Below are 113,789 nucleotides of genomic sequence, written 5' to 3'. Positions count from 1 at the left end.
GACGGCGGCGAAGAGAACCCCACCCTGTCGATGTTCGAGCAGGCCCTGGACAGCGGGGGCGACGACTTCCAGGCACTGGTCAAGGCCATGGGCGATGCCTACGGCAACGGCCGCTGGGAGGGCGACCGCGACAGCTGGCCCGAGGCCATCAAGGATGAACACTGGCGGCGCCTTACCGTGGACCATCGCCAGTGCACCAATCGCCGCTGCGGTCACTTCGGCGCCTGCGCCTTCTTCCGCGCCCGTCGCGACATGGAGCAGGCCGATATCATCGTCGCCAACCACGACCTGGTGCTGGCGGACCTCTCCCTGGGCGGCGGCGTGGTGCTGCCCGACCCGGGCGACTGCATCCATGTCTTCGACGAAGGCCATCACCTCCCCGACAAGGCGCTCAACCACTTCGCCTCCCGCTTCGGCGTGAATGCCGGCCTGCGCTGGCTGCGTAACCTCAAGAAGTCGCTCACCGAGTTCAATGCCGCCCTGGGCGGACAGCCCACCCTCGCTCGCCTGCTGGCTACCCTGCCCCAGGCCATCGATGCCGTGGAACCCCGGCTGGGCGAGGCGTTCGCCCTGAGCCACCAGCTGGCGGGTCGCCCCCAGGGGCTGGGCGACGGCGAGGAATTTCACCAGCATCGCTTCGAGATGGGCCAGGCCCCCGACGCCTTGCGTGAGCACGCCGAATCGCTGGTCACGCTCTTCGCCGAATTCTCGCGCACCCTGGAAAGCATGGCGGACATCCTCCGTGAGAGCCTGGACCCGGAGAAGCACACGGGACTGCCGCGCGAGGCCGCCGAGGCGTGGCTGCCGCTGGTGGCGCTACTCCATGGGCGCGCCCTGGAGGCACATGCCCTGTGGCAGGCCTATTCCGACGTCGACCCCGAAGGCGAGCCACCGCGGGCCCGCTGGCTGACCCTGGAACGCTTCGGCGGCGAACCCGAGCTCACCTTTTCGGCGAGCCCCGTGTCCGCCGCGCATACCCTGGCCAAGAGCCTCTGGGGCGCCACCTTCGGCGCCGTCGTCACCTCGGCAACGCTCACCGCCCTCGGGCGTTTCGAGCGCCTGCAGGAGCGCGCCGGCCTGGCCAACCGCTATCGCTACCAGCGCCTGCCCAGTCCCTTCGACTACTCCCGGGCGGTGCTCAGCGTGCCCCGCGAGGCCGTCGACCCCGCCGACCGCGAGGGACATGAGCGGGCCATCGTCGCGTTCGTCGAGGGGCTCGACAAGCAGGAAGCGGTCTTGATGCTGTTCTCGTCCCGGGCCCAGCTACGCGCCGTGGAGAAGGCCTTGCCCAAGGATCTCGGCAAGCGGGTACTGGCCCAGGACCGGGTCCCCAAGCGCGAGCTGATATCCCGCCACCGGGCACGCGTGGATGCCGGGGACGGCAGCATCATCTTCGGACTGGCCAGCTTCGCCGAAGGCATCGACCTGCCGGGGGATTACCTGACCCATGTGGTCATCACCCGGCTGCCCTTCGCGGTGCCCGACGACCCGGTGGGCGCCACCCTGGCGGAATGGATCGAGAGTCGCGGGGGCAATCCCTTCATGCGCATCAGCGTGCCCGACGCCTCGATCAAGCTGGTCCAGGCCTGTGGCCGCCTGATCCGCAAGGAGTCCGACCACGGCCGCATCACCCTGCTCGACCGCCGCGTCCTGACGCGTCGCTACGGCCGGGCGCTGCTCGACTCGCTGCCGCCGTTTGTGCGTGAGATAGATGGGGCTCGGCTCTAGGTGCGTACAGCGTAAAGCTTACGGCTTAGGGCTCCCCGAAGGGGTTGTCTCACCCTCGGGGACAGACCCCGGCAGAGGGAACCGCATGAGCAACGTGCACCAAGGCGAGCCGGGACGGCTTGCTCGGGGTCTGCCCCCTGCGGGCTAATGCTTTACGCACAGACTGGTAAGATTTACAGCGTATCGCTCCCCGAAGGGGCGGCCTCGTCGTGCCCCCAGGCATACGCCAGCTGCTCGAGCCGGCGCCAGTCGTCCTGCGCTTGGCTTTGCTCCGCCACGGCTCGCCAGGCGGCCAGCGCACGCTCGCGATCCCGCGCTCGCTCCCAGGCCTGGGCCAGCCGCCGACGATTCTTCGCATTATCGTCGAGCTCGCCGGCGGCCAGGGCGGCTTCGAGATGCTCGGCGGCGCGCGCCGGGGTACCCCCGGCCAGGTGCAACTCGATCAGACGGTTGAGACTCCGGGTCCCGGTCAGGATATCGGCCCGCCAGCCGGCCTCCCAGATGGCGGCGGCGCGGCCGGCATCGCCCAGCCGCTGGGCCAGGGCCGCCGCCTCCCGCCAACGCTTAGGGTCGCGGTTGTCGTCCAGCCCCGCGTCGACCAAGGCAAACGCCGCCGCCTCCCGTCCGGCACGCCGCAGCACGGCACTGGCCAGGGCACGCCTGGCATCGTCGAGTTGTGGCGTCGACGCCCGGGCCTGCTGCACCCGATCGGCGGCTTCCTCCCAGCGCTTTAGATGTGCCAGGGAACGCGCCAGGCGCCACTGATCCTCGGGGTCGCCCGGGTGACGCGTCAACCAGTCGCCGAGCAGCTCGACACCCCGCTCATGCTCGCCCTGGGCGAGGCGCAGCCGCGCCTCGTCATGCTGCCAGCGGTCCCGATACTGCGCCTCGATACCCGTGATACGGCGAGCCTGGGCGAGATAGTCTGCCGCCGCCGCCGGCTTTTCCTGCTGCGACGCCGCTCCGGCGGCCAGCTGCAGATAGAGCGCCCGGGCCCAACGGTCGGCGGCATTTCCCCCGGCCAGGCGTTCGGCCTGGGCCCGGGCACGGCGCTCCACCGCCTGGCCGTCATCGGCGGCCAGGCGCTGCTGAAGCGATTCCAGGTCCGCAATAAAGGCAGCCGGCAGACCGGGGGCCGACCAGGCGGGGGACATCATGACCAGCCAACCGACGGTGACCAGTGCGAGCAGGCGTAAGAGGGGCATGACAACTCCCGTGGCTATCTAAGCTGAAATTCCAGTCGCTGACGCGCTCGGCGCAACCCTTGGGCAGCCTCGAAGCGCCAGCGCGCGACCGCCTGGCGAGCGGCCTTGTCGAAGACGCGGTGCGGCCGAGCGGATACGACACGGATGCTGGAGGGGTCGACGCGGCCATCGGCACGAATCACGAACTCGAGTTCCACATATCCTTCCATGCCACGCCGCTGGGCCCGCGAAGGATACGTCGGCGGCACGCGGCTGGTAGGCGCGATCCGGCCGACGTCTACCGGTTCACTGCTGACCGGCTCGGCAGAGGGTGCCTCCCGGGACGACTCCGACGCCGAGGTCGCCGCACTCGACTCGGCGCTGGGCGCCGGTTGCGGAGTGGGGTCCGGCGACGGACGGGGCTCTGGATCGGGTCGAGGCGTCGGCTCCGGGCGTGGCTCCGGTTCGGGCCTTGGTTCCGGCTCCGGTTCGGGTTCGGGTTCCGGCCGGGCTTCGCTTAACGCCGGCAGAGAGGCATCCAGGGCCAACGATTCGGTCGTCTCCGGCGGCAGCTCGGGGTCGGGCAGCGCCAATTCGCTATCGGGGAGAGGCGCGGGCTCGGGCAGCGGCGGCGGCGCCTCCACCGCGGGCGGCGGTGGCGGCGCCTCGGCGGGTGGTGGCGCCGCATCGGGCTCGCTCGCCTCGGGCGCGGAGGGCGCCTCGACGCGGGTCAGCGTCATGCTCATCTCCATCACCTCGATATCCGGCTCAGGGGGAGAGACCAGCAACGCCAGCAACCAGAACAGCGTCAGCGCCATGCCGCCCCCGGCCAGCGCCGCGAGAGGAACCCGCGTCATGACGACCCTCGAGTCGCGGCCACGGCGACATTGTCGACGCCCGCCTGACGAATCCGGTCCATCACCTCGATCAGCCTGCCCGTGGAGGCGTTGCGATCGGCCTGAATCACCACCCCGCCGTCATCACTGACCAGGGGCGCCACCACATCGCCGACGCGATGCGCATCCACCGGCTCGCCATCGACCCAAACGGCATCTTCGGGGGTAATCGCGACCATCAGCTGGGCGTCCGCCTGGGGGGCGGCGGCGCTGGATTCCGGGCGCTCGATCTCCACCCCGCTCTCCTTGATAAAGCTGGTGGTCACGATAAAGAAGATCAACATGATAAAGACTACGTCGAGCATCGGCGTCAGGTTGATCTCACCGGTATCTCCCGACTCACCGGCGAGGCTACGGCGTCTACGCATCGTTCTCCTCCACGGCACGGGCCAAGCGATCATGCAATCGCTGATCCTCGCGCCGAATGACTTGTTCCAGCCGGGTGGTAAACAAAAGCCCCACCACCGCCACCGCCATACCCGCCAGGGTCGGCAGGGTGGCGCGAGCCACGCCATCGGCCATGGCACGCGCCTGCCCGATATCGCTGAGCGCCAGGCTGTCGAAGACGGCGATCATCCCGGTGACGGTACCCAGCAAGCCCAGCAGCGGACACAGGGAAACCAGCAACTTGAGCCAGGGCAGTGGCCGACGCAGCCGAGCGATCAGGTCGCGGGTCCAGACCTCCCGCATGGTCAGGGCACTCCAGCTATGGTGATCGGCCCGCTGCGTCCAGCGCCGAATCAACGCCCGCCGGGCACGGCGATAGGTGAGCCGAAAGAACAGCACCCGCTCCAGGGCCAGGCTGAAGAGCAGCGCCGCCACCGCGGCGATACCCACCAGCACGACACCGCCGGCATCGATCAGCCTCGCCAGGGGCTCAAGCCATAGCGGCAGCATGCTGCACCCTCTGCTTGGCGGCAGGCTCGGGGCGAGGCTGCTCCAGCCGCGCCGCCAGGGCGGCGCTGGCCTGGCCTTCGACCACACCCGCCAGCCGGCGGCTGCGCCCGGCCATGGCCGTATGGGCGAACAGCAGGGGCACCGCGGTAATCAGGCCCAGCACGGTCGTCACCAGCGCCTGGCTAATCCCCCCGGCCATCAGCTGGGGGTCCCCGGTGCCGAAGACGGTGATGGCCTGAAAGGTCACGATCATGCCGGTAACGGTCCCCAAAAGCCCCAACAGCGGGGCCACGGCGGCCAGCAGCTTGACCAGTGGCTGGCCCCTCTCCAGGCGCGGCAACTCGGCCAGCACCGCCTCATCGAGACGCGCCTCCAGCGCTTCCGGCATGGGGTCATCGGAAAGCGCCCGGAAGCGCAGCAATACACGCCCCAGGGGGTTGTCATCGCGCAGCCGATCCAGGGATGCCAGCTGACGACGCATTGCCACGCTCACCTTGAGCAGATAGCCATACTGCAGCAGCGCCACCAGCAGGCCGGCGGCCCCCAGGCCCACCACCACATACCCGACGACGCCCCCCTGCCGGAAACGCTCCCACAGGGTCGGACTCTGGGCCAGGGCATCGATCACCTGACCCCGGGTGGGGTCCAGGGCAATCCGCTCGCCCTCTCCCGCCTGAAAGGCGGCAAGATGCCGGGCCACTTCGTCTGGCGTGCGCGCCACCGTGCTCAACACCCCCTCTTCGGCGCCGCGTTCGAGCAACTCCCCCGCGCTGAAGGCCGTCAGATCCCCCAGCCGCACGACCTCCCGGGACCCGATCTCGCCGCTGTTCGCGGCGACCGGGGCAGCGAAGGAGCGGATGCGGCTGGTCTCGGCCGTCAAGGCAATCAGGGCATCGGCGAGGCCCTCGAGATGGGTGGGCCGCAGTATCTCGGCCTCATCCAGGCGCGGCGGCAGCTCGGCGCCTCCCACGGTGAGCCAGCTTTCGGACAGCGCATCACGCAGCTCACCGCTATGGCGGGCCAATACGTCCAGCACCGCGGTCAGGTCATCGCCCTGCTCGGCCTGGCGGTCATCCAGGGCCTCTCGGCTTGCCTGCAGCTCGGCCCGACGCGACTCGAGCTCGGCGTGACGCGACTCGGCCTCGGCGTGGGTCTGTCGAGCCTCCTCGAGCGCGGCCTCGAGGGCCTCACGGTCATCGACCAGCCCGGCTAGCCGCTCGGCATCCCGAGCTTGCGCGGCTTCCCGCTCGGCACGCAGGGTCGTCAAGGGGTCGTCCTGAGCCGCGACGGGCAGTGCCGTCGCCAGCAGCAGCGCGGTCATGACGAAGGTGAAGAGACGCCCGGGGCGATACTTGGCGTTTGCCATCATGAAGCCTCCCTGGCTTCGGCCGGCGTGATGGAATGCGATACGGGCAGCACCAGAAGCTCCGGGGCGCGCTGGTCGCGTGCGATACGCAGGCCGTGACGCAGGTCGACGCGTGCCGCCTCATCCAGCGGCTGCCAGCGCTGCTCGTCGGCGCGCCAGACGGCCCCCTGGCGTCCGTCGGGCGTCAGGTAATAGAAACCGACCCGCCCCAGACGGAGAAAATCCACCTCCCGGCGCCCCTCCTCGTCTTCCAGGGTGCCGCGCCAGGCATCGAGCTCACGTCCATAGTCCAGCTCCGCGCGCCAGGCCGCCAAGGTGCGATCCAGACGCTCCGCAGCGGTGGCATCGGGGTCTGTCATGCCCTTCTCGAGCCCCTCGACTCGGGCCAGGCGCTCCTGGGTCAGGAATGGCAGATCCCCTTCCACCCATGCTCGCAGCCGCTTCAACAGCGCCTGCTCGATCTCGGGCAGCGTTTCACGCGTCTCCGCCAGCGTATCCAGCGCCGCCTCCCGGGACGCCAGGCGCTCGGCCTGGCGATCGAGACGGGGCGCCAGGCTCGCGTTTTGCACCCGGAGTTGGCGCGCCTCGGTTTCCAGGCGACGCAATTCGGCAAGCATCGTGCGGCTGGCGTCGTCGGCGGCATCGATGCGCACCTGCAACGCCGCCTGGGCACGCTGGGCATCGCTGGCTTCTTCCACCAGTTCCTGCCCCATCAGTGGGGTGGCGACAAACAGAAGGCCGGCAGCCCCCATTATCAGAGTCGATCGGGTCCTCTTCACGTCAGGCTCCCTGGCTCCGTGACGAATGGCGACCAGATGCTCCCACAAGTGATAACAATTATCAATCATTGAAATCCGGTAGAATATAATGATAATAACTCTCATGAGTATCTCCACTCCTAAAGCCGACCGGGGCGAGGCCGTACCCACCGCCAGCTCCCTCACATGGCCGAGAACCTTGCCGTTGGATACCATGACTCATGACCTCTCGCCGCTCTATATCGGCCCACTGGCGTCCTTTTCCCCTCCGCGGATCACGACGACGGCACCCGGGGCCGATACCCTGTCGGCCCGCAAGCTGCTCGACCCGCCCCGTCTCACGGCGCTCCTCGACCGATTCGGCGCTCGGTATCGTCACGGCGACCGCCGGGCGATCGCCTCGCTATGGTCCAAGTGGCACTTCAGCACGCTCTTCGTCCATAGCCTGGCCACCAACCTGCTGTTCGAGCGAGACCTGCCGCTGGGGTTACATGAACTTCACTTGATACAGTCCTCGGACGGGCAAACCGCCGGCCTTGAACTAGCCCATGCCGGCAAGCCCCTGGCCGACCTGGACCCCGTCTCGCGTTTCACGACCCTGCTCGACCACCATCTGACTCCATTGATCCAGGCCCTGGCCGACACCACCGGCGCCTCACCCAAGGTGTTCTGGAGCAACGCCGGCAACTACTTCGAGTACTTCGCCAACGCCCTGACCCATCACCCCATGGCCGCCCCGGACACGGGCGCTCCCGCCCGGGCGCTGATGGCGTGCCGCACCCTGCCCGATGGCCGCCGCAACCCGCTCTTTCAGCCGGTCCGCTACGTCACGCCCACCCCACCCGACCGGCCCGCCCGGGTGCGTCGGATGTGCTGCATCCGCTACCTGATCGATGACCTGGGCTACTGCGCCAACTGCCCGCTGGCGTGTCGGCGTGGCGCCAGGCAGGCGACGCCAGAGGACACGAAAGTGGCGCCGGCGGGCGCATGAGCTCTCTCGACGCCAGAGGACACGAAAGCGGCGCCGGCGGACGCATGAGCTCGCTCGACGCCAGAGGGCACGAAAGCGGCGCCGGCGGGCGCATGAGCTCTCTCGACGCCAGAGGGCAATCCCATACCCCCCGGCAGCTGCACGCCTACGGCCGACGCTACGGCCTCGATTACTGGATGCCGGGCCTCTCGCCTCGCTCCCGGACCCCGGTGATAACGGGGACGGTGCGGGAATTCTCGCCACGCCCTGGCATGCAGCTGGTCACCTCCGATGTGGAGGTGCTGCATCGTTACGACTCACGATCCCAGGCAAACTCGCCGCTATCGATCATCGTGCTGCTGGCGGGCCACGCCGAGGTCGCCATGGACGATGCGCCACCGCTTCGGCTATCACCCGGCATGGCGCTCAATGTCAGCCTCGACCGCCACCGCCGTCTCGCCGCCTCCCAGCCAGCCGGCCAGCGCTTGCGCGCCCTGACCCTCAGCCTCGATGAGGGATGCCTGACCCGGCTAGGGATACGACCCTCGGTCTCCGATGCCTGCCCACTGCGGCGCTGGTGGCTACCCGAGTCGCTACGCCAGGGCCTGGATCAAGCCCTCGCCACGTCGCTGCCAAGCGACGCCCAGCGCCTGCTGTTCGAGGGACTCAGCCTGCAGCTGCTGGCGCATGGCGGCGGCGCCGACGCCTTGTCGACGCCGCCTGACGACCGCCTTTCTCCCCACGAGCGCCAGCGGCTGGAACGAGTCCGTGACCGGCTCCAGCATGACCCCGCCGGCGAACATCACCTGATAGACCTGGCCGAACTCGCCTCCATGAGCCCCGCCAGCCTGCGACGCAAGTTCCAGGCGGCCTTCGGCCGCAGCGTGTTCGACTACCTGCGCGAGCGCCGCCTGGTGCTGGCACATGACTATCTCAGGCGAGGCCACAGCGTACAGCAGGCCGCCCACTTCTCGGGCTACCGTCACGCCAGCAACTTTGCCACGGCCTTCCGCCGTCACTTCGGCTACCCGCCGAGTTCCCTGCTCGCGGCGTCCTGAGCATGCCGCATAGGGATGTGCGCATTCGGCATACCCCGACGAACAAGCAAAAAGTAATAATTATCATTACCTAGCAAATGATCTCAGAAAGGATGTTTCCGCATGCCGACTCCACGCCCCCTGACCCTGGCGGTGTCGCTCGCCGCTGCCGGCATCGCCCTGACGGCCCACGGCGAAGAGGCCGATACCCTCGCCACCGTCACCGTCACCGCCCAGGCCGCCACCAAGACCGAAACGCCCTTCAACGAAACGCCCCAGGCCACGTCACACCTTGCCAATGAAGAGTGGACACAGAAGGGAGCAGAAACGGTACAACGCGCCCTCGACTACACACCCGGTGCCTTCACCAACCAGATCGGCTCCTCCAATCGCTATGACTACATCGTGCTGCGCGGCTATACCGACGGTAGCGTGAGCAATACCTTCCTCGATGGGCTAAAGCTGATGGGCGATGCCGGGACCTACTCCTCACTGAAGATCGACCCCTACATGCTCGACTCCATGGAGGTGGTCAAGGGGCCAGCCTCGGTCCTCTACGGTCGTGCTTCACCGGGGGGCCTGGTCTCGCTGACCAGCAAGCGCCCGACGTTCACCGATGAGGTAACCGGTGACGTCATGGCCGGCTACGGCAGCCGGGATCACTACGAGGCGGGCTTCGATATCACCGGCAGCATCGACGAGGGCCAACGTGCGGCCTTCCGCCTCACCGGCATCACCCGCGGTGAGCAGACCCAGTTCGACTCGGCCGAAGAGGAAAGTTACGCCATCGCGCCCAGCGTTACCTGGGATATCACGGACCGGACCACGCTGAACCTCAATGCCTATCTCTCGCGTGAGCCCGAGGGGGGATACCACGCGGGTCTTCCCTATGAAGGCACGGTATCCAGCCGCCTTGGCCGCCATATCGATAACGATACCTTCGAAGGCGAGCCCGACTACGATACCTTCGAGCGCGACCAGACACTACTGGGTTACGAGCTCGAACATCGCTTCACCGACAACCTGACGGCGCGGCAGAAGGCGCGCTACCTGGAGTCGGATGTCAGCATCGATCAGGCCTATGTCACCGGCTATGTCAGTGACACGGAGATGTCTCGCGGCTACCTGGAATCCGAGGAGAGTCTCCAGGCCTGGACGGTCGACAATCAGCTCGAGTACAGCCTCGACGCGGGCAGCGTGAACCACCGCCTGCTCTTCGGTGCCGACTACCAGTATCGCCAGACAGATACCGTGGATGCCTACGGCAACCTGACACCCATCGATGTCTTCGCTCCTCAGTACGGGGCGGTACCCACGGCGATCACGACCTATTACGAGAAGGACCGCGAGCTCGAGCAGATCGGCGCCTATTTCCAGGACCAGATCAACTGGGACCGCTGGCACGCCATGCTCGGCATGCGCCATGACTGGGTGGAGATCGACAACGTCGGGAAGTTGAGCGGCAGCGAGAATTCCCGCGAGGATACCCAGTTCAGCGGGCGCGCCGGCCTGCTCTACGCCTTCGACAACGGCCTGTCACCCTTCATCAACTACACCACCTCGTTCTCGCCCAATAGCCTCTCGAAGGCCGACGGCACCATCCTGGAGCCGACCGAGGGCGAGCAGGTAGAAGCCGGCCTCAAGTACCAGCCGAAGGACACGAACGACCGGTACAGCCTGACGGCCTTCCATATCACCCAAGAAAATGTCGCCACCAAGGAAAACCCGGCGGCCGACTACGAGACCATCGGCGAGATCCAGTCCCAGGGTATCGAGCTGGAAGCGCGGGTTCAGCTGACACAGGACGTCGGCGTGCACGCGGGCTACACCTATACCGATGCCACCTACGAGGCCACCGGCAACCGCTATGAAGGCCAGCGGGTCAATCAGGTGCCGGAACACACGGCGACCCTGTGGGGCCTCTATGATGCCTCAAGCGGCCCTCTGCGCGGCCTCGATGTCGGCCTCGGTGTGCGCCACTATGCCAACATCTATGCCGACCGCGACAACACCGAAGACGTGCCGAACTACACCCTGCTCGACGGCATGCTCGGCTACGACTTCGGCGAGGTCGGCCTGGAGGGCGTGACCGCCAAGCTCAACGTCAACAACCTGCTGGACAAGGAGTACGTGGCCTCCTGCTATAGCCTGAGCTACTGCTATTTCGGCGCCGAACGCAGCGTGAAGGCCACCGTCAGCTACGCCTTCTGATCGACGAAGCCCCCGCACGACCATCGGCGGCCCTCGGGCCGCCGATAGCCACGCATATTTCCCAGACGGTGCCTCACCACTGTATTGATAATTATTATCGTTTATTTTACGCTTTGCACCTTACTGCCACTCCCGGTGGCGGCTATCCGCGAGCGGAGCTTTCCATGATCGAAACATGCGCCGCCTCCTTCGAGGTCAACGGCCGATGCCTGCTGCATCCCCTCGACCTCACCTTCGACGAAGGCCGGGTCCATGGCCTGATCGGCCACAATGGCTCGGGTAAGTCGACGCTGCTCAAGCTGCTGGCTCGTCAACAGGCCCCCAGCCGGGGCGAACTCAGGCTGGACGGCAAGCCACTGACGGCCTGGGGATACCGTGCCTTCGCGCGGCGAGTCGCCTACCTGCCCCAGCACCTGCCCGCCGCCGATAACCTCACCGGTCGCGAACTGGTGGGCTTCGGCCGCTACCCCTGGCATGGCCTGCTGGGCCGGCACGGCCGCGAAGACACGCAGGCCATCGACCGGGCCCTGGCGCTGACCCACACCGAGCCCTTCGCCGACCGCCTGGTGGACACCCTCTCCGGTGGCGAGCGCCAGCGGGTCTGGCTGGCCATGCTGCTGGCCCAGGGCAGCCGGCTCCTTCTGCTCGACGAGCCCCTGGCGGCCCTGGACATCTCGCACCAGCTCGAGGTGCTGGCCCTGATCCGCCGCCTCAGTCGTGAGCTGGGCCTGGGGGTCATCATCGTGCTGCATGATATCAACATGGCGGCCCGCTACTGCGATCACCTGGTGGCACTGCACGGCGGTCGTCTCCTGGCCCGGGGGACACCCGACGCGATGATGAACGTCGAGACCCTCAAGGCGATCTATGGCGTCCCCATGCACATCATGGCCCACCCCGGCGGCGAGCATCGCGTCGCTATTGCCCACTAGCCCCGGAGACCACCGTGCTTCGCACTCGATGCCGCCTGCCCGCGCTCGCCGGCTTGCTCGCCATGCTTGCCGCCGCCGTGGCCCAGGCCGATACGCCACGCCTGGCCACCCTGGACTGGACCCTGGCCGAAACCCTGGTCGCCCTGGATGCTCCGCCCCTGGCCAGCGCCCAGCTCGAGGCCTACCACGCCTGGGTGGACGAGCCCGCCCTGCCCGACACGACGATCGACCTGGGGCTACGCAGTCAGCCTAACCTCGAGCTGCTGGCACGCCTGGCGCCCGACCACATACTGATCTCGCCGATGTTCGCCAACCTCGCCCCGCGTCTCGAACGCATCGCCTCGGTAAAGACCCTGCCGCTCTACCGTGCCGAGCAGGACACCTGGCAGGAGATGCGCCGACTGACGCGGTCGCTGGGTGAGCTCGTGGAGCGCCCCGAGGCCGCGCGCCGGTTGATCGACACGACCGAGGCGCGCCTCGACACCCTGGGAGCGCGCCTGGACGGCACAGCCCCCCCGCCTCTGCTGATGGTGCAATTCATGGATGGCCGCCATGTGCGGGTATTCGGCGATAACGGACTCTTCCAGGCGGTGCTCGACCGCCTGGCACTGACAAACGCCTGGACGGGTCCCACCAACGCCTGGGGATTCTCGCTTGCCGGCATCGAGGCGCTCGCCGGCCTCGACGCTCGCCTGGTGGTGATAGAGCCCTACCCCGCCGGGGTTCGCGAGACCCTGGCCGAAAGCGGCCTATGGCAGCATCTGGTCGAGGCTGGTCGGGGCTCGCCGATCGTGCTGCCGCCGGTGTGGAGCTTCGGCGCCATGCCCTCGGCCTTGCGCTTCGCCGAACGGCTGGTGGATGCGCTGGAGAATGACGATGCCGTCTGATGCCCTGCCCCGACGATGCCGGCCACGCCTGACGCCGGCTGGCCTCTGCCTCGTCCTGGGCCTGATCGCGCTGGCCATGGCAGTGGTCGAGCTCGACGCCCGGCTCGGCCTGGGGCCCGGCCTCAATGCCCTGCTGACCCCCGGGGAAACGGCACGCGCCCTGGCGATGCACTTCGCCTGGTGGCCACGGCTGGCCATGGCCCTGCTCGCCGGCGGCGGCCTGGCGCTGGCCGGGGTCTTGATGCAGCAAGTGCTGCGCAACCCGTTGGCCGCCCCCACGACCCTGGGGGTGGCCAGCGGTGCCAACCTCGCGCTCATGGCCGCCACCCTGATGGCCCCCGGCCTGCTGGTCTTGGGTCGTGAGTGGGTGGCGCTGGCCGGCGGCGGCGGCGCCATGGCACTGGTCTTCGCCCTCGCCTGGCGGCGCGGCCTGGCCCCGGTAGTGGTGGTGCTGGGCGGCCTGGTGGTCAACCTCTACTTCGGCGCCCTCTCCATGGTGCTGCTGCTGTTCCACCAGGAGGAGCTCAAGGGGCTGCTGATCTGGGGGGCCGGCTCGCTTGCCCAGAATGGCTGGCAGGATGTGGCCTTCCTTGCGCCCCGCCTCGCCCTGGGCACCCTTGCGGCCGCCTGGCTGCTGCGCCCCCTGGCGGTACTGGAGCTCAGCGAGGCCGGCGCCAGGAGCCTGGGCGTCTCGCTCAAGCACCTGCGCCTGGCCGGCCTGGGGCTGGCGGTGTTCCTGACCGGCTGCGTGGTCAGCGTGGTGGGCATCATCGGCTTTATCGGCCTGGCGGCCCCCAATATCGTCCGCCTGGCCGGTGCCCGGCGGCTGGGCACACGGCTGCTGTGGTCGACGCTGCTGGGCGCCCTGCTGCTGGCCACCACCGACCTGTTGCTGCAACACTTTTCCGGCGTGCTGCCTACCCTGATTCCCACTGGTGCCACCACCGCGGCCCTCGGCGCGCCCCTGCTGCTGTGGCTGATCCCGCGGCTGAACCTGGGGGGCGAGGCGCCATCCCGGGAGGCCCGCGCCATCGGCACTCGCCATCCGGCCCCCGGCCGCCTGGCCGCCTGGCTGTCTCTGTCACTCGCCGGCGTCACCCTCGTCGCGCTGTTGGTCGGCCAGGCGGGAGATGGCTGGCACTGGACCACGCCCGGCGACTGGGCGCTGCTGGAGTGGCGATTGCCCCGCGTCCTGGCCGCCGCCGGCTGCGGTGTCATGCTGGCCATCGCCGGCACCCTGATCCAGCGCCTGACCGGCAACCCGATGGCCAGCCCCGAGCTGCTGGGCATCAGCGGGGGCAGCGCCATCGCCCTGATGGGCGCCATCTTCCTGCTTCCCGCCCCCGACAACCTGACCCTGGTCGGCGCCGGCACGCTGGGGGCACTCGCCAGCCTGACGGTCGTGGTGGCGCTCAATCGCCAGAGCGGCTTCCAGCCGGAACGGCTGTTGCTCACCGGGGTGGCCATCACCGCCCTGTTCGACGCGGTCCGGGCCGTGGTGCTGGCCGGCGGAGACCCCCGGGGGCAGCAGGTGATTGCCTGGCTGTCGGGCTCGACCTATTACGTCGACCTGACCAGCGCCCTGACGGTAAGCGGGGCGGCACTGCTGCTGGCCCTGGCCGCGATTCCCCTGGCCCGCTGGCTGGATATCCTGCCCCTCGGCGGCGCCTGCGCCGCCGCCCTGGGGCTCCCCCTGGCCCGGGCACGACTCGTCCTGCTGCTACTGGTAGCCCTGCTCACCGCCGGCGCTACCCTGGTGGTGGGGCCATTGTCGTTTGTCGGCCTGCTGGCACCGCATCTGGCGCGCCTGCTGGGCTTCTCCCGGGCGGCCCCTCACCTCGCCGGGGCGGCGATCAGCGGAGCACTGCTGATGGTGGTGGCCGACTGGCTGGGCCGCCAGTGGCTGTTTCCCGAGGAGATTCCCGCCGGCCTCATGGCCTCGCTGCTGGGCGGCGCCTACTTCATGTGGGGCCTGAGGCGACTATAACGCGACGCGAGGCCACCACACGGCGGGGCGAGTTGCCCTCGCCGCGGCCGGCCTAGCCGACCGTGACGGAGCACCAACGAGCGCGCCCGGCCCACAAGGGCCGGGCGCAGAAGGCGAAGATGTTGCTGGCGTCAGACGCTAGAAGCGATAGCTAAGACTACCGATCACGCTGCGCGATTCACCGTAGTAGCACCAGTAGTCGCAGCTGGCGACGTATTCCTTGTCCGTCATGTTGTTGACGTTGACCTGGGCCCGCCAGCTTCCGGCGAAGTCGTAGCGGGCCATGGCGTCGACCAGGGTGTACTCCGGCACCGAGATATCGCCGTAGACGCTGCCGCCGACGTAACGCACGCCGCCCCCCAGCTTGAGCCCTTGCAAGGCGCCTTCCTGAAAGACGTAGTCCAGCCAGGTCGAGGCCTGGTGACGCGGAATCAAGCTCTTGCGCTGACCCTCTTCATCTTCAGCGTCGGTATAGGTATAGGCGGCGGTGAGCTGCAGCTGGTCCGTGAGGTAACCGACGCCCTCCAGCTCGAAGCCTCGGGAGGTCTGCTTGCCACTCTGTGTCTGACGACCGCCATCGGGCGAGGTGACCAGGCTGTTACGCTGCTCGAGGTCGAAGGCCGACGCAGTGACATAACCATCCCACCCCGAGGGCGCCACCTTGATCCCGGCCTCCCACTGTTCGCCCTCGAGAGGCTCGTAGAGTCGACCGTCGTCGTCGACGCTGGCCTGCGGCTCGAAGGATTCGGTATAGCTCAGATAAGGGTTGATGCCGTGGGCGCCGAGATACATCACGCCGCCGGACCAGGAAACCTGGTCGTCGTCGGCGCGCTGCGTGGCCCCGGTGGTGCGATCGACGTTATCGGTCTGTGCCTGGTCGTAGCGCACGCTGCCGAGCAGCACCCAGCGGTCGTCGATTCGCAGCTGGTCCTGCACGTAGAGACCGGTCTGTTGCTTGTCGATCCTGCGATCGGTCAGCTGGTCCTCGGACACCGGGGTATAGTTGCCGTACTGGGGATCGAAGATATCGATGGGCGAACCGAAGGGATAGGGGTCGGCCTCCTTGCCCTCGAGGCCCAGGTCCTGATAGCCGACGCCGAGCAGCAAGGTGTTCTCCGTGCGATCGGTATACCAGTTGCCGATCAGGCGGTTGTCTATCGTCCAGCTATCGACCTCTCCATCGCGATAGACCAGGCCTCGGCCGGCGGTGCGCTCGTCAAGCCGGGCCAGCACATAGGTGCTGCGCAGCTCCAGGTCCATATGGCTGTAGCGCAGGTTCTGCTCGAAGCGCCAGGTGTCGTCGAGGCGGTGACGAAGTTCATAGCCGATCGACGCCTGGGTGCGCTCGTTCTTGTCGTAGTCCGGTTCGCCGTAGCTGGTCTGCGGATCGACCTTGCCGAACGGAGTATCCTGAACGGTGCCATAGAGCAGCTTGAAGGGATTGGTCGGCACCCCCTCATCTCTCTGCACGCTGGCCAGGAAGGTCACGCTGGTATCTTCGTTGAGGTCCACCGCCAGGCTCGGTGCAAAATAGTAGCGCTCGTTGTCGGTGTGGTCGAGATCGCCGGCACGCTCCTTGTAGAGCCCCACGAGACGATAGCGCACATCACCGCTTTCGGTCGCCGGCCCTGAGGTATCGAAGGCAAGTTGACGGTGGTCGCGATTGCCCATCTGAAGCTCGATCTCGCCCTGGCGCTCGGCGGTAGGCCGCTTGCTGACCGCGTTGATCAGGCCGCCCGCCGGTGCCTCACCGTAGAGGATCGATGACGGCCCCTTGAATACATCGACGCTTTGCAGGCCATAGGGCTCTGGCAGCCACTGGTAGTAGCCCGTCCGATAAATGCGCAGACCATCCTGGTAGGTGGACTGATCGAAGCCTCTCACCTTGAACCAGTCGGTGTCGTTATCCGCCCCGTAATGGCCGGAAAACACGCCGGCCCGGTAGCGGAATGTCTCGTCGAGGCGCTGAATGTTGCGTTCGTCGAGCTCGTTCCGCTCGACCGTGGATACCGGGCGCGGCGTTTCTACCAATGGGGACGCCACCTTCAGGGCGGTGGCACTGACCACCACGGTGTCGGGCTCGATATCGGTGACGTCGTCCTGGGCCAGCACCGGGAGAGCGGTGCCGATAAGCGAGACGCCCAGACCATGGCGGACGGCAACCGCCAGCGGAGATAACCGCCACGAGCGGCGGGATACACATGTCATGTTGTGTGCCTTACGATTCGGGGGCAAGAGGACCAAGAGGGACAAGACGCCACGCCACATTCGGGTGGAATGACACCTAAATGTTAATGGGTTTTATTTTCAATAACAAGCTTTCACCCTCTCTTTCCCCGGCTATGCTAGCCCCCGGCCTCGTCGAGCCGCGCCACCGCATCCCGGCTGACCCGCTGGCGCCGGTCGCCGGTGAGTTCGCTCAGCCGCCCATCGTGCATCTCCAACAGCCGGTCGGCCCGGTCGAAGTAGTGATCATCGTGGCTGATGGCGAACACCGTCTTGCCCATCGCCTGTAGCCGCGGCAGCAGGTCGTGATAGAAGACCCGACGAAACTGCGGGTCCTGGTCGGCCGCCCACTCGTCGAGCAGCAGCAGGTCGCGCTCCTCGGCGACCGCCATCAGCAGCGCCAGCCGCTTGCGCTGCCCCTGGGAGAGCTTGGGGTTGGTCACGCGCTGGCCGTCGAAGGCCAGCTTGTCGCGCATCCCCAGCTCCTCCAGCCACGCCTCGACGAGTGCCGGGTCGGCCTGGGTGCCCGCCGGGCCGACCAGGTCGGTGAACTGATGAAAGTCGGTGAATACCGCGGAGAAACGCTGCCGATAGGCCGACCAGTGAGCGTCACTCAACGGCTCGCCGTCCAAGCGTAGAGCGCCCCGCTGGGGCCGGTAGAGGCCCGTCAGCAGCTTGGCCAGGGTCGACTTGCCGCTGCCGTTGCCGCCGATCAAGAATATCAGCTCGCCACGCTTGAGCGTCAGGTCCAGCGGTCCCACCCGGAAGCCCTCGCTGCCGTGACTACCGGTATAGGCGAAGCTCACGCCATCGAGGCTCAGGGTCTGCCAGTCGCTCGGCCAGGCATCGGCCACCGCGAAGTCGGGTTCGGGCTCGGCCAGCGCCAGCGACGCGATCCTGTCGAAGGCCACCTGGGCACTCAGCAGCGTGGGTAGCGCACCGATCGCCTGGAGCATCGGTGTGCGCAGGAACAACAGGGTCAGCGAGAAGGTGGCCGCCACCGAGGTACTCGCCCAGCCCAGGCCGTTGGCGAGGAAGAACACCACCCCGATGGTGCCGAGCATCATGATGTTCGACCAGTTGATCGCGCTCAGGTGATAGGTGTCGGCCCGGATGATATGACCGCGGTAGTCCCGGGCATCCACCTCGTAGCACTCGTCATAGAAGCGCTGCGCCCGCCCCCGGTTGAGCGCCAGCTCCTTGTGGCCGTGGATCACCGCTTCGTAGTCCCGATAGAGCCTCTCCTCGCTCTCGCGCACCCGGGACAGATGTCGATAGACCCGCCCGACCAACCAGGAGCTGACGGCGATGCTGACGGCCAGCCAGCCGGCCGTGACCAGCAGCAGGCTCGGCGACAGCCCGCCCAGGTAGAGCGCCGAGCCGACGGTCAGGACCAGGCCCTGAATCAGCTCCGGCAGGCGCACGAAGGCGATGGTCACGTTACGGATATCGCTCGACAGGCTGGCCAGAAGCTCGGCGCTGCCGAGCCGTTCGAGGCGCTCCACATCGGTATCGAGAATCTGCTTGACCAACCGCCCACGCAGCCCGTGGACGAAATGGTGACCGAGGATGGTCAGCGCCAGCTGCGAGGCCAGGGTCACCACCAGCAACACGGCGATCACGCCGAGGAAGGCCGGCAATACGCCGACGGGGTCGCCGACCGTATCGATCAGCCGCCGGTTGATGAAGGCGATGGCGCCGATGCCCAGCCCGGCACTCGCCAGGCTGAGCAGCATCACGCCGAGGAAGGGCCAGCGGTAGTGGAGATAGACGACGCGCAGCAGTTCCACGAGGAATCCTTTGACTGGGGCTTCAGGGAAAGAGGCATTGTCCGCTCTTGGATGACGACGTCAATGCGCCGCCATCCAAGGACACGAGCACAGGCTGGAATTGCTCAACCTAATTGCATATCTAAATGAAAAACTTTATTGTTCGCTTTTACATTTTGCGGCCTGACCGCCAAGAACAATAAAAAGCGTGTACATCGAAACGAACAAGGGATCTTGCTTACCATGTCAATGCCACAACGTCCGCGCCACCTGCGGCTGGGCCTACTGTCCTTGGCGATATGCTCCGCCCTGCCCGGCTTGGCCGTCGCGCAATCCGCCTCGAAGGGTCAGGTACAGACTGCCGACGAGCTGAACCCGCTCGTCGTCACCGCGACTCGCAACAAGCGCCTGACCGGCAAGACGCCGCAGAAGATCACCATCATCACCCGCGAGGAGATCGAGCAGCAGCTGGCCATCACCAACGATCCCGGCCAGGTGCTGAGCAACCTGATCCCCTCCTACTCGCCCAGTCGCCAGAAACTCAACAACACTGGCGAGACCCTGCGCGGCCGTTCGGCGCTGTTCATGGTCGACGGCGTGCCCCAGACCAACGCACTGCGGGACGGCGGTCGCGACAGCTACACCATCGACCTCTCCATGGTCGAGCGCATCGAGGTGATCCACGGCGCCAGTGCCGAGCACGGTCTGGGCGCCACCGGCGGCATCATCAACTATGTCACCAAGCGCGCCGACGCCGGCACGGTCAACCAGCACGCCGGGATCAGCCTGACCAGCGACGACGACGTCGAGTCCGAGGGCTTCGGCCACAAGCTGGACTACCGCATCAGCGGCCAGAGTGGCGATTGGGACTACCTGGCCGCCGCCAGCCGTCAGGATCGCGGGGTGTTCTTCGACGGCAACGACGAGGAAGTGGGCATCGCCTACCACGGCGAGATTCAGAACTCCGAGAGCTACGACCTCTTCGGCAAGCTCGGCTACTGGATCGACGAGAACCAGAACCTCGAGCTCTCCCTCAATCATTTCGACCTCGACGTCAACGACGACTATGTGCCGGTGGCCGGCGATCGCTCCGAGGGCATCGCCACCTCGGCCCGCAAGGGCAGCCTGCAGGGCGAGCCCGGCTATAACGAGGTGACCAAGGCCCAACTGGCCTACTCCCACGGTGACTGGTTCGGCAACGAGCTGGATGCCCAGCTCTACACCCAGCGCTTCCGCGCCCAGTTTGGTGCCACCGGCCTCGGCTCCTTCCCCTACCAGGACGAGAACGGCGAGACGCGGTTCGACCAGACCCGCAACGAATCCGACAAGGTCGGCGGCAAATTCACCCTGAGCCGCGACGGCCTGCTCGACGACCGCCTCAAGCTGACCACCGGCGTCGACCTGCTGCAGGACGAGACCCAGCAGGTGCTGGTGCAGACCGGCCGCAACTATGTGCCCGAGACCCAGTTCCGCAACGTTGCGGCCTTCCTCCAGGGCGATGTCGACCTGACCGACTCACTGAGCCTGCATGCCGGCGCCCGCCAGGAGCATGCCGAACTGAACGTCGACGACTACTCGACCGTGGACCGCGGCACCAGCGTCGAGAACGACCTGGTATCCGTGAAGGGCGGTAACCCCGACTTCGACGAGACGCTGTTCAACGCCGGCCTGGTCTACCAGGCCACCGACTGGGCCCAGCTCTACGCCAACTACTCAGAAGGCTTCGGCATGCCGGACGTGGGCCGAGTGCTGCGCGGCGTAGCCACCCCCGGCCAGGACGTCGACACCCTGGTCGACCTCTCGCCCATCGTCACCGACAACCGCGAGATCGGCGCCCGTTTCGACTGGGAGCGCTATAGCCTCGAGCTGAGCTACTACGAGTCCGACTCCGACCTCGGCCAGCGCATCCAGCCCGATGCCCAGGGCAACTACCGGGTCCAGCGGGAGAAGACCGAGATCCAGGGCTACGAGATCACAGGCGAGGCCCGCCCCAACGATGTCCATCGCCTGCGGCTGACCTACGCCCATGCCGAAGGCGAGTCCGATCAGGATGGCGACGGCGAGGTCGACACCAAGCTGACCGGCCGCGACATCGCGCCGGACACCCTGAAGCTCAGCTGGAGCGCCGCCTGGACCGACAAGTTGTCCTCGCACCTGCAGTACAGCTATTACCGTGACCGCAGCTTCGACGATCCGGCCCTGGAGTTCGACGGCTACGGCCTGGTCGATGCCTCCCTGGCCTATCGCCTGCCGGTGGGTCGCGCCAGCTTAGGGTTAGAGAACCTCACCGACGAGGACTACTTCACCTACTATTCCCAGTCGTTCCCCCAGTCGTCCGCGTTGGAAGACGACCTGTACTTCAAGGGTCGCGGTCGTACCCTGACCCTGGGCTATCAGGTCGACTTCTGAGGCATCACGTCCGCATGAGCGGCCCCCGAGGGCCGCTTCCCCCTGCTCTCTCTGGCAGCTCGAGGACGATGCTCGATCTCTCACCCCACTACGCAGGCTATACTCGCCGGCCCCGTCGGCAAGCCACCATGACCACCCGCGCCAGACACCCGCGCCGCTGGCTGGCGGCGCTGCTGGTGTCCCTTATGCCGCTGGCATCCAGCGCGACCCTCGCCGCCGACGCGGCCCGCGACGGGCACAGCGTTGCCCATGTGTTCGGCGACACGTACCTCCCTGCGCCCCAGCAGCGCGTCGTCACCCTCTACCAGGGGGCGACGGACAGCGCGGTGGCGCTGGGCATCACCCCGGTCGGCGTCGTCGATTCCTGGCTGGAGAAGCCCATGTATCGCTACCTGCGCGACGCGCTCAAAGGCGTCGAGCACGTCGGCCTGGAGACCCAGCCCAACCTGGAGAAGGTCGCCTGGCTGGACCCCGACCTGATCGTGGCCACGCGCTTTCGCCACGAGCGGGTCAGGCCGCTGCTGGAACAGGTCGCGCCGACGGTCGCCACCGGCACCGTCTTCGACTTCAAGGCCAGCCTGGCGCTGCTGGCCGAGGCCACCGGCCGCGAGGCCCGGGCCCGCGCCTTGCTGCAGCACTGGGACGCCCGGGTGGCGGACTTTCGCCGGCGCATCGAAGACACCCTGGGCGACGCCTGGCCACAGAAGGCCGCGGTGGTGCGCTTCAAGAGCGACCATGTGCGTCTCTATTCCACCGGGTTCGCCGGCTCGATCCTCGATGAGCTGGGCTTCGAGCAACCGGACGCCGTGCAGGACCAGGGCTGGGGCATGAAGCTGACCAGCGAGGAGAACATTCCCGTCCTGAACGCCAACGTGATCTTCGTGCTGCTGGAGCCGGACGACCCCGCCATCGCCCGCAACTACCGACACTGGCGTTCCCACCCCCTATGGCAGCGGCTGGACGCCGTGGAGGGCGAGCGTGTCTACGAGGTGGATGCGGTGAACTGGATCATGGGCGGCGGCATCCTCGCCGCCAACGCCATGCTCGATGATCTCTACGCCCACTACGGGCTGGAGTCTCCCAACGCGCACGAGACGCCCGCGCCATTCGCTACCTGCGCCGTATCCACGCCGGCGTGCGCCCATGACCAGGAGCCCGCCGGATGCTGAATCAACGGACATCCCGGGTCGTCGGGCTGCTGCTGGGCCTGATGCTGGTCGCGGCGGCCTTCGTGGCGAGCGTCATGCTGGGCACCACCGAGATCGCCTGGCCGACCTTCCTCGAGGCGCTGCTGCACTACGACTCCAGCCGGGTCGCGCATATCATCCTGTTCACGGAGCGCCTGCCGCGGGCGGTGATCGCCGCCCTGGTCGGCGCGAGCCTGGCCATCGCCGGCGCCCTGATGCAGACCCTGACCCGCAACCCGCTGGCCTCGCCGAGTATCCTCGGGATCAACGCCGGGGCCATGTTCTTCGTGGTGATCGCGGTCTCGCTGCTGCCCCTCCACGCTCCGGCCGAGGTGGTCGGGGCGGCGCTGCTGGGGGCGGTGGTGGCGGCCTGCCTGGTGGTGGTGCTGAGCCGCGGCCGTCATGGGGAGCTGTCGCCGCTGCGGGTGGTACTGGCGGGGGTGGCCGTCACCGCCATGTTCGTCTCGTTCAGCCAGGGCCTGCTGATCATCGACCGCCAGGGTTTCGAGAGCGTGCTCTACTGGCTGGCCGGTTCCGTCTCCGGCCGCGAGTTGTCACTGGTGGTGCCACTGCTGCCGCTTTTTGCCGGTGCCCTGCTGCTGTGTGCCCTACTGGTGCGCCACGCCAATGCCCTGCTGCTGGGAGACGACATGGTCAAGGGGCTCGGCATACGTGCCGGCACCATCAAGCTGCTGCTCGGCCTGGCGGTGATCCTGCTGGCAGGCAGTTCGGTGGCGCTGGCGGGCATGATCGGCTTCGTCGGTCTGATCGTGCCGCATATGGCCCGGGGCCTCTTCGGCGTCGACCATCGCTGGCTACTGCCGGCCTGCGCCCTGCTGGGCGCCAGCCTGTTGCTGCTGGCCGATGTGGCCTCGCGCTTCTTGATGGCCCCTCAGGATGTGCCGGTGGGGGTGATGACCGCACTGATTGGTACGCCCTTCTTCATCCATCTGGCGCGCAGAAAGTCGGCCTGACCATGACCCACTCCCCGTCCCTGAATCACCACCTCACGCCCACGAGCGACGCCACCGCCGAGGCCGGCCGGGCACGCTATGCAAGCCTGCTGGGCCTGCTCGGAGTGGTGCTGCTAGCCAGCATGGGCCTGTCGCTCTCCCTCGGCAGCTTTCCGACATCGTTCGTCGAAGTGCTGCATTCCCTGGCCGCGCCCCAGGACAGCGATATCGCCTTTATCGTCTGGGAACTGCGCCTGCCGCGCCTCCTGCTGGCCGTGCTGGTGGGGGCGGCCCTGGCCGTAGCCGGCGCCATCCTCCAAAGTATGGTACGCAACCCGCTGGCCTCCCCAGACGTGATCGGCATCACCAGCGGCGCTGCCCTGGCCGCGGTGGCCTTCCTGGCGCTGTTCGGCACCACCCTGAGCATCCACTGGCTACCGGCCGCCGCGCTCGCCGGTGCGTTGCTCGCCGCCCTGCTGGTGTTCCTGCTGGCCTGGAAGGGCAGCGTCGCCCCTTCGCGCCTGGTGCTGGTCGGCATCGGTCTCTCCGCCGCCATGGGCGCCGTGACCACCCTGCTGATCGTGATCAGCGACGATGCCGCCGCCATGACCGCCTATGTGTGGCTGACCGGCAGCCTCTACGCCACCCAGTGGCCGGACGTGCTGGGCATGCTACCCTGGCTGCTGGTGGCCGTTCCGCTATGCCTGGTTTATGCCCGGCACATGGACGCCATGGCGCTGGGCGACGCGGTGGCCCAGGGACTCGGTGTGAACCTGCTGCGCAGCCGGCTGGTGCTGATGGCCTGCAGCGTGGCCCTGGCGGGCGCGGCCGTGGCCTTCGCCGGGGGACTCAGCTTCGTGGGTCTGATCGCCCCGCATATCGCGTCCCGCCTGGTGGGCCGGGGCTTCGCCCGGCTGGTGCCCGCCGCCGCCCTGGTGGGCGCCCTGATCGTGCTCTACGCCGATCTGCTGGGCCGGGTGGCCTTCCTGCCCAAGGACCTGCCCGCCGGCATTTTCGTCTCGGGGGTGGGCGCGCCCTTCTTCGTCTACCTGCTGCACCGAACCCGCTACCACCGTGGCTAAACCTCCGGGACGACCAATATTGAAAATGAGAATTCCTTGCCTTACGTTATCCTGGCCCAGCCATGACAGTCGCGAGTCCATCCTATGCCACCAACACCTGCCAAGCCGCCTCGACTGACGGGCGAAGCCCTGCATGCGGGGTACGAGTCCCGCCGCGTGCTGGATGGCGTCGACCTGGCGGTCGCGGAGGGCCAACTGACGGTGCTACTCGGCCCCAACGGCAGCGGCAAGTCGACGCTGCTGAAGACGCTAGCGCGTACCCTGACGCCCAGTGCCGGACGGGTCTGCCTGGATGGCCAGGATATCCACCGCCGCAACACCCGAGAGGTGGCTCGTCGCCTGGGCATCCTGCCCCAGGGTCCTTCCGCCCCGGAGGGGTTGACTGTCAGGCAGCTGGTCGGCATGGGACGATTCCCCCACCAGCGGCTATGGCGACAGGATGCCCAGCAGGATGCTTGGGCCGTCCATCAGGCGATGATCTATGCCGATATCACGGACTTCGCCGAGCGCAGCGTCGATGCCCTCTCCGGCGGCCAGCGCCAGCGCTGCTGGATCGCCATGGTGCTGGCCCAGGAGACGGACCTGATCCTGCTCGACGAGCCCACCACCTTCCTCGACCTCAAGGTCCAGGTGGACCTGCTGGAACTGCTCTCCCGCCTGGCCCACGAGCACGGCCGCACCCTGCTGCTGGTGCTGCACGACCTGAACCTGGCCGCGGCCTACGCCGACGAACTGGTGATGATGCGCAACGGGGGCATCGTCACCAGCGGCACGCCCAGGGAGGTGTTCACGCACACCAACCTCAAGCGGGTCTTCGACCTCGACGCCCAGGTGCTCGAGGATCCCGAGACGGGCAGCCCGATCTGCGTGCCGTACACCCGGCAGGGAGCGATGCCACCCACTCGGCCCGCCCCTCTCACCGTCGACCGGCGCTGTGTCTCATGAGCCATGTCTTCTGCACGGACCTCAGCCGCAAGCAGCTTGACCCGCTAGCCGGCAGTGCCGCCCATGCCGAGCGTAACCTGCTGATCAGCTGGCCACGCGCCAAGTGGACACGCAACCTGCGCCATGCCGGCGACATGCCGGACAGTCTTGTGCGGACGCTCGATGCCATCGCCGCCGAGGGGCGGCGGGTCAACCTGATCCATCGTCGTGAACAGGATGGCGATCTCCATCGCGTGTTCCTGATGCCCGAACGCCGTTGTTTCGTGATACCGCGCGAGGCACTGGAAGACTTCCTGGCCGCCTGGCGATCGGGAGAACCACTGATGACCTGGGAAGAGGCACCGGTTGAGCATCACCTGCTGCTGTGCTGCACCCACGGCAAGAAGGATAAGTGCTGCGCCAAGTATGGGTACCGGACCTACCAGCGGCTGGCCCGGGAGGTCGCGGCGCACGACTTACCCTTCGATGTCTGGGAAAGCAGCCACCTGGGGGGGTGTCGATTCGCGGCCAGCATCATCCTGCTCTCGCCGGTACGCAAGTATGGCCGCATCACGTCTGAGCAGGCCTTGCCCTTCCTGCAGGCCGAGGCGCAGGGTCAACGCTTCCTTCCCGGCTACCGTGGCGACTCCCGGCTGACACCCGCGCAGCAGTGCGCCCAGCTCGCGGCGCTTTCCCGTCTGCCTTCGCCGCAGCGCATGCCTCGGTTGACGCTGCTGGAAGATAGCGGCAGCGAACATCGGCGACACCAGCGATGGCATTGGGAGCTGGAGGGAGACCACGGTCACCTGAACATCGTCTGCGAGGCCACCGCGATCAAACGCGTCGATACCTGCGCCGACCTCGATGAAGGCCCATCCGACAGCAGGATCTGGCGGGTCATCGAGCTAACGGCGGAGTCGGCCTGAGGCAAGCGTCTCTGTCAGCACCACCTGCAGGCTATCCGACAGCCACAGACGATAGCCCCGCCTCCTGACCCGGAGGAGCGAGGCAGTCGCGCTAGAAGGCCCAGTCGTCGTCCTCGGTGGCCTCGGTACGCCCGACCACATACGAAGAGCCCGACCCGGAGAAGAAGTCGTGGTTCTCGTCGGCCCCCGGCGAGAGCGCCGCGAGGATGGTCGGGGCGACGTGACACACTTCCTGGGGAAAGAGCCCCTCGAAGCCCAGGTTCATCAGCGCCTTGTTGGCGTTGTAGTGAAGGAAAACCTTGACGTCTTCGGTGAGCCCCACCTCGTCGTACAGAGACTCGGTATAGGCCACTTCGTTTTCATACAGGGCCAGCATCAGGTCATAGGCGTAGGCCTTGACCTCTGCCTGGCGCTCCGGCGTTTGCTCGGCCATGTCCTGCTGGAACTTGTAGCCGATGTAATAGCCGTGCACCGCCTCGTCACGAATGATCAGACGGATCAGGTCGGCGGTATTGGTCAGCTTGGCGTGGCTGGACCAGTACATCGGCAGGTAGAAGCCCGAATAGAACAGGAACGACTCCAAAAAGACGCTGGCCACCTTGCGCATCAGCGGGTCCTCGGCGCGATAACGCGCCAGCACCAGGTCGGCCTTGGCCTGCAGGGTCGCGTTCTCCTCGCTCCAGCGGAAGGCATCATCCACCTCGGGCGTCGTGCACAGGGTGGAGAAGATCGAGCTGTAGGAGCGTGCGTGGACCGCTTCCATGAAGGCGATGTTGGCGTAGACCGCCTCCTCGTGGGGAGTGCGGGCATCCGGCATCAGCATCGGGGCGCCGACGCTGCTCTGAATGGTGTCGAGCAGGGTCAGGCCGGTAAACACACGGATGGTCAGCCGCCGCTCGGGTTCCGTCAGGGTATTCCACGAGGGAATATCGTTGGAGAGTGGCACCTTTTCCGGCAACCAGAAATTACTGGTCAGCCGGTTCCACACCTCCAGGTCCTTGTCGTCCTGCAGGCGGTTCCAGTTAATGGCGTCCACTCGGCTGAGTCGCGATGCCTCGGAGCGGGTCAGGTTTCCATCATTCATATTCATCACTTATCCAGATCATCAAGTGGATATCGAGCGCAGCGGCAAGGCCGGTTGGTCTGTTTTTCCTACAGCGTGCAGGAGACACACCCTTCTACCTCGGTGCCCTCCAGGGCATTCTGGCGCAGGCGCACGTAGTAGAGGGTCTTGACCCCCTGGCGCCAGGCGTAGATCTGCGCCCGATTGATATCCCGGGTCGTGGCGGTGTCGGGGAAGAACAGCGTCAACGAGAGCCCCTGGTCGACATGCTCGGAGGCCGCGGCGTAGGTATCGATGATCGCCTCGGGGCCGATCTCGTAGGCATCCCGGTAATACGTCAGGTTACCGTCATCGAGATAGGGGGCCGGGTAGTAGACGCGTCCCAGCTTGCCTTCCTTGCGAATCTCGATGGGCGAGGCCACCGGATGAATGCTGGAGGTCGAATGGTTGATATAGGAGATGGAGCCGGTGGGTGGCACCGCCTGGAGGTTACGGTTATAGAGCCCATGCTCCATCACCGACTCCTTGAGCGCCGCCCAGTCTTCCCGGGTCGGGAGCGTAATGCCGGCACCCGCGAAGAGTGCCTGGATACGCTCGGACTCCGGCAGCCAGTCACGCTCGGTGTACTTGTCGAAAAACACCCCGCTGGCATAGTCGGACGCCGCGAAGCCGTCAAAGGTCTCGCCACGTTCCATGGCCAGCCGATTGGAGGCTCGCAGGGCGTGATAGGCCACAGAGGCGAAATAGACGCTGGTGAAATCCAGGGCCTCGGGGGAGCCGTAATGAATATGCTCTCGGGCCAGGAAACCATGCAGGTTCATCTGCCCCAGGCCAATCGCCCGGGAACGAGTGTTGCCATTGGCTATCGAGGGGACCGAGGCAATATCGGTCATCTCGGCCACCGCGGTGAGGCCACGCACGGCGACATCGACGCTGGCGCCGATATCGCCCGAGTCCATCACCCGGGCAATATTCAGCGAGCCGAGATTACAGGAGATATCCTCGCCCAGGTGGCGATAGCCGAGATCATCGTTGAATTCACTGGGCGTATTGACCTGCAGGATCTCAGAGCAGAGGTTGCTCATATTGACACGCCCGGCGATGGGGTTGGCGCGATTGACGGTGTCCTCGAACATCACATAGGGATAGCCGGACTCGAACTGCACCTCGGCCAGCGCCTGGAAGAAGGCCCGGGCGTTGATCTTGGTCTTGCGAATACGCGGGTCATCGACCATCTCGCGATACTTCTCGGTAACGCTGATATCACCGAAGGGCTTGCCGTAGACCCGCTCCACGTCATAGGGCGAGAAGAGGTACATCGGCTCATTGCGCTTGGCGAGATCGAACGTGACGTCGGGTATCGTCACCCCCAGCGACAGCGTCTTGATGCGGATCTTCTCATCGGCATTCTCGCGCTTGGTGTCGAGAAAGCGCAGGATATCGGGATGGTGGGCGTTGAGATAGACCGCCCCGGCCCCCTGGCGCGCACCGAGCTGGTTGGCGTAGGAGAACGCATCCTCGAGCAGCTTCATGATCGGGATGATGCCCGACGACTGATTCTCGATATGCTTGATCGGCGCCCCCGCCTCACGCACATTGCTGAGCAGCAGGGCGACACCGCCGCCACGCTTGGAGAGCTGCAGGGCCGAGTTGATGGCTCGGCCGATGGACTCCATGTTGTCCTCGATGCGCAGCAGGAAGCATGACACCAGCTCGCCGCGCTGACGCTTGCCGGCGTTCAGGAAGGTCGGCGTGGCAGGCTGGAAGCGACCGGTGATGATCTCGTCCACCAGTGACCGGGCCAGCACCTCGTCGCCTTGCGCCAGGGTCATCGCCACCAGGCACACACGGTCCTCGAAGCGCTCCAGGTAGCGGCGACCGTCGAAGGTCTTCAGGGTATAGCTGGTGTAGTACTTGAAGGCACCGAGAAAGCTCGGAAAGCGAAACTTCCAGGCATAGGCCTGCTCGAAAAGCGCCTTGATAAAGCCAGCGTCGTACTGTGCCAGCACTTCCGGCTCGTAGTACTGCTCCTCCACCAGGTAGTCGAGCTTCTCCTTCAGCGAGTGAAAGAACACCGTGTTCTGATTCACGTGCTGCAGGAAGTACTCACGCACCGCCTCGCGGTCACGCTCCAGCTGCAGGCGACCATCGTCACCATACAGGTTGAGCATGGCATTCAGCGCGTGATAGTCCAGCTTCTGGCCTGCCGTTCCCTCCGCCTGACGAGGCGGCTGGGTCAGTGTTGTCGTGTCCAAAACTCTCTCACTCCCTTGCTTACTCGGGTCACGTCTTCATCCGTGCCCAGCAACTCGAATCGATACAGCAACGGCACCTTGCACTTCTCGGCGATGATGCGCCCGGCCATCCCGTAAGCCGCACCGAAGTTGGTATTGCCCGCGGCCACCACTCCCATCAGGAGCTCTCGATTGCCGGGGTCATTGAGAAACCGGATCACCGGGGCCGGCACCGCCCCCTTCGCCCCGCCGCCGCCATAGGTAGGGGTCACCAGCACGAAGGGCCGCGTTGCCGCCAGGGCCTGGGCATCCCTCTCCAGGGGGATGCGCCGCGCCGGCAGGTCCAGCTTCTGGATAAAGCGATGCGTGTTGCCGGAGCGTGTCGAAAAGTAGATAAGCTCCGGCGGCACCCGCTCTACGCCTTCCCCCCTCATGCCGGTATCAGGCTACCGAGGCGATCCGGACGAAAACCGGACCAGTGTTGCTCACCGGCCTCTACCACCGGTAGCTGACGGTGGCCCAGGGCAACGACGTGCTCATGAGCCTGTGGGTCGCGATCCAGGTCGATCAGGCGATAGTCGATGCCGCGACGATCCAGGGTGCGACAGGTGGCCGTGCACTGAGGGCAGGCAGGACGGGTATAAACCTTGATCTCCATGGTGACACTCCCTGAAGCAAAGAAACTATATATGGTGACTTCGCTGGCAATAATACACCATATATAGAATCTGTCACCCTTGAAATACCATATGTTGTGTTATATATGGCACGCAGACACAAGTGACTGACGGCCTCGATAACGCCCTGGGGAGCGAGGTGTGAGGTGTGAGGTGTGAGGTGTGAGAGTCCAGCAAAGGAGGCAAGGAGGCAAGGCGATGCTGCTGCCTGGCAGGGTACCCATACGACAGCGCCGCGGCCTCAGGGGCCGCGGCGCTGTTTATCAGACCGGGGAGTGGTCGATCAGGCAGTCGCCGCCTGATAACGGCTCTCGACCTCATCCCAGTTGATCACGTTGAAGAATTCGGCGATATAGTCCGGGCGCTTGTTCTGGAACTTCAGGTAGTAGGCATGCTCCCACACGTCCAGCCCCAGCACCGGCGTGTTGCCGTTGGAGATCGGGCTATCCTGGTTCAGGGAGTTCTCGACGACCAGCGTCTTTTCGGGGGTAACGCTGAGCCACGCCCAGCCGCTGCCGAAGCGACCCAGGGCCGCCTTGGTAAAGGCGTCCTTGAAGGCATCGAAGCCGCCCAGTTCGCTTTCGATGGCCTCGGCCACCTTGCCCTTGGGCTGACCGCCACCATTGGGTGACATCATCTGCCAGAACATGGAGTGGTTGGAGTGACCGCCACCATTGTTGATCACCGCCTGACGCTTATCGGCCGGCACCTTGTCGAGGTCGGCGAGCAGCTCGTCGACGGGCACGTCTTCCAGACCCGTGCCCTCGAGGGTGGCGTTCAGGTTGTTGACGTAGGTCTGGTGGTGACGAGAGTGGTGGATCTCCATGGTCAGCGCATCGATATGGGGCTCGAGCGCATCATAAGCATACGGAAGCTCGGGGAGGGTATGTGCCATGTTGATCATCTCCTTTTGGTGGCTTTGCATTAACTGCAATTCTTGTCCTGCATAGACTAGAGGTGCGGCCGTCAGTCGACGATTTCAAGCACATCGACCGGCTTTTTCTCGAACGCACCCCGGAGGCGTCGACTCACCCTACTCCAGACCATGCGAAGCCGTCCAGCGCAGGCCCGGAAAGCAGAAAGCCGGCTCCCTCAGGAGCCGGCTTCCAATATCGAGCCAGAAAAGCCGTCAGTTACAGCTTCTGCTCGAGCTCCGGCAGGGCATCGAAGAGGTCCGCCACGAGGCCGCAGTTCATCGAGAGTGCCATCTGGAAGATCTCGATCTTCATCAGAGCTTCTGCTCGAGCTCCGGCAGGGCATCGAAGAGGTCCGCCACGAGGCCGCAGTTCATCGAGAGTGCCATCTGGAAGATCTCGATCTTCATCAGAGTTTCTGCTCGAGCTCCGGCAGGGCATCGAAGAGGTCCGCCACGAGGCCGTAGTCCGCCACCTGGAAGATCGGCGCCTCCTCGTCCTTGTTGATCGCCACGATCACCTTGGAGTCCTTCATGCCGGCCAGGTGCTGGATGGCCCCGGAGATGCCCACGGCGATGTAGAGCTCCGGCGCGACGATCTTGCCGGTCTGGCCCACCTGCATGTCGTTGGGCACGAACCCCGCATCCACGGCCGCCCGCGAGGCCCCTACCGCGGCGCCCAGCTTGTCGGCGATGCCGTCGAGCAACTTGAAGTTCTCACCGTTGCCCATGCCGCGGCCGCCGGAGACGACCACCTTGGCCGCGCCCAGCTCGGGACGGTCGGACTCGGCCAGCTCTTCCTTGATAAAGGTGGACTGGCTGTTGTCGGCGACGAAATCGATCGCTTCCACGCCGGCGCTGCCGCCCTCTCCAACCGCGTCGAAGCCGGTGGTACGCACGGTGATCACCTTCAGGGCGTCCTCGCTCTGCACGGTGGCGATGGCGTTACCGGCGTAGATGGGCCGCTTGAAGGTATCGGGCGACTCTACCGCGATGATCTCGGAGATCTGCGCCACGTCCTTGAGTGCGGCGACCCGCGGCAGCACGTTCTTGCCACTGGTGGAGGCGGCGGCCAGCACGTGGCCGTAGTCGTCGGCAAGCTCGGCGATCAGCGCGGCCATCGGCTCGGCCAGCTGGTGGGCGTAGGCGGCGTTGTCGGCCACGCGCACCTTGCCGACACCGTCCAGCCCGGCGGCGGCCTCGGCGACGGCGGCAACGCCCTCTCCCGCCACCAGCACGTCGATGTCCCCACCGATGGCCTTGGCGGCCGCGACCACATGGGCGGTGGCGCCGGCCAGGGCGCCGTCTTGATGTTCGGCGAGTACCAGGATGCTCATTAGCTCCGCTCCTTTCAAAGAACTGTTTTCAAAGAACTGTTTTCAAAGCGTTATGTTCAAAGAACCTTGGCTTCGTTCTTCAGCTTGTCGACCAGCTCGTCCACGGAGCCCACCTTGATGCCGCCCTGGCGCTCGGCCGGCGGCTCGACCCTGAGCAGCTTGACCCTGCTGGCCACCTCGACACCGAGGTCCGCCGGCGTCTTGACGTCCAGCGGCTTCTTCTTGGCCTTCATGATATCGGGCAGCTTGGCGTAGCGCGGCTCGTTCAGGCGCAGGTCGGTGGTGACGATGGCCGGCAGGGCCAGCTCGAGGGTCTGCAGGCCACCATCGATCTCGCGGGTCACCTGGACCTTTCCATCACCCCCGTCTCCGCTGACATTCACCTCGGAGGCGAAGGTCGCCTGGGGCAGTCCGGTCAGGGCGGCAAGCATCTGGCCGGCCTGGTTGTTGTCGGTATCGATGGCCTGCTTGCCGAGGATGACCAGGCCCGGCTGCTCGTCTTCCACCAGCTTGGCCAGCGCCTTGGCGGCGCCCAGCGACTCGACTCGCTCATCGCTCTCGACGTGAATGGCTCGGTCGGCCCCCAGCGCCAGGGCGGTACGCAGCTGCTCCTGAGCGGCCTTGGGCCCGACGGTGACGGCGACCACCTCGGTGGCCACGCCCTTCTCCTTCAGGCGCACCGCCTCTTCCACGGCGATTTCGCAGAAGGGGTTCATGGCCATCTTGACGTTGGTGAGGTCGACGTCCGAGTTATCCGCCTTGACGCGGATCTTGACGTTGTAATCGATGACGCGCTTGACCGCGACGAGTACTTTCATGACTTCCTCGCTTGGTTTTCGTAGGGTTGAACCATCGTAAATTCAAAGAGCCAAAAGCATGCCATCCAAGACCATCTAGAACCGCGTGGCATGCTTCCATGCATTTCATGCAAGCGTTTGATAGGCGCCGCATCGAAAAAACTGTATCAATGTGTCATACCTGTACGCACTGCAACAATCCCAATATGGCCTCCTATTCAAGCCTGTGCCCATTATGTTGGCAGAATTGCGGGATCGCAGGGGGTGACCTTGTTGATCTATTATGCCTATCATGGAGGCAGGCTAGAAGCAAACGACCGTTTTAAATTGTATCGACATTAGTGGCATAGACCTTAAGCGTCGACACGAGCAGCGAGGAGAAGACAGATGGAAGAACAAGTCGAACGCGATTCCATGGAATTCGATGTCGTCATCGTGGGCGCGGGGCCTTCGGGGCTGGCGGCGGCGTGCCGGCTGATGCAGCAGGCGAACGAGGCCGAACAGGAACTGACGGTGTGTGTGGTAGAGAAAGGCTCCGAGGTCGGCGCCCACATCCTTTCCGGTGCCATCTTCGAAACCCGCGCCTTGCAGGAGCTTTTCCCCGACTGGGAAGAGCGTGGTGCCCCGCTGACCACTCCGGCCAGCCGAGACGAAGTCCATCTGCTGAGAGACGCCGAGAAGAGCCAGAAGCTACCCAACTCCCTGGTGCCGCCGTCGATGCACAACACCGGTGGCGACTCTCGCCGCTATGTGACCAGCGCCGGTAACCTGTGCCGCTGGCTGGCCGAACAGGCCGAGGCACTCGGCGTGGAGATCTTCCCGGGTTTCGCGGCCCAGGAAACCATTATCGAAGAGGGGGTGGTCAAGGGCATCCTGATCGGCGACATGGGCGTGGCCGCCGATGGCTCCCCCAAGGACGGCCATATGCCCGGCATGGAACTGCGTGCCAAATACACCCTGTTCGCCGAGGGCTCACGCGGCCACCTGGGCAAGCGCCTGATCCAGGAATATGCCCTCGACGCCGGCAAGGATCCCCAGCACTACGGCATCGGCCTGAAGGAGCTGTGGGACGTGCCCGCCGAGCAGCACGAGCCCGGCCTGGTCCTGCACGGTTCCGGCTGGCCCCTGGACAAGAACACCCACGGGGGCTGGTTCCTCTATCATGGCGACAATCAGCAGGTGATGGTGGGCCTGATCATGGACCTCTCCTACCAGAATCCCTGGCTCTCCCCCTTCGATGAATTCCAGCGCATGAAGCACCATCCCGTGTTGGCCAAGCATCTCGAGGGTGGCAAGCGAGTCGCCTACGGTGCTCGGGCGCTCACCAAGGGAGGCCTGAACTGCCTGCCGAAGATGACCTTCCCCGGCGGCCTGCTGATCGGCTGCGACGCCGGCACCCTCAACTTCGCCAAGATCAAGGGGCTGCACACCGCCATGAAATCCGGCCTGGTAGCCGCCGAAGCGGTATTTCAGGCGGTAGCCAAGGGCGATGAGGGCGGCCAGGAGCTGACCACCTTCACCGACAACTGGGAAGCCAGCTGGGCCTATGCCGAGCTGAAGGAGAGCGCCAGCTTTGGCCCGGCGATCCACAAGTACGGCACCGTCGTCGGTGGCGCCTATAACTTCGCCGACCAGCTGCTGCGCGGCAAGCTGCCCAACCTGCATGACACCACCCCGGATCATGCCGCACTCAAGCCGGCCAGCGAATGCGAGAAGATCGAGTACCCGAGGCCCGACGGCAAGCTCTCCTTCGACAAGTCCTCCTCGGTATTTCTCTCCAATACCAACCATGAGGAGGACCAGCCCTGTCACCTGAAGCTGGCCGACCCGGAGCTGCCGATCCGCGATAACCTCCCGGAGTACGCCGAGCCGGCTCAGCGTTATTGCCCGGCCGGGGTCTATGAGGTGGTCGAGGACGATGATGGCAAGCCACAGTTCCAGATCAACTTCCAGAACTGTGTGCACTGCAAGACCTGCGACATCAAGGATCCGGCTCAGAACATCACCTGGGTCGCCCCGGAGGGCGGCGGCGGACCCAACTATCCCAATATGTAAGCCGTAAGCCGTAAGCCGTAAGCCGTAAGCCGTAAGCCGTAAGCCAGGGTATCGCCATCAAGGCCCACACAAGGGGGTTCGTATCGCGTAAAGCGTATGGCTTACAGCCCTCGGCGAAGCCGAGCACGTATGGCTTATCGCTCACCGGTGGCGATGGGGCGGGCCGGGTCGCGGATCCACTCGCTCCAGGAGCCCGGATAGAGCCTGGGCAAGGGCCTGCCGGCTATCGCATAGGCGAGAATGGTGTGGCAGGCGGTAACGCCGGAACCGCAGTAGACAACCGCCTCATCGGCCTGTGGCAGCGCCGCGGCCAGGTCCTGGGGGCTCTTGAAGCGCCCATCTTCGCCCAGGTGGTCGGCACCGGGATGACAGACCGCGCCCGGTATATGGCCCGCCACCGGATCCACGGGCTCGACCTCTCCCCTGAAACGCTCTCGGCTGCGGGCATCGATCTTGACCCCACCGGCCGACAGGAGGGCATCCGCCGCCACCCAGGCGTCGTCATGATAGGTCGGACGCCAATCGGATGCGCCCGCGGCGCCCTCCTCGCCCTCGCGCAGCTCACCGCCCTGGGTCTGCCATGCCTGAATACCGCCATCCAGCACCCTGACGTCGGGGTGACCGGCCCAGCAGGCCAGCATCCACCAGGCCCGGGCGGCGGCCAACTGCCCGCCCTTATCGTCGTAGACCACTACCGGCACCTCCGGGGTCACGCCCAGGCGCTGGAGCGTCGCAGTAAACGCCGCCTGGCCGGGCAGCGGGTGGCGTCCGCCCTCCCCCGGCGGCGCCGCCAGGTCACGATCCAGATCGAGATGCCGGCTGCCCGGCAGGCTCGCCTTCCACCATAGCTCGTGGCCGGCGCCGGGGTCGTCCAGGCGCGCCCGGCAATCCAGCAGACGCGGGGGGCAAGGGCCACCCAGGGCCTCATCCAGCTCTCGGGCCGCGATCAAGGGTTGGTTCATGCCTGATCTCCTTCCAGTAGTTCAATGGGGGCGCGGCGGGCGATCAAGCGTCGCCTGCCGGCATGTCGGAAACATACCTCGATCACCGGATTATCCGGGTCCCCCTCCACCAGGTCGATCTCGCCGTCCCCGAATACCGCATGACGCAAGCGCTGCCCCACATCGAAGCGGCGAAGGACTGGCCCTGGCTCGGTGACGCCCTCGTGCGCATGAACCAGGGGGAGGTCACGGCCGAGCCGGGTCAGGTAATGCCCTACCAGGGCCGGACGCGACACTACTAGAGAGCCTTCGCCCGGCTCGTCCAGGCGCCGGGCCAGGCGGTCGCACTCCTCCCAGGCGCTCTCGGCGAGAAAGCGGCTGGGACGGTGCTCGCCCCCGTCGTGGAGCAGCAACAGCCGCTCCCGGGCCCGGGTAATGGCCACATAGAAGAGCCGGCGCTCCTCTTCGAGGCGCTGTGGGGATAGGGGATTATCTCTGGTGTAATGGGGAAAGTCCTGTTCATTGACACCGGCAAGCGCCACCAGCGGCCACTCCAGCCCCTTGGCTCCGTGCACGGTGTTGATCAGCACACCATCCTCGCGGTTCTCCACCGGCCGGCTCAGCAGCTCGATAAAGGCCCGGGTATCGTTGCCCAGCTCCCGGGCCTGCTCCTTGAGCACATCGAGCAGGCGTACGTCTTCCTCGCCCTTGTCGCGCCGCGCCGCGGCACGCTTGAGCACCTTCTCGGCGTCGACCTCACTCACCACATACTCGAGCAGCTCGGCCGGGGGGCGGTATGCGAGTCGCGGCAGCTCGCAGAGCAGCGCCCAGCGCTTCTTGAGGGTGCGCCTCTGATGGGGCTTCAAGGGCGCCAGCAGCGGGTCCTGGGCGGCCGGCCAGCGCTGGCTTTCCGCTAGCCATCGCGCGAGCGCCTCGAGGCGCTCGCGTGCCACGAAGGGCGTCGGCTGAGCGAACAACAAGGCCAGGTGTGCCGGATCGCGAAGCAGGCCGGGCTCGCAGGTCAGACGCAGATAGCCAGCCAGCGCCTGGACCAGGGGCAGGCGGAAGACAAAGCGATCCTCCCGGGCCAGGCGAAAGGCGACCCCCTCGCGCAACAATGCCAGCTGCAGCGGTACCGAGAGCGCCCAGCTGCGCACCAGCACACAAGCCTCGGCAAGCCCCCTTCCCTGCTGCTGCCATGCGGCCAGACCCTCCAGCAGGCCACGGCTACCCAGCCCGGCCTCGATCCGGGTCAAGGGGTTGTCGGGCGCCGCCAGGCATTGCTGGTCGGGGCGACGCCGATTGGCGTCGATGGCATGATTGGCCGCCAGCGCCAGGGCATGGCCGTGGCGGAAGGTGGTGGAGAGCGGATAGTCCACGGCGGCCCCGAAGGTAGCGGTGAAGCGCTCCAGCATGGTCTCCGGGTGGGCGCCGCGCCACTCGTAGATGCACTGATTGGCATCTCCCACCGCCATCACCTCGGCACGCCCGCCGGCGAGCAGGGCCAGTAGCCGCTGCTGGACGACATTGATGTCCTGATACTCATCGATGATGACGTGGTCGAGATATCCCTGGGTGCGACGGCGCAAGCCGGCGTCCGCCTCGAGGACACGCAGCGGGCGATACAGCAGATCCGCATAGCCCATCAGCCCCTGTTGCTCCAGCAACGCCTCGGCCTGCTCGAAGGCGGCCGGAAAGTAGCGAGTCTCCGCGCCGTAATCCAGGCGTTCGTGCAGCTCGGTGGCGGAGACCATCTCGGCCTTCACCAGGGCACAGAAATGGGCCAGCGCCTCGAGCCGTTCGGCGTCCAGTGCCGACTCCCTGGCCTCGGCGTCCTGATCGCCCAGTGCCAGCTGGGTGGCCTGGCGCAGCAGGCGCTCGAGCTGCCAGTCGGCGGTGAGCAGCTGACGGGGCGCGAGGGCGCCCCAGCGCGTCAGGCTGGCGCTGAGTCGATGGCCCAGGGAGTGGAAGGTACGCACGTCCGGTAACCGCTGCCCGCTCGGCGCCATGGTCGCCAGACGCGCCTGGAAGTCCGCCCGCGCCGAGCGATTGAACATGAGCACCAGGATTCGCTGCGGCGCAACGCCACGCTCCAGCAGGCGCAGCACCCTCGCCACCATGGTCGTGGTCTTGCCGGACCCCGCCACCGCGGCCACGCGCGCGTGTCCGGCGCGGTGTTCGACCACGGCGCGCTGTTCATCGGTCAGTCGCACGCCGTCTCGCCATCGACCAGGCCCAACGGGTGCCAGAGACCGTCACTGCGAATCCCCAGGGCGCCACGCCCGTCTTCCAGGGTGAAGGGGGCGGCCTCCTCGACCAGACGATAGAAGACATTGCGCCCCAGCCGTGCGGCGAGGCCGAAGCGTACCGGAACCTCGGGCACGACCTCACCGGCGGGGGTCTCGCTGAGCGTGAAGGCATGGTCGGCCCCCAGCGACAGCCGGTCTCCCACATTGGTGGTCAGCCACCAGATACCCTCGGCGTCACGCTCGGCATCGACCACCAGGAAGGGGCAGTCCTCGACACGAATCCGCTGCTTCTCGGCCGGCGTGACCAGGACATGACGACCATCATCCTCGCGGCGCAGTATGGTGGAGAGCAGGCGTACCAGATGCGGCCTGGAGATGGCGCTCCCCTCATGTATCCACCGCCCATCGGCAGCGATCACCAGATCCATCTCCCCAACATGCCCGGGATGCCACTCATCCACCGGAGGAATATCGCCCCCGGGGTCGATCTGTGCCACCAACGGTTCCAGATTCATCGTACATCTCCTACTTGACCAGGCCGGCGCCCTGCAGGATGCCACGCATCTCCTCGGAGACCTCGGGGGCGGCGGCACGAAATAGCCGATAGAAGTTGGCGGTGGTCTGCATGGCAACTTCGTCGACACTGATCCCGCGCTCGGCGGCGATGCATTCGGCCACCTCGACCACCCAGGCCGGCTCATTGGGTTTCCCGCGATACGGGACCGGAGCCAGATAGGGGCTGTCGGTCTCGATCAACAGCCGATCCAGCGGCACCCGCCTGGCGACCTCACGTAGCGACTCGGCGCTATGAAAGGTCAGGATCCCCGAAAGCGAGATATAGAAGCCGTGGCGTACCGCCTCCCGCGCCATATCGAGATCCTCGGTGAAGCAGTGCAGCACGCCACCGACCTCGGGATTGGTATGCTCGCGGATCAGCGCCAGCGTCTCGTCACGCGCCTCCCGGGTATGAATGATCACCGGCAACTCGAGCTCGGTGGCCGCGACCAGCTGGCGCCGGAAGCGCTCGCGCTGCACCTCTCGCGATGGCACCTCGTCCGGGGCCTTCTCCAGGTAATGATAGTCGAGACCGCACTCGCCGATGGCCACCGCCCCATGGCGCTCGGCGCCCTCCTTGATGGCCGCGATGCTCGGCTCCTGGTCTAGCCGGTGCAAGGGATGGACCCCGGCGGAGATCACCACGTCATCATGCTCGCGCGCGATGGCGGCCACTCCCGGCAGGTCATCGAGGGTGACGCCGATGGCCAGGAACTGTTTCACACCGCGTGCGCGGGCGGCGTCCAGCGTCGCGGCGAGGTCCCCGTCATGGGTGGCGGGGTCGAGACGGTCGAGATGGCAATGCGAGTCAACAAACATGCGGTCAGATACCGAAAACAGTGAATGGCGAAACGCTCGTCAGAGCGTATGGGTCGGTGTGCCGTCGTCGGGATGCCCGGCGAGCAGGCGCTCGATGCGGTCGCGGGTGAGCGAATCCGCCGTGCTGAAATGAATTCCCACCCCGGGCGGGCGCCCACCCGAGGCGCCGTCCGGCGTGACCCAGATGACCTCTCCGGTGACGGGAATCGCGTCGGAATCGCCAGGCAGTACCAGCAGCAGGTGGATCTGCTGGCCCAGTTCGTGGCGCTCGCGAGTGGGCACGAAGATGCCGCCCCGTTCGAGCGCCGGCATGTAGGCCGCGAACAGTGCCTGGGTATCCTCGATCGTCAGTGACAACGCTTGCGGAGCCACCATGGCTTCCTCCTGCGGGGCATAGGGCACGGGGGCCAGGGCCCCGCATCACGACCGCAGCAACGCGGACCATCGCACCAGCCAGGCTTCAAGCACCAGCTGGGGATTGGGGTTGCCGCCGGCCGCCAGCAGGCGGCGTTCTTCCCGGGCGTAATCGAGCAGACGGAACCAGTCGCGCACCCTGGCGTTCTTGACCGCCTGGCGATAGAGCGGGAGCAGGTCGGGATTGCACAGCCCCTCCGCGTCTCCGGAAAGCCCCAGGCGGATTAAATCCTCGAGCCAGGCAATACCGTACCACAGGATGGCATCGATGGATTGGCGGTCAAGCCGGGCCGCCTCGGCCACGGGTTCCGCGCCCCGCACGAGCGCCTCGAAGGTTTCCACCAGCTGCTGGCGCAGGGCCCTGGCATCGGGCGTCGCCAGGCGCACGGCCTGGCGCGGCAACCCGCCGGCAACCGTTAACCAGAAACCGGCCTCCTCCGGGTCGCCGAGGCGTTCGGCAAGCCAGGGCAGGCAGGCGTCGGGGGCGGGTACGGCCAGGCTCCAGTGCTGACAACGCGAACGAATGGTGGGCAGCAGCCGCGACGGAATATCCGACAGCAGCAGGAAGAGCGTCCTGGCGCCGGGTTCCTCCAGACTCTTGAGCAGCGCATTGGCCGCGGCCACGTTGAGCGCCTCGGCAGGTGCGATGAGGATGACCCGGTAGCCCCCCTGCTGGGCGGTCTGGGCAACGAAATGGTTGATCTCGCGAATGGCATCGATACGGATCTGGCGTTTACCCTCCTCCAGCTCGACACACATCAGGTCAGGATGGTAGCCGGAAGCCAGCATCCGACAGCCGTGACAGCGGCTACAGGCCACCATGCCGGGCTCGGCACACAGGGTTCGCGCGGCCAGGGCGTCCACCAGGGAACGCTTGCCTATCCCCCGGGGCCCGGAGATCAACAGCGCATGGGGTAGCCGACCACTATCCGCCAGCCGACAGAGTTCCTCGAAGCGCTCGCCAAGCCAGGGCAGCGGCGCCAGGGTGGTGATGGGCGCCGGATTCAGCTCCGCCATGCCGCCACTCTCTCCTCAAGCACATGCTCGATCTGCTCGCCGACCGCCTGCCGGGAACGAGCGGCGTCGATGATCGCGATACGTTCCGGCGCCTGGGCGGCACGGGTCAGGTAGGCCTGGCGGACCGACTCGAAGAATTCGCCGCGCTCCTGCTCGAAGCGATCGCGCCGTTCTCCACGCTGTTCCAGGCGCCGCTGTGCTGCCGTCATGGGCATATCGAGAAGCAGGGTCAGGTCCGGGGCAAGGCCCTGCTGAACGAAGGCCTCGAGCTTGGCGATACGCGCATCGTCGATGCCACGCCCGGCGCCCTGGTAGGCAAAGGTGGCATCGGTGAAACGGTCACACACGACCCAGGCACCCCGCGCCAGGGCCGGGCGTATCACCCGCGCCAGGTGCTGGGCCCGGGCCGCAAATACCAGCAGCAATTCCGCATCATCATCCAGCGGCTCCTGTTCATCCGGGTCAAGCAGCAAGCCGCGGATGGCCTCGGCCCGGGGCGTGCCCCCGGGTTCACGCGTCTGGATCACCTCCAGGCCCCGTGACTCCAGCCACGCCACCACCCGTGCCCGGTTGGTGGACTTGCCGACCCCTTCGCCCCCTTCCAGGGTGATAAAGCGCCCGACTCCGTGTCCTCCCTTCCCCTCGGAACGTCTCAGATCACATGCCCCGGAGTGCCGGCCCATGGAGGAGGCATCGTGACTATCTCCCTGCATGCTGTCGACGCCATTCTCGGCGTAGGCGTGCCGCTCCGGAGTGTCCCCGGCATTTTTCGCTGGCCGTTCGGGGTGCTTTTTACCCATGCCTGCTCCAATCAGCGATTGCGGATATAGCGATTGACCGCATTATTGTGCTCACGCAGCGTGCGTGAGAAGTGGTGTGTGCCGTCGCCCTTGGCCACGAAGTAGAGCGTCTCCCCGGGCAGCGGGTCGACGGCGGCCTCCAGGGCGGCCCGTCCCGGCAGGGCAATCGGCGTAGGCGGCATGCCGTCGATGACATAGGTATTGTAGGGGGTGGCCTCACGCAGGTCGGCCCGGGTGATATTGCCCGCATAGCGCTCCCCCATGCCGTAGATGACGGTGGGATCGGTCTGCAGGCGCATCCCCTGCTCGAGCCGGCGCTTGAAGACGCCCGCTATCTCGCGCCGCTCCTCGGGGGCCCCCGTTTCGCGCTCGATCAGCGACGCCATGACCAGGGCCTCGTAGGGTGTCTCGAAGGGAAGACCCTCGACCCGCTGTGCCCATACCTCCTCGAGGGTGGCCGTCATGCGTGACAGCGCCTGCTCAAGGATCTCCAGGTCGCTTACCCCCTTGTGATAGAGATAGGTATCGGGAAAGAATCGACCTTCGGGATGCTCCCCCTCACGCCCCAGCAGTGACATGACCTCGTCATCAGCGAGCCCCTCGGTGCGGTGTTCAAGCTTCGGCGCCGCCGCCAGGGCATCGCGCATCTGCCGGAAGGTCCAGCCCTCGGGGACGGTCAACGGATAGGTCACCAGCTGGTCGCTGCCCAGCCGCTGGAGCACGTCACGGCCGCTCATGCCGGGCTCCAGGCGGAATTCCCCGGGGCGCAGTCGCGGCAGGCTCTCGGGGTCGAGGCGTGCCAGGGCCCGGAAGGCCCAGCCATCCTCGATCACGCCCCGCTTCACCAGGTCGCTCACCACGCTATGATGGCCGGCACCGCGAGGCACTTCATAGAGCATCGTCTCGTCGATCGCAAGCGGGGCCGAAAGACGCGATTGCCAGTAGCGATAGCCGCCCCACAACGCCGTGACGGCCACCGCGAGCAGCAGCAGAAGGCAGATCAACACTCGCCGCATTGGAGTCCTCTCGATTCAGAAAGCGTCAGGCGTCGGATACCCCAACACGCCGTGTGCCTCGGCCTGGAAGTGACGATGAAGGCCACCGAGGGTCCAGCGACGGCACACCTTGCCCGACATATCGTCCAGGCGCACAACCGGCCAGATGCCCTGTACGGAATTGCCCAGCCAGACGGCCTCGGCATCGTCCAGCGCTTCGTCCCCCGCCTCGACCTCGTGGATCTCGACGCGTGACATCAAGGCCTCGCGCAGGGTGCCCGCTACCCCGCAACGCGCGAGCGAAGGCGTCTCCAGGCGGCCGGCGCGCCGCCAGAAGAGGTTCATGGCGGTCGCCTCGACCAGGCGCCCCGCCTCATCGCTGAGCAGCCCCTCGGCGATGGCGTCATCGCCCCACTCGCGGCGTGCGAGCACGTTTTCCAGGCGATTGAGATGCTTGATCCCGGCCAGGAGCGGCTGCCCCGCGAGGCGCAGGCGACAATGCCGCACCCTCACGCCCAGCCGCCAGCGGGATGCATCCGGGGCGAAGGAGGTCAGCCGCCAGCGCAGGCGCGGCGCGGGAGAGGCCGGCGGGCGATAGCCCCGACCGCCACTTCCCCGGGTCAGCATCAGCTTGAGCACCTCGAGCCCCGCCCCTGCCTCGGCCAAAGGCAGGGCCAGGTCATGCTCGTCGGGCATCGGCATGCCCAGCACCCGACAGCCACGCGCCAGGCGTGCCAGGTGCTCATCCCAGAGTAGCGGCCGCCCGTCCCTGATCAGGATGGTCTCGAAGAGGCCGTCACCGTAGGCGGCGCCGCGATCGTCCAGGGGCCAGCTAGCCGGCTCGCTCACGCGCCCCTCGCTCACACCCTGGTGAAGACCAGGGTGCCGTTGGTGCCACCGAAGCCGAAGGAGTTCGACAGGGTCACGTCGATCTTCATCTCGCGAGCCGTGTGAGGCACATAATCGAGCTCGCAGCCCTCCTGGGGGTTATCCAGGTTGATGGTGGGGGGCGCCACCTGGTCGCGGATTGCGAGAATCGAGAACACCGCCTCGACGGCGCCCGCAGCTCCAAGCAGGTGCCCGATCATCGACTTGGTGGAACTGACGGCGACCGACCTGGCGGCCTCGCCCATCACATGCTGCACGGCCAGACTCTCGGCCAGGTCCCCCGCAGGCGTGGAGGTACCGTGGGCATTGATATAATCGATCGAGGCCGGGTCGAGGCCGGCATCGCGCACGGCGTTGGCCATGGACAGGGCGGCGCCGCTGCCGTCTTCGGGCGGGGACGTCATGTGGTAGGCGTCATCGCTCATGCCGAAGCCGGCCACTTCCGCATAGATGGTCGCCCCGCGTGCCTTGGCATGCTCGAATTCCTCCAGCACCAGCACACCCGCACCGTCGGAGAGCACGAAGCCGTCACGGTCGCGATCCCAGGGGCGACTGGCCTCTTCCGGCGAATCATTGCGAGTAGAGAGTGCCCGGGCCGCCGAGAATCCGCCCAGCCCCAGCGGCGTGGTGGCCATCTCGGCGCCGCCACACACCATCACATCGGCATCACCATAGGCGATGGTCCGCGCGCTGTAACCGATGTTGTGGGTACCGGTGGTGCAGGCGGTGGTGATCGCGATATTGGGACCACGGAAGCCATGCTGGATCGCCAGGTTACCGGAGATCATGTTGATGATCGAGCCGGGCACGAAGAACGGCGAGATACGCCGCGGCCCACTCTTCAACATGGCGTTATGGTTATGCTCGATCATCGGAAGCCCGCCGATGCCGGAACCGATGGCCACACCGAAACGCTGAGCATTCTCCTCGGTACACTCGATGCCGGCATCCTGGATCGCCTGCCCCCCGGCCGCCATGCCGTACTGGATGAACAGGTCCATCTTGCGGGCTTCCTTGGTGTTCAGGTAGGGACTGATATCGAAGTCCTTCACCGAACCGCCGAAGCGCGTGTTGAAGCCGCTGACATCGAAATGCTCAATGGGCGCGATACCGCTCTTGCCGGACACGATATTGCCCCAGCTCTCTGCCACGGTATTCCCCACCGGAGTGACCAGGCCCAGGCCCGTCACCACTACTCGTCTACGTGTCATCAACGCTCCTCCAGGCATCCAGGATGATCACGGCCCGTCCGGGCCGTTTAGTCAGGCGCATTATAACGACTCTCCCTGCGACATGCCGCCCTGGAAGAGCACAGACATGTTGTCCGGGTGCGAAAAAGCCGCCCTTGGAGGCGGCTTTCGTGGGGCCGTTCCGGCGAGGCCGGCCCCGAGCATCAGCAAGCGGCATCGACCGCCACCAGGCTTACTGGTGAGCGTTAACGTAGTCGATGGCTTCCTGGACGGTGGTGATCTTCTCCGCTTCCTCGTCGGGAATCTCGGTGTCGAACTCCTCCTCGAGCGCCATGACCAGCTCGACGGTATCCAGGGAATCGGCGCCCAGATCTTCGGTGAAGGAGGAACTGTTCTGGATGTCCTCTTCCTTGACGTTCAGGCGCTCGGCCACAACCTTCTTAACGCGCTCTTCGATGGTGCTCATTATGACGTACTCCAGTCGTTCACATTGGCCGTCCAGATGACCAGCCGTTTGGGGTTCCAGATCCGCAAGCCGGAAACTGCGGGGTAGTGTATAGAGCCCCCGGGGCCGGCGCAACCACCGGTCCCGGCACCTCTCAACGCATGTTCATGCCGCCGTTAACATGCACGATCTCGCCGGTAATATAACTGGCCGTCTCGCCGGTGAGAAAGCCCACCGCGGCCGCGATCTCCTCGGGCTGACCGAGGCGTGAAAGCGGAATCTGGTCAAGCAGGGCCTGCTGCTGCTGCTCGGGGAGAGCCTCGGTCATGTCCGTGGCGATAAAGCCGGGGGCCACCGCATTGACGGTAATCGCACGCGACGCCACCTCACGGGCCAGGGCTCGCGTGAAGCCTTCCATGCCCGCCTTGGCGGCCGCATAGTTGGTCTGCCCCAGGTTCCCCATGCTCGCCACTACCGAACTGATGCTGACGATACGCCCGAAGCGGGCGCGGGTCATGCCCCGCAGACAGGCCTTGCTGACACGATAGACCGACTTCAGGTTAGTGTCGACGACATCGTCCCACTCCCCTTCCTTCATGCGCATCAACAGGTTGTCTCGCGTGATCCCGGCGTTGTTGACGAGGATGGTCGGTGCGCCGAACTCCTCGCCGATCGACTTGACCACGGCATCGACGCTGGCCGGATCGGTCACGTCGAGACACCTTCCGGCGCCCTCGATCCCGTGGGCCTTGAGATCGGCATCGATTCTCTCGGCTCCGGCATCGGTGGTCGCCGTGCCGATCACGATGCGGCCCTGGCGACCCAGCTCATGGGAAATGGCCCGGCCGATGCCGCGACTGGCACCGGTGACCAGGGCGACTCTGGTTTCACTAGTCATGAAAGTTACGCCTTATCCTGTGGAAAGTGATCAACCGTTGCTGGATGCCACACTGCGCGCCAGCTCCAGGGCGGCATCGAGACTGTCAGGATCATTGACCGCGAGCCCCTTGCTGCCGCGGGCAATACGCTTGCCAAGCCCGGTCAGCACCTTGCCCGGCCCGCACTCGATAAAGACGTCGGCGCCCCGCTCGCTCATGGCCTCGACACAAGCGGTCCAGCGCACCGGGCGGTAAAGCTGCTCGATCAGTCGTGTGCGCAGGGTCTCGACGTCGGCATGGGCCTGGGCATCGACGTTCTGGATCACCGTATAACGCGGCACCTTGAGCGCCACCTCGTCCATGGCGGCAGCCAGCTGCTCGGCGGCGGGCTCCATCAGGGCACAGTGGGAAGGCACCGAGACCGGCAGCGGCATGGCCCGCTTGGCCCCCGCCGCCTGACAGGCCGCAATGGCCCGCTCGACGGCCGCCTTGCTGCCGGCGATCACTACCTGGCCGGGGGCATTGTAGTTCACCGCCGAGACCACATCGCCCTGGGCCGACTCGGCACAGGCCTGCTCCACCACGGCATCATCGAGACCCAGAATCGCCGCCATGCCACCCTGCCCGGCAGGCACGGCCGACTGCATCGCCTCACCACGCAGTTTGACCAGCCTGACACCCTCGGCAAAGGGCATCGCTCCGGCACACACCAGGGCGCTGTATTCGCCGAGGCTGTGACCGGCCATGGCGTCGGGCCGCGGCCCCTCGAGCTCCTGCCAGATACGCCAGACCGCCACGCTCGCGGCAAGCAGTGCCGGCTGGGTGCAGGCGGTCGCATTGAGCGCCTCGGCGGGTCCCTCCTGGACGATCTGCCAGAGGTCGTAGCCGAGCGCCTCCGATGCCTCCTCGAAGGTGGTGCCCACCACGCTGTAGCGCTCCGCAAGCTCACGCAGCATGCCGACCTGCTGAGATCCCTGTCCGGGAAACACGAGGGCGAGCGGTTGAGTCATCTTTGTCACCTTTGCTTTTATTGCCTTTCATCCCCGTCGGCCGCACCGACGCGAGACGTAGAGTCCTGCCGAGCGCCGCCCAGCTCCCCCGCCAGACGCCGAGGCAGATCATGCTCCACCTCCTGCACGGCGCGCAGCACGGCAAAGCGAAAACCCTCGGCATCGGACCCACCATGGCTCTTCACCACGATGCCCGCCAGCCCCAACAGGCTGGCGCCGTTGTAGCGGACGGGGTCCAGTTCGCCACGCAGACGACGCAGCGCCGGCCTGGCCAGCAGGCCGACCAGACGACTGCCCCAGTGCGCCTCGAAGGTGGCCTGAACCCGGCCCACCAGCATGCGCGCCAATCCTTCGCTGGCCTTGAGCACGATATTGCCGACAAAGCCATCGCAGACCACCACGTCGATATTGCCGGCGAAGATGCCGTCGCCCTCGACGTAGCCGCGATAATCGAACGCCGGCAGTTCACGCAGCCGCGCATCGGCCTGACGGACGCCGGCGGTCCCCTTGATGCCCTCGACGCCGATATTGAGTAGCGCCACCCGCGGTCGCGCCAGCCCATCCACATGCCGCGCCATCGCCTCGCCCATGCGGGCGAAGTCCACCAGGCGGTCGGCAGAGGCATCGACGTTGGCCCCCAGGTCGAGCAGGTAACAGCGCCCCTGCTCACGCGTGGGGATCGCGGTACTGATCGCCGGGCGAGGAATGCCGGCTATCGTTCCCAGGGCACGCCGCCCCAGTGCCATCAGGGCCCCGGTATTGCCACCGCTGACACCCGCCTGGGCATCTCCCGCCACCAGGCAGTCGAGCATCCGCGCCATGCTGGTGTCACCGCCATGACGCAGGGCTTCGGATGGACGCAGCCCCGAGGCTATCTCACCGGGAGCATCCACAACCTCCAAACGCGAACCGGCCGCGGCGAGGCGCCGCGGCAGGCTGGCAATCTCACGTTCGAGGCGGGCACGGGGGCCAAACAGACTCAGCGCGAGACGAGACTCCTGTAGGGCAGCCCCAGCGGCACCGCGTACCGCGGCACGAGGCCCGAGATCCCCTCCCATGGTATCGATGGCGATTCGCATCAAGGAGTCAGAGGCCTGAGGTTACCACCGGTCGGGTCGTCGCCTTACGCGTCGACGACCTTGCGACCACGGTAGAAGCCATCCGGAGAGACATGGTGACGCAGGTGGGTCGCACCGGTCTCCTTGTCCTGGGAAAGGGCCGGGGCGCTCAGGGAGTCGTGGCTACGACGCATGCCACGCGTGGAACGAGTCTTGCGGTTCTTTTGAACTGCCATGGGATATCACTCCAGAGTGAATCGGTAATCAATCGGTTTTTTTGCCCTTGAGATGCCGAAGCACATCGAAGGGGCTGGCTGCGGGCTCGTGGGATGCCGCAACATCCTCCCCGCTGGTCAGCTGGTCGCGAGAGACCGCACAGTCGGCCTCATCGTGGTAAACCACCTGAGGAAGGCTGAGGATCAATTCATCCTCGACTACCGTCAGCAGGTTCAGCTGTTCGTCTTCCACCAGCACCGGCTCATGGGTGCTGGGCAACTCGGCCGCCAAGGCATCGCTGGTGACCATGCCGAGCAGGAACTCGCTCTCGACGTCCTGCGCCATGGGCTGCAGGCAACGCCGGCAAGGCAGCTGCAGCGCCGCTTTCAGTCGTCCGTGAATCTCGTGGCGACCCTGGACGTCGATGGTGAAATCCAGCCACACCTCGGCGTCGCCCTCTTGCCGACCGACCGCTTCGGTCAATCGCGTCAGGTCGCCAAGGGCCATCAGGCCTTCAAGATGCTCGGCTCGGGCGGCGAGCTTGTAAGGCTCGACCCGTTCGGGGAGTCGTGTGGTCAACATAGGCGCGCAATGATAGGCACTCCCTCTGCCCCTGTCAAAGCCGCCGATGCACAGAAGAGCATGCTACCCTGCACGCCCCTTGTTCTCCTGGAGCCCCCGCATGCCGCGCCTCGTCCTCGCCTCAGGATCACGCTGGCGACGCCAGCTGCTTGACCGCCTGGGCCTCCCCTATGCCTGGCAAGGCCCCGAGATCGACGAAAGCCCCCGCCCCGGCGAATCGCCCGGCGGCCTGGTGCACCGACTGGCACTCACCAAGGCGCAGCAGCTCGCCGGCGAATGGCCCAAGCACCTGATCGTCGGCTCCGACCAGGTCGCGCTCTTCGCCGGCGATATCCTGGGCAAGCCCGCCGACCTGGCCGCCGCCCGCGCCCAGCTGGCGCGTTTCTCGGGCAACCGCGTGCGCTTTCTTACCGGCCTGGCGGTGGTGGATACCCGCAACGGCCACCACCGGGTGTGCCATGAGACCTATGACGTGGTGTTTCGCCGGCTCCATGACGACGAGATTGCTCGCTATGTAGAACGGGAGCAGCCGCTGGAATGCGCCGGCAGCTTTCGCATGGAGGGGCTGGGCATCACCCTGTTCGAACGCCTGGAAGGCGACGACCCCAATACCCTGATCGGCCTGCCGCTGATTCGTCTCTGCGCCATGCTCCGCGAAGCCGGACTGGATCCGCTGGGACCCGCATCCTGAAGCCGCGGCTTTTCCGGCGACAAGCCTCCGAGGGGGCGCTGTGAACCCTTCCATGGGCGCTACCGATGCCATCCTTGGCATAGGACCCCCTCTACGACTTGTCCCCGGCGCCGCTCGGAGCTGTGCTGCCAGCATGCTTAAAGCTCGGCGTTCTAAGGTAGCTGGTAACGCACCGGCGATTCGGCACGGGGCAGCCCCAGCCACTCCATGGCGACCCGGCCGAACTGGCGGGACAGTCGCTTGAACGGGTCCAGTCGCGGCGTGTAATCATGCAGTCGGCGCTCGGAGAGGCGCTCCCTGGCCAGGGTGTCCAGGCTACCCAGCGAATCCACCAGCCCCAGCTCCAGGGCCTGCTCGCCACTCCAGACCAGCCCGCTGAACAGCGTCTCATCATCGGCCAGGCGCTCCCCACGCCCCTCGCGCACCGCGGCAATGAACTGGTCGTGGGTGCTATCCAGCACCGACTGCCAGAATTCGCGCTGCTCCGGGGTCACATCCGAAAAGGGGTCGAGGAAGGCCTTGTTGTCGCCGGCGGTATACACACGACGCTCCACGCCCAGCTCCTCGATGGCCTCCCGAAAGCCGAAGCCGGAGTAGATGACGCCAATCGACCCCACCAGGCTGGCCGGCGCGGCAATGATCTCATCGGCACCGGCGGCGATGTAGTAGGCGCCGCTGGCGCCGATATCCTCGATCACCGCGATAATCGGCTTGTCGCCCTCACCGCGCAGCCGCATGACCTCATCGAAGATACGCTGGGACTGCACCGGACTCCCTCCGGGGCTATTGATATGCAGCACCACTGCCTCACTCGCCTCGGCCTCCCAGGCGCGCCTGAGGCCGGCATTGATACGCTCCGCACTGGCGGTGCCCTCGGCCTCGATCACACCACTCACCTCGACCACGCCCAGGTGTGGGCTATCGGCCCCGCCGACCGCAGCCGGACCCGCCAGCAGCCCGTAGAAAGTTACCGACAGCGAAGCCACAATCAGCGCCGCGAACAGGAAGCGAAAGAACAGCTTCCAGCGCCGCGAACGACGCTGCTCCACCAGCACACCGTCTATCCAGCGCCCCATCATCGCCGTCTGCTCGAGCCGCTGACGCTCGCGCAGGGCCTCGGCGTCCTCGTCGGCCATCATCGCCTCCGACTCGCTCCCCGGGCGGCCCGCCCGGGCCTCGTTGCGATTCACCTCGGGCCCCTGGGTCCAGGGGTCGCGCGTGTCACCGGGGCTTTCGCCGCGCTCGTTGCGATCATCGGTCATGGTTCAGGCTCCCTGCAGCCAATCGAAGAGCTGGGGCACCGTCTCGGCGGTGAAGGCCGGCCGGCTCATCGCCAGCCTGTCGGGCGCATGCACCCCCCAGGTCACCGCCACGCGATCCATGCCGATGGCCCGCGCCATCTCGAGGTCATACGCCGTGTCCCCCACCATGACGGCCTCCGTCACCGGCACGGCGAGCTCGGTCAGCAGCTGCTCGAGCATCAGCGGGTGAGGCTTGGAGCGCGTCTCGTCGGCCGTACGGCTCGCCTGGAACCAATGACCACTGCTGCTCTCGTGAAATATGCGATCGAGGCCGCGCCGACTCTTGCCGGTCGCCACCGCCAGACGCTGACCGGGACGCTCCCGGAGTTCCGTCAACCCACTCACCACATCGGGAAAGAAGGCCATGGGCGTGTCATTGCCTTCCACGAAGTGCCAGGCGTAGCGGCTGCGCAGCCGTTCGGCTCGCTCGACGTCAATGCCCGGACAGAGGGTCGCGATGGCCTCGGGAAGCCCCAGGCCGATGATATTGCGTATGGCAGCGTCTTCCAGGCGACCCCAGCCGGCATCCCGGGACGCCGCCTGCATGCAGGCGACGATCCGCGCCACGGAGTCCATCAGGGTTCCATCCCAATCGAAAATCACCAGTCGATAACGCATGTCGGCTCCTCAAGGGGTCTGGCGAGCGCGGCTCAATGCCGCCTCGAGGTCATCGGGCAGCGGCGCACGAATCCGCACCTCGCGGCCGCTGGTGGGCTCGGGGAAGGCCAGCGACTCGGCGTGCAGGAAGAGTCGCGAGAGACCCAGGCGCGCCGCCAGCTGCTGACTCTCACGCGAGCCATACTTGTCGTCACCCAGCAGCGGATGCCCGGCATGGGCGGCGTGCACACGGATCTGGTGGGTGCGCCCGGTCACCGGCTCCGCCTCCATCAGGCTCACCTTCGGCAGGGCTTCGCGTACCGCAAACCGGGTACGTGCCACCTTGCCCTCGGCATCGACGCGCACGCGTCGCTCGCCGTTGGCCAGGTTATAGCGATCCAGGCGGGCCGCCACGAAGTCACGCCGCTGAGGCCAGCGCCCCGCCACCAACGCCAGATAGCGCTTCTCCATCTGGTGTTGCTTGAGCGAGGCATTGAGTGCCAGTAATGCCGGCCGTGACTTGGCCAACAACAGGCAGCCCGAGGTATCACGATCCAGCCGATGCACCAGTTCCAGGAAGTCGAGATCTTCACGCACCTGACGCAGTGCCTCGATCAACCCGATCTTGACGCCACTCCCGCCGTGAACCGCCAGCCCCGACGGCTTGTTGATCACCAGCCAGTCACGCCCTTCGACCAGCACGCTGCCGGCCAGCAGGTTACGCAGGTTGTCGCTTACCTCACGCACCGCCTCCCGCGGCGACATCTTCAGCGGCGGGATACGCACCATGTCCCCCGTCGCCAGGCGGCTATCGGGCTTGACGCGCTTCTTGTTTACACGCACCTCACCCTTGCGCACGATGCGATAGATCAGCGCCCGTGGCGCTCCCTTGATACGCGTCATGAGGAAGTTGTCGACCCGCTGGCCGTCCTGTCCTTCCGTCACCGCCACCCACTGTACGTCGCGCCCTTCGGCCATGCCGAGACTCCACTGCTCTGAACCTGCGAAGGACGCATTCTAACGCAGTGTTCGCCCCACCGCGCCAATTGCTGCTTACAGCGCTTGCTGGTATATTGCCGAGTCGTTCCAATGGGCAAGATATGGCCCCACAGCGCCTGCCCGACAGACACGCAGGCCGGAACGAAAAAAGGCCGCGACGACGCCAAGACGTCCCGCCGCCCGTTGCCATGATGCAATAGACAAGTGATAGAGCGATAAACGCGCCACGCCCGTATCCCCCGCCGCTTTTTCCGTCACGAAGCGACGGCAGGCCACGGGACACGTTCAACAACGTGCCGGAGGCCGGCGTAGGCGAATCGATGAATGCCAGGTGTTGGCGGTGACCGCAGGGCCGGATGGGTGACGCCCACCGAAACATGTTCTGCCCCCGCCCCGTACTCAACAGGCTCATGCCGCGGCGCTGCCCCACCGGGAGCGACGCGTTCGAACGCAGCTGCGCATCCACGACATGCGCTGAGCACAAGCACGCAGCACACAGCGATTCGCCACGTCGCGCTCTTCGGCGCTATATAGTGCGAGTCAACATGAAACGGATGCTCATCAATGCGACCCAGCCCGAAGAGCTGCGTGTCGCCCTGGTCGATGGACAGCGCCTCTACGACCTGGATATCGAGTCCGGTGCCCGAGAACAGAAGAAGGCCAACATCTATCGCGGCAAGATCACCCGCATAGAACCCTCCCTCGAAGCCGCCTTTGTCGACTTTGGCGCCGAGCGCCACGGCTTCTTGCCGCTCAAGGAAGTCTCCCGCGATTATTTCGTCAAGGACCCCGACGGCCGCCCCAGCATCAAGGAAGTGCTGAAGGAAGGCCAGGAGGTGATCGTCCAGGTCGACAAGGAAGAACGGGGCAACAAGGGCGCTGCCCTGACCACCTTTATTTCCCTGGCCGGTCGCTTCCTGGTCCTGATGCCCAACAACCCCAAGGCCGGCGGTATCTCACGGCGAATCGAGGGTGAGGAACGCAGCCAACTCAAGGAGGCCATGAACCAGCTCAGCGTACCGGACCGCATGGGGCTGATCGTGCGCACCGCGGGTATCGGCCGCAGCTCCGAGGAGCTCCAGTGGGACCTGGACTACCTGGTTCAGGTATGGGAATCGATCACCTCCGAGGCCGGGAAGCGCCCCGCCCCCTTCCTGATCTACCGCGAATCCAACGTCATCATCCGCGCCATGCGCGACTACCTGCGCCAGGATATCGGCGAGGTACTGATCGACAGCCCCGCGGTACACGAGGAAGCCCTCGCCTTTATCCGCCAGGTGATGCCCTCCTACCAGCAGAAGATCAAGCTCTACGCCGACGAGGTACCGCTGTTCTCGCGCTTCCAGATCGAGTCCCAGATCGAGACCGCCTACGAGCGCGAGGTCAAGTTACCCTCCGGTGGTTCCATCGTCATCGACCATACCGAGGCGCTGGTCTCCATCGATATCAACTCCGCCCGCGCGACCCGCGGCAGCGATATCGAGGAAACGGCCCTGCAGACCAACCTGGAGGCGGCCGACGAGACCGCTCGCCAGCTACGCCTGCGCGATATCGGCGGCCTGGTGGTCATCGACTTCATCGACATGAGCCCGGCACGCAATCAACGTGAGGTCGAGAATCGCATGCGCGACGCCCTCAAGCTCGATCGCGCCCGGGTGCAGATCGGCCGCATCTCGCGCTTCGGCTTGATGGAGATGTCGCGTCAGCGCCTGCGCCCCTCGCTGGGCGAAACCAGCGGCGTGGTCTGCCCGCGCTGCAAGGGTCAGGGCACCATCCGTGACGTGCGCTCCATTTCGCTCTCCATCATGCGCCTTATCGAAGAAGAAGCCATGAAGGAGCGCAGCGCCCAGATCCGTGCCATCCTGCCCGTGCCGGTCGCGACCTACCTTCTCAACGAGAAGCGCAAGGTGCTCGCCGATATCGAGCGTCGCCAGGAGGTTCGTGTCGTCCTGCTGCCCAGCCCCGAGATGGACACGCCCCACTACGACGTCCAGCGCCTGCGCGATGACCACGTCGAGGAGGACGGCAGCCGGAAGTCCAGCTTCGAGCTTTCCCTGGAGACAGAGGTCGGCAAGGAGCCCGAGGCGTCCTTCGGCAAGCCGGCGCAGCGCACCGAGGCCGCGGTCAAGACCGTGATTCATCACGAGCCGGCACCGGCCTCCCTGCAGCAAGAGCCGCCAACCCAGCAGGAGGCATCTCCCGCCAAGACCACCGCCCCCGCCAAGGCCACTGCTCCCAGCCGCAGCGCACCGCCGATGACCGTGGAGCCCCAGGGCGGTGTGCTGGGTCGCCTGGTCAAGGGATTGAGCAAGCTGCTGGGCGGCGACGAGACGCCCGCGAGCGATGCCCGCAGCAAGCCGACGACCGAGAGCGCTTCCTCGAGCAGCGACCGGGGCGACCGCAAGACGCCCGTGCGCGAAGAGGATCGCGGCGGACGCGACAACCGTCAGCGCCGTCCGCGTAGCGACGATCGGCGTGGCGCATCGCGTCAGGACAACGGCCGCGGCGATCGCCACTCGAATGACGGCGATAAGCGTGATAATCGCAATGATCGCGGGAATCGGGGTCGCAATCGTCAGGACGACAAGCGCCAGGATAGTAATCGTCAGGACGGCAAGCGCCAGGACAGCAAGCGTCAGGACGACAAGCGCCAGGATAATAATCGTCAGGACGGCAATCGCCAGGACGACAAGCGTCAGAACGACAAGCGCCAGGACGACCGTCGCCAACCCCGTCAGCAAGACACCACCAAGGGCCGCGACGATAACCGTCGCCAGGGCAATGACGAAAAACGCGACACGCGCTCCGCACAGAAGCCGGCTGACTCTCAGTCATCAGGCGAGAGCAGGAAGCCTGCCGACGCCAGGGCGGAAAAGCCGGCGGATGATGGCAAGCCCAAGCGCACACGCAATAATCCGCGTAATCGCCGCCGCCAGCACGCCGTCAACCCCAAGGCGCTAGAAGAGCAACAGCGCCTTCAGGCGGAAGCCGCCGAGGCCCAGCCCGCCGACACGCCGACACCCACCGCCGCGGCGCCGGTCAACAGCAAGCCTGCCGAGACCGCCAAGGCACAGGCCGAGACCAAGCCGGTCGAGGCTAAGCCTGCCAAGGTCGAAGCCGAGGCCCCGGTCGAGAGCAAGCCCGCCGAGACCAAGGCCACGCCTGCCAAAGCCGAAGCCAAGCCCACCGAGGCGCCGGTCGAAAGCAAGCCTGCCGAGACCAAGGCCAAGCCCGCCGAGGCACCGGTCGAGAGCAAGCCTGCCAAGGTCGAAGCCGAGGCGCCGGTCGACAGCAAGCCGGTCGAGACCGCCAAGGCACAGGCCGAGACCAAGGCCAAGCCCGCCGAGGCACCGGTCGAGAGCAAGCCTGCCAAGGTCGAAGCCGAGGCGCCGGTCGACAGCAAGCCCGCTGAGACCGCCAAGGCACAGGCCGAGACCAAGGCCAAGCCCGCCGAGGCGCCGGTCGACAGCAAGCCGGCCGAGACCGCCAAGGCACAGGCCGAAGCCAAGCCGGTCGAAGCCAAGGCCAAGCCCGTCGAGGCGCCGGTCGAGAGCAAGCCTGCCGAGACCGAGACCAAGCCGGTCGAGGCTAAGCCCGCCGCTGAGGCCCCGGCCGAGGCTAAGCCGGTCGAGGCTAAGCCCGCAGCTGAGGCGCCGGTCGAGAGCAAGCCTGCCACCGAGGCGCCGGTCGAGAGCAAGCCTGCCAAGGTCGAAGCCGAGGCACCGGTCGACAGCAAGCCGGCCGAGACGCCGCCAGAGGCCGAGGCGCCAGCGGCACAGAGCCGTGCCGAGCGTCGCCGCCGGCGCGCCCACAACGATCCGCGGGAGATCCGCCGTCGTGAGCAGGAGGCCAAGGGCAAGCAGGGCTAACGCCTCTCGTGGAACCTGACGAACAGCGCCCGCAGTCTTGGCTGCGGGCGCTGTCGTTTAAGCGGGAAGGGTCCGGAGTCAGCCGGGCAGGCGCGGTTCGCGCTCCAGCACCACGCCGAAGCGCCCCTTTACCCGAGCGGCCACGCGGGCGGCAACGTCGAGCAACTCATCGGCGCTGCCCCCACCAAAATGCACCAGTACCAGGGCCTGGCGCTCGTGAACGCCGAAGTGACCATCGCGCCACCCCTTGAGGCCACACTGGTCGATCAGCCAGCCCGCGGCGAGCTTGACCCGGCCATCCGGCTGGGGAAAGTGCGGCATGCCGGGGTATTGAGCCAGCAGCCGCTCGGCCTGCTCGGCCGCGACCCGGGGGTTCTTGAAAAAACTGCCGGCATTGCCCAGGTCGCAGGGGTCGGGCAGCTTCTCACGACGAACGGCACAGACGGCCTCGGCCACCTCCAGCGGCGAGGCGCACGCACCCACTCGATTCGACAGGTCGCCGTAGCCCAGACGCGGCCGGGCATGGCGCGACAAGCGCAACACCAGGCGCATGATGACGACCCGCCCCGACAACGCCCCCTTGAAGACGCTGTCACGATAGCCAAACTCACAGGCGTCGCGATCGAGCCACGTCACGCGGCCGTCCGCTAGATGGAGGACCTCCACGGCCTCGAGCACATCGGCCAACTCCACTCCATAGGCGCCGATATTCTGGATCGGCGCCGCGCCGCAGTGGCCGGGAATCAGCGCCAGGTTCTCGATGCCCCAGAGACCCCGGGCGGCCAGGGCCATGACCAGCCGATGCCAGTTCATCCCGGCCTCGGCATGCACTCGCACCGAATCGCCCTCGCCGTCTTCCAGCCACCAGCCGGCCATGGCCGGCTGCACCACCAGGCCCGGCAGCCGGCCTGGCAGGATCAGGTTACTGCCTCCCCCCAGTAGCGTCAGCGGCCAACCCCGTGCATATGCCGTTTCCAGCGCCTGGGTGAGTTCCGACAGGTTCTCCGGCGCGGTAAAGCGCTCGGCCACGCAGGGCAGCCCCAGGGTGTTGGCATGGCCCAGGTCATGCTGGGTGCTGATGGCCGGTATCAACGGCAGGCTTCCCGGCGCGAGGCAATCTCCTCGACCAGGCCCTCGGCGGCACGTTCGACCAGGTCGAGCACTTCCTCGAAGCCCTCCTCGCCCCCATAGTAGGGGTCGGGCACGGCCTTGTCGGGCAAGCCGGCAAATTCCAGGAAGAGTCCCATATGGGCGGACATGCCTTCGGGTGCCTGCTCACGCATGGCGCTCAGGTTGTCATGGTCCATGGCCAACAGAAAATCGAAGGCCTGGAAATCCTCGGCATTCAACTGCCGGGCCCGCAGCGTTGAAAGATCGAAGCCGCGTTGCGCCGCGGCCTCCACGGCGCGGGGATCCGGCGCCTTCCCCTGGTGCCAGGAGGCGATGCCGCAGGAGTCTACCTCGACGCGGTGAGACAGGCCCCGTGCCTCGAGGCGGCGGCGAAACACACCCTCGGCGGTAGGCGAACGACAGATATTACCCAGACAGACAAATAGCACGCGCATCAAGAGTTTCCTCCCATGGATCCCTGTTCCAGAAGGCCCCGCACTCGGGCCAGGTCGTCTTCGGTATCGACGCCGGCGGGATGCGACTCACGGGCCAGGGCCACCTGAATGGCATGGCCATGATGCAGGGCCCGCAGCTGCTCGAGCTGTTCGAGCCGCTCGAGGGGAGACGGCGACCAGTGACCGTATTCAAAGAGAAACGCCGCCCGATAGGCGTAGAGGCCGATATGGCGCAGCCAGGCGTCGCCGTCCAGCGACTCGGGGCGAGTGGCGAAGGACTCCCTGTTCCAGGCCTCTCTGTCCCCGGCCTCTCTATTCCAGGGGATGGGGGCCCGAGAGAAGTACAGCGCGCGACCGTCCAGCCCACGCACCACCTTCACCACGTTAGGGTTGAACAGCGAGTCGGCCTCCGTGATGGGTTCGGCCAGGGTCGCGATGGAGGCGCCCGAGTCGTCAAACAGCCGCTCGGCGACCTGGTCGATCAGCGCCGGGGGTATCAGTGGCTCATCGCCCTGAACATTGACCAGCACGGCATCATCAGCGAGCCCGAGCCGGGAGGCCACCTCGGCCAGCCGGTCGGTACCGGAAGGATGGTCTTCCCGCGTCATCACCACCTCGGCCCCCAGCGGCGCCATGGCCCGGGCGATGCGTGGGTCATCGGTGGCCACCACCACCCGGCCGGCGCGGCTCTGACTGGCGCGCCGCCAGACATGGGCCAGCATCGGCTCACCGGCGATCTCCGCCAACGGCTTGCCCGGCAGCCGCGATGAGGCAAAGCGCGCCGGGATGACCGCGATAAACTCCCGGGGACCCTGGCCCTTGTCCTTTGCCATCAGGCCTCCCCCGCTCGCCCGGCCGAGTCATGCAGCTTTTCGTCCACGGAGAGTTGTCGCGCCTCCTCGGCCAGCATCACCGGAATGCCATCACGCACCGGATAGGCCAGACCATCATAGAGGCAGTGCAGCTCATTCGCCTCGCGACGGTACTTGAGTTTCCCCTTGCACAGCGGGCAGACCAGTAGCGCCAGCAGTTCCTTGTCCATCATATACCCTCACTTCCGGTGGAGAGCCGATACCAGCTCGGCTCGCGAATTCATGTTCTCTGCCCCGGCTACCGGGCCGCCACGTCCATATCGACCAACCTGCCATCGAGCCAGGCGACAAACCCTGGCTCCGGTGAGGCCTCCACTTCCAGTACCCAGCTATCGTCGGGCACCAGGCCGCGGCACTTGACGGCATCCTTGGCGGTCATCACCAGCGGGTGGCCATCATCGAAACGCAGTTCCTCGGCATGGAAGGCATGGTGGTCGCCGAACGGATGGGGGACCACCTCGATGCCAAGCCCTCGCAAGGTATCGAAGAAGCGCTCCGGCCGGCCGATACCGGCCACCGCATGGACGGGCCCGGCAAAGGGGGGCGAGGCAGCGGGATAGCGTTTGCCATCGGCGAGGCGCCGCCAGGCGGACGGCACCAGCGTCATCTGCCTCGCCTCGGCGGGCAGCCGGACCCGGGCCTCACCATTGACCAGCATGGCATCGACGCTCTTCAGCCTCGACAGGGGGTCTCGCAGCGGCCCCGCCGGCAGGCATCGGCCATTGCCGAAGCCCCGTGCCCCATCCACCACCACCAGCTCCAGGTCGCGGGCCATGGGCAGGTGCTGCAGCCCATCGTCGCAGACCAGAATGTCACAGCCACTCTCGAGCAGGCGCCGGGCGCCGCGGGGCCGGTCGGGGTCCACCACCACCGGGACACCGGTCTGGTCGGCCAGCATGCGTGGTTCGTCTCCGCAGACGGCCGCCGGCGTCGTCGGCGCCACCAGCAGCGGGTGATCCGCCCCCTTGCCGCCATACCCCCGGGACAGGATGCCCGGACGCCGGCCGGCCCCGGCCAGGTGCTCCACCAGCCAGGCCACCAGCGGCGACTTGCCGGTGCCCCCCAGGGTCAGGTTACCCACCACGATCACCGGCACCGGCGCTCGCCAGGCCACCCTGCGGCCACTGGCATAGGCGGCGACACGGCGCCGCACCGCCCAGCGGTAGAGCGCCTCCAGGGGCCTCAGCAGCACCAGCCAGCTATCTCCCCGGTAGGCCGCCGTGAGCCAGCGCTCGCCAAGCCCGCTCATGCCGGAGAAGCCTCCTGAAACCGCTTTTCTCCCAAGCACTTCATGCCGGCGTGGCCTCCTGAAACTGCAGACGATGCAGGGCCGCATAGGCGCCATCACGCGCCAGCAATTCGGCATGACTGCCCTGCTCGATGATCTCCCCCTGCTCCATGACCAGGATGCGGTCGGCACGCTCGATGGTGGAGAGGCGGTGGGCGATCACCAGGGTCGTGCGCCCCTTGCAGACCTCCTCCAGCGCGGCCTGGATATGGCGTTCGGACTCCGTATCCAGCGCCGAGGTGGCCTCGTCGAGAATCAGCAGCGGTGCATCCTTGAAGATCGCCCGGGCGATGGCCAGCCGCTGGCGCTGCCCCCCGGAGAGCATCACGCCGTTATCGCCGACCACGGTGGCATACCCCTGGGGCAGGCGCTCGATAAATTCGTGGGCATGGGCAGAACGGGCGGCCGCCTCGACGGCGGCCGGGTCGGCATTTTCCACGCCGTAGGCGATGTTGTCGGCGATGCTCGCGTTGAACAGCGTCACCTGCTGAGACACCAGCGCGATCTGACGACGCAGCGGCGCCAGGCGATACGCATCCAGGGAGACATCATCGATCAATACCTCCCCGCGGCTCGGTCGATAGAAGCGTGGCAGCAGGCCGACCAGGGTCGACTTGCCGCTGCCCGAACGGCCAACGATCGCCACCATCTCGCCCTCGGCCACCTCGAGGTCGATACCCTTCAGCACCTCGGGCTGGCCCTCGCCATAGCGAAAGGCCACCTCCTTCAGCGTGACACGACCGGCGAGGCGCTCGGGCGCGTGGGTTCCCTCGTCGACCTCGGGTGGCTCCTCGAGCAGGCCGAAAAGCTCCGACGAGGCGGCCAGGCCCTTCTGGATCTCGCTGTTGACCTCGGTGAGCTGGCGAACCGGCTTGGCCATCAGCGAGGCGGCGGTAATGAAGGCCACGAACTCGCCGGTGCTCATGTCGTCCATCAGTGCCGGCGACATGGCCAGCCACACCAACACCGCCAGAGCCAGGGCCACCAGCAGCTGGATCACCGGGGTGCTGACCGCCTTGGTCAGCGCCTCCTTCAGGCTCTGCTGGCGATTGTAGTCACTCGCCCTGGCGAAGCGTGCCTTCTCGTAGTCCTCGGCGCCATGGGTGCGCACCACCCGGTAGCCCGAGAGCGCCTCGGAGGCCACATGGGTAACATCGCCCATGGAGGCCTGAATACGCCCCGAGAGGCGGCGAAAACGCTTGCTGGTATAGCTCACTACCCCGCCGATCAGTGGCGTCACCGCCAGGAACAGCAGCGTCAGCATCCAGTTGGTCCACAGCAGATAGATGACCAGCCCGATCACGAACAGGCCCTCGCGGAGCAGGATGGTCACCGCCTTGGTGGCCGCGCCGGTGACCTGTTCGACGTGATAGGTCACCCGCGAGATCAGGTGGCCGCTGGAGTGATTATCGAAGAAGCGCCCCGGCAGATGCAGCATATGATTGAAGACATCACAGCGCAGCGCATGGACGACGTTACGCGCCACATTGCTCATGTAATAGGTGCCGAGGAAGGTCCCCAGGCCCCGGGCGGCAAACATGCCCACCACGAACAGCGGCAGGAAGAGCCGAAAGGCGGCGTCGGGCTCCTGGATGCCATCGATCAAGCGCTTCATCATCTCTGCCAGGGCGGTACTGGAGCCGGCATAGATGACATAGCCGAAGATCGCCAGGGCGAAGGAGCCCCAGTAGGGGCGTACATAGCGCAGCAGGCGGCGATAGAGCGTCAGGCCCGATTGCTGTGGCGCCTGTTGGGAAGTCCCGGTGGGAATCACGGCGTCTCCGCTGGTCTGGGTGAAATATCGTGCGGTGGGCCTTCTCCCCAACCGCCTCGGGTGTCCCACGGCATTCAGGGCGATTCTAACGCAAGGTGCCCGCAATCGACACCGGGCCGCACACCGGTGCGATCGGCGGCGGCAGGCCTGGTCAGTGTCTCACCGCCCAGGCGGAACGTCAGGGCACCGTCCAGGCCCGTGCTCCACTGGCAGGCCCCGGCACGGCGAAAGCGCCTGACCACCTCGGGGGCCGGGTGGCCGAAGGGATTGTGGCGCCCCACGCTATAGACCAGGTGACGGGGCGCGAGCGCCGCGACCAACGCCGGCCCCGAGCTGGTTGCGCTGCCATGGTGTCCGGCCAGCAGCAGGCTCACGGCGCCCTGCATCTCGCTCAGCAACTCCCGCTCATGATCCTTGCCCAGGTCGCCGCTGAGCAGCAGACGATGCCGGCCGGCCGTGACCTCCATGACACAGGAACGGTCATTGTCCGACAGTCCGTGAATCGTCCGGGGCGGCCATAACAGGCGAAAGTCGACGCCATCGCGACGCCAGTGTCGACCGGCCCGACAGGGCTCGCCCCTCTCACCGGGCAGCACCGTCGATGGCCCGATATAGCGTTCGACGCGATGCCGGGCATCAAGGGCCGCCACTCCTCCTGCATGATCACCGTCGGCATGACTGACGATGACCATGTCGAAGGCCTGCCCCGGCGGCCACAGCGTCTCCAGGGGGGTGAAGCCCGAACCGAAGCGTGGCCCGGTATCGTAGAGCAGACGATAGCCGGCGGTACGCAGCTCCACCAGCTGGCCCTGGCCCACGTCATGGATTCGGACCCTAAGCTCCCCCGGCGGTACGCGAGGGGGCTGCCACAGCAGCGGGACCAGGCACAGCACCAGCGAGGCGGTCACTCGCAGGCGCCCGTCCAGCCCGGGCAGCCCCCACAGGGCCGCCAGGACCAACAGGGAAAGCGCCACCGGCAGCGCCAGGGAGGGCTCGGGGTGCCAGAGCGGCAGCCAGGCGACCACGGCCTCCAGCCCCCCGGCCAACCCCTCCGCCAGCCGCGCGAATAGCCACCAGCAGGCCCCCATCGCGCCTGGCAAGGGCGCCAACAGCCAGCCGAGCAGTCCCAGGGGAACCAGCAGGCCGCTCACCAACGGCACGGCGACCAGGTTGACCAGGGGCGCCGCCGGCGCCAGCCGGTCGAAGGCCAGCAGGACGGCGGCCGCCATTCCCGGGGCCAACAGTAGCTGAGTGCGCACCAGCCCCCATAGCCAGCCGCGCACTCCCCGGGGCCGGGGCCTGCCCTGCCAGATAAGGATCAGCATGGCGACCGCCGAGAAGGATAGCCACAACCCGGGCCGCCAGGCACTGAGCGGGTCGAGCAGGAGCACCAGGGCGAGCGCCAGCCACCAGCCCTGCCAGGGCCCCGGTGCATGCCGGCCGCTGGATACCCAGAGCCCCACCAGGGTCATGGTCAGCGCGCGCAGGGCCGGCGGTTCGAGCCCGGCCAGCAGCGCATAGCCCCCGGCCCCCAGCGCGGCCAGCCACCAGGGCCATACGGCCAGGCGCCAGCGTGTCGGCATCGCCAGGCGTGCCAGGCCGCGGCCCAGCAGCAGCACGACAGCCGCCACCAGGCTAACGTGCAGCCCGGAAATCACCATCAGGTGGGTGGTACCGCTGGCATTGAGCAGGGCCCAGTCGTCGTCGGTGAGCCGCTGGCTGGCGCCCAGGGTCAGCGCCGCCAGCCAGCGAGCCGCGCGGGGCGGCAGGTCCTGGTCGTCGAGCAGCGCCAGCGCCCAGCGTCGAGGATCCGCCGGGGCCACCCCCAGGCGCCGGGGTGGCGGCGCATCGCGCACATAGCCGGTGGCCTGAATGCCTTCACGCCAGAGCCAGGCGCGATAGTCGAAGGTACCGGGATTCACGAGACCGCCGGGCGGCCTCAGCCTGACGGTGAGCCGCCAGCGCTCACCGGCCACCATGGGGGGTGGCGCATAGGCATTGAGCCTGACCCGGCGCAGGGTTCGACAGGGCAGGCGCTCGGGGTCGAGGGGACGGCAATGTTCAACGCTCACCACGAGACGCGTCAGCCGCCCCTGGGCGGCCACCGAGTCCAGCCGCCCCTCGAGCGTCAGATCGACACCCCCCAGCCCCGGCGCCAGCTGCCCGTCCTCTACCATCAGCACGGCTCCCGCCATCCAGGCGACCAGCAGTGCCCCCACCGCCGCCGCCCGGCAGCGCATGGCCAGGGCGACCAACAGCAGCAGGCCCAGCCCCTCGGCGAGGGCCGGCGGTGGATTGGCCCCCAGCCCGATCCCCGACAGCACGGCGAGGGCCAGGGGAAGCGCCCATCCTCTCGGCATCGTCTGGCTCCGGCAAGAGGGGCTGCGCCCCGTGGCGAGAAAGACTTAAGGTGCGGTCCCACAGCCTTGTATGGATAATAGGCCAGGTCACGATGCTGCGAGCCAGTGCCCATGCCGCGCCGCCTGTTACAGCGCTATATGCCCCACCCCGACGCCCTGAGGCGACAGCGTTCGCTGCGCTTCATGGGCGGTTTGATCGGCGACCCCGCGCTATGGATCCTGGGCCGTCGCAGCGTGGCCAATGCGTTCTCGGTGGGACTGTTCAGCGCCATGTTGCCGATTCCCCTGCAGATGGCCGTGGCGGCCGGCGGCGCCTGGGTGGCGCGCTGCAACCTCCCGCTCTCCGTGGGGCTGGTCTGGGTCACCAATCCCCTGACCATGCCGCTGATCTTCTACGCCAACTATCGTCTCGGGGCCTGGCTGATGAACGTGCCCGCCCGAGACGCCCCCGAGCACCTCTCCCCTCGCTGGATTGCCGAACGCCTGGGCGACATCCTGCCGGCCCTGACACTGGGGTCGGTGGTAACGGCGGTGGCATTGGCTATTGTCAGCAACCTGGCGGTGCGGCTGCTGTGGCGTTGGCAGGTATCGCGAAACTGGAAGAAGCGTCAGCGTCGGCGGCACGAGCGTCGACCAGACGGCGACGGGGCTGCCTGATCCGCTGGCCGCTGCGTTGAGGGGTCCTGACACCCTTCCAACGGCGAGCGGCCGCCCGAAAGGCGGCCGCTGGACGAATACGCCTAGGGTTCCCTCGGCTGCTCGCTCAAACGGCCGTCATCGAGGCGCAAGACGCGATCCTGATGGGCGGCCAGCGCCGGGTCATGGGTGACGATGACGAAGGCACAGGCGGCGGTGTGGGCCAGTTCGTCCATCAATGCCAGGATACCGGCCGCGGTATGCTGGTCCAGGTTGCCGGTGGGCTCATCCATCAGCACCAGGCTGGGGTCGGTCACCAGTGCCCGGGCAATGGCCACACGCTGACGCTCGCCGCCCGACAGCTCGCCGGGCTTGTGGTCGCCGCGCGCTGCCATGCCGACCTTTTCCAGCAGCCTCAAGGCACTCGCCTCGGCGTCCTTCTTGCGTTGCCCACGCACGATCAACGGCAGCGCCGCGTTCTCGACGGCGGTGAACTCCGCGAGCAGATGATGAAACTGGTAGACGAAGCCGATATGCCGGTTGCGAAAGCGTCCCAAGGCCGTCTCACCGAGGTTCAACAGCGACTCGCCGGCGATACGCACCTCGCCGCGGCTGGGTCGGTCGAGGCCACCCAGAAGATTGAGCAGCGTGGTCTTCCCCGATCCCGAGCTGCCAACGATGGCGACCCGCTCGCCGGCGTTGACGGTAAGGGAGAGCCCATCGAGCACGGTAATGTCCTGGGGACCCTCATTGTAGGTACGGGTCAGGTCGTGACACTCCAGCATCGTCTGCCCGGCAGTGCGTTGCATGGGAGGCTCCTGTTGTGGACTCAAAGCGTTGCGGACATCACTCATAGCGCAGCACCTCGGCCGGCTGCACACGGGCGGCCCGCCATGCAGGATAGAGTGTGGAGAAGAAGGTCAGCACCAGGGCCGAGGCCACGATATTGCCAACGTCTTCCCATTGCAGGCGCGAGGGCAGGTTGCTGATGAAATAGACCCCCGCGTCGAGGAACTGGATGCCGAACGCCGCCTCGACCCAGTCGATGATGTCGGGGATGGTCAGTGCCAGCAGCACCCCGAGCCCCACGCCCACCAGGATACCGATCACCCCGATGGCCAGGCCCTGGACAACGAAGATGCCCATGATCGACCGAGGGGTGGCCCCGATCGTGCGTAGAATCGCGATATCGGCATGCTTGTCGGTCACCACCATTACCAGGGTCGAGACGATATTGAAGGCCGCCACGGCGATGATCACCGTGAGCAGCAGCGCGATCATGCGCTTCTCCATCTGGATCGCCTGGAAGAGGTTGCCATGGGAGTAGGTCCAGTCGTAGCCGCGGTAGCCCGGCCCCAGTTCGTTGATGATCGACTGGGTCTCGGCGCTGGCGATGAAGAGATCATCGAGTTCCAGGCGCAGGCCACCCACGGCATCTCCCAGGCGCGCCAGGGTCTGCATGTCATCGATATGGGCATAGGCGAGAGCGGCATCCAGATCGGCTCCGACGCTGAAGATACCGCTGACGTTGAAGCGTTTGAGCCGTGGAAAGACGCCGGCCGGGGTGATCGAGGCCTCGGGCACCAGCAGGGTGACGCGATCACCGACCCCGACCCCCAGGCGCCGCGCCAGGATAGAGCCCAGCACGATATTCCATTCACCGGCCTCCAGGTCGGCGAGGCTGCCCTCCTGCATGTTCTCGCCGATGATCGATACTCGATCCTCCCACTCGGGGTGGATGCCGTTGACCATGGCGCCCTCATTGTTTCCGCCTACCGAGAACATGCCCTGCTGCTCCACATAGGGGGCGGCACCGATGACGTGCTCGCGCTCCATCAGGCGCTCGGCCAGGGCCTCCCATTCCACCATGCCGGTGCGCGATTCGACCTTGGTGTGTGGCACCATGCCGAGGATGCGCGTGCGCAGCTCATGATCGAAGCCGTTCATCACCGAGAGCACCAGGATCAGCACGGCAACGCCGAGCATCAGACCCAGCATGGAGGTCAGCGAGATAAAGGAGATGAAGTGGTTGCGGCGCTTGGCGCGCACATAGCGCAACCCGATCAGGAAGGGCAGTCTATCCAGCATGATGGCGTTCCTTGTCGGCGAGAGCCTTGTAGCAGGGCAGCGATGGCCCGGCAGTCAGACAGCGGGCGCCCATGGTAAGGCTTTTGCCGTGACGCTGCACCGCCGGCAAGGCTATTTCACGGGATTTGCACGACCCTTGCCGGCGGCACTCGCGAACTCGGGAGACGGCCCCGGCATGCCGATGCTGGCCCCCTGGGCAAAGTCCACGCCCAGCACTCTCACCCGCTCCAGTATCGCCGCGTCGTGGACAAATTCCGCCACCGTGGTGATGCCCATCTCACGGGCGAAGCCCACGATACCCCGGATCAGGGTCTCGGCATCGGAGTCGGTATCGAGCTGACGCACCAGGCTTCCATCGATCTTCAGCAGGTCCACATCGAGGCGCAGCAGGTGTTCGAAGTTCGAATAACCGCTGCCGAAATCATCGATGGCGATCCGCACGCCCAGAGCCTTGGCCCGAGCGATAAAGTCGCTGACTGCCGCATAGTTCTCGATGCCTTCCGACTCGAGGATCTCGAAGATCAGCCGATTCCCGGCACCGCTCTCGGCCACCCGCGCCAGCAACGCCTCGCTGGTCTCCGGGTCGATGATGTCATCGCCGGACAGGTTCAGCGAGTATTCGTGAGGGGTCTCGGCCAGTGCCGCCAGGCAGCGAGCCACCATGGTCAGGGTCAGGCGGTGGTAGAGGCGGCTACGCCGAGCCACCTCCAGAAAGGCACCGGGCCCGATCGCATGCCCCTCTTCATCCAACATGCGCACCAGGCACTCGAACTTGTCGACCCGCCCACTCGCCAGCTCGAGGATCGGCTGGAAATATGCCACCACCCGATCCTGCTCCAGTGCTTCTCCCAGGCGATTGGCCCAGTCCAGGTTACGCTCATAGTTACGACGTACCCGGACGGTCGGATCATAGAAGACATAGGGGCGTCTCTCGACGCGGGCCTGACGCAGGGCAATGCTGACCGATGACAGCAGGGTATCCTCGCCAGCCTCCAGCCTCCAGCTGGAGGCGACCCCCATGGTCACCTGCACGGGCAGCTCCTGACCTCGCCACGACAGCCGCAACCCGCTCAGGTCATGGTGCAGGGCTTCCACCATGGCCTCCAGAGACCCATCGGCCGCGGCGCGAGGCAACCAGGCCGCATGCTCATCGCCCGGCATTCGATAAAGCTTGCAGCCACGACAGTCGGTCGCCTCCAGGTACTCCTGCAGGCGTACCGCCAGACGTTGAATGACGCGATCCCCGCAGCGATGACCGAAGAGATCATTGATCTGCTTGAAGCCATCGACATTGATCAATATCAACGACCCCGCTCGCCCGCCTTCGAGATCGGCCAGCAGGCAGGCTCGATTGGGCAGTCGAGTCAGCGGGTCGGTATAGAGCGCACGCAGTTGGCGAAGCAGCCCCGCCACCAGAAACAGTATCACCCCGGCCAGCACCAGCAGGACCAGCCCGATGCCGACCAGCAGGCGAAGGTTGACCAGGCGCATGGGGGCCAGCACGGCATCGATTTCCGCCCGAGGCACGGCAATGCCAAATACCATGCCGGCACGAGTCGCATCGTGGTACAGCGACCAGTCCTCCCCCGCCAGGGTGAGGTCGCGACGCATGATGCCCTCTTCCGTCGACAGCGCTTCCACTTCGCGATGCAGCTCGAGTGCCGACACCTCATCGATCAGCTGCTGGGCACGCTGCAGATCCTCGGCATTCACGAGGCTGGAGAGGTTGCGATTCTCCTGATCCACCAGGAAGGCAAAGGTGCTCGGCGTGACCCTGACGCCGCTGACTATGCGGATGATGTCATCGGCTATCCAGTCGCTGGCGGCCATGCCCACCACTCGATCGGCGACATCACGAACCGGCGCGCTGACGCTGATCACGGCGTCATTGATGCGCGTATTGAAGTAGGCGGGGGTCCAGTGCGGCTGGTCATTGCCCGCACGCCAGACATTGAGGCGCAGCTGCAGCTCCTCCGCCTTTAGCCCCTCGCTTTCCAGCGGCTCGACGACGACCCGCCCGGCGTCACGATACGCGAACAACGAGACCGGGGGCGACAGCCGCGGGAGCAACAGGGTGGCCCCGCTGGCGTCGGCAAACTCCTCCAGGGACTGCTGCAGGGCAGCGGATACCTCGGCCTCTCCCGCGTCCATGTCGGCAAGCAGGGCCGCGACTCGTGTCAGTCCCCAGCTGTTCTGCTCCATCCGCCGGTGATGGGCGTCGATACGATCCAGGTTGGCATGAAAGGCTTCCTCGATCTGCCGCTCACGCAGCGCCGAGAGAGTCTCCTCCGAGAAGCGCAGATTCAGCGTGGAGAGCAGCCACATGCCGCCGAAGAAAAGCGCCACCAGCAACGCCAGCAGCAGCATGATGAGGGGACGTCGACCCAGGAAGAGGCGCTGGCGTCTCACTCGGCATCCTCGATATCGGCATCTTCCGTATCGGTATCTTTCGTGTCGGCATCTTTCGTCTCAACATCCAGGCCGGAGCCGGTGAGCGCCGCGAGCCTCTCACCGGCCTTCGCATCGCCGTTATCGACAGCCCGGCGATACCAGCGCACGGCCTCCTGCCGATCCCCCTTTATCTCGGCCATGCTGCCCATGTGTCGCTGGGCGCGAGCATCGCCCTGCTCGGCGGGCTCACGGCAGGCCTCTCGGGCTTCTCCCAGGTTACGTATGGTGAACAGCAGATAGCAGTCGTTGCGCTGGCGCCGTTCCAGGGATTCCTCGACCCGCTTGTCTCTCTCGGCCAGGGAGGCGACAGACGCATCCAGAGCGCCGGAGTCCTGCGCCCCCTCGACCTCTTCCATCTCCTCGGATTCGGGCTCTTCCTCGGGCTGTGACGCCGTGGCGGCGCGGCTCGCGTCCTGCGCGCGCACCCGTGCATGGAAGGCATTTACATCGGCGGGACAGGAATACAGGTAACCACGCCGGTAGCGTGCCAGCGTCTCACGGTTGACCGGGCGCTGGGTGTATTCGTCGGCGATCGCGGCGCAACGACGATCGCGCTCCACCAGGATAGCCGTCAACACATCGGCATAACGCGGATCGTCGCCGTGTGTTTCCAGGTAGCGTGTCAGGGGATCGATATACGGCTGGTCGAACAGGGCCCGGCGCTCCTCGAGGCGTGCCGAGGCGGCCACCACCGACTCATCGTCGGAAAGCACCGTACAGCCACCGAGTATCTGGCCCAGCACGATCATCAAAGGTAGTAGGACATTGGCGCGCATGCGGCTCCTTATCGACCCGGCGACAGTCATGGTAGATTCAAGAGTACCATCCACCGAAGGGAAGACCAGCCACTCCCTCCCTTCTTCGGCTCTTGCATAGCGCCCTCGGGCCACCTACATTCGCGACCTGACACCTCGCGATCCGGAATCGACCCGATGGCCACACGCCTGCTCCCCGAGTGGCATCCCCAGGATGCCGTACTATTGACCTGGCCCAGCCAGGAAAGCGACTGGGCCTCGATGCTTGAGCGCATCGAGTCAACGCTGGAGGCGATGGTGGTCGCCATCGCCCGCTACCAGAGCGTGCTGATCAGCGTCCCGACCCCTCTCGTTCGAACCCGGCTCGAGCGACGCTTCGCACGACTCGGCGTCCCCACCGAGCGATTGCGGCTGGTGGTCGCCGAGACAGACGACACCTGGGCCCGCGACCATGGCCCCCTGGCGGTGGAGCACGCTGGCAGGCTGGTGCTGCACGACTATGAGTTCACCGGCTGGGGCGGCAAGTTTCCCGCCGCCCGAGACAACACCCTGACACGGCGCCTCGCCGCCGCCGGCGTATTCGCCGGCCCGGTCAGCGAACGAGGACTGGTGCTCGAGGGCGGCGCCATCGAGAGTGATGGCGAGGGCACCCTGCTCACCACCGAGGCCTGCCTGCTCAACCCCAATCGCAACCCAGGGCTCGACCGCCGAGCCGTGGAAGAGTGGTTGCACCAGGACTTCGGCGTGAATCGCGTGCTGTGGCTAGCCAATGGCCACCTGGAAGGCGACGACACCGACAGTCATATCGACACCCTGGCACGCTTCTGCGATCCCGGCACGATCGCCTATGTGTGCTGTGATGATGACCAGGACCCTCACTACCCGGCACTATCGGCCATGGAGGAAGAGCTCAAGGCCCTGCGTCGCGCCGACGGCCAGCCCTATCGCCTGGTCCCCCTGCCCTGGCCCTCGCCCTGCCGAGACCCCGAGGATGGCCATCGCCTTCCGGCGACTTATGCCAACTTCCTGATCATCAACGGCGCCGTGCTGGTGCCTACCTATGCCGACGCCGCCGACGCCCGGGCCCTCGTCGCCCTGAGTGGTGCCTTCCCGGGCCGCGACATCGTGCCCATCGACTGTCGCAGCGTGATCCGTCAACACGGCAGCCTGCACTGTCTGACCATGCAGCTGCCCCGCAACAGCCTGACAGCCACGACGACCTGTTGAAACGAGGAGATATCACCATGTCCCGCCACCTGAAGGTCGGCCTGGTCCAACAGCCCGGCTGGCCCGACAAGGCCAGAAGCCTCGCCGAGAGCGAGGCCGGCATCCGTGAACTGGCCGCGGCCGGTGCCGAACTGGTCATGCTGCAGGAGCTGCACGCCACCCACTATTTCTGTCAATACGAGGATACCGAGCTGTTCGACCTCGCCGAGCCCCTGGACGGCCCCACCGGCAGCCGCCTGGCCGCTCTTGCCGCGGAGCTCGATATCGTGCTGGTGGGCTCACTCTTCGAGCGCCGCGCCGCCGGCCTCTATCACAACACCGCCGTGGTCTACGATCGTCAACTGGGTAGCGTGGGTCACTACCGCAAGATGCATATCCCCGATGACCCGGGCTTCTACGAGAAATTTTACTTCACGCCGGGCGACGCCGACGGCCCCGGTGAGGGCTTCGCGCCGATCGACACCTCGGTCGGTCGACTCGGCTTGCTGGTGTGCTGGGACCAGTGGTATCCGGAAGCGGCGCGGCTGATGGCCCTGGCCGGAGCCGAGCTGCTGCTCTACCCCACGGCCATCGGCTGGGACCCGGTCGATGAGGACGATGAAAAGGCCCGCCAGAAGGAGGCCTGGACGCTGATCCAGCGAAGCCACGCAGTCGCCAATGGCGTGCCGGTGATCGTGGCCAACCGGGTCGACCACGAGCCCGACCGCTCCGGCATCGGCGGCGGCATCGACTTCTGGGGGGGCAGCTTTATCGCCGGCCCCCAGGGCGAACTGCTGGCCCATGCCGGGACCCAGGCCGAGCGGCTGATGGTGACCCTGGACATGGACCGCAGCGAAGACGTGCGACGAATCTGGCCGTACCTCAGGGACCGCCGCATCGACGCCTATAAAGACCTGACCCGCCGCTACCGGGACTGAATCACCAGCGACGGACCTGGCTACTCTCCATACCGGCCGGGACCGCCGCGTCGACGCCTATAAAGACCCGACCCGCCGCTACCGGGACTCGTTATTCGTCTTCTTTGGCGCCGGGCAGTATCCAGTTAAGGACGATGCCGACCAGGGCGGCCAGGCTCACCCCCTGCAGGGTGAACTGGCCGCCGCCCACCTGCATGCCGCCGATGCCGAATACCAGGATCAGCGAGATCACCACCAGGTTGCGCGGCGCGGTGAGCGAGTCGCCGGCCCGCACCAGGGTATTCATGCCCACCACGGCGATGGAGCCGAACAGCAGGGTCATGATCCCCCCCATCACCGGCCCCGGAATGGTCTGCAGCAGCGCCCCCAGCTTGGCGACGAAGGCCAGGCCAATGGCCGTACAGGCCGCCACCAGCATGATGCGCGGGTCGAAGGCACGGATCAGGGTCACCGCCCCGGTGACTTCGGAATAGGTGGTGTTGGGCGGGCCACCGAAGAGTGCGGCCGCCATGGTGGCCAGGCCGTCTCCCAGCAGGGTGCGGTGCAGGCCGGGCGTCTCCAGGTAATTCCTGCGGGTCACCGAGCCGATGGCGACCATGTCGCCGATATGCTCCACGGCCGGGGCGATCGCCACCGGAATCATGAACAGGATCGCCGCCCAGTGGAAGCTTGGCGCGGTGAAGGCGGGTATGGCCAGCCAGGCCGATTCGTGCATCGGGGTAAAATCCACCAGCCCCATGATCAACGCCAGCCCATAGCCGGTGGCGATGCCTCCCATGATGGGGATCAACCGGATAATGCCGCGGCCAAATACCGCCAGTACCAGGGTCACCAGGAGGCTGGTCATGGAGAGAAACAGCGCCGGACCGTAGCCGATATGATCGCTGGTCTCGCCGGTCGCCATGCTGACCGCCACCGGCGCGAGGGCCAGGCCGATCACCATGATCACCGGCCCCACCACCACCGGCGGCAACAGGCGGTGCAACCACACGGTTCCCTTGAGGCGTACCGCCTGGGAGACCACCACATAGACCAGGCCGGCGACCATCAGTCCGCCCAGCGTCGCCGATACTCCAAAGTTGGCAATCGACCCCTGAATCGGCGCAATAAAGGCGAAGGACGATGCCAGAAAGACCGGCACCGTCAGGCCGGTTACACCGTGGAACAGCAGCGTACCGATACCGGCGGTGAACAGGGCCACGCTAGGGTCCAGGCCGGTCAGCAACGGCACCAGCACCAGGGAACCGAAGGCAACGAACAGCATCTGCACGCCGGTGAGCAGCGTGCGGGGAAGAGGGGTAGCGGGCCGCGAGGCCGCGGTATCTGGCATGACAAGGCTCCTGGAATGGATGGCAGGCGATGGCTCGCGCGGCATTCTAGCAGGCCAGTCTGCGAAGCACCGAAAATAACGGGCCCCGCTCGATTGTCATCGAGCGGGGCCCTGTCCATCACTCATTCACTCACGAGACCCGGTGGTCACTCCCCCTGCCCTGCTGTATCGGCGGGTCATGGGGAAACGCCGGTGCCCCGCTCGCCTCTCATTCACTCACGAGACCCGGCGGCCATCCACTCCTCCATCAGCTGGTCGTAGGGAACGGTAGTCCCCTGGGGCATCTCGTCGTCCAGCCGGGGCTTGGGGGCCCCCTCCTGGTCCAGCCAGTACTGGGGATCGCGCTCGTCGTTGAGGTTGGGGGCATAGGTCGAGAACACCTTGGCTCGCGCCAGGCGGGCCATGATGCTGTCGAGATCCCCCGCCAGGTTGTCGAGCGCTTCCTGGGGAGAGATATCACCGCTGACGGCAGGCGCCAGGTTCTGCCACCACAGCGGGGCCATGCGCGGATAGTCCGGCACGTTGGTGGAAGACGGCGTCCAGTTGGACTCGTTGGGGCTGCGATAGAACTCCACCAGGCCGCCAAGCTTGGGCGCCATCTCGGTCATCTGCTCGGAGAATATGTCCGACTCGCGAATTGGCGTGAGCCCTTCCATGAGCTTCTCCAGCGATACCGTCTTGGAAACGCTGAATTGCGCGAACAGCCAGGCGGCCGTACGGCGATCCTCCGGCGTGGAATCGAAGAAGGTCCAGGCACCGACGTCCTGATACCCCACCTTCATGCCTTCTTCCCAGTAGGGGCCGGTCGGCGACGGCGCCATGCGCCACTTAGGATTCCCCTCGTCGTCGGTGACCGACAGCGACGCATCCGTCATGTCCGCCGTGAAGGCCGTATACCAAAACATCTGCTGGGCGACATTGCCCTGGGCCGGCACCGGCCCCGCCTCGCCGAAGGTCATGCCACTCGCCTCGGGGGGCGCATACTTCTCGAGCCAGTCCACCATCTTGGTAACGGCAAACACCGATGCCGGTGAGTTGGTCGCCCCGCCCCGGGACAGGCTTGCCCCGACGGGCTGGCTCTCCTCGTTCACGCGAATGCCCCAGTCATCGACCGGGTTGCCGAAGGGCACGCCGGGGCTGCCCATGCCGGCCATCGAGAGCCAGGAGTCGTGGAAACGCCAACCCAGTGATGGGTCGCGGCGCCCGTAATCCATATGGCCATACACCTTGGTACCATCGATCTCGCCCACCCGCTCGGTGAAGAATTCGGCGATATCCTCATAGGCGGTCCAGTTGGTCGGCACCCCCAGCTCGTAGCCATAGGCGTCCTTGAACTGTTCCTGGAAGTCGTCGCGCTGGAACCAGTCGTAGCGGAACCAATAGAGGTTGGCGAACTGCTGGGTGGGCATCTGGTAGAGGCTGCCGTCGGGCCCCGTGCCGTACTGCAGGCCGATGAAATCATCCAGGTCCAGGGTCGGCAGGGTATAATCGGCCCACTCATTGTCCATGGCGTCAGAAATATTGATTGTGGTGCCATAACGAACATGCGTGCCGATTGAATCGGAGTCATTGACGTAGCCGTCGTAGATGTTGCGCCCCGACTGCATCTGGGTCTGCATGTTGTTGACGACATCACCCTCGCCGATGATGTTGTGGGTCAGCTCGATCCCGGTCAGTTCGCTGAAGGCCTCGGCCAGCACATCACGCTCATAGATATGCGTGGTCAGCCCCTCTGCCACGGTGTTGACCTCCATGCCGCGGAAGGGTTCGGCCGCCTTGGCAAACCACATCAGTTCCTCGACCTGCTGCTCGCGGGACAGCGTGGAATTCTGGAAGTGTTCATCGACCAAACGCTCCGCGATGGCACGTGTGTCGGTATCATCGGCGTATAGGGCGCTACTGGCCAGGGTGACACCCACGGCCAGGAGAGAGAGTCGCATTGTTATCGATTTCATATTGACCTCTTCGGTTATTGTTAGCCGTCCCTGGGGAATCGGCTCCATGCCTGGCTTCGGTCAGCCCCAGCGCATCAGGATCAACGCCCAAAGCACCGATGCACCCAGGGCAACCCAGATGGTGAGCGGAGTGAAACCCACCACGACAAGATGAATATAAGCCGCAGAGAGCAGTCCTATGAACAGCCGGTCTCCGCGGGTCGTCGAAATAAGCAGAAAGCCCTTTCTCTCGACCGTCGGTGAGATGACTTCCCAGGCGGTCATGCCGGCCAGTATGGCGGCGATGACCAGGAAAAAAACCAGAGTCGGGGTGGTCCAGACCATCCATTCCATGTTGACTCCCTCTCAAGTTCGGCCCAGTGCAAAGCCCTTGGCGATATGGTTGCGAACGAAATACACCACCACGATGCCCGGCAATATCGTAAGCGCCCCCGCCGCCGCCAATGCTCCCCAGTCGATTCCGGAGGCGCCCTTGGTCTGGGTCATGACCGAGGCAATGGGCTGGGCATTCGTGGCGGTCAGGGTGCTGGCAAGCAATAGCTCCACCCAGGAGAACATGAACAGGAAGAACAGCGTCACACCGATTCCCGAACTGATCATGGGGATAAATATCTTCACGAAGAAGGCCGGAAAACGATAGCCATCAATAAACGCCGTCTCGTCAATCTCCTTGGGCACACCGCTCATGAAGCCTTCGAGTATCCATACGGCCAACGGGATATTGAAGAGACAGTGGGCAAGCGCCACCGCCACATGGGTATCGAAGAGCCCAACGGTGTAGTACAGCTGAAAATAGGGCAGCAGGAATACGGCCGGCGGCGCCATCAGGTTGGTCAATAGCCAGAAGAAAAGGTGTTTATCACCGATAAACTTGTAGCGACTGAAGGCATAGGCGGCAGGCAACGCCACCACGATACTCAACAGCATATTAATCAGCACATAGGTAATCGAGTTAACGTAACCCATGTACCAGCTTGACTGGGTAAATATCTTGGAATAGTGCTCAAGTGTAAAGTCCTCTGGCCACAGGGTCAGCCCTCCGAGAATCTCGGTATTGGACTGGAAGGACATGTTGAGCAGCCAATAGATAGGCAAGAGCACGAAAACGATATAGGCCGCCATGAGCCCACGACGGCGCCACTGGCGAGGGGCCGAACGGTTCCGGCGACGCTTCCGATTGCTGGTGGCTGCGGCTCGCTGCCTTACGGCCTCGGGGGTTGTGGGCAATGCATCGCTCATGTCATGCCTCCGCCTTGATGTCGTCTTTCTGCATGTTCATGATCGCCGTGTAGAACACCCAGGTAACCAGCAGGATAATCAGGAAGTAGATCAGCGAGAATGCCGCCGACGGCCCCAGATCCTGCTGACCTATCGCCATGGTCGTCAGTGACTGACTCAGGAAGGTGGTGGAACTACCCGGCCCCCCGCCCGTTAACACGAAGGGTTCGGCATAGATCATGAAGGAGTGCATGAAGCGCAGCAGCACTCCGATCACCAGCACATTGGTCAGCTTGGGCAACTGAATGTAGTAGAAGACCGACCAGTTTGACGCACGATCTATGCGTGCCGCCTGGTAGTAGGCATCGGGTATCGAACGCAGGCTGCTATAGCAGAGCAAGGCAATCAGCGGCGTCCAGTGCCAAACATCCATCAGGATAATGGTGATCCAGGCATCCACGGGGCTCGCCGTAATATTGTAGCCATACCCCAGCTCACGCAGGCTCCACCCCATCAGCCCGATATCCCCGCGGGTAAAGATCTGCCAGATACTGCCTACCACGTTCCAGGGAATCAGCAGGGGCATGGTCACCAGGATCAGCACGATAGAGGCCTGCCACCCCTTCCTGGGCATTATCAAGGCGATACCGATTCCCAGCGGGACCTCGATGGCCAGCACGGTCAGCGAGAAGGCAAATTGCCGCAACACGGCCGCCTGCAGGGCGGGATCATTCAACATCTCCTTGAACCATTCGGTACCCGTGAAGAAACGGGTGTTGGCATCGAAGACGTCCTGAACCGAGTAGTTCACCACCGTCATCAGCGGAATAATGGCCGAGAAGGCTACCAGCAGCAGCATCGGCAATATCAGCCACCAGGCGCGGTTGTTGTAGACTTTACTCATGGCCAGGCTCCACGCGATATTCGTCGATATACAGGCCCACTCGCTCGTCGGGAAAACGCAGCCAGGCCCTCCCGGTCGGCACCGGCTGTCCCTCCTCGATACGCGCCTTGAGCACCGTGTTGCCGAGGGTCAGAGAGAGGATCGAGTAGGTCCCGAGGTCCTGGGCGTAATCTATCCTGGCCTCCATGCCATCCTCCACCGGGTCGGCAAGGACCTCGATGAACTCGGGGCGAATACCGAGCTTGATATTAGTGGCCCGGGCATTCGCCACGGCATCGTGCACGGCCTGCTTGACCGTCAACTCCATGGCACCGGCCATCACGCGGCCTTCCCTGGCCTCCACATCCAGGAAGTTCATGCCCGGACTGCCGATAAAGTAGCCCACGAACGTATGATTAGGCTTTTCGAACAGCTCCCTGGGAGTGCCGAACTGTACGATCTTGCCCTCGTACATAACGGCAATCTTGTCGGCAAAGGTGGAGGCCTCGAGCTGGTCATGGGTCACATAGACCATGGTGATCTCGAAGCGCTGATGAATTTCCTTGAGCTTGCGGCGCAGTTTCCACTTGAGCTGGGGGTCGATGACGGTGAGGGGCTCGTCGAAGAGGATCGCCGACACATCATCTCGCACCAGGCCTCTGCCCATGGAAACCTTCTGCTTCTCGTCTGCCGTCAGGTTCCTGGCCCGGCGCTTGAGCTGTGCAGTGAGCTCCATCACGTCGGCGACCTCCATCACGCGCTCATGAACGCGAGCCTCGGGGGTCTTCACGTTACGCAACGGAAAAGCCAGATTGTCATAGACTGTCATGGTGTCGTAGACGACGGGAAACTGAAAAACCTGGGCGATGTTGCGGGCCTCGGGGGGCAGGGAGTTCACGACCTCGCCGTCGAAGAGCACGTCGCCTCGGGAGGGCTCCAACAGACCGGAAATAATGTTGAGAAGCGTCGACTTTCCGCAACCCGAAGGTCCCAGTAACGCATAGGCGCCTCCCTGATGCCAGATATGGTCCATCTCGCGAATGGCATAGTCTTCCGGCACCCGGGGGTCGCTCACGTAGCTATGAGCCAGGGACTTCAGAACGATTTCGGCCATCTCAGCTCCCCCTCAGATGCGCTGGTATATGCACTACCCTACCCTCGCGATCAAAGACATAGACCTTGTGGGTTGGAATATAGAGCGTCACCGGGACATCAACCCCAAAGTCATGAATCCCCTTCAGGTGAGCCGTCATATGGAAGAGCTCGTTATGCACATGGAGGAAGGTCTCGGACCCGCTTATCTCCGCCAGGTCCACCGTCATCGTTAACTCGACGTCACTTTTGGACTGGGGCACAAGCGAGATATGCGAGGCGCGCACTCCGAAGCGATACGTCCCGGGGGCGAGGCCACGCAAGTCATCACCGACGGGAAAGAAACCCGTGTTATCAAGAGATACCGCGTCGCTGGAAACGTCTCCACTCACGATATTGATGGGGGGCTCGGAGAATAGCTCTGCGGTGAGGATGTCATGCGGACGATGATAGACCTCTTCCGTGCGGCCATACTGCAGCAGACGCCCCTCGTGAATCACGGCGGTGTTGCCGCCCAGTGCCAGGGCTTCCGTGGGCTCGGTGGTGGCATAGACGGCAATGCAGTTGCGTTCGCTGAAGACCGAACGCAGTTCCTCACGAAACTCCTCGCGGAGCTTGTAATCGAGGTTGACCAGGGGCTCATCGAACAGGATGACATCGGCATCCTTGGCCAGGGCACGCCCCATGGCCGTTCGCTGCTGCTGACCACCGGAGAGCTCCAGGGGCAGGCGGTCCAGCAAATGCTCGATATGCAGCATTTCGGCAACGCCTCTTACACGCCGATCGATCTCCGGGCGGGCCACTTTCGCTAACTTGAGGGGCGACGCAATGTTGTCGTAGACGGTAAGGCCCGGATAGTTGATGAATTGCTGATAGACCATCGAGACATTGCGCCTGCGAACCGAACGCCCGGTCACCTCCTTGCCATCCATCCAGATGCGGCCTCGCGTCGGGACATCGAGTCCGGCTATCAGCCGCATCAGCGTGGTCTTCCCCGCCAGCGTCCTTCCCAGCAGGACATTGAACGAGCCCGGCTCAAGCTCCAGGCTCACGCCTGACATATGCGAGGCGCCACCGACAATGTAGTCGATATTATCTAGAATCAAGGACATGCGGATCTCGACCGTTCGTTGTTATTTGCTGTATCCGGGAACTGTTGAATACAACCTAACCGTGATTCGATTTCAAACACAAATGTCATCAACCGAAAACATCGAGATCCGGCCTTGCCCTCTTACTCTTTTGCTTTAATACAACATTGTTATTATTAGATTTTTTACAATGTTAAGCCTTTCGTCTAAGGGCGACCCGAGAAAGGTCCAATAACGGCTCGCATCGGGACTCGCATCGCGGATGACCCAACAGGGCATTTCAATGAGCGAAAACCAACACTTCACACGCAGGGTCAGGAAAGACCCCGCAAGACGGGGCAGTCGGGGGAACACAAGAGCCCCTCCTGCTGCCGCTAGGGATAGCCGCGGGCTGCAGGGGGGCAAACAAGCGAGAAGGGCCGCCGTTGGCGTCGACGCTCAGCGAGTACCGAAGATCTTGTCTCCGGCATCCCCCAGGCCGGGAATGATGTAGCCGTTCTCGTCGAGGCGCTCATCCACACCGGCGGTATAGATCTCGATATCGGGATAGGCATCCTGAACCCGCTTGATCCCCTCCGGCGCGGCCACCAGCACGATGACCTTCATATGCTTGCAGCCTCGTTCCCGCAGCATGTCCAGGGTTGCCACCATGGTGCCCCCGGTGGCCAGCATGGGATCGATGACGATGGCCATGCGCTCGTCGAGATCTCCCGCGAACTTGGCGAAGTAGGGTACCGGCTCCAGGGTCTCTTCGTCCCGATAGAGACCCACCACGCTAATCCTGGCACTGGGTATCAGGTCGGTCACGCCATCCAGCATGCCCAGGCCCGCCCGCAGGATGGGAACGATGGTGGCCTTCTTGCCCTTGAGCAGCTGCACCGGAATCTTGCCGCCGCTCCAGCCGTCGATATCCTGGGTCTGGAGTTCCAGGTCCTGGGTCGCCTCGTAGGTAAGCAGCTTGGCCAGTTCACCGGAAAGCTCGCGAAAGCTCTTGGTGCTGATACCGGCTTCACGCATCAAGCCAAGCTTGTGCTGGACCAGGGGATGCTGGATGGCATGAACGCTCATGGGCGGGACCTCTTGGCTGGTGCAACGAAGTTGCGGGCGGCAGAAACCGGTCGACCTTGGTCGCATGGACCTCGGCCATAAATTGCGCGCTATTCTACTCGCATCTTGCGTTGAGGTTAAAGCGCACACGCATCGGCATGCTCGGGCAGCTGCCAGTCGATGGGCTCGCGGCCGTGTTCGACCAGGAAGGCGTTGGCGCGGGAGAAGTGATGGTTGCCGAAGAAGCCACGATGGGCGGAAAGCGGCGAGGGATGCGGCGATTCCAGCACCAGATGGCGGGAAGTATCGACCAGGGCCTTCTTCTTGCGCGCATGACTGCCCCACAGCAGGAATACCGAGGGGCCGGCATGGGCACTGACCGTCTCGATGGCCCGATCGGTGAAGGTCTCCCAGCCACGTCCACGATGCGATCCCGCGCTGCCCTGTTCAACGGTCAGCGAGGCGTTGAGCATCAGCACTCCCTGACGCGCCCAGTGCTCCAGGTTGCCGTGGGACACCGGCTGGCATCCCACATCCGCCGCGAGTTCCTTGTAGATGTTGACAAGCGATGGCGGAATTCGAACGCCCGGCTTTACCGAGAAGCACAGCCCATGGGCCTGACCCGGCCCGTGATAAGGGTCCTGCCCCAGGATCACCACCTTGACCCTGTCCAACGGGGTCAGCTCGAAGGCGCGAAGCCACTCTGAGGAGTGTGGATAGATCACCTTCCTGGCGGCCTTCTCGGCCGCCAGGAAATCACGCAGTGCCTGCATGTAGGGCGACTCGAACTCATCCTCGAGCCAGTGCCCCCAGCTGGTGGGTAGCCTCATGGCTTGACCTGGTCGGCGAGCGGTTCGACATAGGCCACCCCCATGTCCCAGGGGAACTGGATCCAACAGTCCTGGGCCACCTCGGTCAGGTACTGATCGACCAGCGGCTTGCCTTCGGGCTTGGCATAGATGGTGACGAAGTGGGCGCGCGGCAGCATCTCGCTCACCTTGCGGGCGGTCTTGCCGGTATCGACCAGATCATCGACCAGCAGCCAGCCGTCGCCATCGTGATCGACCCCCTTCATCACATCCAGCCCGCCCTGCTCCATATGGTCATAGCTCTTGATGCAGACGGTATCGATCAGCCGGACATTGAGCTCACGCGCGATCAGCGCGGCGGGAATCAAGCCGCCGCGAGTGATGGCGACGATCCCCTTGAAGTCGCGTTCTACCAGGCGCTGGCAGAGCTCGCGCACATCGCGATGCAGTTGATCCCAGGAAACGGTGAAGTGTTGATGGTAGCGGTTGATGCTCATGGAATCACTCGTCCTCGGTGAAGGAACAGACAGCGAAGACGCCGTAATCAGACTCGCGGATACGCCGAGAGCCCCCCAGGTCAGGCAGATCGACGATGGTGGCGGTCTCCACCACCTGGCCGCCACTGCGACTGATCAGCTTGGCCGCGGCCAGCATGGTGCCACCGGTAGCGATCAGATCATCGACGATCAGGATGCGATCGCCACGCCGAAAGGCGTCGGAGTGCAGCTCCACCTCGGCTTCGCCGTACTCCAGGGTGTAGGTCTCGCTGATGGTGCGAAACGGTAGCTTGCCCTTCTTGCGTACCGGCACGAAGCTGCAGCCCAGCTCGTAGGCGAGCGGTGCGCCGACGATAAAGCCGCGGGCATCGATGGCCGCCACGGCGTCGATATCCATCTCCTGGTAACGATGCACGAAGCTGTCCACCAGCTTGCGAAAGGCCGCACTGTTCTGCAGCAACGGGGTGATGTCACGGAAGTTCACCCCCGGGTTAGGCCAGTCGGGAACGGTGCGAATGACGGACTTGATATAGTCGCCGTAGATGCTCATGGCGGGTCTCGTTGGTGAGTGATCAGTCGAGGAACAGGAACTTGGCGGCAAACAGCAGCGCCAGCACAATGACCGCGGGGTTGAGGTCGCGGAAGCGACCCGACAGCGCCTTGATGGCAACGAAGCTGATAAAGCCCAGCGCGATCCCTTCGGCAATGGAGAAGGTCAGCGGCATGGCCAGGGCGGCAATCAATACCGGCGCGGCATCCGTGGGGTCATCCCAGTTGGCGTGGGCCAGGCTGCTGGCCATCAGCACCGCCACATAGAGCAGGGCGCCGGCGGTAGCGTAAACCGGAATGGAGCCTGCCAGCGGGGCGAAAAACAGGCTGATCAGGAACATGATCGCCACCACGACGGCGGTGAGGCCGGTACGCCCGCCCGAGACGATGCCCGCGGTGGACTCCACGTAGCTGGTGGTGGTGGAGGTACCCAGCACGGCGCCGGCCATGGAGGCCGAGCTGTCGGCCATCATGGCGCGGCCAATCCGCGGCAGCTTGCCATCCTTGTCGAGCAGCCCTCCCTTATGGGCCACGCCAATCAGGGTGCCGGATGTATCGAAGAGGTCGACAAAGAGAAAGGCAAAGACCACGCTGAGCATGGCGATATCGAAGGCCCCCGCCAGATCGAGCGCCATGAAGGTGGGCAGAATGGAAGGCGGCATGGACATCATGCCGCCATACTCGTTGTGTCCCAGCAGCATGGACAGCACGGTGATGCCGAGGATACCGATCATGACCGCGCCGGTGACGCGCATATAGGACAGCGCGGTGATCACGAAGAAGCCAAGCAGCGCGTACAGCGCGGAGGGCTCGGAGAGATCTCCCACCGACACGTAGGTCGCCGGATTGGCGACCACGATGCCGGCGTTTTTCATGGCGATCATCCCCAGGAACAGCCCGATACCCGCGGCGATCCCCAGGCGCAGGGAGAGGGGAATCGAGTTGATGATCCACTCGCGTACCCGGAAGATGCTGAGCAGCAGGAAGATAAGCCCGGAGAAGAAGACGGCCCCCAGGGCCGCCTCCCAGCTATACCCCATGCCCAGCACCACGCCGTAGGTAAAGAAGGCGTTGAGCCCCATGCCCGGTGCCTGGGCGATGGGATAGTTGGCCCACAGCCCCATGATCAGACAGCCCAGGGCTGCCGCCAGGCAGGTCGCCACGAAGACCGCCCCATAGTCCATCCCGGCCTCCGAGAGGATACTCGGGTTGACGAAGATGATGTAGGCCATGGTCAGGAAGGTGGTAATCCCGGCGATGACCTCGGTCTTGATATTGGTGCTGTGCTCGGATAGCTTGAAATGCTTGTCGATCAGGCTCTTCATGGGGCTCGATTCCTACGCGCTTGGACGTGTTGAGGAAATTCCGGGGGCGAGAAGGCGAAACATGGTACCCAAAGCCTCCCGATGATGCGAGATGGACGCCGCCCCGAACGCGGCGGTATTCACCCCTACCCTTTGTATAAGCAACTCATGACACAATCGCCAGCCCGGCGACCAACGCCTACTCGACGCCGCTAGGTGCCTCGTACCTTCAGCACTCGCTCAACCGTCTCCACGATCGCCTGGGTCTGGGGGGCGACCTCGATATTGACCCGGTCCCCGGGCACACGCTCTCCCAGGGTGGTGCGCTGCAGCGTTTCCGGGATCAGGTCGACGCAAAAGCGCGGCCCCTGCTCGGCAGTGGCAGGGCGCACCTCACCGATGGTAAGACTCGCCCCGTCGACGCCGATATAGCCCTTGTCGAACAGGAAGCGTCCCAGGGCATGGGGCGGCTCGAACCAGAGCCGACGATTGTTGGGCGCCTCTTCGAGTTCGACCAGCTCGGCCTGAGCCATGATATGCCCCGACATGGCGTGACCGCCGATTTCGTCACCGAAGCGTGCGGCCCGCTCGATATTGACGTGATCTCCCACCGTCAGCTCGCCCAGGTTGGTGACTCGCAGCGTTTCGCGCATCAGATCGAAGCTCACCCCCGCCTCGGTGAGGGCGGTAACCGTCAGGCAGACCCCGTTATGGGCCACCGAGGCGCCCACCTCCAGGCCGCTGCGCAGATCGTCGGGCAACATCACGACATGGGTTCGAAAGGCCTCGGCCTCCTGGATGGCCACCACCTTGGCGGTGCCCTGCACGATGCCAGTGAACATGGCGTCTCCTCGGCTACTGGCGCCCTGGGATCGGGCGGAAAGACCCACGAGTGTAGGAAATTCCTCCCCTCCCCGTCCATCGTCGCATAACACCACAATATCCACTGGATAACACCGAATAGACAAAGGATATGGCACCACACAGCGCCTGGCAGCAGGAAGCCCTGTGGCATGATTGACAGGTCACCCACCTGCCCCTATGCTTGCCGGCTACATTGAATGGCGCCGATTTGAACCCGGCTTGCGGGCGCCCGCGGCATGACTCGACTCAAGCCGTGAAGTGCAGCTAAAAGGGTGTGTCCAGCGTTGATGGCCACCCGACAGGGTGGCCTTTTTTTGCCTTCCCCTTGCACCGCCCGCCTCGGCGCCCCCAGCGGTGGTATCCATGATCCGACTCCACAACGTTTCCAAGACCTACCAGCTCAAGGGCCGCCGCGATGGCGATACCCGCAGCATCCAGGCGCTCAAGCAGGTCGACTTCCACGTACCCGCCGGCCAGATCCATGGCGTGATCGGCCTTTCCGGGGCCGGCAAGTCGACGCTGATTCGCTGCGTCAACCTCCTCGAGCGCCCCACGACGGGCACCGTCACCGTCGATGGCCGCGAACTCACCGGCCTGTCGCGTCAGGCACTCAACCAGGCCCGCCATGGCATGGGCATGATCTTTCAGCACTTCAACCTGCTGACCAATCGCACGGTTTTCGCCAATGTCGCCCTCCCCCTGGAGCTGATGGGCATGCCGCGCGCCGAGATCCGCGAACGGGTCACGCCGTTGCTGGAGCTCGTCGGCCTCGCCGACAAGGCAAGCCAGCACCCCACGCAACTGTCAGGCGGACAGAAACAGCGCGTGGCCATCGCCCGCGCCCTGGCCAGTCGCCCCAAGGTGCTGCTGTGTGACGAGGCCACCTCGGCCCTCGACCCCCAGACCACCGGCTCGATCCTCGCCCTGCTGCGCGATATCAACCAGACACTCGGCCTGACCATTCTGCTGATCACCCACGAGATGGAGGTGGTCAAGTCGATCTGCCATCGCGTGAGCCTGATCTCCGACGGCGAACTGGTGGAAGAGGCCGAGGTCGGCGACTTCTTCACCTCGCCCGGCACCCAGCTGGGCCGGGAGTTTCTCAACGACTTCCTGAAGCTTGAGCCTCCACGCGCCCTCATCGAACGCCTGGAAGAGTCGCCGGGACCGCATACCCACCCGGTCGTGCGGCTCGCCTTCCGGGGCGATGCCGTGGCCGCCCCGCTGGTATCACGCCTGGCCCGGGAATGCGGCGTCGACGTCAGCATCCTGCAGGCCAAGGTGGAGTCGATCCAGGAGCGCACCCTGGGTCTGATGATCGCCGAACTGATGGGCCCCGCCGGCAAGACCCGCGAGGCCCTCGCCTATCTCGAATCCCACGACCTGCAGGTGGAGGTACTCGGCCATGTCCAGCGCGATGCTTGAACTGATTCTCGAGGCCACCCTCGATACCCTCTATATGGTGGCCATCTCCGGGGTGATCTCGGCTCTGGCGGGCATCCCGCTAGGGGTGTTGCTCTATGTAACCCGCCCGGCACAGGTACTGGCTCAACCGGTACTCAACGGCGTCCTGGGTATCGTGACCAATGTCGGCCGCTCCATCCCCTTCATCATCCTGATGGTCGCCATCATTCCCTTCACCCGCGGGCTCGTGGGCACCTCCATCGGCACCAATGCTGCCGCCGTGCCACTGACCATCGCGGCGATTCCCTTCATTGCTCGCCTGGTCGAGGGGGCACTCAACGAGATCAACCCGGGCCTCGTCGAGGCCGCCCAGTCCATGGGCGCCACCCCCTGGCAGATCATCCACAAGGTGCTGCTGCCCGAGGCCCGCGGCGGCATCTTCACCGCCCTGACGGTCACCCTGGTCACGCTGGTGAGCTACTCCGCCATGGCCGGCGCCGTCGGCGGCGGCGGCCTGGGCGACCTGGGCATTCGCTACGGCTATAACCGCTTCAACCCCACCATCATGCTGATTACCGTGGCCATCCTGGTCATCATGGTGCAGGGCTTCCAGAGCCTGGGGGATTATCTGGTGCGCAAGAGCGATCATAAATAGCCAAAAGCTATTTAAACAATTATTCTTATACCGCTAGCATCGTTCCCATCGATCAGGAGACTCTGTTCCATGCAAAAGACACTGCTCAATGCCGCCCTCGCCTCCGCACTGGCCCTCGGCGCCGGCGCCGCCCTGGCCGACGACCACGCCATCAAGGTCGGTACCGTCGCCGGCCCCGAGACCCAGGTGATGGAGGTTGCCGCCGATATCGCCGAGCGCGAGCACGGCCTCGAGGTGGAGATCATCGAATTCACCGACTACGTGACCCCCAACGCCGCCCTGGCCGACGGTAGCCTGGACGCCAATGCCTACCAGCACGAACCCTACATGCGCTCCATGGTCGAGGATCGCGGCTATGACTTCGCCATCGCCGGCTACACCTTCGTCTATCCGATCGGCGCCTACTCCGAGAAGTACGACAGCATCGAGGCGATTCCGGACGGGGCCACCATCGCCCTGCCCAACGACCCCTCCAACGAGGGTCGCGCCCTGATCCTGATGCACAACCTGGGCATGCTGGAACTGACGGACCCGGAAAACCTCGAAGCCACCCCGCTGGATATCGCCGCCAATCCGCATGACTTCGAGTTCCGCGAGATCGAAGCCGCCCAGCTACCGCGCGTACTGCCGGACGTGGACCTGGCCTTCATCAATAACACCTTCGCCCAGCCTGCCGGCCTGACGCTGGACGACGCCCTGATCAAGGAAGGCCCCGAGTCTCCCTATGTCAATCTGATCGCGGTGCGCGGCGATGACGAGGATCGCGAGGCGATCCAGCAGCTGGTCGAGTCCTACCAGACCGACGCGGTCGAAGCCAAGGCCAGGGAGCTGTTCGGTGCCCAGGCGGTACCCGGCTGGAAGTAAGGAAGCCTGGCGACGGGGATCAGCCCCAAGCGATAAATAATTCGAATAGCCAAAGGGCCGGCCGCAAGGCCGGCCCTGCTGTTTCAAGGAGCCAAGATGACACCCGATTATTCACTGCTCAACCGCCAGCTGGCCGCCCTGCTCGATACCCGAAGCTGGCTGACCAACAGCGCCCAGACCAGCGCCTTCATCATGCAGGAGATCTCCGCGCTGAACTGGGCCGGCTTCTATCTGCAGGGCGAGCCGGAGCTGCTCATCCTGGGCCCCTTCCAGGGCAAGCCGGCCTGCCATCCGATTCCCTTCAACCAGGGAGTATGCGGTGCCGCGGCGCGCGACCGAGAGACCCAGCGCGTCGACGATGTCCAGGCCATCGCCGACCATATCGCCTGCGATGCCGACTCGCGGTCGGAGCTGGTGGTACCGATCCTCGTGGGAGATTACCTATGGGGCGTGCTCGATCTGGATAGCCCCCAGGCGGGTCGTTTCAGCGAGGCCGACCAGGCCGGCATCGAGGCACTCGTGGCCACCTTCATCGAGTGCACCGACCTCACCTAGCCGACCCACTCGAGCCGGCCGATATAGCAAGACACCCCCGCAGCAGGGCTGCGGGGGTGTCTCTAGTATTGGTAGGACCAGGCGGATTTGAACCGCCGACCTCCACGATGTCAACGTGGCGCTCTAACCAACTGAGCTATGGTCCTGTAGTCGTTGCGGCCAGGCTTTTTTCTATCGATACGATACTGGTAGGACCAGGCGGATTTGAACCGCCGACCTCCACGATGTCAACGTGGCGCTCTAACCAACTGAGCTATGGTCCTGCATCTCGATGACGGCATGGCGTCATGTGCGGCAACGGATGCGTATTTTACTCACCTGCCCTGGAAATGCAAGCGCAATATTCCCGCCAAGGCCGAAGAATCAGCATCTTGGACAGGCAAACGATCATTGCGTGCGCACCCGCTCGACGGCTTCCTGCCAGCCGGCATAGAGGCGCTCGCGTTCCGCCTCGTCCATCTGCGGCGAAAACTGCCGCTCACGCTGCCATAACCCGGCAATTTCGTCGAGATCGCGATACCAGCCCAGGTGCAAGCCGGCAAGGTAGGCGGCACCCAGCGCCGTGGTCTCCAGCACCCCCGGCCGGTCCACCGGGACGCCGAGCATGTCGGCGAGAAACTGCATCAACCAGCCATTGGCGACCATGCCGCCATCGACCCTTAGAATACCCGGAGAAGCCGTCATATCATCATCCATGCACTCCTGCAGGTCTCGCGTTTGATAGCAGACGGCCTGCAGTCCGGCGGCGACAATCTCGGCAATCCCGGTATCGCGAGTCAGGCCAAGGATGGCGCCACGCGCCTTGGGGTCCCAATGGGGCGCACCGAGACCGGTAAATGCCGGCACCATATAGACACTGTGGCCACTACGCGTCTGGCATGCCAGAGCCTCCGTCTCGGCGGCATCGGCAAACAGCTTCAGGCCATCACGCAACCACTGAACGGTAGCCCCCGCCACGAAGATGCTGCCCTCCATGGCGTAGACAGGCTTGCCGTTCAGGCGATAGGCCACGGTGGTCAGAAGACGATTACGCGAGGCCTCGGGACTCTCCCCGGTGTTGACGATCATGAAACAGCCGGTGCCATAGGTGCTCTTGCCCATGCCCGGCGAAAAGCAGGCCTGACCAACCAGGGCGGCCTGCTGGTCTCCTGCCACCCCGGCGATGGGCAGTGCATGACCCAGCCACTGGTGTTCCAGCGCACCGAAGTCGTCACTCGAATCCTTGACCTCGGGCAGCAGGCTCGCCGGGATATCGAACAGGGATAACAGCTGGTCATCCCAGCGCTGCTCGTGAATATTGAACAGCGCCGTGCGCGAGGCATTGGTCGCATCGGTGGCATGCACCCGGCCGCCGGTCAGGCGCCAGATCAGGAAGGTGTCGACGGTGCCGAAGGCCAGGTCGCCGCGCTCCGCCCGAGCCCGGGCGCCGGGTATTTCATCGAGCAGCCAGGCCAGCTTGGTCGCCGAAAAATAGGGATCGATCAACAGCCCGGTGCGTGCCTGGACCTCGCCCAGGTGTCCCGCCTGGCGCAACGCCTGGCAAGCCTCATCGGTGCGACGATCCTGCCAGACGATGGCGTTATAAACCGGCTTCCCGGTATGCCGATCCCACACCAGGGTCGTCTCACGTTGATTCGTGATACCGATCCCGTCGATCGCCTGGGGAGCGACATCGGCCTTGGCCAGCACCTCTCGACAGGTAGTGAGCACGCCCTCCCAGATATCTTCCGGGTCATGCTCTATCCAGCCATCACGGGGGAAATGTTGGGGAAGCTCACGTTGTGCCGAGGCAACGCAGCTTCCCTGACGATCGAAGAGGATAGCCCGAGAGCTGGTAGTGCCCTGGTCGATGGCCAGGAGGTATGAAGCCATGGCAAGTGTCCTGTTGATAAATGGCGTGCAGCTTTCGCTTTCAATCGATCATGTTCGTTAACGAGCACTCATTTTACGCTAGTCGAACTCTCCGCTAAAACGCTTCGCAACAGAAATCCTACGACTTTAGACGCAACCCAAGCCTGTACCATGCCCGCCGCCGCTGTAATAACGTAGAATTCAAGGAGCCTAGGAGACTTCATGAATCAACAGCAACGCCAGGATGCCATCATCGAGCTGGTGCGTAGCCAGGGGTATGCCAGCATCGAACAGCTGACCGACCACTTTACGGTCACACCCCAGACCATACGTCGCGACCTCAACACCCTCTCCGCCGAGGGTCGCATTCGCCGGGTCCATGGTGGTGCAAGCCTGGAATCCAGCACCGTCAACACCGCCTACTCGACCCGCAAGACTCTCAACCTCGAGGCCAAGCAACGCATCGCCGCCCTGCTCGCCCGACACATCCCCAATCACTCCTCGCTATTCATCAATATCGGGACCAGCAATGAGGTGGTCGCGGAGGCGCTACTCGACCATCACGGGCTGGAGGTAATTACCAACAACCTCAATGTCGCTGCCATCCTTCAGCATAAGGAGGATTTCAACGTGATCATCGCCGGCGGCCAGGTTCGTTCCCGGGACGGCGGCATCATCGGCGAGGCGGCCATCGACTTCATCAATCAGTTCAAGGTCGATTACGGCATCATCGGCATCAGTGGCATCGACGAGGACGGCTCGTTGCTGGAGTTCGATTACCAGGAGGTGCGGGTCGCCCAGGCCATCATCCACAACTCCCGCAAGGTCTTTCTGGCCACCGATCACTCCAAGTTTCAGCGCAACCCCGTGGTTCGCCAAGGCAACCTGACCCAACTCGATGCCCTGTTTACCGACCGCCAGCCACCCGACACCATCCTGCGCCTGCTGAACCAGCATGATGTAACGCTCCATATCGCTTGACCCCTCCTCGTTCCAGGCACGCCCGACCTCCCGCGCCCGGGGGACGCAGTGCCGCACCTTGATGTTCGCTTTGCTTTCGTCTATTTTCGTTTTCAAACATCATCAAGTTCCGGCCCCGGACGGGAGACTCCATGCGTGACAAGTCCGACGAAATACTCGACCTCTTCGTGATCGGCGGAGGCATCAACGGCACCGGCATCGCCAATGATGCCGCCGGGCGCGGCCTGTCGGTCGGCCTCTGCGAACAGGCCGACCTGGCCAGCGCCACCTCGTCCGCCAGCAGCAAGCTGATCCACGGCGGCCTGCGCTACCTGGAGCACCGCGAGTTTCGCCTGGTGCGCGAGGCGCTGCAGGAGCGTGAGGTATTGCTCGCAAAGGCCCCGCACATCATCCATCCGCTGCGCTTCATCCTGCCGCATCGCTCTCATCTCCGTCCGGCCTGGATGCTGCGCGCCGGCCTGTTTCTCTATGACCACCTCGGTAAACGCAAGGCATTGCCCGGCTCCCGCGCCATCAAGCTGGCGCCGAGCCAGGGCCTGGCGCGCGGTATCAGCCGAGGTTTCGAATACTCCGACTGCTGGGTGGATGACGCCAGGCTCGTGGTGCTCAATGCCATCCAGGCCCGCGACAACGGCGCCGAGGTCCTGGTCCGCACGCGCTGCACCGGGGTCACCGAGGTCGAGGGGCTGTGGGAGGTCGAGCTCGAGGAGCGAGACTCGGGTCGGCGCCTGACGCGACGCTGCCGCACCCTGGTCAACGCCGCCGGCCCCTGGGTAGAGCAGGTGGTACGCCGCCAGGTCGACAGGTCATCGCGCTATGGGGTTCGCCTGATTCAGGGCAGCCACCTGGTGGTGCCCCGCATCAACCAGGATGAACGGGCCTTTATCCTCCAGAACACCGATGGACGCATCGTCTTCGTGCTGCCCTACGAAGAGGACTTCAGCTTGATCGGCACCACCGACCGTCGCTATCGGGGGGACCCCGCCGGGGTCGAGGCCAGCGAGGAGGAAATCGGTTATCTGCTGAGCGTGGTGAACGAACACTTCACGACGTCCCTGAAACCCGAGGACGTCATCCGCACCTTTTCCGGGGTTCGCCCGTTGTGCGACGATGAATCGGCAGACCCTTCCGCCATGACACGGGACTACACCCTCGACCTGGACACCCAGGGCGCTCCCCTGCTGTCGGTGTTTGGCGGCAAGATCACCACCTATCGCAAGCTCGCCGAAGCCGCCTTGACCACCCTTGCGCCCCATCTGCCGGCGATGACGGCCCCCTGGACAGACACGACGCCCCTGCCGGGCGGTGAGATCGGCGACCGGGACGGTTTCGAGGCGCGGCTGCAGGTCGACTATCCCTACCTGGACACGAGTCAGGTCCGGCGCTTCACCCGCCTCTATGGCACCCTGTGTCGCCGCTTCCTCGACGGCAAGGACTCCCAGGCCGCACTGGGCCAGGCGTTCGGCGCCGGCTTGACCGCCGCCGAGGTCGACTATCTCATCGAGCAGGAGTGGGCGGGCTCACTGGATGACATCCTGTGGCGTCGCACCAAGCTCGGGCTGCGCCTGACGGCCGATCAACAGCAGCGGCTGGACGATTACCTGGCCCAGCGATTCAATCCCCAGCCCGTCCAGCAGGCGGCAGCGGGGTAATGCTCGCCGGGGTGAGCGACACGCGCTCGCGGTGCCGGCTCGGCTCACCCCCCTCCACGGTGGCCAACAGTATCTGCAACGGGTCGCCATGGCTCACCAGCAGGATGGTCTTCCCGGCGCAATCCCGCTCCAGGTCCGCGACCACTTCCCCCATGCGCGCCGCCACCGAGGCGAGCGCCTCCACTCCCGCATGGCGGTGGTGTGGATCCTGTGCATCATGGCGCCAGACGTCGGCATAGCGATCATCCTTCTCCCCCTCGAGTTCGCCGAAGTGACGCTCCCGAAGCCGCGGCTCGGCCTCGAGCCCGAGCCCGAAGTGGTGCGCGATGCGTTCCGCCGTTTCCCGGGTGCGCCGGAAATCCGAATGCAGGATGCGATCGGGAGTCGCCCATTGCCAGGTGGCCAGCAGGCTTTCGAGCTGTTGCCGGCCCTGGTGGGAGAGGCCGTAACCGGCCAGCCCTCGCGCCGGCGAGCTGATGATCACGCCCTGCTGGTTGGCCAGGCTATGGCCATGACGCATCAGCAGGTAACGGTTGCTCAACCGCCCCGTCACGCCAGGAATAATGGTTGACATGCTTTCATCCAGAACCCTAGATTAGATGATAGTATTCAGAATCAATCATTAATATATTGATTTCCGAACGCTTAAAATAATAAAAGCTTCTTACAACAATAACGCCACGAGGTCTACCATGATCCATTATCCTCTCCGCGCGAGAAAGCTCTCGCTTGCCACCCTCGCCACCTCCCTGCTGCCCCTTGCGCTGCTGGTCGCCAGTCAGGCACAGGCGCAGGACGATTGCGAGCGTGGCGCCCTCGATGCCATCTACTGCGACGAGAACGGCGACATGGTTGCCGACCGCCCCGCCGACGAGTCGCAATGGGCCAATCCCGACACCCTGATCTTCGCCTACACTCCGGTGGAAGATCCGGCCATCTACTCCGATATCTGGCAACCGTTTATCGAGCACCTGAAGGACGTGACCGGCCGCGATGTGCGCTTCTTCGCCGTACAGTCCAATTCGGCTCAGGTCGAGGCGATGCGCAGCGGCCGCCTGCATATCGCCGGCTTCTCGACCGGCCCCACGCCCTTCGCCGTCAACCTGGCGGGTGCGGTGCCCTTCGCGCTGATGGGAGCCGATGACGGGCGCTTCGGCTACACCCTCCAGCTCTATACCCATGTCGATTCCGGCATCGACGAGATGGCGGACCTCGAGGGCAAGCGGGTCGCCCACACCTCCCCCACGTCCAACTCCGGCAACCAGGCGCCGCGGGCCCTGTTCCCCGAAATGGGCATCGTTCCCGGCGAGGACTACGAAGTGGTCTATTCCGGAAGCCACGACCAGTCCATGCTCGGCGTGGTGGCCCAGGATTATGACGCCGCCCCGGTCGCCTCGGAGGTGGTCGAGCGCATGGCCGCCCGCGACCTCTATGACCCCGCCGACGTCAAGATCCTCTATGAGTCGGACAGCTTTCCGACCACGTCCTACAACTACGCCCATAACCTTCACCCCGACCTGGTCGACAAGATCGAGGAGGCCTTCTTTAGTTTCGATTTTGCCGGCACCGAGCTGGGCGAGGAGTTCGAGGGAGTCGAGAAATTCATCCCCATCAACTACCAGGACAACTGGAAGGTCATCCGCACCATCCAGAGCGCCAACGGCGTCGAGTACACTCCCGAAAATCTCGAGTAACCCTCACTGACAGGACGACGCCGGCCGACTCTCCGGCCGGCGCCTCCATCCCACTCCTCCTTGCCTGGATCCGTTGATGCTGGAGATATCCAATCTGATCAAGCGCTACGGCCATGACGAGCCCGTGCTCAAGGGGCTCGACCTTGCCGTGGAAGACAATAGTGTCATCGCCATCGTCGGCGCCTCCGGCGCCGGCAAGAGCACCCTGTTGCGCTGTATTAACCGCCTCGTGGAACCCACCTCGGGATCGATCAAGCTCAACGGTACGGAAATCGTCAATCTCCGCCATCGTGACCTGCGCCGCGTGCGCCGCAAGATCGGCATGGTGTTTCAGGGCTTCAACCTGATCGACCGTCTCACCGTGATGGAGAACGTGCTGGCAGGACGCCTGGGGTACGTCAGCCTCTTCCAGGCCGTGACTCGTCGCTATCCGGCGGCGGATATCGAGCGTGCCTTCGTGCTGATGGAGCGCGTGGGCATTGCCCACTACGCCAACAAGCGCGCCGATGAACTCTCGGGTGGCGAGCGCCAGCGAGTGGGCGTCGTACGAGCCCTGATGCAGGAGCCCGAGGTGCTGCTGGCCGACGAACCCACGGCATCACTGGATCCGCGTACCTCCGAACAGATCATGGTACTGCTGCAGAGCCTGGCCAGCGAGCTGTCGCTACCGGTGTTGATCAATATCCACAACGTGGCCCAGGCCCGGAGCTATACCGACCGCATCGTCGGGCTACGTCACGGCACCATGATCTTCGATGGCACTCCCGGTGACTTCGACAAGGAGGCGCTGGATACTATCTATGGTGGCATCGAGGCGCCGGAGGACGACACCGCTCCGCCACCGTCAAGCGGAGAGAGGGAGAAGGAGGCGCCTCATGACGCGACCTGATCCCGGCGACACGACACCTGTACGCATCTGGCGCAAGCCACCCTTTATCGCCAACCCCATGCTGCGCTATGGCCTGCTGGTTCTGCTGGTCGCCTACCTGATATGGGCGCTGGCCACCCTGCCCTTCAACTGGGAGCGCATCGGCGAGGGGTTGCCGCGCGCCGCGCGCATCTTCGGCGGGGGCTTTCCCCCCAACTTCTCGCGCTTCGACCTACTGCTGACCGGCTTCACCGAGAGCCTGCAGATCGCCATTCTGGCCACCCTGCTCGGGGTGCTGCTGTCGATTCCCTTTGCGGTGATGGCGGCACGCAATATCGCGCCGCTGCCCGTCTACCTGCTGGGCCGCGCGGTCATCATCATCTCGCGCAGCTTTCACCCGGTGATCGTCGCCATCCTCTTCGTCGCCGCGGTAGGCTTCGGCCCCCTGGCGGGCATCCTGACGCTGACGCTCTACTCCATCGGCTTCGTCGGCAAGCTCCTCGCCGAGGAGATAGAGGAGATCGACTGGGGCCAGGTAGAGGCCATGCGCGCCACCGGCGCCGGCTATCTGGCAACGCTGTACTATGCTGTCTTTCCACAGATCCTGCCCCGCCAGGTCGGGCTCTCCATGTACCAGCTCGACAGCAACCTGCGCGCCTCCGCCGTGGTAGGTATCGTCGGCGCCGGCGGTATCGGCAGCACCCTGATGAATGCCTTCGGACGCTATGACTATGACTTTGCCTTCGCCATCCTGCTGGTCATCATCGCGGTGATCCTGGTCAGCGAAGGCATCAGCGGCTGGGTAAGGAAGCAGATATGGTAGAACAAGACGACCTCCTGGCCGCCCGCATCTGGCGACGCCACGACCCGAGAGAGCAGCTCATCCGTTACGGTGCGCTGCTGGCGACACTGATGTTGGTGGTCTGGGCGGTGCGCGATATCGATATCTTCTGGCCCTGGGTGTGGGATGCCCCCAACCAGATCTCGAGCCTGGGAGCCCGCATGTGGCCACCCGACCCCGGACGCCTCGGCGAGATCACCAGGGCCATGCTCGAGACCGTGCATATCGCCACGCTTGCCACCATGCTAACCGTCTTCATCGCCCTGCCGGTGTCCTATATCGCCGCCCAGAACACCACCCCCAACCGCGCCTGCCTGTGGCTGGGCCGCTTTATTCTGGTGGCGAGCCGTTCGGTCAACACCATCATCTGGGCGTTGCTGTTCGTGGCGATCTTCGGCCCCGGCGTGCTGGCCGGGATACTCGCCATCATGTGCCGCTCGGTGGGATTCATCGGCAAGCTGATGGGGGAAGCCATCGAGGAAATCGACCGCCGCCCGGTGGAGGCCATGGAGGCCACCGGCGCCTCCAAGGCAAAGGTCATCGCCTATGCCATCGTGCCCCAGGTGGTCCCCGCCTTTTTTGCCATCGTCATCCTGCGCTGGGATATCAACATCCGGGAATCCACGGTGCTGGGGCTGGTCGGAGCCGGCGGCATCGGCGTGATCCTGCAAGGCTCCATCGATACCTTCGCCTGGCAGACGGTGGCGACCATCCTGATTGCCATCATCGCACTGGTCCTGATCGGCGAGGCCCTCACCGGCCTGCTGCGCCGCCGGGTAATGTAGTCGAAACCGGGTGTAGCCGAAACCGAATGTCGCGCCCGGCCAAGCGGGTATGCCGGCATCACCGCCATCGAGGAACCGCGCCATGATGTCCATCGCATTCGCCGTGCTTGCCGGGCTTCTGCTCGGCATTACCCTCATCGCCAGGCTGCGTGTTACCTGGTGGTGGATTCGCGTCGCCGAATTCCCCCGCGTGCAGCTGGCCGTCGCCGCCCTGCTGCTGGCGTCTGTCGGTGGGCTCGCCGATGCCCCCTGGTCATGGGTCGGCCAAACGGCCTGCCTGTTGGTCGTGGCGATCCAGCTGGCCTATGTGCTGCCCTGGACCCCACTATGGCCGGTGCAGGTGAAAAAGGCCCAGCCGGGTCTCGACGATCGCTGCCTGACGCTGCTGGTCGCCAACGTCCTGACCCCCAACCGTAACGCTCACGACCTTATCGCCCAGATACACGAACATCGCCCGGATATCGTGTTGACCCTCGAGTCCGATGACTGGTGGCAGGCACGGCTCGACGACGCCCTGACCCAGGAGTGGCCACATGCGGTGCGCATTCCCCTGGATAACCTCTACGGCATGCACCTCTACTCGCGCCTCCCCCTGGTATCGCCCCGGGTGGAGTGGCTGATTCAGGACGATATTCCCTCGATTCTCACCGGCGTTCGGCTGCGCTGCGGCGACGAGATCCGGTTTCACGCCCTTCATCCGCGCCCGCCGGCCCCCGGCGAAAGCAAGGAATCGCTGTGGCGCGACGCGGAGCTGCTGCTGGTCGGCCGGGCCATCCACGAGGACCCGGTACCCACCCTGGTCGCCGGAGACCTCAACGACGTGGCCTGGTCACGCACCACTCGGCTCTTCTGCCGCGTCAGCGGCATGCTTGACCCGCGCCGTGGCCGCGGCATGTTCAGCACCTTCCATGCCAGGTATCCCTTCCTGCGCTGGCCGCTGGACCATATTTTCACCAGCGAGCACTTCACCCTGCGCGAGCTGAAGCGACTCAATGGCTTCGGCTCGGACCACTTCCCAATACTCACCACGCTCTGCTTCCGGCCCGCACGAGCCGATGAACACGACACCCCCGAGGCCGAACAGGGCGAGCACCGCGAGGCCCTGGAAACGGCCCGCGAGGGCAAGGTGCAGGAACAGCAGGAGTAAGCCGTAAGCTGGAAGCTGGAAGCCGTAAAGCCGTAAGCCGTAAGCCGAAAGCCGTAAGCCGTAAGCCGTAAGCCGTAAGCCGTAAGCCGTAAGCCGTAAGCCGTAAGCCGTAAGCCGTAAGCCAGGCTATCGCCACCGACACTCCCGGCAAGGGGTTTACGTATAGCGTAAAGCGTATGGCTTACAGCCCCCGGCGGAGCCGAGCACGTACAGCGTATGGCCCCACGGCTCAGCCGGGCTCCGCCCGGCACGCCCGGTTATTCCGGAATCCCCCCTCGCGTCAACGCGGCGGGATCCAGTAGCCGCTCCAGCTCCTCGCGGGAGAGGTCGGTCTGCTCCTGCGCCACCTCGATGATCGGCCTGCCTGCCTGATAGGCCTGCTTGGCGATGGCCGCCGCCGCATCGTAACCGATGACCGAATTCAGCGCCGTCACCAGGATGGGGTTGCGTGACAGGGGCTCGGCAAGCCGGTCTTCGCGCACCCGGAAGGTCGCGATGGCCCGATTGCCGAGCAGCCAGGCGGTGTTGCTCATCAGGCTGATCGAGGTCAGCAGGTTATGGGCCACCAGCGGCAGCATGACGTTGAGCTGGAAGTTACCGCCCTGTCCCGCCACGGTGACCGCCGTGTCGAGCCCGATCACCTGGGCGGCGGCCTGGGCCGCGGACTCCGGGATCACCGGATTGACCTTGCCCGGCATGATCGAGCTGCCCGGCTGGAGTGCCTCCAGCTCGATTTCACCGAGCCCGGCCAGGGGGCCGGCGTTCATCCAGCGCAGATCATTGGCGATCTTCATGATCACGCAGGCCAGCCCCCTGAGCTGCCCCGAGAGTTCCACCGCCGCATCCTGGGAGGCCAGGCTGGCGAAGAAACTGTCATTGGGGGTAAAGGCAATGCCGGTCTGATTCGACAGCTCGGCGGCCATGCGGTCGGCGAACGCCGGATGAGCATTGATCCCCGTCCCCACGGCCGTGCCTCCCTGGGCCAGGCGACAGAGCCTGACCAGGGCACTATCGAAGCGCTCGACGGCCTGCCCCAGCTGGCTCGACCAGCCTCCCAGCTCCTGGCTCATGCGTAGCGGCATGGCATCCATCAGGTGGGTGCGGCCGGTCTTGACCACGCCATCGAGCTCGGCGGCACGGCTATCGATGGTATCTCGCAGATGCACCAGGGCCGGACGCAGGCGACTGGTTACCTCGAGGGCGGCCGCCACATGAATGGCGGAGGGGATCACATCATTACTGGATTGGCCCATGTTGACATGATCATTGGGCCCCACCGCCGGCCCCTCACGGCTGGCCAGATTCGCCAGCACCTCATTGACGTTCATGTTGCTGGACGTACCGGAGCCGGTCTGGAAGACGTCGACCGGGAAGTGGTCATCGTGTTCGCCGCGAATCACCGCCTCGGCGGCCGACACAATCGCCTCGCTTCGTTCGGCGTCGAGCAGCCCCAGGTCGGCGTTGACGCGAGCCGCTGCCAGCTTGATACGGGCAATGGCATGAATAAACGGCGTGGGCATCGATTGCCCCGAGACCGGGAAGTTGTCGACGGCACGCTGGGTCTGCGCCCCGTAAAGGGCCTGTGCCGGCACTTCCAGTGCCCCCATGCTGTCGCGTTCGCTACGCATCTGGCTCATTATCCTGCCTCCTCGTGTTGCCATGCATGTCTCTCTTCTCACCATGGTGCCATGCGGCGTATTCGGCAAGGTCGGCACAGCCCGATGCCGACGAAACGCGACGCCTCATCGATGTTGCACTGCACAAGTCGCTCTGTTATTGTGCATCGCAACAGAGCGGACACCGTTCCCCTATTTCCAGTGCAACCACGAGGTTCCACCATGATCAACGCCTTCAACTTCGATCCCAAGGCCTTCGACACCAAGCAGTTCGAATCCATCTTCTTCGCCCCGGCGCGCACCTACGCCAGCCTGGCGGTTGACTACAGCGAGAAGCTGACCAGCGCTCAGCTCGACGCCACCAAGGCCTACACCGAGACAGGCCTGGCTCAGCTGCGCAGCCTGATGAACGTCAAGGATGCGGAAGGCCTGCGCACCCATATGGAAGGTCAGCAGAAGGTCGCCAAGGACCTCGCCGAGCGCATGAAGGGCGATGCCGAGAAGGTGGCCTCCCTGCAGCAGGACTTCGTCCAGCAGAGCCAGAAGCTGACCGAAGACAGTGTCAAGCAGGCTCAGGCGGCTACCGCCAAGGCCGGTCAGTAAGCCGACGCCGGGGCCTCTGCCCCCCGCTCTCTCGAGCGCCTGAACCGCCGCCCCACCGGGGCGGCGGTTTTCGTTTGTGGCGACCTGCCTTCAGTGTGTCTTTTGCGCTACCCTAGGCCGAGGCACGGGGCGCCTGAAGAGACCGAAATCGGATAGGGAGGTCACCATGAAGCGTTATTATCCCCTCGCCCTGGCGGCACTGGTGCTGGCCGGCTGCGAGGTAGTCCCCCCCGCTCCCACGGAGCGCATCGACGTCATCGACCGGGGTGAAACCCGGCGCGATGTCCCCCAGGAAAGCCCCCAGGAGAGTCGCCAGGACGAACCCGAGCCGCCACCGCGCGCCGCCAGGGAGGTCGCCTTCCCGGAGGCCGAATACGCCAGGCTCGAGAAACAGGGCAGCGCCGCGATCAGCGGCCGCCTGACGCTGAGCGGGCGCGCGGTACCCAATGCGGGCATATCGGTGGCGCCGATCACCAGCTACTCCGCGGAAGCCGCCGAAAAGGCCCTGGCCGGCATCGCCGTGGAACCCGCCGACCCCAGGGCACGGGAATACACCCATACCACGCGTACCGACGGCAACGGCCACTTCCAGGTCTCCCGCCTGCCTTCCGGTGACTTCTACGTGTCAGGCGCCGGCTCCGACCCTCGGAGCGGCAAGCCCAGGGTGGTGATCCACCAGGTCAGCCTGGGAAAGGGCCAGCACCGCGAGGTCGAGCTCAGCCGCTGAGGACGACAATATTCTCGGCGCCTTGCACTTCGATACGCAGTGGCTTTTCAGCCGCTGGTGACCGCTACCAGCCCAGTGCCTGCTTGACGAAGGGAATGGTCAGCTTGCGCTGGGCGGAGAGCGAGGCGTGATCGAGTTCTTCCAGCAGCAGGAACAACTCATCCAGCCTGCGTGACCCCCGATGCAGGATATAGCGCGCCACCTCGTCGCCGAGTTGCATCCCACGGACTCGGGCACGTAGCTGAAGGGCAGCCAAGCGCCCTGCATCGTCCAGGCCCTGGACGTGGAATGTCAGCCCCCAGGTCAGCCGCGAGGCCAGATCGGGGAGTTTCACGGGGAGCTGGCGTGGCGGTGCTTCGGCGGCCACCACCAGCCGCTTGCCGGCATCGCGCAGGCGGTTGAAGGCATGGAACAGGGCCTCCTCCCAGCGCGGCCGCCCCACTACCCGCTCCAGGTCATCGATGGCCAGAAGGTCCAGGCGCTCGATATCCTCCAGCATCAATGGCGGGAAGTGACCCAACTCCTCCAGTGGCAGATAAAGAGTCCGCTCACCATGATCCGAGGCCGCATGGCAGGCGGCCTGAAGAAGATGGCTGCGACCCACCCCCGGCGCTCCCCACAGATAGAGGAAAGGTTCGCCTCCCGGTTCCAGCTGCTGGGTCAGCCGTCCCACCAGGGTGGCATTGGGGCCAGGGTGAAAGTTGACGAAGGTGGCATCGTCACGCAGCCCGACGCCCAGAGGCAGCTGTGCGGGCGCACGGCTCATGGTGACTCCTCGTCATGGCGATGGTTGAGCGTTTCGTCGTACAAGGCACTGTTCTTGTAGCGGGAATTGAGTTCCCGCAAGAGTACCATGATCACCGCCGCCGCCGGCAGCGCCAGCAGCACCCCGGTAAAACCGAACAGGTTGCCGCCGGCCAATACCGCGAAGATGACCGCGACGGGGTGCAACCCGATCTTGTCACCCAGCAGCTTGGGCTGCAGCACCACACTCTCCACCACCTGGCCGAAACCAAACACGGCGGCGACCCCCAGCAGCAGCCACCATTCGCCCCCCTGGAAGAAGGCCACCAGGCCCGCCACGCTGATACCCACGATCACTCCCAGATAGGGCACGATGCTGGCCAGCCCCGAGAGCAGGCCGATCAACAACCCGAAGCGCACGCCCAGCAGCGTGAGGCCGATGGCATAGATGATGCCGAGGCACAGCATGACGATCAGTTGGCCGCGCAGGAAGGCCGAGAGCACCTCGTCACACTGTCCGGCCAGACGGTTCGCGGTGCCTTCCCAGCGCCGCGGCAGCCAGTCGCGCACCTTGGCAACGATAACGTCCCAATCCAGCAGCAGGTAAAAGGTTACCACCGGAATCAGTGCCAGGTTACCGATCCAGCCGACCAACGCCAGCCCCGAACGCGACACGCCGGACAGCAGGGTTGCCGCCAAGGTCCCGGTCTCCTTCCAGTTATCCACCACCGTCTGGCGCAGGGCATCGATATCCGTGGAGAGGTCCAGGCCGACCACCGACTGTACCCGCGGCACCAGCGTCTGCTGCACCCAGTTGAGGACCGCCGGCAGTGACTCCACCAGCTGACCGAGCTGGCGCCCCAGCACCGGCATCACCAGCAGCAAGGCCACCACGATGACCAGCGTCAGCAGCAGAAACACCAGGGCGACGGAGAGCCGACGTGACAGGCCCAGTGCCTCCAGGCGGTCGGCCAGAGGGTCGCCGAGATAGGCCAGCACCATGCTGACAAAGAACGGCATCAGCACCGGCTCGATGCTGATGAAAAACCACAGCGCGAGCGCCATCACGCCGGCCACAACCCACCACTGTCTGCGCATTGATACCTCCTTGTCCCGCGACCACCGACGGGCTGCCAGCCGTTCGCCGTGATGCTACAATTGTGTCCCTGACTTGCCTACTGCGCGACGGCTCCCGCCGCGCCGATAACCCGACAGGACTCCCGATGACCGACTCCTCCCCACGCCCCTCGCTCAGCTACAAGGACGCCGGGGTCGATATCGACGCCGGCAATGCCCTGGTCGACCGCATCAAAGGGGTCGCCAAGCGTACCACCCGCCCGGAAGTGATGGGGGGCCTGGGTGGCTTCGGCGCCCTCTGTGAACTGCCTGCCGGCTACCGCGAACCGGTGCTGGTCTCGGGTACCGATGGCGTCGGCACCAAGCTACGCCTGGCCATGGACCTGGGTCGACATGACACGATCGGCATCGACCTGGTAGCGATGTGCGTCAACGACCTGGTCGTGGCCGGCGCCGAGCCGTTGCTGTTCCTCGACTACTATGCCACGGGCAAGCTTGACGTGGATATCGCCGCCGACGTGGTCGACGGCATCGGTGCCGGATGCGAGAAGGCCGGCTGTGCCCTGGTGGGCGGTGAAACCGCCGAGATGCCCGGCATGTACGCGGGCAGCGACTATGACCTGGCCGGCTTCTGCGTCGGCGTCGTGGAGAAGTCCGAGATCCTCGACGGCAAGCGGGTCGCCGAGGGCGACGTGCTGCTGGGCATGGCCGCTTCCGGGCCCCACTCCAATGGCTACTCGCTGATCCGCAAGATTCTGGAGGTCTCCGGCGCCTCGCTGGATACCGAACTCGACGGCGAGTCCCTGGGCGATGCACTCATGGCACCGACACGCATCTACGTGAAACCGCTGCTCTCCTTGATCAAGGAGAGCGACGTGCCGGTGCATGCCCTCTCCCATATTACCGGCGGTGGCCTCACCGAGAACCTGCCTCGCGTGCTGCCCGAAGGCCTTGCCGCCCGGGTCGACGTTAGCGCCTGGCAGCGCCCGGCCGTCTTCGACTGGCTGCGCGAGCAGGGCAATGTTGCCGAGGAAGAGATGCATCGCGTGCTGAACTGCGGCATCGGCATGGTCATCGTGGTGCCGGCCGAGAAGGCCGACCAGGCCCGCGCCCACCTTCAGGCCCAGGGAGAGGCGGTCTACCGTATCGGCGAGATCGTTGCCGGCGAGCCTGGCGATGACCGAGTGATCCTGGAGAACCTGGCAGGATGAGCGAACAATACGCAAGCGACACCCTGAAGGACTTCGTCCCCGAGCCCGCCGATGCCCGTCGCGTGGTAGTGCTGATCTCCGGCAACGGCAGCAATCTCGAGGCCTTGATCGAGGCCCAGACCCATGACGCCCTGGGTGGCGAGGTCGTCGCCGTCGTCTCCAACGAGCCGGATGCCCATGGGCTGGTCCGTGCCCGGGAGGCTGGCATCGATGCCGTGGTGTTGCCCCACCGCGAGTACGAGAGCCGCGATGCCTACGACGGCGCCCTGATCAAGGTCATCGAACGCCATGAGCCGGACCTCATCGTCCTCGCCGGCTTCATGCGCATCCTCACCCCGCGCTTCGTGCAGCGCTTTTTGGGGCGCCTGGTCAATATCCACCCCTCGCTGCTGCCCGACTACCAGGGCCTGAACACCCACGCCCGGGCGCTGGCCGACGGCGTGAGCGAGCACGGCTGCAGCGTGCACTTCGTGACCGAGGAACTCGACGGCGGCCCGGTGATCATCCAGGCCGCGGTCGAGGTCGCCGAGGGGGAAAGCGAGGAAACGCTGAAGGAGAAGGTGCACGCCCGCGAGCACCTGATCTACCCCATCGCCGTGAAATGGTGCCTGGAGGGGCGGCTGCAGTTCACCGGCCAGGGCGCGGCCCTGGACGGCACGCCTCTACCGAGCCACGGCATGCGCATGTCCCACGCCGATGCCGCCGAGGAGCTGGACGAGGATCTCGAGCCGTAAGCTGGAAGCTGGAAGCTGGAAGCTGGAAGCTGGAAAACAGCATTGCCCCGCTGCCCCTGTGGTCAAGGTTTTTCTTCAAGCCTCCAGCCACGAAGCGGCGCTCTTCCAGCTTATAACTCGTGACCCGGCGCAGCCGGGTCAGGTCCTGGGCAGGGTCACCCCTCGCTGCCCCATGTACTTGCCGCCACGATCCTTGTAGGAGGTGGCGCAGACCTCATCGGATTCCAGGAACAGCATCTGGGCCACGCCTTCGTTGGCGTAAATCTTGGCCGGCAGATTGGTGGTGTTGGAAAACTCCAGGGTCACATGCCCTTCCCACTCCGGCTCCAGCGGCGTCACGTTGACGATGATGCCGCAGCGTGCGTAGGTGGACTTGCCCAGGCAGATGGTCAGCACGCTTCGCGGGATACGGAAATATTCCACGGTACGCGCCAGGGCGAAGGAATTCGGCGGGATCACGCAGACATCGCCCTTTACATCGACGAGGCTCTTGTCGTCGAAGGCCTTGGGGTCGACAACCGCCGAGTGAATATTGGTAAACACCTTGAATTCATCGGCACAACGGACGTCATAGCCGTAGCTGGAGGTCCCGTAGGAGATCACCCGACGCTCATCCACATAGCGAACCTGGTCGGCCTCGAAGGGTTCGATCATCCCTTCCCGTTCGGCCATGCGACGAATCCAGTTGTCGGACTTGATGCTCATTGAAACCTATCCTGCAGCAATGAATATAGAAGAGAAGGACCTACCCGGGCCGCCATGATAGCGGCCCCGGTCACAGGGGTCACGCGGGTTCACTCACTGAACGAGATACTCGGTCCATCGCTGGCCTGGCCCTGCATCTGTTCGACTACCTGACGCGCCATGTCACGGAAGGTGCCCGTCACCTCCCCCTCGGGCTCGGCCACTACCGTGGGCCGGCCGCCATCAACCTGCTCGCGGATGGAGAGCGTCAGTGGAAGACGCCCCAGCACTCGAGTTTCATACTCCTGGGCAATGCGCTCGCCGCCTCCCTCGCCGAAGATCGGCTCCGCATGACCGCAGTTCGAACAGAGGTGCAGCGACATGTTCTCCACCACCCCGAGGACCGGCACATTGACCTTGCGGAACATCTCGATGCCCTTACGGGCATCCAGCAGCGCAATGTCCTGGGGCGTGGTGACGATGACCGCACCATCCACCGGCACCTTCTGGGCCAGGGTCAACTGGATATCGCCGGTGCCCGGCGGCATGTCGATGAACAGGTAATCGAGGTCGTCCCACACCGTCTGGTTCAGGAGCTGCTGGAAGGCCCCCGCCACCATCGGACCACGCCACACCATGGGCTCACGAATGTCTACCATAAAGGCCATGGACATGGCCTGAATGCCATGGGCGTCGAGTGGACGCATGGCATTCTCGCCGGCGGCCTCGGGTCTCACGCCCTCGCCTACCCCCAGCATCTGGGCCTGGCTGGGACCGTGGATATCGGCATCCAGAATGCCGACTCGATAGCCTTCCGCGGCCATGGCCAGGGCCAGGTTTGCGGTGACGGTAGACTTGCCGACGCCGCCCTTGCCGGATGCCACGGCGACAATATGCTTGACCCCTTCGATCACGGTCTTGCTCCTTCTCTTGTAGAACGACCAGGCCGACTCTTGGCCGACCCGCTTGTCATCAGTATACGCCCTGGGGCAAGGCGACCGAACCTGTCATAAAGAAACGGCGGGCCTTGCCGGCCCGCCGTTGTCCATGACGTTTCGCTACCGAGTCGACTCAGCCCTCTTCGCCGGCCTTTTGCTCTGCTTCCTGACCAGCCTCCTGGCCTGCCTCTTGAGCGGCTTCCTGACCGTCGTCCTGACCAGCCTCCTGAGCGGCTTCCTGACCGTCGTCCTGACCGGCCTCCTGAGCGGCTTCCTGACCGTCGTCCTGACCGGCCTCCTGAGCGGCTTCCTGACCGTCGTCCTGACCGGCCTTATCGGGCTGACCCTCGGCGCTCGTGTCATCGTCCGAGGCCTTGTTCTCGGCGCCTTTCGCCGAGGCATCATCGCCCTGCTGCTCGTTCAATGCCTCGCTGTCGGCACCCTCGCCTCCCACATCCAGAGACTCGAGCTCGCTGCGCCAGGTCGCCAGCTGGGACTCCAGCCCCTGGAGCTGTGTCTCGCGACGCTCGACCTTGCTCTCGACGCTGGCCAGCTCATCGCGGCCGATGCCGATGGCAAGCTTGGTATCCTCGAGCCGGCTCTCGGCGTCCTTGACCGCCTGCTGGGCCGCATCACGCTCACTGCGCATGGACTCCAGCTCCTGGGTCAAGGCATCGCGCTCTTCGCCAAGCTCCGTCAGCCGAGTCTGCAGGGTGTCGAGTTCGGTCTGGCTGGCATCGATGTCCTCTTGAAGCGTCGCCTTGTCGTCTTCCAGCGACGCGACCTCTTCCTTCAGGCTATCCAGCCCGGACTCCGCCTGCTGACGCGCCTCCTCGGCTGCCTGACGCTCTTCCACGGCGGTCTGACGCGCCTCTTCGGCTTCCTGGCGCTGCGCCTCGGCTTCCTGACGGGCACTCTCGGCGGACTCCCGTGCCTCCTCGGCATCGCTGCGTGCCTGTTCCACGGCATCGCGCTCTTCCTTCAGCTCCGCCAGAGCCTGCTCGAGGGTCGCCTGCTCTTCTTCGAGGGTGGCGATATTTTCCTCGAGGGCCTGCCGGGAGCCCTGCAGCTCTTCCATCCGTGTCTCGGCGGCGGCAATCTTGGCCTGAATGGCATCCAGTTGCTCGGTGGCCTCCGCTTCGCGGGCCTCGACATCGGCCTGCAGGGTCTGACGACGCTGTTCGAGTTCCTCGATCTCGGCTTCCAGCGCCTCGACGTCTTCACCGGCCCGCTTGTGCTCTTCCAGCTGGGTGCTCAGCGATTGGTTACGCGACTCGAGCACGGCCATCTCGGCTTCCAGCGCCTCCTGGGCGTCCTTGTGGCTGCCGGCGCTGGACTGGGCGATGATCGCCCACACTATGCCAATGGCCGCCACCCCGGCGAGGCCCCGCACGCGGTTGTCCTTGAACGGTGATGTCTGAGTGGTTTCCGACATGAATGCTTCCTCGTTGATTCAGCCTGAAAATTCGGCACCGGCTCGGCAACAACTGGCAGGGACCGAATAAATATCGTCGTTTCAGGATCAGCATACAGAGCACCACCCCCCGGGGAAAGAGCCGCCGCGTGCCGCCACCGAGCCTCAGAAGCGCTCGTCTCGACGCAGGTAGCGCCATTGCCCGGCCGGTACCGCACCCAATGACACGCCACCAATGCGCAGGCGTCGGCTCGCCACCACGCCGAGCCCCACGGCCCGGCACATCGCCTCGAGCTGGCCGGACATTGCCCCCTTGGCGGCGAAGCGTAGCCGGTCCTCGCTTTGCCAGCTGACCTTGAGCGCCGCCGGGTGCTGTCCGGGTAGCGCCGCCCCCTCTCTCAGCACCGCCAGTCCGTGCTCGTCCAGGCCACCGGTCACGTCTATCAACCACTCCTCCTCCAGCCGCGAGCGCTTCTCCTCGAGTCGCCTGATAACACCACGGTCCTGGGTGAACACCATCAGACCCGCTTCGGCGGCCCCCAGCGGCAGGCGTGAGACCAGGCCACGAAAGTGTGCCTTCAACACTCCCTTTCCGGCGGGATCCTCGGGCCAATGAGTAGCCTTGCGGATCACGCGTCTTGCCAGATCCTCGCCCTCGATAGCCTCGATATCGGCGGGACAGTGGTAAAGCAGCGTCGCCGGCGACACCTCTCGAGGGGCGGCTCCCGGCAACAGCGCGACAACCTGGTCGACGACCTTGAACTGGGGCTCTTCGACGACGCGGCCGTCGACACTCACCCAGCCCCCGGCGATGTAGAGCTCGGCCTCGCGACGTGAACAGGGCAGCTCGCGTGCCAGCCGCTTGGAGAGCCGCTCCTCGCCATGGGTATCATTCATCGTGGGGGTCTCCCTGGGAAAAAGTCGTGTACACAGCCTGACGCGTCAAGAGAAAAGGGGTCGCCGCGACTCGCCTGACCGACACGTCAGCAAGCCAGCCAGATACAATGCCTGGCGCCCTTGCCGGGTCGGTGGGCACGCACCGTGACCGTTTCGACCAGCAGGCCGACCCGTCTCAGGCGCTCGGTAAAGGCCGGGTCTTCGCCTGCCGACCACACCGCTAGCACACCATCGGGACGCAGCGCCTGCTGGGCGCAGGCCAGCCCCTTCGACGAATAGAGCCAGTCGTTCTCACGTCGTGTCAGCCCCTCGGGGCCGTTGTCCACATCGAGCATGATGGCATCGAAGCCTCCGGGCTCGCGACGCAACAGCTCACCCACATCACCCACGCTGATCCGTGTGCGCGGATCGGCCAACGGATGGCCGGCAGCGGCGCCCAGCGCTCCCCGGTTCCACTCCACCACACCCGGCACCAGCTCGGCGACCACCACTTCGGCATCCTCGCCCAGGGTCTGAAGTGCCGCCGCCAGAGTGAAGCCCATGCCCAGTCCACCGACCAGCACCCGGGCTCCGGGCCGCTCGGCAATTCGCTGACAGGCCAGCTCGGCCAGGGCATCCTCGGAGCCGTGCAGACGCGTGTTCATCAGCTCGCCTGCGGTCCCGGCGATACGGATGGAAAACTCATCGTTACGCTGCAACAGCCGCAGCTCGCTACCCTTGCCGGGAATGCTTGCGGTACCGATCATTTCGAATTTGGCCATGGAATCTCTAATCAACGGAGAGGTGGGTCATCAGCAGGCGCTGAGTGCGCCGTATTATGCTGGCTACAGCGAGGGGTTACCATGTGGCATTGTCAGCGTTGACGCGCTGCGCGACGACGAGCGTATGATGCAAAAATGTCCATGCCGGGCCAAACCGATGACGTCTCCTCCCCTACGACACCGCTCGCGCCACGTTACCCTCACTCTGCTACCACGGGTAGCGCGTTTCCTGTGGCGGGTACTCTGCGCCTTTCTACGCAACCGGGGCATCCTGCTCGCCGGCGGTGTGGGCTACAACATCCTGCTCTCCATCGTGCCGCTGTTCGCCCTGCTGGTGGTGCTGCTGGCCGAGGTGGTCGACAAGGCACAACTCCTGGAGGTGCTGTCGATCCAGGCCCGTCATCTGGCACCGGCCCACGCCGAAGTCCTCCTGGATGCCGTGCGCGCCCTGCTCGAATCCCGGGAGGTAATCGGCCTGCTGGGCCTCCCCATCCTGCTGCTGTTCAGCTCCTTCGCCTTTCGCATGCTCGAGGACGCCCTCGCCATCATCTTTCACGCGCCGGATGCCCCACTTCAGGGACGTAGCGTCTGGGTCTCGGTGCTACTGCCCTATGCCTTCATGGCCGTGCTCGGGGCGGGCCTTTTGGCACTGACCCTGGTGGTCAGCCTGATCAGCGGCCTGAACGCCCTGACCCTGGCCCTGACCGGACACGGGCTCCCCCTGGCGGGTCTCTCCGAGCCGCTGCTCAACCTGACCAGCTTCGTCGGCGTCTTCCTGCTGTTCAGCGCCATCTACAAGGTGTTGCCGGTAGTGAGAATCGCCCTGCGCCGTGCCCTGGTAGGGGGCTTCGTGGCCGCCCTGCTGTGGGAGGGAGTTCGCCTGCTGCTGGTCTATTACTTCGCCAATCTCTCCTTCGTCAATGCCGTCTACGGCTCCCTCGCCACCCTGATCGTGGTGCTGCTGAGCCTGGAGGTCGGCGCGATCATCCTGCTGCTGGGTGCCCAGGTAATCGCCGAGCTGGAACATAACGCGCGTCTGGGTCTGCCCTGGTACCAGGATGCGCGGCGCCGGGCCGTCCCCCAGCAAGACTGCTAGCCGACTAGAAGGTGGAGAGCCCCGTCGCCTCCATGACGCGATAACGCAGACGCTGCCAGGGCGTGGCCTCATCGAAGGCGTCGAAGGGCTCACTGGTGACGTGTTCGGGCGAGCTCTTCCAGCGCTCATCGAAGAAGGTGCCGGCCTCCCGGATAGCCGGCGTATCCGCCGGCCCCACCAGGCGCACACTGGTCTCCAGGTTGAGATCATCCAGGTTGCGCCGGGTGACGTTCGCCGACCCTAGAATCACCTCGGCCTCGCCGCCGTCGGCGGGTCGGCGCAGCAGCAGCTTGGTGTGGCACTGCTCACCCTGCGTCACGCACCAACGCACCTCCACCGCCTCCCGATGAAGCTCGAGGGCCACCGGCCGATTGGGGATTCCCCCCTTCTCGATGCCGAAGGCATCACGATTGGGGTCGAGCAGCACCCTCACCCGCACGCCGCGCCCCCGGGCCTGTTTCAGCGCTTCTATCACCCCACGGTGGGCCAGATAGAACATCGCCACGTCGAGGCGGTCGCCGGCGTCACTGGCGGCGATGGCCGCCAGCAGGGCATCGCGGACCGCCCCCTCGGTCACAAGCTGCACGCGGGCGCCTTTCGTCGATGACGATACCGATGACGATGACGGGCCGGTGTCAGGCGAGGCGGGCCCAGGCAAGGCGGGCTCGGGCAAGGCGACGCCGGACCAGGACGCCACGGCCCGCTCGCTGGCCAACAGGTCCAGCGCCGCGGCTCCCTGGAAGCGCAGCGCCACATTACCGTGCAGGCTGCTGGCATCATGGGGATTGGCCGACGTTACCAGCCCCGCCCAGCCATCGTCCTGGTCCACCACCAGCGTCTTGCGATGGTTGGCCTGGAAGTTGAGCAGGGCCAGATAACTGCGCAGGGTGACACGCCCCGGCCCCAGCAGATTGGGCAGCCAGCCGCCGTCGGCCCGATTCCCGAACCAGCGCGGCACCAGATGCCAGAGCCCGGACCATAGCGGGTTGGAGGCGCGCAGCCGAGTCAGGTCGGTCTCCACCACGCGCACGCCCGCCTGACGCAGGCGTGCGAAGTGATCGGGGGCGAGGCCGCCGTAGAGGGTGTTGAGCGGGTCGGTGATCACCACGGCCTCAAGCCCCGGGTGGTCACGCTTCTGATCGATCAGCGCCTGGGTCAACTGCCGGGAGAGGGCCCGAAAGTCCTGCCCCGTGGCGCTACCGGCGAAGTCGTTGAACAGAAACATGTCGGCGACCACCAGCCGCCGCGCCCCTCCGATCAGCGCCAGCGCCTCGTCGAAGATCGCCTGGTCGAGATGACGCCGGCCCGCGGCGTCATACCAGGTGCGATCGGCCAGGAAGCGCACCCGCTCGGCGGGGCGCTCGGGAAACGCCACGCCGACGCCCTCGGGGAGGGGCTTGAAACGCTGCCAGGTCCCCATGCCGAGCCACATCAACAGCAATCCCGCCAGAATCCACAGCCCCATGCATCGCTTGCTCATGTTGGTCCTTTGTCACCCTCATCGATGATTCGCCATCTAGTGATGCCTGGATCAGCATACCCGCGTATCAGGATAAGCACAGTGCGCGAACCATGCCCTTGGATGGCAAAGCGGGGCGTCGACTCGGTCGACGCCCCGCTTCTTCGCCCCCTTGTGGAGGATCAATCGCCTTCGGGGTTGCCAGACGATGCCGACGCGACCTTCATGCGCCGACGCAGGAGAGGGCCGACCACATAAGGCAGAATCAGCCCCAGGCCCGCGAAGACCCACAGTCCTATGGCAAGCCCGCTGTCCCACAGCACGGTCCAGTCACCATCGGAGATATCCATGGCGTGGCGCAGGTTCTTCTCCATTTCCGGCCCCAGCAACAGGCCAAGGATGATGGGGACCAGCGGAATCTCCAGCTTGCGGAAGAGATACCCCGCCACGCCGAAGGCCACCATGAAGTAGAGATCGAAGGTGGTGTTGCTGATCGAGTAGATCCCCACGAAAGCCACCATGGTCACGATCGGCAGCAGGAACATCGGCGGCACCGAGAGCAGCTTCACGAAGATTCCCACCAGCGGAATATTCAACAGCAGCAGCAGGAAGTTGCCGATCAAGAGTGCCGCTATCACCCCCCAGACGATATCGGCATTCTGGGTAAACATCAGGGGACCGGGGGTGATGTTCAACGAGATCAGCAGAGCCAGGAGCACGGCGGTGGTGCCACTCCCCGGCACCCCCAGCGTCAGCATCGGCACCAAGGCGCCACTGGAGGCGCCGTTGTTGCCGGCTTCGGGGCCGGCCACGCCGCGTGGGTCACCCTGGCCAAAATAGCCTTTCTTGCCGACCACCTTCTTCTCCAGGGTATAGCCAATAAAGCTGCCCAGAGAGGCGCCTGCCCCGGGGAGCACGCCGGCGATAAAGCCCAGCACACCGCCTCGCAGGCTCGAGGGGAGGATATTGCGAATATCGGCCCACTTCAGCGACAGCTTGTTGACGGTCATCTTGTCCTTGCCGCCACCGGCCTTGTCCTC

Annotated in this window: 104 protein-coding genes, 2 tRNA genes and 1 pseudogene (2 of these 107 running past the window's edge); 35 read left to right on the top strand and 72 right to left on the bottom strand. The window is 65.3% G+C overall.

Features of this window, described 5'->3' with window-relative positions:
• On the top strand, window positions 1–1,728 hold the 3' portion of the coding sequence (dinG, locus tag Q358_RS0104685; RefSeq protein ID WP_027960990.1) for an ATP-dependent DNA helicase DinG. The gene continues 411 nt to the left of window position 1, outside the view; the window shows 1,728 of its 2,139 coding nt (coding positions 412–2,139); its start codon lies off the left edge, out of view; it ends in the stop codon at window positions 1,726–1,728.
• 173 nt (window positions 1,729–1,901) lie between these two features.
• On the opposite strand, the gene Q358_RS16565 is transcribed toward dinG, so the two are convergent.
• From Q358_RS16565 to Q358_RS0104655, 6 genes are read right to left on the bottom strand one after another with little or no spacing between them, the layout of a single operon-like run.
• A complete protein-coding gene (locus Q358_RS16565; RefSeq protein WP_051530176.1) occupies window positions 1,902–2,933 on the bottom strand; it encodes a tetratricopeptide repeat protein in 1,032 nt (343 codons plus the stop codon).
• A 14-nt stretch (window positions 2,934–2,947) separates the two neighbouring features.
• Window positions 2,948–3,769 (bottom strand): energy transducer TonB, encoded by an 822-nt coding sequence (locus tag Q358_RS0104675; RefSeq protein ID WP_027960989.1) that lies wholly within the window; start codon window positions 3,767–3,769, stop codon window positions 2,948–2,950.
• Window positions 3,766–4,176 (bottom strand): ExbD/TolR family protein, encoded by a 411-nt coding sequence (locus Q358_RS0104670; RefSeq protein WP_027960988.1) that lies wholly within the window; start codon window positions 4,174–4,176, stop codon window positions 3,766–3,768. Before Q358_RS0104670 ends, Q358_RS0104675 begins: the two co-directional genes overlap by 4 nt.
• Window positions 4,169–4,705: a MotA/TolQ/ExbB proton channel family protein gene (locus Q358_RS0104665; protein WP_043487641.1), complete on the bottom strand. Its 537-nt coding sequence runs from the start codon at window positions 4,703–4,705 to the stop codon at window positions 4,169–4,171. The genes Q358_RS0104670 and Q358_RS0104665 overlap by 8 nt, the downstream gene beginning before the upstream one ends.
• A complete protein-coding gene (locus tag Q358_RS16560; protein WP_051530192.1) occupies window positions 4,686–6,071 on the bottom strand; it encodes a MotA/TolQ/ExbB proton channel family protein in 1,386 nt (461 codons plus the stop codon). Before Q358_RS16560 ends, Q358_RS0104665 begins: the two co-directional genes overlap by 20 nt.
• The gene (locus tag Q358_RS0104655; RefSeq protein WP_245598271.1) at window positions 6,071–6,850 is read right to left on the bottom strand and encodes a DUF3450 domain-containing protein; all 780 of its coding nucleotides are present in this window, start codon (window positions 6,848–6,850) and stop codon (window positions 6,071–6,073) included. The genes Q358_RS16560 and Q358_RS0104655 overlap by 1 nt, the downstream gene beginning before the upstream one ends.
• A gap of 193 nt (window positions 6,851–7,043) precedes the next feature.
• Here Q358_RS0104655 and fhuF point away from each other — a divergent pair, with 193 nt between their 5' ends.
• From fhuF to fhuB, 6 genes are all read left to right on the top strand, one after another.
• Window positions 7,044–7,820 carry a siderophore-iron reductase FhuF gene (gene fhuF, locus Q358_RS16555; protein WP_051530191.1) on the top strand — a complete coding sequence of 259 codons (777 nt, stop codon included), beginning with the start codon at window positions 7,044–7,046 and terminating at the stop codon, window positions 7,818–7,820.
• The gene (locus Q358_RS0104645) at window positions 7,817–8,857 is read left to right on the top strand and encodes a helix-turn-helix transcriptional regulator (protein ID WP_245598270.1); all 1,041 of its coding nucleotides are present in this window, start codon (window positions 7,817–7,819) and stop codon (window positions 8,855–8,857) included. The genes fhuF and Q358_RS0104645 overlap by 4 nt, the downstream gene beginning before the upstream one ends.
• 102 nt (window positions 8,858–8,959) lie before the next feature.
• On the top strand, window positions 8,960–11,047 hold the full coding sequence (locus Q358_RS0104640; RefSeq protein WP_027960984.1) for a TonB-dependent siderophore receptor: 2,088 nt from the start codon (window positions 8,960–8,962) through the stop codon (window positions 11,045–11,047).
• A gap of 164 nt (window positions 11,048–11,211) precedes the next feature.
• On the top strand, window positions 11,212–11,979 hold the full coding sequence (locus Q358_RS0104635; RefSeq protein ID WP_027960983.1) for an ATP-binding cassette domain-containing protein: 768 nt from the start codon (window positions 11,212–11,214) through the stop codon (window positions 11,977–11,979).
• A 14-nt stretch (window positions 11,980–11,993) separates the two neighbouring features.
• Window positions 11,994–12,866: an ABC transporter substrate-binding protein gene (locus Q358_RS0104630; RefSeq protein ID WP_342665543.1), complete on the top strand. Its 873-nt coding sequence runs from the start codon at window positions 11,994–11,996 to the stop codon at window positions 12,864–12,866.
• A complete protein-coding gene (gene fhuB, locus Q358_RS0104625) occupies window positions 12,856–14,853 on the top strand; it encodes a Fe(3+)-hydroxamate ABC transporter permease FhuB (RefSeq protein ID WP_051530175.1) in 1,998 nt (665 codons plus the stop codon). The genes Q358_RS0104630 and fhuB overlap by 11 nt, the downstream gene beginning before the upstream one ends.
• 138 nt (window positions 14,854–14,991) lie before the next feature.
• On the opposite strand, the gene Q358_RS0104620 is transcribed toward fhuB, so the two are convergent.
• The gene (locus tag Q358_RS0104620) at window positions 14,992–17,061 is read right to left on the bottom strand and encodes a TonB-dependent siderophore receptor (protein WP_084286438.1); all 2,070 of its coding nucleotides are present in this window, start codon (window positions 17,059–17,061) and stop codon (window positions 14,992–14,994) included.
• 137 nt (window positions 17,062–17,198) lie between these two features.
• Complete coding sequence (locus tag Q358_RS0104615; RefSeq protein WP_027960979.1) at window positions 17,199–18,869, bottom strand: multidrug ABC transporter permease/ATP-binding protein; 1,671 nt, start codon at window positions 18,867–18,869, stop codon at window positions 17,199–17,201.
• Between the two features lie 222 nt (window positions 18,870–19,091).
• Between Q358_RS0104615 and Q358_RS0104610 the strand changes: the two genes are divergently transcribed.
• From Q358_RS0104610 to Q358_RS0104585, 6 genes are all read left to right on the top strand, one after another.
• Window positions 19,092–21,257 carry a TonB-dependent receptor gene (locus tag Q358_RS0104610; RefSeq protein ID WP_027960978.1) on the top strand — a complete coding sequence of 722 codons (2,166 nt, stop codon included), beginning with the start codon at window positions 19,092–19,094 and terminating at the stop codon, window positions 21,255–21,257.
• 128 nt (window positions 21,258–21,385) lie between these two features.
• Window positions 21,386–22,426, top strand: a complete 1,041-nt coding sequence (locus tag Q358_RS0104605) for an ABC transporter substrate-binding protein (RefSeq protein WP_027960977.1) — start codon at window positions 21,386–21,388, stop codon at window positions 22,424–22,426.
• A complete protein-coding gene (locus tag Q358_RS0104600; protein ID WP_027960976.1) occupies window positions 22,420–23,418 on the top strand; it encodes a FecCD family ABC transporter permease in 999 nt (332 codons plus the stop codon). The genes Q358_RS0104605 and Q358_RS0104600 overlap by 7 nt, the downstream gene beginning before the upstream one ends.
• Window positions 23,419–23,420: 2 nt before the next feature.
• Entirely contained in the window at window positions 23,421–24,479 is a 1,059-nt protein-coding gene (locus Q358_RS0104595; protein ID WP_027960975.1) for a FecCD family ABC transporter permease, read from the top strand.
• An 84-nt stretch (window positions 24,480–24,563) separates the two neighbouring features.
• Window positions 24,564–25,424: an ABC transporter ATP-binding protein gene (locus tag Q358_RS0104590; RefSeq protein WP_027960974.1), complete on the top strand. Its 861-nt coding sequence runs from the start codon at window positions 24,564–24,566 to the stop codon at window positions 25,422–25,424.
• Window positions 25,421–26,329, top strand: a complete 909-nt coding sequence (locus Q358_RS0104585) for a ferredoxin family protein (RefSeq protein ID WP_027960973.1) — start codon at window positions 25,421–25,423, stop codon at window positions 26,327–26,329. The genes Q358_RS0104590 and Q358_RS0104585 overlap by 4 nt, the downstream gene beginning before the upstream one ends.
• Before the next feature lie 91 nt (window positions 26,330–26,420).
• Here the strand turns inward: Q358_RS0104585 and nrdF are convergent, their stop codons facing one another.
• From nrdF to Q358_RS0104540, 7 genes are all read right to left on the bottom strand, one after another.
• Window positions 26,421–27,419, bottom strand: a complete 999-nt coding sequence (nrdF, locus tag Q358_RS0104580; protein ID WP_425402536.1) for a class 1b ribonucleoside-diphosphate reductase subunit beta — start codon at window positions 27,417–27,419, stop codon at window positions 26,421–26,423.
• 62 nt (window positions 27,420–27,481) lie between these two features.
• The gene (gene nrdE / locus Q358_RS0104575; RefSeq protein ID WP_084286437.1) at window positions 27,482–29,647 is read right to left on the bottom strand and encodes a class 1b ribonucleoside-diphosphate reductase subunit alpha; all 2,166 of its coding nucleotides are present in this window, start codon (window positions 29,645–29,647) and stop codon (window positions 27,482–27,484) included.
• A complete protein-coding gene (gene nrdI, locus Q358_RS0104570) occupies window positions 29,629–30,060 on the bottom strand; it encodes a class Ib ribonucleoside-diphosphate reductase assembly flavoprotein NrdI (RefSeq protein ID WP_043487637.1) in 432 nt (143 codons plus the stop codon). Before nrdI ends, nrdE begins: the two co-directional genes overlap by 19 nt.
• Window positions 30,057–30,284 carry a glutaredoxin-like protein NrdH gene (nrdH, locus tag Q358_RS0104565; protein WP_027960969.1) on the bottom strand — a complete coding sequence of 76 codons (228 nt, stop codon included), beginning with the start codon at window positions 30,282–30,284 and terminating at the stop codon, window positions 30,057–30,059. The genes nrdI and nrdH overlap by 4 nt, the downstream gene beginning before the upstream one ends.
• 302 nt (window positions 30,285–30,586) lie before the next feature.
• Window positions 30,587–31,198 (bottom strand): superoxide dismutase, encoded by a 612-nt coding sequence (locus Q358_RS0104560; RefSeq protein WP_027960968.1) that lies wholly within the window; start codon window positions 31,196–31,198, stop codon window positions 30,587–30,589.
• 428 nt (window positions 31,199–31,626) lie between these two features.
• On the bottom strand, window positions 31,627–32,553 hold the full coding sequence (locus Q358_RS0104545) for an electron transfer flavoprotein subunit alpha/FixB family protein (RefSeq protein WP_027960967.1): 927 nt from the start codon (window positions 32,551–32,553) through the stop codon (window positions 31,627–31,629).
• 56 nt (window positions 32,554–32,609) lie between these two features.
• A complete protein-coding gene (locus Q358_RS0104540; protein WP_027960966.1) occupies window positions 32,610–33,371 on the bottom strand; it encodes an electron transfer flavoprotein subunit beta/FixA family protein in 762 nt (253 codons plus the stop codon).
• A gap of 354 nt (window positions 33,372–33,725) precedes the next feature.
• Between Q358_RS0104540 and Q358_RS0104535 the strand changes: the two are divergent.
• A pseudogene (locus Q358_RS0104535) lies at window positions 33,726–35,405 on the top strand (electron transfer flavoprotein-ubiquinone oxidoreductase); the annotation flags it as partial.
• Window positions 35,406–35,539: 134 nt separating this feature from the next.
• On the opposite strand, the gene Q358_RS0104530 reads toward Q358_RS0104535, so the two are convergent.
• The 16 genes from Q358_RS0104530 to Q358_RS0104455 form a co-directional block, all read right to left on the bottom strand.
• Window positions 35,540–36,367, bottom strand: coding sequence for a sulfurtransferase (locus Q358_RS0104530; protein WP_027960964.1), 828 nt, complete (start codon window positions 36,365–36,367; stop codon window positions 35,540–35,542).
• Window positions 36,364–38,559, bottom strand: a complete 2,196-nt coding sequence (locus Q358_RS0104525; RefSeq protein WP_027960963.1) for an ATP-dependent helicase — start codon at window positions 38,557–38,559, stop codon at window positions 36,364–36,366. The genes Q358_RS0104530 and Q358_RS0104525 overlap by 4 nt, the downstream gene beginning before the upstream one ends.
• Entirely contained in the window at window positions 38,550–39,110 is a 561-nt protein-coding gene (locus Q358_RS0104520) for a DUF1285 domain-containing protein (RefSeq protein WP_027960962.1), read from the bottom strand. The genes Q358_RS0104525 and Q358_RS0104520 overlap by 10 nt, the downstream gene beginning before the upstream one ends.
• 10 nt (window positions 39,111–39,120) lie before the next feature.
• Window positions 39,121–39,969, bottom strand: a complete 849-nt coding sequence (locus Q358_RS0104515; protein ID WP_027960961.1) for a TatD family hydrolase — start codon at window positions 39,967–39,969, stop codon at window positions 39,121–39,123.
• 39 nt (window positions 39,970–40,008) lie between these two features.
• Window positions 40,009–40,344: a PilZ domain-containing protein gene (locus Q358_RS0104510; protein ID WP_027960960.1), complete on the bottom strand. Its 336-nt coding sequence runs from the start codon at window positions 40,342–40,344 to the stop codon at window positions 40,009–40,011.
• A gap of 45 nt (window positions 40,345–40,389) precedes the next feature.
• Window positions 40,390–41,400 (bottom strand): DNA polymerase III subunit delta', encoded by a 1,011-nt coding sequence (locus Q358_RS0104505; RefSeq protein ID WP_051530174.1) that lies wholly within the window; start codon window positions 41,398–41,400, stop codon window positions 40,390–40,392.
• Complete coding sequence (gene tmk / locus Q358_RS0104500) at window positions 41,388–42,056, bottom strand: dTMP kinase (RefSeq protein WP_051530187.1); 669 nt, start codon at window positions 42,054–42,056, stop codon at window positions 41,388–41,390. The genes Q358_RS0104505 and tmk overlap by 13 nt, the downstream gene beginning before the upstream one ends.
• A 155-nt stretch (window positions 42,057–42,211) precedes the next feature.
• Window positions 42,212–43,216, bottom strand: coding sequence for an endolytic transglycosylase MltG (gene mltG, locus Q358_RS0104495; protein ID WP_027960957.1), 1,005 nt, complete (start codon window positions 43,214–43,216; stop codon window positions 42,212–42,214).
• A 15-nt stretch (window positions 43,217–43,231) separates the two neighbouring features.
• Window positions 43,232–44,044, bottom strand: a complete 813-nt coding sequence (gene pabC, locus Q358_RS0104490) for an aminodeoxychorismate lyase (protein WP_027960956.1) — start codon at window positions 44,042–44,044, stop codon at window positions 43,232–43,234.
• 11 nt (window positions 44,045–44,055) lie between these two features.
• Window positions 44,056–45,294: a beta-ketoacyl-ACP synthase II gene (gene fabF, locus Q358_RS0104485; RefSeq protein ID WP_027960955.1), complete on the bottom strand. Its 1,239-nt coding sequence runs from the start codon at window positions 45,292–45,294 to the stop codon at window positions 44,056–44,058.
• Between the two features lie 211 nt (window positions 45,295–45,505).
• Window positions 45,506–45,739 carry an acyl carrier protein gene (gene acpP / locus Q358_RS0104480; RefSeq protein WP_008956801.1) on the bottom strand — a complete coding sequence of 78 codons (234 nt, stop codon included), beginning with the start codon at window positions 45,737–45,739 and terminating at the stop codon, window positions 45,506–45,508.
• Window positions 45,740–45,872: 133 nt separating this feature from the next.
• Window positions 45,873–46,616: a 3-oxoacyl-ACP reductase FabG gene (gene fabG, locus Q358_RS0104475; RefSeq protein WP_027960954.1), complete on the bottom strand. Its 744-nt coding sequence runs from the start codon at window positions 46,614–46,616 to the stop codon at window positions 45,873–45,875.
• Between the two features lie 30 nt (window positions 46,617–46,646).
• On the bottom strand, window positions 46,647–47,606 hold the full coding sequence (gene fabD, locus Q358_RS0104470) for an ACP S-malonyltransferase (RefSeq protein WP_027960953.1): 960 nt from the start codon (window positions 47,604–47,606) through the stop codon (window positions 46,647–46,649).
• A gap of 17 nt (window positions 47,607–47,623) precedes the next feature.
• Window positions 47,624–48,685 carry a phosphate acyltransferase PlsX gene (gene plsX / locus Q358_RS16550; RefSeq protein WP_084286436.1) on the bottom strand — a complete coding sequence of 354 codons (1,062 nt, stop codon included), beginning with the start codon at window positions 48,683–48,685 and terminating at the stop codon, window positions 47,624–47,626.
• Between the two features lie 44 nt (window positions 48,686–48,729).
• Window positions 48,730–48,900: a 50S ribosomal protein L32 gene (gene rpmF / locus Q358_RS0104460; RefSeq protein WP_027960952.1), complete on the bottom strand. Its 171-nt coding sequence runs from the start codon at window positions 48,898–48,900 to the stop codon at window positions 48,730–48,732.
• 28 nt (window positions 48,901–48,928) lie between these two features.
• A complete protein-coding gene (locus Q358_RS0104455) occupies window positions 48,929–49,462 on the bottom strand; it encodes a YceD family protein (RefSeq protein ID WP_027960951.1) in 534 nt (177 codons plus the stop codon).
• 100 nt (window positions 49,463–49,562) lie between these two features.
• On the opposite strand from Q358_RS0104455, the gene Q358_RS0104450 reads away from it, so the two are divergent.
• Entirely contained in the window at window positions 49,563–50,153 is a 591-nt protein-coding gene (locus Q358_RS0104450; protein ID WP_027960950.1) for a Maf family protein, read from the top strand.
• A gap of 152 nt (window positions 50,154–50,305) precedes the next feature.
• On the opposite strand, the gene sppA is transcribed toward Q358_RS0104450, so the two are convergent.
• The 3 genes from sppA to Q358_RS0104435 are packed head-to-tail and all read right to left on the bottom strand — an operon-like array spanning window position 50,306 to window position 53,029.
• Window positions 50,306–51,415, bottom strand: coding sequence for a signal peptide peptidase SppA (gene sppA, locus Q358_RS0104445; protein ID WP_027960949.1), 1,110 nt, complete (start codon window positions 51,413–51,415; stop codon window positions 50,306–50,308).
• Between the two features lie 3 nt (window positions 51,416–51,418).
• Entirely contained in the window at window positions 51,419–52,072 is a 654-nt protein-coding gene (locus Q358_RS0104440) for an HAD-IA family hydrolase (protein ID WP_027960948.1), read from the bottom strand.
• Between the two features lie 9 nt (window positions 52,073–52,081).
• On the bottom strand, window positions 52,082–53,029 hold the full coding sequence (locus Q358_RS0104435) for an RluA family pseudouridine synthase (protein WP_027960947.1): 948 nt from the start codon (window positions 53,027–53,029) through the stop codon (window positions 52,082–52,084).
• Window positions 53,030–53,595: 566 nt separating this feature from the next.
• Here Q358_RS0104435 and rne point away from each other — a divergent pair.
• On the top strand, window positions 53,596–56,919 hold the full coding sequence (gene rne, locus Q358_RS0104425) for a ribonuclease E (RefSeq protein WP_027960946.1): 3,324 nt from the start codon (window positions 53,596–53,598) through the stop codon (window positions 56,917–56,919).
• A 78-nt stretch (window positions 56,920–56,997) separates the two neighbouring features.
• Here the strand turns inward: rne and murB are convergent, their stop codons facing one another.
• The 7 genes from murB to Q358_RS16545 form a co-directional block, all read right to left on the bottom strand.
• Window positions 56,998–58,011, bottom strand: coding sequence for a UDP-N-acetylmuramate dehydrogenase (murB, locus tag Q358_RS0104420; RefSeq protein ID WP_245598269.1), 1,014 nt, complete (start codon window positions 58,009–58,011; stop codon window positions 56,998–57,000).
• Window positions 58,008–58,484 (bottom strand): low molecular weight protein-tyrosine-phosphatase, encoded by a 477-nt coding sequence (locus Q358_RS0104415; RefSeq protein WP_027960944.1) that lies wholly within the window; start codon window positions 58,482–58,484, stop codon window positions 58,008–58,010. Before Q358_RS0104415 ends, murB begins: the two co-directional genes overlap by 4 nt.
• Window positions 58,484–59,317: a 3-deoxy-manno-octulosonate cytidylyltransferase gene (kdsB, locus tag Q358_RS0104410; RefSeq protein WP_027960943.1), complete on the bottom strand. Its 834-nt coding sequence runs from the start codon at window positions 59,315–59,317 to the stop codon at window positions 58,484–58,486. The genes Q358_RS0104415 and kdsB overlap by 1 nt, the downstream gene beginning before the upstream one ends.
• A complete protein-coding gene (locus Q358_RS0104405; protein ID WP_027960942.1) occupies window positions 59,317–59,526 on the bottom strand; it encodes a Trm112 family protein in 210 nt (69 codons plus the stop codon). Before Q358_RS0104405 ends, kdsB begins: the two co-directional genes overlap by 1 nt.
• 68 nt (window positions 59,527–59,594) lie before the next feature.
• Window positions 59,595–60,605, bottom strand: a complete 1,011-nt coding sequence (lpxK, locus tag Q358_RS0104400) for a tetraacyldisaccharide 4'-kinase (RefSeq protein ID WP_027960941.1) — start codon at window positions 60,603–60,605, stop codon at window positions 59,595–59,597.
• Between the two features lie 40 nt (window positions 60,606–60,645).
• Window positions 60,646–62,418, bottom strand: a complete 1,773-nt coding sequence (gene msbA / locus Q358_RS0104395; RefSeq protein ID WP_245598268.1) for a lipid A export permease/ATP-binding protein MsbA — start codon at window positions 62,416–62,418, stop codon at window positions 60,646–60,648.
• Between the two features lie 74 nt (window positions 62,419–62,492).
• Window positions 62,493–64,778 (bottom strand): DNA internalization-related competence protein ComEC/Rec2, encoded by a 2,286-nt coding sequence (locus Q358_RS16545; protein ID WP_051530173.1) that lies wholly within the window; start codon window positions 64,776–64,778, stop codon window positions 62,493–62,495.
• A 111-nt stretch (window positions 64,779–64,889) separates the two neighbouring features.
• Between Q358_RS16545 and Q358_RS0104385 the strand changes: the two genes are divergently transcribed.
• Complete coding sequence (locus Q358_RS0104385; protein WP_027960939.1) at window positions 64,890–65,435, top strand: DUF2062 domain-containing protein; 546 nt, start codon at window positions 64,890–64,892, stop codon at window positions 65,433–65,435.
• Window positions 65,436–65,518: 83 nt separating this feature from the next.
• On the opposite strand, the gene Q358_RS0104380 is transcribed toward Q358_RS0104385, so the two are convergent.
• From Q358_RS0104380 to Q358_RS17905, 4 genes are all read right to left on the bottom strand, one after another.
• Window positions 65,519–66,223, bottom strand: a complete 705-nt coding sequence (locus Q358_RS0104380) for an ABC transporter ATP-binding protein (protein WP_043487635.1) — start codon at window positions 66,221–66,223, stop codon at window positions 65,519–65,521.
• A gap of 37 nt (window positions 66,224–66,260) precedes the next feature.
• Window positions 66,261–67,502: a lipoprotein-releasing ABC transporter permease subunit gene (locus Q358_RS0104375; protein ID WP_027960937.1), complete on the bottom strand. Its 1,242-nt coding sequence runs from the start codon at window positions 67,500–67,502 to the stop codon at window positions 66,261–66,263.
• A 111-nt stretch (window positions 67,503–67,613) separates the two neighbouring features.
• Window positions 67,614–69,911, bottom strand: coding sequence for an EAL domain-containing protein (locus Q358_RS16540; RefSeq protein WP_051530172.1), 2,298 nt, complete (start codon window positions 69,909–69,911; stop codon window positions 67,614–67,616).
• The gene (locus Q358_RS17905) at window positions 69,908–70,729 is read right to left on the bottom strand and encodes an SEL1-like repeat protein (protein ID WP_156940856.1); all 822 of its coding nucleotides are present in this window, start codon (window positions 70,727–70,729) and stop codon (window positions 69,908–69,910) included. Before Q358_RS17905 ends, Q358_RS16540 begins: the two co-directional genes overlap by 4 nt.
• 156 nt (window positions 70,730–70,885) lie before the next feature.
• On the opposite strand from Q358_RS17905, the gene Q358_RS0104360 reads away from it, so the two are divergent.
• Both Q358_RS0104360 and Q358_RS0104355 read left to right on the top strand, forming a co-directional pair.
• A complete protein-coding gene (locus Q358_RS0104360; protein WP_027960935.1) occupies window positions 70,886–71,935 on the top strand; it encodes an agmatine deiminase family protein in 1,050 nt (349 codons plus the stop codon).
• 17 nt (window positions 71,936–71,952) lie between these two features.
• A complete protein-coding gene (locus Q358_RS0104355; protein WP_027960934.1) occupies window positions 71,953–72,852 on the top strand; it encodes a carbon-nitrogen hydrolase in 900 nt (299 codons plus the stop codon).
• Window positions 72,853–72,943: 91 nt separating this feature from the next.
• Here Q358_RS0104355 and Q358_RS0104350 read toward each other — a convergent pair whose 3' ends face one another.
• From Q358_RS0104350 to Q358_RS0104290, 13 genes are all read right to left on the bottom strand, one after another.
• Window positions 72,944–74,182, bottom strand: a complete 1,239-nt coding sequence (locus Q358_RS0104350) for a uracil-xanthine permease family protein (RefSeq protein ID WP_027960933.1) — start codon at window positions 74,180–74,182, stop codon at window positions 72,944–72,946.
• A gap of 212 nt (window positions 74,183–74,394) precedes the next feature.
• A complete protein-coding gene (locus tag Q358_RS0104345; RefSeq protein WP_027960932.1) occupies window positions 74,395–76,137 on the bottom strand; it encodes an ABC transporter substrate-binding protein in 1,743 nt (580 codons plus the stop codon).
• A gap of 60 nt (window positions 76,138–76,197) precedes the next feature.
• On the bottom strand, window positions 76,198–76,470 hold the full coding sequence (locus Q358_RS0104340; RefSeq protein ID WP_027960931.1) for a DUF2160 domain-containing protein: 273 nt from the start codon (window positions 76,468–76,470) through the stop codon (window positions 76,198–76,200).
• A 12-nt stretch (window positions 76,471–76,482) separates the two neighbouring features.
• Window positions 76,483–77,376, bottom strand: a complete 894-nt coding sequence (locus tag Q358_RS0104335; protein ID WP_425402535.1) for a carbohydrate ABC transporter permease — start codon at window positions 77,374–77,376, stop codon at window positions 76,483–76,485.
• 1 nt (window position 77,377) lies between these two features.
• A complete protein-coding gene (locus Q358_RS0104330; RefSeq protein WP_027960929.1) occupies window positions 77,378–78,259 on the bottom strand; it encodes a carbohydrate ABC transporter permease in 882 nt (293 codons plus the stop codon).
• Entirely contained in the window at window positions 78,252–79,352 is a 1,101-nt protein-coding gene (locus Q358_RS0104325; RefSeq protein WP_027960928.1) for an ABC transporter ATP-binding protein, read from the bottom strand. The genes Q358_RS0104330 and Q358_RS0104325 overlap by 8 nt, the downstream gene beginning before the upstream one ends.
• A gap of 1 nt (window position 79,353) precedes the next feature.
• The gene (locus Q358_RS0104320; protein WP_027960927.1) at window positions 79,354–80,442 is read right to left on the bottom strand and encodes an ABC transporter ATP-binding protein; all 1,089 of its coding nucleotides are present in this window, start codon (window positions 80,440–80,442) and stop codon (window positions 79,354–79,356) included.
• A gap of 417 nt (window positions 80,443–80,859) precedes the next feature.
• On the bottom strand, window positions 80,860–81,489 hold the full coding sequence (upp, locus tag Q358_RS0104315; RefSeq protein WP_027960926.1) for a uracil phosphoribosyltransferase: 630 nt from the start codon (window positions 81,487–81,489) through the stop codon (window positions 80,860–80,862).
• 116 nt (window positions 81,490–81,605) lie between these two features.
• On the bottom strand, window positions 81,606–82,298 hold the full coding sequence (gene ung / locus Q358_RS0104310; protein ID WP_027960925.1) for a uracil-DNA glycosylase: 693 nt from the start codon (window positions 82,296–82,298) through the stop codon (window positions 81,606–81,608).
• Window positions 82,295–82,774, bottom strand: coding sequence for a xanthine phosphoribosyltransferase (gene gpt, locus Q358_RS0104305; RefSeq protein WP_027960924.1), 480 nt, complete (start codon window positions 82,772–82,774; stop codon window positions 82,295–82,297). Before gpt ends, ung begins: the two co-directional genes overlap by 4 nt.
• Window positions 82,775–82,778: 4 nt before the next feature.
• Window positions 82,779–83,324 (bottom strand): adenine phosphoribosyltransferase, encoded by a 546-nt coding sequence (locus tag Q358_RS0104300; RefSeq protein ID WP_027960923.1) that lies wholly within the window; start codon window positions 83,322–83,324, stop codon window positions 82,779–82,781.
• A 22-nt stretch (window positions 83,325–83,346) separates the two neighbouring features.
• Window positions 83,347–84,648 carry an NCS2 family permease gene (locus tag Q358_RS0104295; RefSeq protein WP_043487629.1) on the bottom strand — a complete coding sequence of 434 codons (1,302 nt, stop codon included), beginning with the start codon at window positions 84,646–84,648 and terminating at the stop codon, window positions 83,347–83,349.
• Between the two features lie 191 nt (window positions 84,649–84,839).
• Window positions 84,840–85,469 carry a riboflavin synthase gene (locus tag Q358_RS0104290; protein ID WP_027960921.1) on the bottom strand — a complete coding sequence of 210 codons (630 nt, stop codon included), beginning with the start codon at window positions 85,467–85,469 and terminating at the stop codon, window positions 84,840–84,842.
• Window positions 85,470–85,854: 385 nt separating this feature from the next.
• Between Q358_RS0104290 and Q358_RS0104285 the strand changes: the two genes are divergently transcribed.
• The 4 genes from Q358_RS0104285 (at window position 85,855) to Q358_RS0104270 (ending at window position 88,969) form a co-directional block, all read left to right on the top strand.
• Entirely contained in the window at window positions 85,855–86,916 is a 1,062-nt protein-coding gene (locus tag Q358_RS0104285; protein ID WP_027960920.1) for a methionine ABC transporter ATP-binding protein, read from the top strand.
• Window positions 86,897–87,550: a methionine ABC transporter permease gene (locus Q358_RS0104280; RefSeq protein ID WP_027960919.1), complete on the top strand. Its 654-nt coding sequence runs from the start codon at window positions 86,897–86,899 to the stop codon at window positions 87,548–87,550. Before Q358_RS0104285 ends, Q358_RS0104280 begins: the two co-directional genes overlap by 20 nt.
• Window positions 87,551–87,619: 69 nt before the next feature.
• The gene (locus Q358_RS0104275; protein WP_027960918.1) at window positions 87,620–88,414 is read left to right on the top strand and encodes a MetQ/NlpA family ABC transporter substrate-binding protein; all 795 of its coding nucleotides are present in this window, start codon (window positions 87,620–87,622) and stop codon (window positions 88,412–88,414) included.
• 96 nt (window positions 88,415–88,510) lie between these two features.
• Complete coding sequence (locus tag Q358_RS0104270; protein ID WP_043487627.1) at window positions 88,511–88,969, top strand: GAF domain-containing protein; 459 nt, start codon at window positions 88,511–88,513, stop codon at window positions 88,967–88,969.
• Window positions 88,970–89,038: 69 nt separating this feature from the next.
• On the opposite strand, the gene Q358_RS0104265 is transcribed toward Q358_RS0104270, so the two are convergent.
• The 3 genes from Q358_RS0104265 to glpK form a co-directional block, all read right to left on the bottom strand.
• Window positions 89,039–89,115, bottom strand: a tRNA-Val gene (locus tag Q358_RS0104265).
• Window positions 89,116–89,155: 40 nt separating this feature from the next.
• Window positions 89,156–89,232: transfer RNA gene (locus tag Q358_RS0104260), tRNA-Val, on the bottom strand.
• 124 nt (window positions 89,233–89,356) lie between these two features.
• Window positions 89,357–90,841 carry a glycerol kinase GlpK gene (glpK, locus tag Q358_RS0104255; protein ID WP_027960916.1) on the bottom strand — a complete coding sequence of 495 codons (1,485 nt, stop codon included), beginning with the start codon at window positions 90,839–90,841 and terminating at the stop codon, window positions 89,357–89,359.
• A 201-nt stretch (window positions 90,842–91,042) separates the two neighbouring features.
• Between glpK and Q358_RS0104250 the strand changes: the two genes are divergently transcribed.
• Entirely contained in the window at window positions 91,043–91,801 is a 759-nt protein-coding gene (locus Q358_RS0104250) for a DeoR/GlpR family transcriptional regulator (protein ID WP_027960915.1), read from the top strand.
• A gap of 131 nt (window positions 91,802–91,932) precedes the next feature.
• Window positions 91,933–93,453: a glycerol-3-phosphate dehydrogenase gene (gene glpD, locus Q358_RS16520; protein WP_051530171.1), complete on the top strand. Its 1,521-nt coding sequence runs from the start codon at window positions 91,933–91,935 to the stop codon at window positions 93,451–93,453.
• Here the strand turns inward: glpD and Q358_RS0104240 are convergent.
• Window positions 93,416–94,027, bottom strand: coding sequence for a histidine phosphatase family protein (locus Q358_RS0104240; protein WP_027960914.1), 612 nt, complete (start codon window positions 94,025–94,027; stop codon window positions 93,416–93,418). The two genes, glpD and Q358_RS0104240, sit on opposite strands and share 38 nt — an antisense overlap.
• A 118-nt stretch (window positions 94,028–94,145) precedes the next feature.
• On the opposite strand from Q358_RS0104240, the gene phnD reads away from it, so the two are divergent.
• From phnD to Q358_RS0104215, 5 genes are all read left to right on the top strand, one after another.
• Entirely contained in the window at window positions 94,146–95,147 is a 1,002-nt protein-coding gene (phnD, locus tag Q358_RS0104235) for a phosphate/phosphite/phosphonate ABC transporter substrate-binding protein (protein WP_027960913.1), read from the top strand.
• 76 nt (window positions 95,148–95,223) lie between these two features.
• Window positions 95,224–96,036 carry a phosphonate ABC transporter ATP-binding protein gene (gene phnC / locus Q358_RS0104230; RefSeq protein WP_027960912.1) on the top strand — a complete coding sequence of 271 codons (813 nt, stop codon included), beginning with the start codon at window positions 95,224–95,226 and terminating at the stop codon, window positions 96,034–96,036.
• Window positions 96,023–96,838, top strand: coding sequence for a phosphonate ABC transporter, permease protein PhnE (gene phnE / locus Q358_RS0104225; RefSeq protein ID WP_027960911.1), 816 nt, complete (start codon window positions 96,023–96,025; stop codon window positions 96,836–96,838). The genes phnC and phnE (Q358_RS0104225) overlap by 14 nt, the downstream gene beginning before the upstream one ends.
• A complete protein-coding gene (gene phnE / locus Q358_RS0104220) occupies window positions 96,832–97,641 on the top strand; it encodes a phosphonate ABC transporter, permease protein PhnE (protein ID WP_027960910.1) in 810 nt (269 codons plus the stop codon). The genes phnE (Q358_RS0104225) and phnE (Q358_RS0104220) overlap by 7 nt, the downstream gene beginning before the upstream one ends.
• Before the next feature lie 82 nt (window positions 97,642–97,723).
• Window positions 97,724–98,788, top strand: a complete 1,065-nt coding sequence (locus Q358_RS0104215) for an endonuclease/exonuclease/phosphatase family protein (protein ID WP_027960909.1) — start codon at window positions 97,724–97,726, stop codon at window positions 98,786–98,788.
• Window positions 98,789–99,045: 257 nt separating this feature from the next.
• Here Q358_RS0104215 and Q358_RS0104210 read toward each other — a convergent pair whose 3' ends face one another.
• Window positions 99,046–100,425, bottom strand: a complete 1,380-nt coding sequence (locus tag Q358_RS0104210) for a class II fumarate hydratase (RefSeq protein ID WP_027960908.1) — start codon at window positions 100,423–100,425, stop codon at window positions 99,046–99,048.
• 201 nt (window positions 100,426–100,626) lie between these two features.
• Between Q358_RS0104210 and Q358_RS0104205 the strand changes: the two genes are divergently transcribed.
• Window positions 100,627–101,007 carry a phasin family protein gene (locus Q358_RS0104205; protein ID WP_027960907.1) on the top strand — a complete coding sequence of 127 codons (381 nt, stop codon included), beginning with the start codon at window positions 100,627–100,629 and terminating at the stop codon, window positions 101,005–101,007.
• A 166-nt stretch (window positions 101,008–101,173) separates the two neighbouring features.
• Window positions 101,174–101,734, top strand: coding sequence for a carboxypeptidase-like regulatory domain-containing protein (locus Q358_RS0104200; RefSeq protein WP_027960906.1), 561 nt, complete (start codon window positions 101,174–101,176; stop codon window positions 101,732–101,734).
• 64 nt (window positions 101,735–101,798) lie between these two features.
• Here the strand turns inward: Q358_RS0104200 and hda are convergent, their stop codons facing one another.
• Both hda and Q358_RS0104190 read right to left on the bottom strand, forming a co-directional pair.
• Complete coding sequence (hda, locus tag Q358_RS0104195; protein WP_027960905.1) at window positions 101,799–102,500, bottom strand: DnaA regulatory inactivator Hda; 702 nt, start codon at window positions 102,498–102,500, stop codon at window positions 101,799–101,801.
• Window positions 102,497–103,576, bottom strand: a complete 1,080-nt coding sequence (locus tag Q358_RS0104190; protein ID WP_027960904.1) for an AI-2E family transporter — start codon at window positions 103,574–103,576, stop codon at window positions 102,497–102,499. Before Q358_RS0104190 ends, hda begins: the two co-directional genes overlap by 4 nt.
• A 125-nt stretch (window positions 103,577–103,701) precedes the next feature.
• Between Q358_RS0104190 and purM the strand changes: the two genes are divergently transcribed.
• Window positions 103,702–104,766, top strand: coding sequence for a phosphoribosylformylglycinamidine cyclo-ligase (gene purM, locus Q358_RS0104185; RefSeq protein WP_027960903.1), 1,065 nt, complete (start codon window positions 103,702–103,704; stop codon window positions 104,764–104,766).
• Entirely contained in the window at window positions 104,763–105,500 is a 738-nt protein-coding gene (gene purN, locus Q358_RS0104180) for a phosphoribosylglycinamide formyltransferase (RefSeq protein ID WP_027960902.1), read from the top strand. Before purM ends, purN begins: the two co-directional genes overlap by 4 nt.
• A gap of 138 nt (window positions 105,501–105,638) precedes the next feature.
• Here the strand turns inward: purN and dcd are convergent, their stop codons facing one another.
• From dcd to Q358_RS0104155, 5 genes are all read right to left on the bottom strand, one after another.
• Window positions 105,639–106,205 carry a dCTP deaminase gene (gene dcd / locus Q358_RS0104175; RefSeq protein ID WP_027960901.1) on the bottom strand — a complete coding sequence of 189 codons (567 nt, stop codon included), beginning with the start codon at window positions 106,203–106,205 and terminating at the stop codon, window positions 105,639–105,641.
• Between the two features lie 89 nt (window positions 106,206–106,294).
• A complete protein-coding gene (apbC, locus tag Q358_RS16515) occupies window positions 106,295–107,095 on the bottom strand; it encodes an iron-sulfur cluster carrier protein ApbC (protein ID WP_245598274.1) in 801 nt (266 codons plus the stop codon).
• A gap of 160 nt (window positions 107,096–107,255) precedes the next feature.
• A complete protein-coding gene (locus Q358_RS17900) occupies window positions 107,256–108,557 on the bottom strand; it encodes a coiled-coil domain-containing protein (RefSeq protein ID WP_027960900.1) in 1,302 nt (433 codons plus the stop codon).
• Between the two features lie 144 nt (window positions 108,558–108,701).
• A complete protein-coding gene (locus Q358_RS0104160; protein ID WP_027960899.1) occupies window positions 108,702–109,433 on the bottom strand; it encodes an RNA pseudouridine synthase in 732 nt (243 codons plus the stop codon).
• An 86-nt stretch (window positions 109,434–109,519) separates the two neighbouring features.
• On the bottom strand, window positions 109,520–110,194 hold the full coding sequence (locus Q358_RS0104155; protein ID WP_027960898.1) for a spermidine synthase: 675 nt from the start codon (window positions 110,192–110,194) through the stop codon (window positions 109,520–109,522).
• 157 nt (window positions 110,195–110,351) lie between these two features.
• Here Q358_RS0104155 and Q358_RS0104150 point away from each other — a divergent pair, with 157 nt between their 5' ends.
• Window positions 110,352–111,290 carry a YihY/virulence factor BrkB family protein gene (locus tag Q358_RS0104150; protein ID WP_027960897.1) on the top strand — a complete coding sequence of 313 codons (939 nt, stop codon included), beginning with the start codon at window positions 110,352–110,354 and terminating at the stop codon, window positions 111,288–111,290.
• A 4-nt stretch (window positions 111,291–111,294) separates the two neighbouring features.
• Here Q358_RS0104150 and Q358_RS0104145 read toward each other — a convergent pair whose 3' ends face one another.
• Both Q358_RS0104145 and Q358_RS0104140 read right to left on the bottom strand, forming a co-directional pair.
• Entirely contained in the window at window positions 111,295–112,770 is a 1,476-nt protein-coding gene (locus Q358_RS0104145; RefSeq protein WP_043487625.1) for a phospholipase D family protein, read from the bottom strand.
• Between the two features lie 161 nt (window positions 112,771–112,931).
• Window positions 112,932–113,789 carry the 3' portion of a tripartite tricarboxylate transporter permease gene (locus Q358_RS0104140; protein WP_027960895.1) on the bottom strand. Its footprint extends 672 nt past the window's final position, so only the last 858 of its 1,530 coding nucleotides appear in the window; its start codon lies beyond the right edge, outside the window — the gene reads right to left on this strand; it ends in the stop codon at window positions 112,932–112,934.

The sequence above is a fragment of the Halomonas halodenitrificans DSM 735 genome (assembly GCF_000620045.1).
GTDB lineage: Bacteria > Pseudomonadota > Gammaproteobacteria > Pseudomonadales > Halomonadaceae > Halomonas > Halomonas halodenitrificans.
This window is presented reverse-complemented; position numbering and strand designations above follow the sequence as displayed.

What these genes read in the sequence shown, in the direction of transcription:
- Q358_RS16565 (WP_051530176.1), bottom strand. Translation starts at nt 2,933, where the DNA reads ATGCCCCTCTTACGCCTGCTCGCACTGGTCACCGTCGGTTGGCTGGTC.
- Q358_RS0104675 (WP_027960989.1), bottom strand. Translation starts at nt 3,769, where the DNA reads ATGACGCGGGTTCCTCTCGCGGCGCTGGCCGGGGGCGGCATGGCGCTG.
- Q358_RS0104670 (WP_027960988.1), bottom strand. Translation starts at nt 4,176, where the DNA reads ATGCGTAGACGCCGTAGCCTCGCCGGTGAGTCGGGAGATACCGGTGAG.
- Q358_RS0104665 (WP_043487641.1), bottom strand. Translation starts at nt 4,705, where the DNA reads ATGCTGCCGCTATGGCTTGAGCCCCTGGCGAGGCTGATCGATGCCGGC.
- Q358_RS16560 (WP_051530192.1), bottom strand. Translation starts at nt 6,071, where the DNA reads ATGGCAAACGCCAAGTATCGCCCCGGGCGTCTCTTCACCTTCGTCATG.
- fhuF (WP_051530191.1), top strand. Translation starts at nt 7,044, where the DNA reads ATGACTCATGACCTCTCGCCGCTCTATATCGGCCCACTGGCGTCCTTT.
- Q358_RS0104645 (WP_245598270.1), top strand. Translation starts at nt 7,817, where the DNA reads ATGAGCTCTCTCGACGCCAGAGGACACGAAAGCGGCGCCGGCGGACGC.
- Q358_RS0104640 (WP_027960984.1), top strand. Translation starts at nt 8,960, where the DNA reads ATGCCGACTCCACGCCCCCTGACCCTGGCGGTGTCGCTCGCCGCTGCC.
- Q358_RS0104635 (WP_027960983.1), top strand. Translation starts at nt 11,212, where the DNA reads ATGATCGAAACATGCGCCGCCTCCTTCGAGGTCAACGGCCGATGCCTG.
- fhuB (WP_051530175.1), top strand. Translation starts at nt 12,856, where the DNA reads ATGCCGTCTGATGCCCTGCCCCGACGATGCCGGCCACGCCTGACGCCG.
- Q358_RS0104620 (WP_084286438.1), bottom strand. Translation starts at nt 17,061, where the DNA reads ATGACATGTGTATCCCGCCGCTCGTGGCGGTTATCTCCGCTGGCGGTT.
- Q358_RS0104610 (WP_027960978.1), top strand. Translation starts at nt 19,092, where the DNA reads ATGTCAATGCCACAACGTCCGCGCCACCTGCGGCTGGGCCTACTGTCC.
- Q358_RS0104605 (WP_027960977.1), top strand. Translation starts at nt 21,386, where the DNA reads ATGACCACCCGCGCCAGACACCCGCGCCGCTGGCTGGCGGCGCTGCTG.
- Q358_RS0104600 (WP_027960976.1), top strand. Translation starts at nt 22,420, where the DNA reads ATGCTGAATCAACGGACATCCCGGGTCGTCGGGCTGCTGCTGGGCCTG.
- Q358_RS0104595 (WP_027960975.1), top strand. Translation starts at nt 23,421, where the DNA reads ATGACCCACTCCCCGTCCCTGAATCACCACCTCACGCCCACGAGCGAC.
- Q358_RS0104590 (WP_027960974.1), top strand. Translation starts at nt 24,564, where the DNA reads ATGCCACCAACACCTGCCAAGCCGCCTCGACTGACGGGCGAAGCCCTG.
- Q358_RS0104585 (WP_027960973.1), top strand. Translation starts at nt 25,421, where the DNA reads ATGAGCCATGTCTTCTGCACGGACCTCAGCCGCAAGCAGCTTGACCCG.
- nrdF (WP_425402536.1), bottom strand. Translation starts at nt 27,419, where the DNA reads ATGAATATGAATGATGGAAACCTGACCCGCTCCGAGGCATCGCGACTC.
- nrdI (WP_043487637.1), bottom strand. Translation starts at nt 30,060, where the DNA reads ATGAGGGGGGAAGGCGTAGAGCGGGTGCCGCCGGAGCTTATCTACTTT.
- nrdH (WP_027960969.1), bottom strand. Translation starts at nt 30,284, where the DNA reads ATGGAGATCAAGGTTTATACCCGTCCTGCCTGCCCTCAGTGCACGGCC.
- Q358_RS0104560 (WP_027960968.1), bottom strand. Translation starts at nt 31,198, where the DNA reads ATGGCACATACCCTCCCCGAGCTTCCGTATGCTTATGATGCGCTCGAG.
- Q358_RS0104545 (WP_027960967.1), bottom strand. Translation starts at nt 32,553, where the DNA reads ATGAGCATCCTGGTACTCGCCGAACATCAAGACGGCGCCCTGGCCGGC.
- Q358_RS0104540 (WP_027960966.1), bottom strand. Translation starts at nt 33,371, where the DNA reads ATGAAAGTACTCGTCGCGGTCAAGCGCGTCATCGATTACAACGTCAAG.
- Q358_RS0104530 (WP_027960964.1), bottom strand. Translation starts at nt 36,367, where the DNA reads ATGAACCAACCCTTGATCGCGGCCCGAGAGCTGGATGAGGCCCTGGGT.
- Q358_RS0104520 (WP_027960962.1), bottom strand. Translation starts at nt 39,110, where the DNA reads ATGAATCTGGAACCGTTGGTGGCACAGATCGACCCCGGGGGCGATATT.
- Q358_RS0104515 (WP_027960961.1), bottom strand. Translation starts at nt 39,969, where the DNA reads ATGTTTGTTGACTCGCATTGCCATCTCGACCGTCTCGACCCCGCCACC.
- Q358_RS0104510 (WP_027960960.1), bottom strand. Translation starts at nt 40,344, where the DNA reads ATGGTGGCTCCGCAAGCGTTGTCACTGACGATCGAGGATACCCAGGCA.
- Q358_RS0104505 (WP_051530174.1), bottom strand. Translation starts at nt 41,400, where the DNA reads ATGGCGGAGCTGAATCCGGCGCCCATCACCACCCTGGCGCCGCTGCCC.
- mltG (WP_027960957.1), bottom strand. Translation starts at nt 43,216, where the DNA reads ATGCGGCGAGTGTTGATCTGCCTTCTGCTGCTGCTCGCGGTGGCCGTC.
- fabF (WP_027960955.1), bottom strand. Translation starts at nt 45,294, where the DNA reads ATGACACGTAGACGAGTAGTGGTGACGGGCCTGGGCCTGGTCACTCCG.
- acpP (WP_008956801.1), bottom strand. Translation starts at nt 45,739, where the DNA reads ATGAGCACCATCGAAGAGCGCGTTAAGAAGGTTGTGGCCGAGCGCCTG.
- fabG (WP_027960954.1), bottom strand. Translation starts at nt 46,616, where the DNA reads ATGACTAGTGAAACCAGAGTCGCCCTGGTCACCGGTGCCAGTCGCGGC.
- fabD (WP_027960953.1), bottom strand. Translation starts at nt 47,606, where the DNA reads ATGACTCAACCGCTCGCCCTCGTGTTTCCCGGACAGGGATCTCAGCAG.
- plsX (WP_084286436.1), bottom strand. Translation starts at nt 48,685, where the DNA reads ATGCGAATCGCCATCGATACCATGGGAGGGGATCTCGGGCCTCGTGCC.
- rpmF (WP_027960952.1), bottom strand. Translation starts at nt 48,900, where the DNA reads ATGGCAGTTCAAAAGAACCGCAAGACTCGTTCCACGCGTGGCATGCGT.
- Q358_RS0104455 (WP_027960951.1), bottom strand. Translation starts at nt 49,462, where the DNA reads ATGTTGACCACACGACTCCCCGAACGGGTCGAGCCTTACAAGCTCGCC.
- Q358_RS0104450 (WP_027960950.1), top strand. Translation starts at nt 49,563, where the DNA reads ATGCCGCGCCTCGTCCTCGCCTCAGGATCACGCTGGCGACGCCAGCTG.
- sppA (WP_027960949.1), bottom strand. Translation starts at nt 51,415, where the DNA reads ATGACCGATGATCGCAACGAGCGCGGCGAAAGCCCCGGTGACACGCGC.
- Q358_RS0104440 (WP_027960948.1), bottom strand. Translation starts at nt 52,072, where the DNA reads ATGCGTTATCGACTGGTGATTTTCGATTGGGATGGAACCCTGATGGAC.
- Q358_RS0104435 (WP_027960947.1), bottom strand. Translation starts at nt 53,029, where the DNA reads ATGGCCGAAGGGCGCGACGTACAGTGGGTGGCGGTGACGGAAGGACAG.
- rne (WP_027960946.1), top strand. Translation starts at nt 53,596, where the DNA reads ATGAAACGGATGCTCATCAATGCGACCCAGCCCGAAGAGCTGCGTGTC.
- Q358_RS0104415 (WP_027960944.1), bottom strand. Translation starts at nt 58,484, where the DNA reads ATGCGCGTGCTATTTGTCTGTCTGGGTAATATCTGTCGTTCGCCTACC.
- kdsB (WP_027960943.1), bottom strand. Translation starts at nt 59,317, where the DNA reads ATGGCAAAGGACAAGGGCCAGGGTCCCCGGGAGTTTATCGCGGTCATC.
- Q358_RS0104405 (WP_027960942.1), bottom strand. Translation starts at nt 59,526, where the DNA reads ATGGACAAGGAACTGCTGGCGCTACTGGTCTGCCCGCTGTGCAAGGGG.
- lpxK (WP_027960941.1), bottom strand. Translation starts at nt 60,605, where the DNA reads ATGAGCGGGCTTGGCGAGCGCTGGCTCACGGCGGCCTACCGGGGAGAT.
- Q358_RS16545 (WP_051530173.1), bottom strand. Translation starts at nt 64,778, where the DNA reads ATGCCGAGAGGATGGGCGCTTCCCCTGGCCCTCGCCGTGCTGTCGGGG.
- Q358_RS0104385 (WP_027960939.1), top strand. Translation starts at nt 64,890, where the DNA reads ATGCCGCGCCGCCTGTTACAGCGCTATATGCCCCACCCCGACGCCCTG.
- Q358_RS0104380 (WP_043487635.1), bottom strand. Translation starts at nt 66,223, where the DNA reads ATGCAACGCACTGCCGGGCAGACGATGCTGGAGTGTCACGACCTGACC.
- Q358_RS0104375 (WP_027960937.1), bottom strand. Translation starts at nt 67,502, where the DNA reads ATGCTGGATAGACTGCCCTTCCTGATCGGGTTGCGCTATGTGCGCGCC.
- Q358_RS17905 (WP_156940856.1), bottom strand. Translation starts at nt 70,729, where the DNA reads ATGCGCGCCAATGTCCTACTACCTTTGATGATCGTGCTGGGCCAGATA.
- Q358_RS0104360 (WP_027960935.1), top strand. Translation starts at nt 70,886, where the DNA reads ATGGCCACACGCCTGCTCCCCGAGTGGCATCCCCAGGATGCCGTACTA.
- Q358_RS0104355 (WP_027960934.1), top strand. Translation starts at nt 71,953, where the DNA reads ATGTCCCGCCACCTGAAGGTCGGCCTGGTCCAACAGCCCGGCTGGCCC.
- Q358_RS0104350 (WP_027960933.1), bottom strand. Translation starts at nt 74,182, where the DNA reads ATGCCAGATACCGCGGCCTCGCGGCCCGCTACCCCTCTTCCCCGCACG.
- Q358_RS0104345 (WP_027960932.1), bottom strand. Translation starts at nt 76,137, where the DNA reads ATGAAATCGATAACAATGCGACTCTCTCTCCTGGCCGTGGGTGTCACC.
- Q358_RS0104340 (WP_027960931.1), bottom strand. Translation starts at nt 76,470, where the DNA reads ATGGAATGGATGGTCTGGACCACCCCGACTCTGGTTTTTTTCCTGGTC.
- Q358_RS0104335 (WP_425402535.1), bottom strand. Translation starts at nt 77,376, where the DNA reads ATGAGCGATGCATTGCCCACAACCCCCGAGGCCGTAAGGCAGCGAGCC.
- Q358_RS0104330 (WP_027960929.1), bottom strand. Translation starts at nt 78,259, where the DNA reads ATGAGTAAAGTCTACAACAACCGCGCCTGGTGGCTGATATTGCCGATG.
- Q358_RS0104325 (WP_027960928.1), bottom strand. Translation starts at nt 79,352, where the DNA reads ATGGCCGAAATCGTTCTGAAGTCCCTGGCTCATAGCTACGTGAGCGAC.
- Q358_RS0104320 (WP_027960927.1), bottom strand. Translation starts at nt 80,442, where the DNA reads ATGTCCTTGATTCTAGATAATATCGACTACATTGTCGGTGGCGCCTCG.
- upp (WP_027960926.1), bottom strand. Translation starts at nt 81,489, where the DNA reads ATGAGCGTTCATGCCATCCAGCATCCCCTGGTCCAGCACAAGCTTGGC.
- ung (WP_027960925.1), bottom strand. Translation starts at nt 82,298, where the DNA reads ATGAGGCTACCCACCAGCTGGGGGCACTGGCTCGAGGATGAGTTCGAG.
- gpt (WP_027960924.1), bottom strand. Translation starts at nt 82,774, where the DNA reads ATGAGCATCAACCGCTACCATCAACACTTCACCGTTTCCTGGGATCAA.
- Q358_RS0104300 (WP_027960923.1), bottom strand. Translation starts at nt 83,324, where the DNA reads ATGAGCATCTACGGCGACTATATCAAGTCCGTCATTCGCACCGTTCCC.
- Q358_RS0104295 (WP_043487629.1), bottom strand. Translation starts at nt 84,648, where the DNA reads ATGAAGAGCCTGATCGACAAGCATTTCAAGCTATCCGAGCACAGCACC.
- Q358_RS0104290 (WP_027960921.1), bottom strand. Translation starts at nt 85,469, where the DNA reads ATGTTCACTGGCATCGTGCAGGGCACCGCCAAGGTGGTGGCCATCCAG.
- Q358_RS0104285 (WP_027960920.1), top strand. Translation starts at nt 85,855, where the DNA reads ATGATCCGACTCCACAACGTTTCCAAGACCTACCAGCTCAAGGGCCGC.
- Q358_RS0104280 (WP_027960919.1), top strand. Translation starts at nt 86,897, where the DNA reads ATGTCCAGCGCGATGCTTGAACTGATTCTCGAGGCCACCCTCGATACC.
- Q358_RS0104275 (WP_027960918.1), top strand. Translation starts at nt 87,620, where the DNA reads ATGCAAAAGACACTGCTCAATGCCGCCCTCGCCTCCGCACTGGCCCTC.
- Q358_RS0104270 (WP_043487627.1), top strand. Translation starts at nt 88,511, where the DNA reads ATGACACCCGATTATTCACTGCTCAACCGCCAGCTGGCCGCCCTGCTC.
- glpK (WP_027960916.1), bottom strand. Translation starts at nt 90,841, where the DNA reads ATGGCTTCATACCTCCTGGCCATCGACCAGGGCACTACCAGCTCTCGG.
- Q358_RS0104250 (WP_027960915.1), top strand. Translation starts at nt 91,043, where the DNA reads ATGAATCAACAGCAACGCCAGGATGCCATCATCGAGCTGGTGCGTAGC.
- glpD (WP_051530171.1), top strand. Translation starts at nt 91,933, where the DNA reads ATGCGTGACAAGTCCGACGAAATACTCGACCTCTTCGTGATCGGCGGA.
- Q358_RS0104240 (WP_027960914.1), bottom strand. Translation starts at nt 94,027, where the DNA reads ATGTCAACCATTATTCCTGGCGTGACGGGGCGGTTGAGCAACCGTTAC.
- phnD (WP_027960913.1), top strand. Translation starts at nt 94,146, where the DNA reads ATGATCCATTATCCTCTCCGCGCGAGAAAGCTCTCGCTTGCCACCCTC.
- phnC (WP_027960912.1), top strand. Translation starts at nt 95,224, where the DNA reads ATGCTGGAGATATCCAATCTGATCAAGCGCTACGGCCATGACGAGCCC.
- phnE (WP_027960911.1), top strand. Translation starts at nt 96,023, where the DNA reads ATGACGCGACCTGATCCCGGCGACACGACACCTGTACGCATCTGGCGC.
- phnE (WP_027960910.1), top strand. Translation starts at nt 96,832, where the DNA reads ATGGTAGAACAAGACGACCTCCTGGCCGCCCGCATCTGGCGACGCCAC.
- Q358_RS0104215 (WP_027960909.1), top strand. Translation starts at nt 97,724, where the DNA reads ATGATGTCCATCGCATTCGCCGTGCTTGCCGGGCTTCTGCTCGGCATT.
- Q358_RS0104210 (WP_027960908.1), bottom strand. Translation starts at nt 100,425, where the DNA reads ATGAGCCAGATGCGTAGCGAACGCGACAGCATGGGGGCACTGGAAGTG.
- Q358_RS0104205 (WP_027960907.1), top strand. Translation starts at nt 100,627, where the DNA reads ATGATCAACGCCTTCAACTTCGATCCCAAGGCCTTCGACACCAAGCAG.
- Q358_RS0104200 (WP_027960906.1), top strand. Translation starts at nt 101,174, where the DNA reads ATGAAGCGTTATTATCCCCTCGCCCTGGCGGCACTGGTGCTGGCCGGC.
- hda (WP_027960905.1), bottom strand. Translation starts at nt 102,500, where the DNA reads ATGAGCCGTGCGCCCGCACAGCTGCCTCTGGGCGTCGGGCTGCGTGAC.
- Q358_RS0104190 (WP_027960904.1), bottom strand. Translation starts at nt 103,576, where the DNA reads ATGCGCAGACAGTGGTGGGTTGTGGCCGGCGTGATGGCGCTCGCGCTG.
- purM (WP_027960903.1), top strand. Translation starts at nt 103,702, where the DNA reads ATGACCGACTCCTCCCCACGCCCCTCGCTCAGCTACAAGGACGCCGGG.
- purN (WP_027960902.1), top strand. Translation starts at nt 104,763, where the DNA reads ATGAGCGAACAATACGCAAGCGACACCCTGAAGGACTTCGTCCCCGAG.
- dcd (WP_027960901.1), bottom strand. Translation starts at nt 106,205, where the DNA reads ATGAGCATCAAGTCCGACAACTGGATTCGTCGCATGGCCGAACGGGAA.
- Q358_RS17900 (WP_027960900.1), bottom strand. Translation starts at nt 108,557, where the DNA reads ATGTCGGAAACCACTCAGACATCACCGTTCAAGGACAACCGCGTGCGG.
- Q358_RS0104160 (WP_027960899.1), bottom strand. Translation starts at nt 109,433, where the DNA reads ATGAATGATACCCATGGCGAGGAGCGGCTCTCCAAGCGGCTGGCACGC.
- Q358_RS0104155 (WP_027960898.1), bottom strand. Translation starts at nt 110,194, where the DNA reads ATGGCCAAATTCGAAATGATCGGTACCGCAAGCATTCCCGGCAAGGGT.
- Q358_RS0104150 (WP_027960897.1), top strand. Translation starts at nt 110,352, where the DNA reads ATGACGTCTCCTCCCCTACGACACCGCTCGCGCCACGTTACCCTCACT.
- Q358_RS0104145 (WP_043487625.1), bottom strand. Translation starts at nt 112,770, where the DNA reads ATGAGCAAGCGATGCATGGGGCTGTGGATTCTGGCGGGATTGCTGTTG.